This is a genomic window from Streptomyces sp. NRRL S-1022, assembly GCF_000720135.1.
Lineage (GTDB): Bacteria > Actinomycetota > Actinomycetes > Streptomycetales > Streptomycetaceae > Streptomyces.
In genome coordinates this window covers 1-111896 of record NZ_JOIU01000006.1, presented here as the reverse complement: position 1 = coordinate 111896, position 111896 = coordinate 1, and the positions used below count along the sequence as shown (strand labels likewise).

General features: G+C 73.2%; 102 protein-coding genes, 1 tRNA gene and 1 pseudogene (1 of these 104 running past the window's edge). 59 read left to right on the top strand and 45 right to left on the bottom strand.

Features of this window, described 5'->3' with window-relative positions; translation table 11 throughout:
* Positions 1-480: the 3' end of an FAD-dependent monooxygenase gene (locus IG05_RS0108570; RefSeq protein ID WP_030340648.1), read on the top strand. 687 nt of this gene lie to the left of the window's left edge; 480 of the gene's 1167 nt are visible here — the last part of the coding sequence; its start codon lies off the left edge, out of view; it ends in the stop codon at positions 478-480.
* A gap of 39 nt (positions 481-519) precedes the next feature.
* On the opposite strand, the gene IG05_RS42005 is transcribed toward IG05_RS0108570, so the two are convergent.
* Positions 520-912, bottom strand: coding sequence for an ArsR/SmtB family transcription factor (locus tag IG05_RS42005; RefSeq protein WP_158838825.1), 393 nt, complete (start codon positions 910-912; stop codon positions 520-522).
* Positions 913-1070: 158 nt separating this feature from the next.
* Here IG05_RS42005 and IG05_RS0108560 point away from each other — a divergent pair, with 158 nt between their 5' ends.
* Complete coding sequence (locus IG05_RS0108560; RefSeq protein WP_030340644.1) at positions 1071-2189, top strand: FUSC family protein; 1119 nt, start codon at positions 1071-1073, stop codon at positions 2187-2189.
* A gap of 38 nt (positions 2190-2227) precedes the next feature.
* On the opposite strand, the gene IG05_RS0108555 is transcribed toward IG05_RS0108560, so the two are convergent.
* Positions 2228-2743, bottom strand: a complete 516-nt coding sequence (locus IG05_RS0108555; RefSeq protein WP_030340642.1) for a hypothetical protein — start codon at positions 2741-2743, stop codon at positions 2228-2230.
* Between the two features lie 76 nt (positions 2744-2819).
* Positions 2820-3647, bottom strand: coding sequence for an alpha/beta fold hydrolase (locus IG05_RS0108550; RefSeq protein WP_030340641.1), 828 nt, complete (start codon positions 3645-3647; stop codon positions 2820-2822).
* A gap of 57 nt (positions 3648-3704) precedes the next feature.
* Here IG05_RS0108550 and IG05_RS0108545 point away from each other — a divergent pair, with 57 nt between their 5' ends.
* Positions 3705-4193, top strand: a complete 489-nt coding sequence (locus IG05_RS0108545) for a MarR family winged helix-turn-helix transcriptional regulator (protein WP_030340639.1) — start codon at positions 3705-3707, stop codon at positions 4191-4193.
* 13 nt (positions 4194-4206) lie between these two features.
* Here IG05_RS0108545 and IG05_RS0108540 read toward each other — a convergent pair whose 3' ends face one another.
* From IG05_RS0108540 to IG05_RS0108525, 4 genes are all read right to left on the bottom strand, one after another.
* A complete protein-coding gene (locus IG05_RS0108540; RefSeq protein ID WP_030340637.1) occupies positions 4207-5046 on the bottom strand; it encodes a lysozyme in 840 nt (279 codons plus the stop codon).
* An 85-nt stretch (positions 5047-5131) separates the two neighbouring features.
* Entirely contained in the window at positions 5132-6985 is a 1854-nt protein-coding gene (locus IG05_RS0108535) for a M1 family aminopeptidase (protein WP_030340635.1), read from the bottom strand.
* Between the two features lie 253 nt (positions 6986-7238).
* Positions 7239-7907: a maltokinase N-terminal cap-like domain-containing protein gene (locus IG05_RS0108530; RefSeq protein ID WP_030340633.1), complete on the bottom strand. Its 669-nt coding sequence runs from the start codon at positions 7905-7907 to the stop codon at positions 7239-7241.
* Positions 7908-8081: 174 nt separating this feature from the next.
* Positions 8082-9689 (bottom strand): adenosine deaminase family protein, encoded by a 1608-nt coding sequence (locus tag IG05_RS0108525; RefSeq protein ID WP_030340631.1) that lies wholly within the window; start codon positions 9687-9689, stop codon positions 8082-8084.
* A gap of 243 nt (positions 9690-9932) precedes the next feature.
* Between IG05_RS0108525 and IG05_RS0108520 the strand changes: the two genes are divergently transcribed.
* Positions 9933-10205 carry a DUF5133 domain-containing protein gene (locus IG05_RS0108520; RefSeq protein WP_030340627.1) on the top strand — a complete coding sequence of 91 codons (273 nt, stop codon included), beginning with the start codon at positions 9933-9935 and terminating at the stop codon, positions 10203-10205.
* Between the two features lie 165 nt (positions 10206-10370).
* Positions 10371-11288: an SGNH/GDSL hydrolase family protein gene (locus IG05_RS0108515; RefSeq protein WP_030340625.1), complete on the top strand. Its 918-nt coding sequence runs from the start codon at positions 10371-10373 to the stop codon at positions 11286-11288.
* Between the two features lie 46 nt (positions 11289-11334).
* Here IG05_RS0108515 and pgm read toward each other — a convergent pair whose 3' ends face one another.
* The 3 genes from pgm to proP all read right to left on the bottom strand — a co-directional run bounded on the left by pgm (position 11335) and on the right by proP (position 15685).
* A complete protein-coding gene (pgm, locus tag IG05_RS0108510; protein ID WP_030340623.1) occupies positions 11335-12975 on the bottom strand; it encodes a phosphoglucomutase (alpha-D-glucose-1,6-bisphosphate-dependent) in 1641 nt (546 codons plus the stop codon).
* A 154-nt stretch (positions 12976-13129) separates the two neighbouring features.
* Positions 13130-13969 (bottom strand): chitosanase, encoded by an 840-nt coding sequence (locus IG05_RS0108505; RefSeq protein ID WP_030340621.1) that lies wholly within the window; start codon positions 13967-13969, stop codon positions 13130-13132.
* Between the two features lie 141 nt (positions 13970-14110).
* Positions 14111-15685 carry a glycine betaine/L-proline transporter ProP gene (gene proP / locus IG05_RS0108500; protein ID WP_030340619.1) on the bottom strand — a complete coding sequence of 525 codons (1575 nt, stop codon included), beginning with the start codon at positions 15683-15685 and terminating at the stop codon, positions 14111-14113.
* A gap of 177 nt (positions 15686-15862) precedes the next feature.
* Here proP and mgrA point away from each other — a divergent pair, with 177 nt between their 5' ends.
* From mgrA to IG05_RS0108475, 5 genes are all read left to right on the top strand, one after another.
* Entirely contained in the window at positions 15863-16906 is a 1044-nt protein-coding gene (gene mgrA, locus IG05_RS0108495; protein WP_030340617.1) for an L-glyceraldehyde 3-phosphate reductase, read from the top strand.
* 157 nt (positions 16907-17063) lie between these two features.
* The gene (locus IG05_RS0108490) at positions 17064-17246 is read left to right on the top strand and encodes a hypothetical protein (RefSeq protein WP_030340616.1); all 183 of its coding nucleotides are present in this window, start codon (positions 17064-17066) and stop codon (positions 17244-17246) included.
* 105 nt (positions 17247-17351) lie between these two features.
* On the top strand, positions 17352-17837 hold the full coding sequence (locus tag IG05_RS0108485; protein ID WP_030340614.1) for a cation:proton antiporter regulatory subunit: 486 nt from the start codon (positions 17352-17354) through the stop codon (positions 17835-17837).
* Between the two features lie 5 nt (positions 17838-17842).
* Complete coding sequence (locus tag IG05_RS0108480; protein ID WP_030340612.1) at positions 17843-19078, top strand: cation:proton antiporter; 1236 nt, start codon at positions 17843-17845, stop codon at positions 19076-19078.
* 49 nt (positions 19079-19127) lie between these two features.
* On the top strand, positions 19128-19748 hold the full coding sequence (locus IG05_RS0108475) for a DedA family protein (RefSeq protein ID WP_030340610.1): 621 nt from the start codon (positions 19128-19130) through the stop codon (positions 19746-19748).
* 73 nt (positions 19749-19821) lie between these two features.
* Here the strand turns inward: IG05_RS0108475 and IG05_RS0108470 are convergent, their stop codons facing one another.
* Positions 19822-19992, bottom strand: a complete 171-nt coding sequence (locus IG05_RS0108470) for a hypothetical protein (RefSeq protein WP_030340608.1) — start codon at positions 19990-19992, stop codon at positions 19822-19824.
* A gap of 156 nt (positions 19993-20148) precedes the next feature.
* Between IG05_RS0108470 and IG05_RS44790 the strand changes: the two genes are divergently transcribed.
* Both IG05_RS44790 and IG05_RS0108460 read left to right on the top strand, forming a co-directional pair.
* Positions 20149-20322, top strand: a complete 174-nt coding sequence (locus IG05_RS44790; RefSeq protein WP_078893975.1) for a CsbD family protein — start codon at positions 20149-20151, stop codon at positions 20320-20322.
* A gap of 285 nt (positions 20323-20607) precedes the next feature.
* Positions 20608-21054, top strand: a complete 447-nt coding sequence (locus tag IG05_RS0108460; protein WP_030340606.1) for an ATP-binding protein — start codon at positions 20608-20610, stop codon at positions 21052-21054.
* Between the two features lie 19 nt (positions 21055-21073).
* Here IG05_RS0108460 and IG05_RS0108455 read toward each other — a convergent pair whose 3' ends face one another.
* Positions 21074-23491 (bottom strand): SpoIIE family protein phosphatase, encoded by a 2418-nt coding sequence (locus tag IG05_RS0108455; protein WP_030340605.1) that lies wholly within the window; start codon positions 23489-23491, stop codon positions 21074-21076.
* A gap of 49 nt (positions 23492-23540) precedes the next feature.
* Positions 23541-27800: a HAMP domain-containing protein gene (locus tag IG05_RS0108450; RefSeq protein ID WP_030340603.1), complete on the bottom strand. Its 4260-nt coding sequence runs from the start codon at positions 27798-27800 to the stop codon at positions 23541-23543.
* Positions 27801-28633: 833 nt separating this feature from the next.
* Between IG05_RS0108450 and IG05_RS0108445 the strand changes: the two genes are divergently transcribed.
* The 3 genes from IG05_RS0108445 to fdh all read left to right on the top strand — a co-directional run bounded on the left by IG05_RS0108445 (position 28634) and on the right by fdh (position 34192).
* Entirely contained in the window at positions 28634-29650 is a 1017-nt protein-coding gene (locus IG05_RS0108445) for a 4Fe-4S dicluster domain-containing protein (RefSeq protein ID WP_030340602.1), read from the top strand.
* Positions 29647-30666 (top strand): NrfD/PsrC family molybdoenzyme membrane anchor subunit, encoded by a 1020-nt coding sequence (gene nrfD / locus IG05_RS0108440; protein WP_030340600.1) that lies wholly within the window; start codon positions 29647-29649, stop codon positions 30664-30666. The genes IG05_RS0108445 and nrfD overlap by 4 nt, the downstream gene beginning before the upstream one ends.
* A 256-nt stretch (positions 30667-30922) precedes the next feature.
* Positions 30923-34192 carry a formate dehydrogenase gene (fdh, locus tag IG05_RS0108430; RefSeq protein ID WP_107051320.1) on the top strand — a complete coding sequence of 1090 codons (3270 nt, stop codon included), beginning with the start codon at positions 30923-30925 and terminating at the stop codon, positions 34190-34192.
* A 6-nt stretch (positions 34193-34198) separates the two neighbouring features.
* Here fdh and selD read toward each other — a convergent pair whose 3' ends face one another.
* Positions 34199-35212, bottom strand: a complete 1014-nt coding sequence (selD, locus tag IG05_RS0108425) for a selenide, water dikinase SelD (protein WP_030340595.1) — start codon at positions 35210-35212, stop codon at positions 34199-34201.
* Positions 35213-35249: 37 nt separating this feature from the next.
* Here selD and IG05_RS47730 point away from each other — a divergent pair.
* From IG05_RS47730 to IG05_RS0108405, 5 genes are all read left to right on the top strand, one after another.
* Positions 35250-35342 (top strand) — tRNA-Sec (locus tag IG05_RS47730).
* A gap of 611 nt (positions 35343-35953) precedes the next feature.
* Entirely contained in the window at positions 35954-36298 is a 345-nt protein-coding gene (locus IG05_RS0108420; RefSeq protein WP_030340593.1) for a hypothetical protein, read from the top strand.
* 32 nt (positions 36299-36330) lie between these two features.
* Positions 36331-36471: a hypothetical protein gene (locus IG05_RS47725; protein ID WP_158838823.1), complete on the top strand. Its 141-nt coding sequence runs from the start codon at positions 36331-36333 to the stop codon at positions 36469-36471.
* Between the two features lie 75 nt (positions 36472-36546).
* Positions 36547-37191 (top strand): hypothetical protein, encoded by a 645-nt coding sequence (locus tag IG05_RS0108410; RefSeq protein WP_030340592.1) that lies wholly within the window; start codon positions 36547-36549, stop codon positions 37189-37191.
* Positions 37192-37313: 122 nt separating this feature from the next.
* Complete coding sequence (locus tag IG05_RS0108405; RefSeq protein WP_030340590.1) at positions 37314-37733, top strand: hypothetical protein; 420 nt, start codon at positions 37314-37316, stop codon at positions 37731-37733.
* A 187-nt stretch (positions 37734-37920) separates the two neighbouring features.
* Here IG05_RS0108405 and IG05_RS0108400 read toward each other — a convergent pair whose 3' ends face one another.
* Positions 37921-39702, bottom strand: a complete 1782-nt coding sequence (locus IG05_RS0108400; RefSeq protein ID WP_030340588.1) for a SelB C-terminal domain-containing protein — start codon at positions 39700-39702, stop codon at positions 37921-37923.
* Positions 39702-41078, bottom strand: coding sequence for an L-seryl-tRNA(Sec) selenium transferase (gene selA / locus IG05_RS0108395; protein WP_030340587.1), 1377 nt, complete (start codon positions 41076-41078; stop codon positions 39702-39704). The genes IG05_RS0108400 and selA overlap by 1 nt, the downstream gene beginning before the upstream one ends.
* Before the next feature lie 122 nt (positions 41079-41200).
* Between selA and IG05_RS0108390 the strand changes: the two genes are divergently transcribed.
* Positions 41201-41575, top strand: coding sequence for a hypothetical protein (locus IG05_RS0108390; RefSeq protein ID WP_051789621.1), 375 nt, complete (start codon positions 41201-41203; stop codon positions 41573-41575).
* 11 nt (positions 41576-41586) lie between these two features.
* On the opposite strand, the gene IG05_RS0108385 is transcribed toward IG05_RS0108390, so the two are convergent.
* The 3 genes from IG05_RS0108385 to IG05_RS0108375 all read right to left on the bottom strand — a co-directional run bounded on the left by IG05_RS0108385 (position 41587) and on the right by IG05_RS0108375 (position 43999).
* On the bottom strand, positions 41587-42600 hold the full coding sequence (locus IG05_RS0108385; RefSeq protein ID WP_030340584.1) for an MASE1 domain-containing protein: 1014 nt from the start codon (positions 42598-42600) through the stop codon (positions 41587-41589).
* A 97-nt stretch (positions 42601-42697) separates the two neighbouring features.
* On the bottom strand, positions 42698-43528 hold the full coding sequence (locus IG05_RS0108380) for a PP2C family protein-serine/threonine phosphatase (RefSeq protein ID WP_030340582.1): 831 nt from the start codon (positions 43526-43528) through the stop codon (positions 42698-42700).
* A 150-nt stretch (positions 43529-43678) separates the two neighbouring features.
* Positions 43679-43999: a hypothetical protein gene (locus tag IG05_RS0108375; protein WP_030340581.1), complete on the bottom strand. Its 321-nt coding sequence runs from the start codon at positions 43997-43999 to the stop codon at positions 43679-43681.
* A 232-nt stretch (positions 44000-44231) separates the two neighbouring features.
* Between IG05_RS0108375 and IG05_RS48300 the strand changes: the two genes are divergently transcribed.
* On the top strand, positions 44232-44546 hold the full coding sequence (locus tag IG05_RS48300; protein ID WP_030340579.1) for a hypothetical protein: 315 nt from the start codon (positions 44232-44234) through the stop codon (positions 44544-44546).
* Between the two features lie 40 nt (positions 44547-44586).
* Here the strand turns inward: IG05_RS48300 and IG05_RS0108365 are convergent, their stop codons facing one another.
* Together IG05_RS0108365 and IG05_RS0108360 are read right to left on the bottom strand one after the other, a co-directional pair.
* On the bottom strand, positions 44587-45279 hold the full coding sequence (locus IG05_RS0108365) for an alpha/beta fold hydrolase (RefSeq protein WP_030340578.1): 693 nt from the start codon (positions 45277-45279) through the stop codon (positions 44587-44589).
* A gap of 129 nt (positions 45280-45408) precedes the next feature.
* Complete coding sequence (locus tag IG05_RS0108360) at positions 45409-46635, bottom strand: membrane protein (protein WP_030340576.1); 1227 nt, start codon at positions 46633-46635, stop codon at positions 45409-45411.
* A gap of 156 nt (positions 46636-46791) precedes the next feature.
* Between IG05_RS0108360 and IG05_RS0108355 the strand changes: the two genes are divergently transcribed.
* Positions 46792-48246, top strand: a complete 1455-nt coding sequence (locus IG05_RS0108355) for a glyceraldehyde-3-phosphate dehydrogenase (RefSeq protein ID WP_030340575.1) — start codon at positions 46792-46794, stop codon at positions 48244-48246.
* Between the two features lie 76 nt (positions 48247-48322).
* On the opposite strand, the gene IG05_RS0108350 is transcribed toward IG05_RS0108355, so the two are convergent.
* The 3 genes from IG05_RS0108350 to IG05_RS0108340 all read right to left on the bottom strand — a co-directional run bounded on the left by IG05_RS0108350 (position 48323) and on the right by IG05_RS0108340 (position 52894).
* A complete protein-coding gene (locus IG05_RS0108350; protein ID WP_030340573.1) occupies positions 48323-50275 on the bottom strand; it encodes a collagenase in 1953 nt (650 codons plus the stop codon).
* A gap of 179 nt (positions 50276-50454) precedes the next feature.
* On the bottom strand, positions 50455-51411 hold the full coding sequence (locus IG05_RS0108345) for a LysR family transcriptional regulator (RefSeq protein ID WP_030340572.1): 957 nt from the start codon (positions 51409-51411) through the stop codon (positions 50455-50457).
* Positions 51412-51979: 568 nt separating this feature from the next.
* Positions 51980-52894 carry an NAD(P)-dependent oxidoreductase gene (locus tag IG05_RS0108340; protein ID WP_030340570.1) on the bottom strand — a complete coding sequence of 305 codons (915 nt, stop codon included), beginning with the start codon at positions 52892-52894 and terminating at the stop codon, positions 51980-51982.
* Between the two features lie 80 nt (positions 52895-52974).
* Between IG05_RS0108340 and IG05_RS0108335 the strand changes: the two genes are divergently transcribed.
* The 3 genes from IG05_RS0108335 to IG05_RS0108325 all read left to right on the top strand — a co-directional run bounded on the left by IG05_RS0108335 (position 52975) and on the right by IG05_RS0108325 (position 55334).
* Positions 52975-53349: a winged helix-turn-helix transcriptional regulator gene (locus IG05_RS0108335; protein ID WP_030340569.1), complete on the top strand. Its 375-nt coding sequence runs from the start codon at positions 52975-52977 to the stop codon at positions 53347-53349.
* Between the two features lie 219 nt (positions 53350-53568).
* Entirely contained in the window at positions 53569-54141 is a 573-nt protein-coding gene (locus IG05_RS0108330) for a TetR/AcrR family transcriptional regulator (protein ID WP_030340567.1), read from the top strand.
* 23 nt (positions 54142-54164) lie between these two features.
* Entirely contained in the window at positions 54165-55334 is a 1170-nt protein-coding gene (locus tag IG05_RS0108325; protein WP_030340565.1) for a GDSL-type esterase/lipase family protein, read from the top strand.
* A 15-nt stretch (positions 55335-55349) separates the two neighbouring features.
* Here IG05_RS0108325 and IG05_RS0108320 read toward each other — a convergent pair whose 3' ends face one another.
* Positions 55350-56018 carry a class F sortase gene (locus tag IG05_RS0108320; RefSeq protein WP_030340563.1) on the bottom strand — a complete coding sequence of 223 codons (669 nt, stop codon included), beginning with the start codon at positions 56016-56018 and terminating at the stop codon, positions 55350-55352.
* A 153-nt stretch (positions 56019-56171) separates the two neighbouring features.
* Complete coding sequence (locus IG05_RS0108315; protein WP_030340562.1) at positions 56172-56786, bottom strand: membrane protein; 615 nt, start codon at positions 56784-56786, stop codon at positions 56172-56174.
* 371 nt (positions 56787-57157) lie between these two features.
* Between IG05_RS0108315 and IG05_RS0108310 the strand changes: the two genes are divergently transcribed.
* Positions 57158-58036 carry an SCO6745 family protein gene (locus IG05_RS0108310; RefSeq protein WP_030340560.1) on the top strand — a complete coding sequence of 293 codons (879 nt, stop codon included), beginning with the start codon at positions 57158-57160 and terminating at the stop codon, positions 58034-58036.
* Between the two features lie 478 nt (positions 58037-58514).
* Here IG05_RS0108310 and IG05_RS0108305 read toward each other — a convergent pair whose 3' ends face one another.
* Together IG05_RS0108305 and IG05_RS0108300 are read right to left on the bottom strand one after the other, a co-directional pair.
* Entirely contained in the window at positions 58515-59726 is a 1212-nt protein-coding gene (locus IG05_RS0108305; RefSeq protein WP_051789616.1) for a cytochrome P450, read from the bottom strand.
* Positions 59723-60433 (bottom strand): tRNA-dependent cyclodipeptide synthase, encoded by a 711-nt coding sequence (locus tag IG05_RS0108300; protein WP_234335794.1) that lies wholly within the window; start codon positions 60431-60433, stop codon positions 59723-59725. Before IG05_RS0108300 ends, IG05_RS0108305 begins: the two co-directional genes overlap by 4 nt.
* Positions 60434-60652: 219 nt before the next feature.
* Between IG05_RS0108300 and IG05_RS0108295 the strand changes: the two genes are divergently transcribed.
* The 5 genes from IG05_RS0108295 (at position 60653) to IG05_RS0108275 (ending at position 66217) form a co-directional block, all read left to right on the top strand.
* On the top strand, positions 60653-61525 hold the full coding sequence (locus tag IG05_RS0108295) for a fructosamine kinase family protein (protein WP_051789614.1): 873 nt from the start codon (positions 60653-60655) through the stop codon (positions 61523-61525).
* 65 nt (positions 61526-61590) lie between these two features.
* Positions 61591-61782 (top strand): putative ATP-grasp-modified RiPP, encoded by a 192-nt coding sequence (tgmA, locus tag IG05_RS0108290; protein WP_030340556.1) that lies wholly within the window; start codon positions 61591-61593, stop codon positions 61780-61782.
* A gap of 17 nt (positions 61783-61799) precedes the next feature.
* The gene (tgmB, locus tag IG05_RS0108285; protein ID WP_030340555.1) at positions 61800-62783 is read left to right on the top strand and encodes an ATP-grasp ribosomal peptide maturase; all 984 of its coding nucleotides are present in this window, start codon (positions 61800-61802) and stop codon (positions 62781-62783) included.
* A gap of 58 nt (positions 62784-62841) precedes the next feature.
* On the top strand, positions 62842-63729 hold the full coding sequence (locus IG05_RS0108280) for a Gfo/Idh/MocA family protein (RefSeq protein ID WP_030340554.1): 888 nt from the start codon (positions 62842-62844) through the stop codon (positions 63727-63729).
* 421 nt (positions 63730-64150) lie between these two features.
* Positions 64151-66217: a SpoIIE family protein phosphatase gene (locus tag IG05_RS0108275; protein ID WP_030340553.1), complete on the top strand. Its 2067-nt coding sequence runs from the start codon at positions 64151-64153 to the stop codon at positions 66215-66217.
* 34 nt (positions 66218-66251) lie between these two features.
* Here IG05_RS0108275 and IG05_RS42000 read toward each other — a convergent pair whose 3' ends face one another.
* Positions 66252-66443 carry a hypothetical protein gene (locus IG05_RS42000; RefSeq protein ID WP_037813346.1) on the bottom strand — a complete coding sequence of 64 codons (192 nt, stop codon included), beginning with the start codon at positions 66441-66443 and terminating at the stop codon, positions 66252-66254.
* Positions 66444-66911: 468 nt separating this feature from the next.
* Between IG05_RS42000 and abc-f the strand changes: the two genes are divergently transcribed.
* The 5 genes from abc-f to IG05_RS0108245 all read left to right on the top strand — a co-directional run bounded on the left by abc-f (position 66912) and on the right by IG05_RS0108245 (position 73766).
* Positions 66912-68546 (top strand): ribosomal protection-like ABC-F family protein, encoded by a 1635-nt coding sequence (gene abc-f, locus IG05_RS0108265; protein WP_030340552.1) that lies wholly within the window; start codon positions 66912-66914, stop codon positions 68544-68546.
* Positions 68547-68624: 78 nt separating this feature from the next.
* Entirely contained in the window at positions 68625-70310 is a 1686-nt protein-coding gene (locus tag IG05_RS0108260) for an ABC-F family ATP-binding cassette domain-containing protein (protein WP_030340550.1), read from the top strand.
* Positions 70307-70870: a CGNR zinc finger domain-containing protein gene (locus tag IG05_RS0108255; protein ID WP_030340549.1), complete on the top strand. Its 564-nt coding sequence runs from the start codon at positions 70307-70309 to the stop codon at positions 70868-70870. Before IG05_RS0108260 ends, IG05_RS0108255 begins: the two co-directional genes overlap by 4 nt.
* 604 nt (positions 70871-71474) lie before the next feature.
* Complete coding sequence (locus IG05_RS0108250) at positions 71475-72551, top strand: alpha/beta fold hydrolase (RefSeq protein ID WP_030340548.1); 1077 nt, start codon at positions 71475-71477, stop codon at positions 72549-72551.
* A 108-nt stretch (positions 72552-72659) separates the two neighbouring features.
* Positions 72660-73766 (top strand): PP2C family protein-serine/threonine phosphatase, encoded by a 1107-nt coding sequence (locus IG05_RS0108245; protein ID WP_030340547.1) that lies wholly within the window; start codon positions 72660-72662, stop codon positions 73764-73766.
* A 25-nt stretch (positions 73767-73791) separates the two neighbouring features.
* Here IG05_RS0108245 and IG05_RS0108240 read toward each other — a convergent pair whose 3' ends face one another.
* Together IG05_RS0108240 and IG05_RS0108235 are read right to left on the bottom strand one after the other, a co-directional pair.
* The gene (locus IG05_RS0108240) at positions 73792-74232 is read right to left on the bottom strand and encodes an Lrp/AsnC family transcriptional regulator (protein ID WP_030340546.1); all 441 of its coding nucleotides are present in this window, start codon (positions 74230-74232) and stop codon (positions 73792-73794) included.
* A gap of 38 nt (positions 74233-74270) precedes the next feature.
* Entirely contained in the window at positions 74271-75620 is a 1350-nt protein-coding gene (locus IG05_RS0108235; protein ID WP_030340544.1) for a transaminase, read from the bottom strand.
* 337 nt (positions 75621-75957) lie between these two features.
* On the opposite strand from IG05_RS0108235, the gene IG05_RS0108230 reads away from it, so the two are divergent.
* A complete protein-coding gene (locus IG05_RS0108230; protein ID WP_030340543.1) occupies positions 75958-76425 on the top strand; it encodes a hypothetical protein in 468 nt (155 codons plus the stop codon).
* A 4-nt stretch (positions 76426-76429) separates the two neighbouring features.
* Here IG05_RS0108230 and IG05_RS0108225 read toward each other — a convergent pair whose 3' ends face one another.
* Positions 76430-76639: a hypothetical protein gene (locus IG05_RS0108225; RefSeq protein WP_234335792.1), complete on the bottom strand. Its 210-nt coding sequence runs from the start codon at positions 76637-76639 to the stop codon at positions 76430-76432.
* 538 nt (positions 76640-77177) lie between these two features.
* Between IG05_RS0108225 and IG05_RS0108220 the strand changes: the two genes are divergently transcribed.
* Entirely contained in the window at positions 77178-78428 is a 1251-nt protein-coding gene (locus tag IG05_RS0108220) for a serine hydrolase domain-containing protein (RefSeq protein WP_030340539.1), read from the top strand.
* A gap of 116 nt (positions 78429-78544) precedes the next feature.
* Positions 78545-79777 (top strand): cytochrome P450 family protein, encoded by a 1233-nt coding sequence (locus IG05_RS0108215; protein WP_030340538.1) that lies wholly within the window; start codon positions 78545-78547, stop codon positions 79775-79777.
* Between the two features lie 288 nt (positions 79778-80065).
* Here the strand turns inward: IG05_RS0108215 and IG05_RS0108210 are convergent.
* Positions 80066-80705: pseudogene (locus IG05_RS0108210) on the bottom strand (MFS transporter); the annotation flags it as partial.
* A 63-nt stretch (positions 80706-80768) separates the two neighbouring features.
* Here IG05_RS0108210 and IG05_RS0108205 point away from each other — a divergent pair.
* From IG05_RS0108205 to IG05_RS0108195, 3 genes are all read left to right on the top strand, one after another.
* Positions 80769-81389, top strand: coding sequence for an L-threonylcarbamoyladenylate synthase (locus IG05_RS0108205; RefSeq protein WP_030340535.1), 621 nt, complete (start codon positions 80769-80771; stop codon positions 81387-81389).
* A gap of 337 nt (positions 81390-81726) precedes the next feature.
* Positions 81727-82482 carry a dienelactone hydrolase family protein gene (locus IG05_RS0108200; RefSeq protein WP_030340533.1) on the top strand — a complete coding sequence of 252 codons (756 nt, stop codon included), beginning with the start codon at positions 81727-81729 and terminating at the stop codon, positions 82480-82482.
* Positions 82483-82645: 163 nt separating this feature from the next.
* Positions 82646-83845: a glycoside hydrolase family 64 protein gene (locus IG05_RS0108195; protein WP_030340532.1), complete on the top strand. Its 1200-nt coding sequence runs from the start codon at positions 82646-82648 to the stop codon at positions 83843-83845.
* A gap of 59 nt (positions 83846-83904) precedes the next feature.
* On the opposite strand, the gene IG05_RS0108190 is transcribed toward IG05_RS0108195, so the two are convergent.
* The gene (locus IG05_RS0108190) at positions 83905-86304 is read right to left on the bottom strand and encodes a M4 family metallopeptidase (protein WP_030340531.1); all 2400 of its coding nucleotides are present in this window, start codon (positions 86302-86304) and stop codon (positions 83905-83907) included.
* A 286-nt stretch (positions 86305-86590) separates the two neighbouring features.
* On the opposite strand from IG05_RS0108190, the gene IG05_RS0108185 reads away from it, so the two are divergent.
* The 3 genes from IG05_RS0108185 (at position 86591) to IG05_RS0108175 (ending at position 90336) form a co-directional block, all read left to right on the top strand.
* A complete protein-coding gene (locus IG05_RS0108185) occupies positions 86591-87406 on the top strand; it encodes an SAM-dependent methyltransferase (RefSeq protein WP_030340530.1) in 816 nt (271 codons plus the stop codon).
* 328 nt (positions 87407-87734) lie between these two features.
* On the top strand, positions 87735-89237 hold the full coding sequence (locus IG05_RS0108180; protein WP_030340528.1) for a metallophosphoesterase family protein: 1503 nt from the start codon (positions 87735-87737) through the stop codon (positions 89235-89237).
* A 67-nt stretch (positions 89238-89304) separates the two neighbouring features.
* The gene (locus IG05_RS0108175) at positions 89305-90336 is read left to right on the top strand and encodes an LLM class flavin-dependent oxidoreductase (RefSeq protein WP_030340526.1); all 1032 of its coding nucleotides are present in this window, start codon (positions 89305-89307) and stop codon (positions 90334-90336) included.
* A gap of 121 nt (positions 90337-90457) precedes the next feature.
* On the opposite strand, the gene IG05_RS0108170 is transcribed toward IG05_RS0108175, so the two are convergent.
* Entirely contained in the window at positions 90458-91432 is a 975-nt protein-coding gene (locus tag IG05_RS0108170) for a TauD/TfdA dioxygenase family protein (protein WP_030340524.1), read from the bottom strand.
* 251 nt (positions 91433-91683) lie between these two features.
* On the opposite strand from IG05_RS0108170, the gene IG05_RS0108165 reads away from it, so the two are divergent.
* The 3 genes from IG05_RS0108165 (at position 91684) to IG05_RS0108155 (ending at position 93664) form a co-directional block, all read left to right on the top strand.
* Positions 91684-92406, top strand: a complete 723-nt coding sequence (locus IG05_RS0108165) for a YoaK family protein (RefSeq protein ID WP_063760073.1) — start codon at positions 91684-91686, stop codon at positions 92404-92406.
* 95 nt (positions 92407-92501) lie between these two features.
* Complete coding sequence (locus IG05_RS0108160; protein ID WP_030340521.1) at positions 92502-93113, top strand: DNA polymerase ligase N-terminal domain-containing protein; 612 nt, start codon at positions 92502-92504, stop codon at positions 93111-93113.
* Between the two features lie 116 nt (positions 93114-93229).
* Positions 93230-93664: a cupin domain-containing protein gene (locus IG05_RS0108155; protein ID WP_030340520.1), complete on the top strand. Its 435-nt coding sequence runs from the start codon at positions 93230-93232 to the stop codon at positions 93662-93664.
* A gap of 347 nt (positions 93665-94011) precedes the next feature.
* Here IG05_RS0108155 and IG05_RS0108150 read toward each other — a convergent pair whose 3' ends face one another.
* On the bottom strand, positions 94012-94479 hold the full coding sequence (locus IG05_RS0108150; RefSeq protein ID WP_030340518.1) for a peroxiredoxin: 468 nt from the start codon (positions 94477-94479) through the stop codon (positions 94012-94014).
* Positions 94476-94856, bottom strand: coding sequence for a membrane protein (locus IG05_RS0108145; protein WP_030340516.1), 381 nt, complete (start codon positions 94854-94856; stop codon positions 94476-94478). Before IG05_RS0108145 ends, IG05_RS0108150 begins: the two co-directional genes overlap by 4 nt.
* Before the next feature lie 281 nt (positions 94857-95137).
* Between IG05_RS0108145 and IG05_RS0108140 the strand changes: the two genes are divergently transcribed.
* Positions 95138-95896: an IclR family transcriptional regulator gene (locus IG05_RS0108140; protein WP_030340514.1), complete on the top strand. Its 759-nt coding sequence runs from the start codon at positions 95138-95140 to the stop codon at positions 95894-95896.
* 97 nt (positions 95897-95993) lie between these two features.
* On the top strand, positions 95994-97319 hold the full coding sequence (locus IG05_RS0108135) for a PP2C family protein-serine/threonine phosphatase (protein ID WP_078893963.1): 1326 nt from the start codon (positions 95994-95996) through the stop codon (positions 97317-97319).
* Here the strand turns inward: IG05_RS0108135 and IG05_RS0108130 are convergent.
* The gene (locus IG05_RS0108130; RefSeq protein WP_030340510.1) at positions 97259-97678 is read right to left on the bottom strand and encodes an ATP-binding protein; all 420 of its coding nucleotides are present in this window, start codon (positions 97676-97678) and stop codon (positions 97259-97261) included. The two genes, IG05_RS0108135 and IG05_RS0108130, sit on opposite strands and share 61 nt — an antisense overlap.
* Positions 97679-97864: 186 nt before the next feature.
* Here IG05_RS0108130 and IG05_RS0108125 point away from each other — a divergent pair, with 186 nt between their 5' ends.
* From IG05_RS0108125 to hemC, 4 genes are all read left to right on the top strand, one after another.
* Positions 97865-98632 carry an IclR family transcriptional regulator gene (locus tag IG05_RS0108125; RefSeq protein WP_030340508.1) on the top strand — a complete coding sequence of 256 codons (768 nt, stop codon included), beginning with the start codon at positions 97865-97867 and terminating at the stop codon, positions 98630-98632.
* A gap of 43 nt (positions 98633-98675) precedes the next feature.
* On the top strand, positions 98676-100190 hold the full coding sequence (gene glpK, locus IG05_RS0108120) for a glycerol kinase GlpK (protein WP_030340506.1): 1515 nt from the start codon (positions 98676-98678) through the stop codon (positions 100188-100190).
* A gap of 280 nt (positions 100191-100470) precedes the next feature.
* Positions 100471-101451 carry an ATP-dependent DNA ligase gene (locus IG05_RS0108115; RefSeq protein ID WP_030340505.1) on the top strand — a complete coding sequence of 327 codons (981 nt, stop codon included), beginning with the start codon at positions 100471-100473 and terminating at the stop codon, positions 101449-101451.
* A gap of 18 nt (positions 101452-101469) precedes the next feature.
* Positions 101470-102411: a hydroxymethylbilane synthase gene (gene hemC, locus IG05_RS0108110; protein WP_199808268.1), complete on the top strand. Its 942-nt coding sequence runs from the start codon at positions 101470-101472 to the stop codon at positions 102409-102411.
* Positions 102412-102442: 31 nt separating this feature from the next.
* Here the strand turns inward: hemC and IG05_RS0108105 are convergent, their stop codons facing one another.
* The 4 genes from IG05_RS0108105 to IG05_RS0108090 all read right to left on the bottom strand — a co-directional run bounded on the left by IG05_RS0108105 (position 102443) and on the right by IG05_RS0108090 (position 105482).
* Positions 102443-102967: a hypothetical protein gene (locus tag IG05_RS0108105; RefSeq protein WP_030340500.1), complete on the bottom strand. Its 525-nt coding sequence runs from the start codon at positions 102965-102967 to the stop codon at positions 102443-102445.
* 189 nt (positions 102968-103156) lie between these two features.
* Entirely contained in the window at positions 103157-104017 is an 861-nt protein-coding gene (locus tag IG05_RS0108100; RefSeq protein WP_030340498.1) for an ABC transporter permease, read from the bottom strand.
* The gene (locus IG05_RS0108095; RefSeq protein ID WP_030340497.1) at positions 103977-104807 is read right to left on the bottom strand and encodes an ABC transporter ATP-binding protein; all 831 of its coding nucleotides are present in this window, start codon (positions 104805-104807) and stop codon (positions 103977-103979) included. Before IG05_RS0108095 ends, IG05_RS0108100 begins: the two co-directional genes overlap by 41 nt.
* 219 nt (positions 104808-105026) lie before the next feature.
* Positions 105027-105482 carry a MarR family winged helix-turn-helix transcriptional regulator gene (locus IG05_RS0108090; protein WP_030340495.1) on the bottom strand — a complete coding sequence of 152 codons (456 nt, stop codon included), beginning with the start codon at positions 105480-105482 and terminating at the stop codon, positions 105027-105029.
* A gap of 248 nt (positions 105483-105730) precedes the next feature.
* On the opposite strand from IG05_RS0108090, the gene IG05_RS0108085 reads away from it, so the two are divergent.
* Positions 105731-106528, top strand: a complete 798-nt coding sequence (locus tag IG05_RS0108085) for an RNA polymerase sigma factor SigF (RefSeq protein WP_030340494.1) — start codon at positions 105731-105733, stop codon at positions 106526-106528.
* A 3-nt stretch (positions 106529-106531) separates the two neighbouring features.
* Here IG05_RS0108085 and IG05_RS0108080 read toward each other — a convergent pair whose 3' ends face one another.
* On the bottom strand, positions 106532-106846 hold the full coding sequence (locus tag IG05_RS0108080) for an ANTAR domain-containing protein (protein ID WP_030340492.1): 315 nt from the start codon (positions 106844-106846) through the stop codon (positions 106532-106534).
* 128 nt (positions 106847-106974) lie between these two features.
* Between IG05_RS0108080 and IG05_RS0108075 the strand changes: the two genes are divergently transcribed.
* Positions 106975-107784 carry a VOC family protein gene (locus IG05_RS0108075; RefSeq protein ID WP_030340490.1) on the top strand — a complete coding sequence of 270 codons (810 nt, stop codon included), beginning with the start codon at positions 106975-106977 and terminating at the stop codon, positions 107782-107784.
* A 41-nt stretch (positions 107785-107825) separates the two neighbouring features.
* On the opposite strand, the gene glgX is transcribed toward IG05_RS0108075, so the two are convergent.
* Together glgX and IG05_RS0108065 are read right to left on the bottom strand one after the other, a co-directional pair.
* Positions 107826-109970 (bottom strand): glycogen debranching protein GlgX, encoded by a 2145-nt coding sequence (glgX, locus tag IG05_RS0108070; RefSeq protein ID WP_107051318.1) that lies wholly within the window; start codon positions 109968-109970, stop codon positions 107826-107828.
* Complete coding sequence (locus IG05_RS0108065) at positions 109967-110479, bottom strand: hypothetical protein (protein ID WP_030340486.1); 513 nt, start codon at positions 110477-110479, stop codon at positions 109967-109969. Before IG05_RS0108065 ends, glgX begins: the two co-directional genes overlap by 4 nt.
* Before the next feature lie 304 nt (positions 110480-110783).
* On the opposite strand from IG05_RS0108065, the gene IG05_RS0108060 reads away from it, so the two are divergent.
* Entirely contained in the window at positions 110784-111083 is a 300-nt protein-coding gene (locus IG05_RS0108060; protein ID WP_030340484.1) for a DUF5133 domain-containing protein, read from the top strand.
* A 108-nt stretch (positions 111084-111191) separates the two neighbouring features.
* On the top strand, positions 111192-111896 hold a 705-nt coding region (locus tag IG05_RS0108055), incomplete at its 3' end, for a maltotransferase domain-containing protein (RefSeq protein WP_030340483.1).

The following is a 111896-nucleotide window of genomic DNA, read 5'->3' as shown; positions in this document are numbered from 1 at the left end:
GACCCGCTCGGCGTGCTGCGCGACCGCTTCCACGCCTGGCACGACACGGTCCCGGCGCTGCTGGCCGCCACCCGGGCCGAGGCCGTGCTGCACCACGACCTCCACGAACTGGTCACGCCGCTGCCGTCGTTCACGGCGGGGCGGGTGGCACTCCTGGGCGACGCGGCGCACGCCATGACCCCGCACCTCGGCCAGGGTGCCTGCCAGGCCCTGGAGGACGCCGCCGTACTGGCCGCCGCGCTGGCCACGGAGCCCTCGGTCGACGCGGCACTCGCCCGGTACGACACCGAACGCCGTCCCCGCGCCCAGTCGGTCGCCCGCGCCGCCCGTCAGGCCGGCCGCCTGGGCCAGCGGCTGAGCCACCCCCTGGCGATCGCCCTGCGCAACACCGCCCTGCGACTCGCCCCTTCCCGCGTGACGACCCGCGCGATCCTCCGCCACGCCGACTGGACACCGCCGAGCCCGGACATGAGGGGCTGAGCCGGTTCACCCTCTGCCCCGGCCCGGGGCCGGCGTCCCTCAGTCGGCGAGCGGTGTCCGCTCCGGGGGGCCGGCGCCCACGCTGTCGCTCAGCCCGAGGCGCAGGTGTTCGATGTGGTGGACGGCCTGGTCGAGGAGCTCGGCGACGTGCCCGTCGTAGAGGGCGTAGATCACCGAACGGCCCTGGCGGCGGCCGACGACCAGGCCGAGGTTGCGCAGCAGCCGCAACTGGTGCGAGCAGGCGGACTGTTCCATGCCGACCTCGACGGCGAGCTCGGTGGCCGCGCACGGGCCCTCGCGCAGCCGGGACAGGATCAGGAGCCGGGACGGGGTGGCGAGGGCCTGGAGGGTGGTCGCCACGCGGGCGGCGCTGTCCGCGTCCAGGCGCGTGCGGGGAACCGCTGTCCGCGCGGGAGTCGCTCCATGGCCCATGCCCGTCATCATACAGAGGACACTTGAAGGGCTTTTCATATGTGCGGGGCGGCCGGAGCAGCGCCCGACCGGGACGCCCCGCACATTCGGCGGGCATGGACGCGGCCAGAGGTGGCACCCGGGTCGCCGTGCGTGGAATACGACTGACCTGGCAGAACATGGGCCGTGACGCGTCCTCCGTGGTGGACGCGGCTCGGCGGGCCTGGGCGGGACCGAGCCGGGAACGGGACCTGGCCGTCCAGGCGGGGAAGGCGGCGCTGGCCGCGTGGGTGGCCTGGGCGGTGGCCGGCTGGTGGCTGCGGGCGCCGGTGGCGTTCGTCGCGCCCTGGGTGGCGGTGGTCCTGGTGGAGTCGACCGTGTACCGGTCGATCGCGCGCGGCCTGCAGCAGCTCGGGGCGATCGCGGCCGGCACGGTCGTGGCCACCGCGGTCGGGCTCCTGCTGCACAGTACGGTGGCCGCGATGGCGCTTGTCCTGCCCCTCGCGATGCTGCTGGGCCAGTGGCGGCGCCTGGGCAGCCAGGGCATCTACGCGGCCACCGGCGCCCTGTTCGTCCTCACGGGCGGCTCCGTCAGCATCACCACCTCCGCGGCCCGGCTCGCCGAGGCGCTCTTCGGGGCGGTGGTCGGGATCGCCGTGAACGCGCTGGTCCGGCCGCCGCTGTACCTGCGCGACACCCGTGCCGTGCTGCGCGACGCGACCGAGGAGGCCCACGACATCCTGCGGGACGTCGCGGACGGGCTGGCCGCGGGACGCTGGGACGCGGAGGAGGCCGGCGCCTGGCACGAGCGCGCGCTGCGGCTGCACGGCCTGGTCGAGCAGGCCCGCTCCTCCGTCGAGTGGAGCAGGGAGAGCCTGCGCGGCAATCTGCGCCGCCGCCGTACTGGCGCGGCGCCGCCGGACGGCAAGGGGTACGACGACGCCCTCGTGGTCCTGGACCACGCGGCCGTGCACACCGCGGGGGTGACCCGCACGGTGCTGGAGGCCGCCACCGAGGACGGCCGGGCCCCCCGGCCGCATCCGGGAGCCGCCCGGCGGTACGCGGAGTTCCTGTGCCAGTCCGCCCGCGCGCTGCGGCTGTACAGTCACAGCCGGTTCGGCGACGCGTGCGAGGACCAGCTGCGCGAGACCGTGACGGAACTGCGCGGCACGCTCGACGACCTGCGCCGGGACCTGGTCCGTTCGACGACGGACGACCCCGACGAGGTGGCCACCTACGGCGCGCTGCTCGCCCAGGCCCACCGGCTGGCCGACCAGCTGGCCGCCTCGACCGCCTGAGCGAAGCCCCGGCCGGCCGCCGTACCCGGTACCGGCGCTCACTCGCCCCGCGCCGGCTCCCCCGGTTCGCCCACCCCGAACAGCGCGGGGCCCACGGCGAGGAAGCCGTCGGTCAGCGGGCGGCAGCGCACTCCCCCGCCGCCCCGCAGGGCACGCTGGGCGCCGGGACCGAGGGTGGTGTCCATCCAGGCGCAGGGCCTGGCGGCGCTGCGGACCTCCAGGTACACCGGTCCCGTGCCGCAGTCGAGGAAGACGGTGGAACCGGTGCACGCGTCGATGTCGACCCCCCGCAGCAGGACGTTGCGCCGGGTGCGCAGCAGGCCGGCCGGGTACGGCCCCGGCTGCGGCAGCCGCTCGGCCGCCATGAGGGTGAGGGAGGCGTTGCGGTGGGCGGGGTGGTTGAAGTACCGGTCCCCGACGATGCCGAGGCCCGCCCGCACCTCGGCCGTCGTCACCAGTTCACCGGGCGGCAGCTCGGGAAGGCCGTCGCCCGGCCGGCCGGCGAGCCGGTGCACCGGGGAGACCAGCAGCTGGAGTATCTCGACGTGCGGCACGCGTCGAGCCTAACCGGACCTCCCCGGCGTACGGGTGCGCCCGCACCGGGCGGGCGGCACCCCCGCCACCTCGGTGTTACGACAACTCTTCGAGGAACGCGGTCAGTTCGGCGTTGAAGCGGGCCGGGTCCTCCATGTTCGGGTAGTGCCCGGCGCCCGGGATGCCGACGCTGCGGGCACCCGGTACGAGGTCCACGAGGCGGGCGGCCATGGCGAGGTGGTCCGGTGAGTCCAGGGCGCCGTTGAGGGCGAGCAGGGGGACCTCGATGCCGGGTACGCGCTCCCAGGTCCCGGTGACGGGGACGTGGTGGTCGGGCTCGCCGGGGGCGTGCTTGCCCAGGGTCGCCAGCCCCATCTCCCGTACGAGGCGGGTGACGCCGGGGTCGACGTCACCCGCGGCCCGGTGCGGGCCGATCGCCCAGCGCACGAACGCGTCGGCCCAGGCGTCCAGGTCGACGGCGGCCAGGGCCCGCTGCTGCTCGGCCACCACCTCCAGGACCCAGGGGTCCTCGAAGACGGGTTCGCTGGTGCCGACCCCGCTGACGACGACCGCGCGGACCAGCTCGGGGTACTCCAGGGCGCAGTCGACCGCGATGCCCCCGCCCATGCACAGGCCGACCAGGACGGCGGGCGCGGCGTCGAGTCCCCGGAGCAGTGCGGCGAGGTCGTCGACCTGCCGGAAGGGCCGGGTGGCGTTGTCAGAGGCACCGTGGCCCCGGGCGTCCCAGGCGATGACCCGGTGGCTGGCCGCGAGGACCGGTATCTGCTCTTCCCACATGCGGTGGTCGGTGAAGCCGCCGTGCAGCAGGACGAGGGGCTGTCCGGAGCCGGCCTCACGGTAGGCGAGGCGGCCGTCGGCGGTCTGGAGGGTGCGGACGGGCGTGGATGCCAGATCGACAGTCATGACAACCAAGGTGTCATTCTTTGGTGAAGTTGGCAACCAAGGTGTCATGCTGGTCCCATGAGTGACGACCGCACCGCCCCCGCTTCCGCCGGCCCGCCTCGCGACGAGCTGGGTGAATGCCTCACCGAGGTCTTCGACCTGGTCGGGCCGCTCTACCGGCGGGTGCAGCGCAAGGTGGAGGAGGCGGCCCCGATCGAGGGGCTGTCCGTGGGGGTCCGCGCGGTGCTGGATCTGCTGCGCGCGCGGGGCCCCATGACGGTTCCGCAGATGGGCCGGGCGCAGGCGCTCAGCCGGCAGTTCGTGCAGCGCATGGTGAACGACGCGGCCCGGCAGGACCTGGTGGAGAGCGTGCCGAACCCCGCGCACCGCCGGTCCCCGCTCATCCGCCTCACCGAGCCGGGCCGGGCGGCGATCGAGGCCGTACGGGCCCGCGAGCACGAGCTGCTGCGCCGGGTGGGCGGCGATCTGACCATGGCGGACGTCGACGCCTGCCTGCGGGTGCTCGGTGCGATGCACACGCTCTTCGCCGACGTCGACGTCGACTGACCTCCCCCGGCGCTCACCCGGTGGCGAACTTCCGCAGCTCGTCCTGGGAGCCGTCGAACCTGTCGTGGTCGCCGACCGTCGGCCCGCTGGAGGTGTACTGCCACATCGTGTACGACGTCCAGCCCGCGGGCAGCGGTCCCACCGTGGAGGCGTAACGCGCGATCCACAGCGGGTTGGTGGCGCCGAAACCGGCGTAGTCGCCGGTGCACTGGGTCCACCAGTTGGTGGCGGTGTAGATGACGGCCTGCCGGCCGGTGCGGGACTTGTAGCGGTTCAGGAAGTCGCGGATCCAGCCGACCATGCCGCTCTGGGACTTGCCGTAGCAGGCGTCGCCGTAGGGGTTCCACTCGATGTCGAGGGCGCCGGGGAGGGTCTTGCCGTCGTCCGACCAGCCGCCGCCGTGGTCCACGAACCAGTCGGCCTGGGCGGCGCCGCCGGCGCCGTCCGGGGTGGCGAAGTGGTAGGCACCGCGGACCATCCCGCTGCCGTACGAACCGTCGTACTGCTGGGTGAAGTAGGGGTTGGTGTAGGAAGTCCCCTCCGTGGCCTTGGTGTACGCCCATCTGGTGCCGCTGTTCCACAGCGTCTGCCAGTCGACGTCGAGCTGGTGGCTGGAGACGTCCACGCCTTCGGTCTGGGAGGCGCGGCCGACCGGGGGCAGGGTGCCGGAGTCGCCGTCGTGGGCGAGGACGCCGATGCCCATGTAGGCGGTGCCGCGCTCGGGTGCGCCCCCGGCCGGCACGGGCACGGCCGGGGGGCTGGACAGGAACATCAGGAGACCGGTCAGGGCGCCGGTGAGGCACAGGCGGGACCGGCCGGGGAAACGGGCTATGGGGTTTCGCACACCGTCCATCTGACCCGGAGCCGGATCGTCCCGCACCCCGGGTACCGCCCAACGAAGGCCTGCGCGGCCGGTGTCTGACCCATCCGGGTGTCGCTCACCCCTCGATGCGGTGCTGCGTCCAGAAGGAGGTCAGGTCCGTGCTCGTGGCGGCCTGGGCGGCCGCCTTGAACTCGGCCGTGGTGGAGACGCCGTACCAGTGGGCGCTCGCGTAGTCCTTCAGCAGCTTGGCCATGGCGGTGTCCCCGAGGACGCGCCGCAGGTCGTGCAGTGCGCACTTGCCGTAGCCGTAGACGACGGTGGAGTACCGGGAGGAGTGCGCGTCCCAGTAGGCCATCGAGTTGGTGATCTTCTCGGCGCTGGAGGCCCAGGAGACGCTGCTCCAACAGTTGCTGCCGGTCTTGCCCAGGGCGAGGTCGGTGGAGTAGTCGGTGAACGCCTCGTCCAGCCAGGGGCTGGTGTACTCGTCGTCGCCGACGATGCCGTACCACCACTGGTGGCCGATCTCGTGGGTGAGCGCCGTGGTGCTGACCAGGTCCAGGACGAACCCGGGATACTCCATGCCGCCGAACCAGTAGTTGTTGTCGATGACCGCGTCCAGCTCGCCGTACGGGTAGGCGCCGAACCGGGCCGCGTGGGCGTCCACGGCGGTCTTGGCGGTGCTGAGCATCGACTGGGCGCTGGAGGAGCTGATCCCCGAGACGGAGTACACGTTCACCGGGACGCCGGCCGCCGAGGTGCCGGAGACCTTGGTGAAGGGGCCCGCGGCCCACGCGAAGTCACGGACCTTCGAGGCGGTGGCCGTGGTCACGGTACGGCCGCTGGAGCCGGGGGTGTCCGTGGAGGTGCCGGTGGCCGGGACCAGCAGGCTGCCGGGGTGGTCGAGGGTGACCTTGAAGTCGGCGGCCAGGGAGTAGAAGGACTCGCCGTTGTCGGTGTAGGGGTCCAGGTGCCAGCCCGCGCTGTCGCGGACGGCGAGCAGGGGCAGGGCGTTGCCGACGAAGCTGAAGGCGCCGTCGTGCCCGAAGCGGTCGGCGCCGCTGGGGACGGTGATGCCGAGGTCGAAGCCGAGGGTGGCGCTCTGGCCCTGGGCGAGCGGGCTCGGCAGGTCGATCCGCAGAGCGGTGCAGGCGACGGAGAGGGCGCCGGCGGTGCCGCCGGTGACGTTGCCGACCGTGACGGGCATCGCGTCACAGCTGCCGTGGTAGTTGTCCCACAGCCGCAGGTAGACCTCGCCGAGCGCGGTGGCGGAGGCGTTGGTGAAGGTCACGCTCTCGTGCCCGGTCCAGACGGTGCCGCTCGTGTCGCTGCTCAGGTTCACGGTGTACGAGGGCGCGGCCGGCGTCCGTGTGGAGTCGGTGGACGGTGGTGTGCTGCCGTCGGAGGTGTCGAGGGCGATGTCGTCCAGGACGAAGCTCGTCTGGAGGCTGGAGTCCTCGGTCCCGGTGAAGGACAGGTTCACGGTCTGGCCCGCGAACGAGGACACGTCGACCGACTTCTTCACGTAGCCGGTGTTCTTGTCCAGGTTCGAGTAGGTGGCCAGCGTGGTGCCGCCGAGCTTGGCCGTGAGCTTGTCGTAGGCGGTGGACGAGGTCGTCTCGGCGGTGTCGATGTGCAGCCAGAAGCTGAGGGTGGCGGTGCCGCACCCGGAGGGGATCGTCACGCTCTGGCCGAGGGTGTCGGTGTGGGTGCCGCCGACGCCGTCGAGCCAGGCGTACGAACTGCCGCCGTGGGCGGTCTGCCCGGTGCGGCTGGTGATCACCGTGGAGGAGGACGCGGTCCACGGTGACGTGCCGCTCTCGAAGCCGCCGTTGGTGACCACCTGGGCCGGGGTGCAAGCGGCGGCGGTGGCCGGCCCGGCGGTGGCGGGGGTGCCGGGAAGCACGAGGGCGGCCACCGCGGCGACGGTGAGCGCACCGGCGCCGAGGGCCTTGTGGGGGGTCGGTCTCACACGCTACTCCTTCGTGGCGGCCGGGATTCCGGCCTGCTCTGGGGACCGCCTGGCCGGCCGGGGTGCGCCGGGGCGGCCGCGGACGGGACGTGCGCGAGCGCGGTGCCGGGGAGTCCGTCGCCACCTCACGGGGTCGGGGCGGCGACTGCCGAAAGAGTGACAGATTTGACAAGTTCATGCCAGGTCCCAGAGAGGGTGTGCGCCTCGGGCGCGGATGCCGCCCGCCGCGGGCCGAACGGCGGGCGGCATCCGGTCAGGCGGTGCGCAGCGTCATGAAGACCGCCTGCAGCCGGGTGCCGTCCGGACCCGGCCAGCCGGCCGCGACATGCCCGCGGGCGTCCCGCGGCGACGGGGGCGGGTTCTCGGCCACGGGGCTGAGGACCCGGTGGACCCGCAGGACCGCGCCCGTGCCCGGGCCCTGGGGCACGGGGATGCGGGTGCCGTCCTCGTCGTCGGCCGGCTCGGGCGTGAAGCCGGCCGCCCCGAGCGGGGAGCCGGTGCAGGAGCGGAGCACGTCGTGGTCGGGGGTGTCGGAGACGCTCTGGGCCATCGCCTGCGCCCTGCCCTCGATCAGCGCCAGCAGTTCGGTGACCAGCACCGGGTCGTGGCAGCCGTCGTAGACCCAGCGCTTGCCCAGCACCCCGTGCTCCATCGTGCCGATGAGGCCGCTTTCGGCCCCCTCCAGCGGCGCCCCGCGGTAGGTGAGCGCCGCCAGGTAGGGCGTCCGCTCGGGGCTCGCCGTGTCGGTGACCACCATGAACTCGATGCCGACCTCGCCCTCGGGGTCGTCCAGCCGGAACCCGCCGGACTTCTCCAGCACGGGCGCGTCCGGGCCGCCGCGGTACCAGGGGCGGGTGGGCAGCCAGGCGGTGAGCAGTTCGAGTTTGGTGGGCTTGAGGGTGGTCTCGTGGATGACGGCCATGCCGGTGGGTGCCTCCAGTGACGCGGATGCTGACTCCGTCGAGCCTTCCACATCGCCCCAACGGAGCGGCGCCGGGCCCGACATCGTCCCGACGGGCCGGCTCCGGGCTCGACCCGGCCCCGGGGACGGGGGACCGGGATGACGGCCGGGTCGAGCACGGCGGTTCCGGTGGTTTCAGTCCCTGTGGGCCTGTTCGAAGGCGGCGAAGGCGGCCTCCTGACGCCATTCCAGGCGGGCCCTGGCGCTCTGCGCGAGCAGGTGGCGGCAGGCCGCGCCGCGCACCGGCAGGCCGGGGTGTTCGCTCCGGCAGGCCGCGACCGGCCGGTAGCCCGTGGTGGTGGGATGGTCCTGCCACAGGCTCGCGCCGGGCAGGAAGCCGTACTCCAGGGAGGCCCGGGCCAGGTCCTTCAGCTCGGGGTAGCGCAGGCCGTAGGTGGCGGCCGCGTACTGGTACTCGTGGCTGATGTCGATCCGGGAGACCCCGGGGTCGTCGGTGGACAGGACGACCGGGACGCCGTAGCGGCGGTAGGTGGTGAAGGGGTGGTCGGCGCCCTTGACGCCGAGGATCTGGGCGTTGCTGGAGAAGGGCACCTCGACGGCCACCTCGCGGTCCGCCATGGTGCGGGCCGTGTGCCGCCAGTCGTCCTCGTGGACGAGGTCGACGCCGTGTCCGACGCGCTCGGTCCGGGCGACGTCCACGGCCTGCCTGATGTGGAACCTCAGGTCCGCGGGCTTGACCAGACCGGGCCACAGCTCGCCCGCGTGCAGGCTGACATGGGCCTTCGGGTACCGGGTGCGCAGGTAACCGACCATGCGCATCTGCAGGCTGTAGTTGCGCAGGGAGCTGTCCCCGTCCTCGGGCTGGACCAGGTTGACGGCGACGAACCGCGGGTCGGCCTCGGCCAGCCGCATCCCGAGGGCCAGCTGGGTGAAGACCCGCTCCGGCGAACTGCCCCGGGACGCCTGGGAGATCCAGCGTACGGTGAGGCCGCAGCCGGGCCGGGCCTGCGGGGTGCCGCAGTGCTCGGCGGCGCGGAACTCGGCGTCGCCGTCGTCGGCCTCCCTCCGGGCCTCGGCGACCAGCTCGTCGAGCTTGCCGTCCGCGACCAGTCTGCGGTGCAGCGCGGCGAGGTCGTCGTCCCAGCCCACCTGGGCGGCGAGGTTCTTGGCGCCCTCGGAGGCGGGGCTGACCATCGTCTCCAGGTACACCTGGTTGTCGCGGACGGCGGTTTCGGCGACCTCGGCGAGCAGCTTGCCCCGGTGCCGCCAGGTCACCTCGCCGAACTTGCCGAAGGTGTCGAAGAAGTGGTCGTGCCCGTTCCGGTCGCGCGGGAAGTCCTGCATGGACCAGGCGCGCACCAGTGCGTCGTGGAACGCGCGGTCGGTTCGGGCGTCGGCGGCGGGCCGGGTGCCGGGGCCGCAGGGCGGGGCGAGGGCGGTCAGCGTCGCGGTGTCGACGCACAGCCCGTCCTCGGCGGCCAGCTCGATCAGGTACTCCGTGGACACCGCCCCGGAGAGGTGGTTGTGCAGGTCGCCGCCCTTGGGCAGCCGGCGGAAGAAGGCGCGCAGGGCCGCGGGCCGGTCGCGCAGGGAGCGGAGATGGGCGTCCGTGCGTGCCTCCGCCTCGGTGGCCTGCCGGGGCGACGGCGCGGCGGGCCGGTGCTGCGCCGGTGCCGGCTGGGCGGCGGCGGGCAGGGCGGACAGCAGGGACAGGACGGTCAGGGTGCCGAGTGCGGCCGGAACGACACGGCGGCGCAGGGCTTTTCGACGTTGCAGACTCACACGGGCATGATCACGGAGAGATCACGGCGGCGGACCCCGATCCGGCGGAACTCCACCCGGAGAGCACCCGACCGGGTGATCCCCGGCACATCACCGCGCGTCTGCGTTCCCCGGGAGGCACGTGCGGCCGGCGGACCGCCCTCGGCCGCGGGAAGTGATCGAAAGGCCGACGCATGCGGACCGGAAGGGCGGGTATTCGCGCTGCGAATTCACACATCGGCGATCATCAGGGAGGCGGAACGCATGCTCATGGCACACCCCGCGGTGCTGCAGGACCTCATTGCCCAGTACGAGGCTCTGACCCTGCTCGGGGCAGAGGAGAGCACGCCGCAGGCCCGGCAGCGGCTCGCTGACATCACCTACACGCTGTGCGTGGCCACCGGCACCCGGGACATCGACATGGCGCTGATCGCCGCCCGCCACCGCCTCTCCGGCGCCCGCCCGGAGGACGACTCGCTGCTCCAGGCACCGGAGCCCCAGGCGTCCGCACCGGTGGAGCAGGTCTCCGCGGCCTGAACCCGGCTTGCCTCTCGGGCCGTTGCCCGCACCTCCCCCTCAACTCGTCGCCTCCCGCTTCTGGTCGGCGTGACCTACCGGACGGTATACAGGCCCGGTCGACCGCGCGAGGCCGCTCTCCGGTGCCGCCGCCGCGCGTTGCAACGGAGTTGAGGGGGAGGCTTCATGACGAAGGACACGCGTCCGGCGGGCGGGGCGGGAGGCCGCCGGCGGACCGCCGTGCTCGGGGCGGTACTGGGCGGCTGCGCTTTGGTCGCCACCGGTACGGCACCGGCCGCGGCGCACCCCGCCGGGCAGGGCCGCGGGGCCGCCTACGTCGCACTCGGCGACTCCTACACCTCGGGGCCCGGCATCCCGCGGCAGGTGGACACCGCCTGCGCACGCTCGGACCACAACTACCCCTCGCTCGTGGCCGGCCGGCGGCAGCCGGCCGCGTTCACGGACGTGAGCTGCGGCGGGGCCACGACCGCGGAGATGTGGCGGCCCCAGGGCACCAACCCGCCGCAGCTCGACGCGCTGGACCGGCACACCGACCTGGTGACGCTGCAGATCGGCGGCAACGACGTCGGTTTCGGCACCATCATCGGCACCTGCGCCCGCCTCGCCGCCCAGGACCCGGCGGGCAACCCCTGCGAGCGCTCCTACAACGCCTCCGGGTACGACCGGCTCACCCTCACGATCGCGCGGACCGCGCCGAAGGTCGACCGGGTGCTGCGGGCCGTGCACGCCCGGGCGCCGCACGCCCGGGTGGTCGTGGTCGGCTATCCGGACCTGCTGCCCGAGGACGGCAGCGGATGCTTCCCGCAGGTTCCGTTCGCCCAGGGCGACTTCCCCTATCTGCGGGACACGGAGAAGCGGCTGAACCTGATGCTGCGGCTGGTGGCCGCCGTGAACCGCGCCGCGTACGTGGACGCCTACGGCCCCACGGTCGGCCACGACATGTGCAAGGCACCGGCGGACCGCTGGATCGAGCCGCTGCAGCCGGCCTCCCCCGCCGCTCCCGCGCACCCCAACGCCAAGGGTGAGGCGGCCATGGCGGAGGCGGTGCTGGCCCGGCTGGACGCGGGGCGCGGACGGGACTGAACCGAGGGGGCGGCCACCCGGCCCGGGAGGCCGCCCCCTCGCCCGGTCAGCCGCCGAGCGCCCCCAGCACCACCGCCTGGGCCTCCTCCTGCACCCGGGCGAGGTGCTCGGCGCCGAGGAAGGACTCCGCGTACACCTTGTAGACGTCCTCGGTGCCCGAGGGGCGGGCCGCGAACCAGGCGTTCTCGGTGGTGACCTTGATGCCGCCGATCGCGGCACCGTTGCCGGGCGCCTCGGTGAGGACGGCCGTGACCGCCTCCCCGGCCAGAGTGTCCGCGGTGACCTGCGCCGGCGACAACTCGCCGAGCAGCGCCTTCTGTTCGCGGGTCGCCGGGGCGTCGATGCGTGCGTAGGCGGGCTCGCCGAAGCGGGCGGTCAGGTCGGCGTAGTGCTCCGAGGGGGTCTTGCCGGTCACGGCGGTGATCTCGGAGGCGAGCAGGGCGAGGATGATGCCGTCCTTGTCGGTGGTCCACACCGAGCCGTCCCGGCGCAGGAAGGACGCGCCGGCCGACTCCTCGCCGCCGAAGCCGAGGTCGCCGCCGACCAGTCCGTCCACGAACCACTTGAAGCCGACCGGCACCTCGACCAGCCGGCGGCCGAGGTCGGCGGCGACCCGGTCGATCATCGTGGAGGACACGAGGGTCTTTCCGACGCCCGCGGCGGCCGGCCACCGGTCGCGGTGCCGGTAGAGGTAGGAGATGGCGACCGCGAGGTAGTGGTTGGGGTTCATCAGGCCGGCGTCCGGGGTGACGATGCCGTGCCGGTCGGCGTCGGCGTCGTTGCCGGTGGCGATGTGGAAGCGGTCGCGCTGCTCGATCAGGGACGCCATCGCGTACGGCGAGGAGCAGTCCATGCGGATCTGGCCGTCCCAGTCCAGCGTCATGAACCGCCAGGTGGGGTCGGTGTGCGGGTTGACCACGGTCAGGTCGATGCCGTGCTGCTCGGCGATCCGGCCCCAGTACGCGACGGAGGCGCCGCCGAGCGGGTCGGCGCCGATGCGCACTCCGGCCGCGCGGACGGCGTCCAGGTCCAGCACGCCGGGCAGGTCGCCGACGTACGTGCCGAGGAAGTCGTACCGCCGGGTGGTGTCCGCGGCGAGCGCCCGGGTGTACGGCAGCCGGTGCACGTCCTTCAGGCCGCCGGTGATGATCTGGTTGGCACGGTCCTGGATCCAGGAGGTGGCGTCGGAGGCCGCCGGACCGCCGCTCGGCGGGTTGTACTTGAAGCCGCCGTCGGCGGGCGGGTTGTGCGACGGGGTGACGACCACGCCGTCGGCGAGGCCGGTGGTGCGGCCGCGGTTGTGGCTCAGGATGGCGTGCGAGACGGCGGGCGTGGGCGTGTAGCCGTCCGCGCTGTCGATGAGCACGGTCACGCCGTTGGCGGCGAACACCTCCAGCGCGGTGGCCCGTGCGGGCTCGGACAGCGCGTGGGTGTCGGCGCCGAGGAAGAGGGGCCCGTCGGTGCCCTGGGCGGCCCGGTACTCGCAGATGGCCTGGCTGGTGGCGGCGATGTGGTCCTCGTTGAAGGCGCTCGCCAGGGACGAACCGCGGTGCCCCGAGGTGCCGAACGCCACCCGCTGTCCCGGGTCGGCCGGGTCGGGGTGCAGCGTGTAGTACGCCGTGACCAGCCGGGCCACGTCGACAAGGTCCTCGGGACCGGCCGGCCGGCCGGCGCGCTCGTGCGCCATGAGTCCGTTCCTCCGCATCAGTGGATTGCTTCGCTCACCGCCCATCTTTCCTCGTCGGCGGCAGGCCATGCGAGTGCGCCACCAGCCGGAGCGCACCGGGGCCGGCGCGGTGGTCCCGCCACCGCGCCGGCCCCTGCTCCTGCGCGGGCGGCGGTCAGCCGATGTGGTAGCTGTCCCCGTAGACCTTCCAGTCCAGCGGGGTGTTCAGGTCGAGGTTGCCCTTGCGCAGGAAGACCCGCTGCTCGGTGTCTACGCGGCTGGTGTCGCTGTGCGCCTCCTCCTGCTTCATGGCCCACACCCGGGCGTCCAGGAAGGCGTCGAGGTACGTCGTCTCGTTGCCGCCCCGGGCCGGCGGCTGGGCGCTGCGCAGGGCCCGCTTGCGGATGTTGCGGAAGCTGGTGGGGTCGTCGCCGTCGCCGTGCATGACGAGGGCGTCGTAGTAGACGAACTGGCCCAGCGCGCGCAGTCCGTCCGTCCTGCCCTGGGCGACGGCGGGGTTGAAGTAGACGCGGTCGCGTTCGTCGTTCTGGGCCTGCTGGAAGACGGTGTCCTGGGCGGCCTTGCGCCAGTCCCCGGGGTAGCCCGGGTCGAGGCCCTCGTGCGAGTCGGTGCCGTCGACCCTGCGCAGGGCGGGCAGGTACTTGGCGAGGACGTTGCCGGGCTTGCGGTCGGTGTAGAGCTGGACGAGGTCGAGCATGTCGCCGGTGCCGGAGCAGAAGCCGATGATGCCGGCGGTGTAGCCGCGGCCGTCGCCGATGTCCTCGATGTACTTGTACTGGGCCTTCCAGTCGAGCGAGGAGTTCTCCGCGCTCGACACCAGCTTCATCGCGATCTCCTTCTTCGCCGGGTCGTCCAGGCCCGGGGCGGCGGCCGAGGCCGTGCCGGCCCGGGAGACGCCGAGCAGGACGCCGGTGCCTACGGCGCCGAGCGCGGCGACGACGGCCCGGCGGGAGAATCGGGCGGAGGCTGCTGTCTCGCGGTCTGCGTACACCACAGGGTGCTCCAAAGGGAGTGGGGGGTGGGAGTCGGTCCGTGCCGCTTACTGGTAGGAAAGTTTCCTATCAAAGGCGGCCCGGGCCGGTAACCCGGCAGGCGAGAAGTTCGTACGATCGAACAAGCCCCGGTGCGGGCCGGCTCAGCCGCCCCGCACCCGCTCCCGCTCCCGCTCCTCCGTGAGGGCGTACAGCTCCTTCGACGTGGAGATCAGCTCGCGCATCTCCTCCCGCGAACCGACCATCGGCTGCGAGCCCTTGAGCGGGACCTGGGCGCTCTCGGGCAGGAACCGCACGGTGACCAGGCCGATGACACCGGCCAGCATCAGGTAGTACGCGGGCATGAGGTCGTTCCCGGTGCCGTCGACCAGTGCGGCGGTGACCAGCGGGGTGGTGCCCCCGAACGCGGCGACGGCGAAGTTGAAGCCGATGCCCATGGCCGCGTAGCGCACGGCGGTCGGGAACAAGGCGGGCAGGGTGGCCGCGCTGGGCGCGGCGAAGCAGGCCAGCAGGGTGGCCAGGAGCAGCACCCCGAGGACCGGCGGCCAGGTGCCGTCCGCCTTGATCAGCAGGAAGGCGGGGACGGCGAGCACGATCATCGCCGCGGCGGCGACGGCGTAGAGCGGCCGCCGGCCCACGCGGTCGCTCAGCCGGCCGAGGAAGGTGATCAGGACGACGATCCACAGCATGCCGACGAGGACCAGGAGGTCCGCCGAGCCGCTGGAGCGGTGCAGGGTCTCGGTCTGATAGGTCGGCAGATAGCCGGTGACCATGTAGTTGGTGACGTTGTAGAGCAGGACCAGGCCCGTGCAGACGAGCAGGGCCGGCCAGTGGTTGCGGACGATGTCCTTGAACTCGCTGCCCGCCGACTCCTGCGCCAGGGCCTTCTCGTGGTCGTCCAGCTGCTGCTGGAAGGCCGGGGACTCCTCCAGCTTCATCCGCATGTACAGGCCGATCACGCCGAGCGGTCCGGCGATCAGGAACGGCACGCGCCAGCCCCAGGAGAGCATCTGGGCGTCCGTCAGGGCCAGGTTCAGCGCGGTGACCAGCGCGGAGCCGAGGGCGTAACCGACGAAGGTGCCGAAGTCGAGCCAGCTGGAGAGGAAACCGCGCCGGCGGTCCGGAGAGTACTCGGCGACGAAGGTGGTCGCCCCGCCGTACTCGCCGCCGGTGGAGAAGCCCTGGACCATGCGGGCCAGCAGGAGCAGCACCGGGGCGGCGATGCCGATGGTGGCGTAGCCGGGGATGACACCGATGGCGAAGGTGCCCAGCGCCATCATGATCATGGTGGTGGCGAGCACCTTCTGCCGGCCGATCCGGTCGCCGAGCGGCCCGAAGACCAGCCCGCCGAGGGGCCGTACGACGAAGGCGGCGGCGAAGGTCGCGAACGAGGAGATGACCTGGGCGGCCGGCGAGGCCCCGGGGAAGAACACCTTCCCGATGGTGGCGGCGAGGTAGCTGTAGACGCCGAAGTCGAACCATTCCATGCAGTTGCCGAGCGCGGAGGCGCCGACGGCCCGCCGCAGCAACGGAGGCTCGACGACCTGGACGTCGTCCGCACTGAAGGCCCGCCGGTTGCGGCGGAGCCTGCGGGTCAGCTCCTCCCTCACCTGCTGCGGAAGCCCAGCCACCCGCTTGGGGACCCGCGGCCTGCTCCGGGCCTGCCGCTGTGCCTCTCCTCCGGCCTGCTCTTGTCCACCGGGGCTCGCAACGCTCACGAGCGCCTCCTTCTGTCGCACCGTTGATCACCGCCTGCCCCGGCGGTCGATTAAGAAACGGAACCGCTCAATCCCATCCGGGACGGCGGTTGGACTTGCGCGGCGGCGGGGAGCAGGGTGGACGGGCCCGTGCGCACCCGCAGGGCATCCCCTACGGCACCACCCGGAGAACACCCGATGACGTACGCCGCCGACCCCGCTCGCTACGACGGCACCATGCGCTACCGGCGCACGGGCCGTTCCGGACTGGACCTGCCGGTCCTGTCCCTGGGCTACTGGCACAACTTCGGCGACGACCGCCCCTTCGAGACCCAGCGCGAGATCGCGCTGCGCGCCTTCGACCTCGGGATCACCCACCACGACCTGGCCAACAACTACGGCCCGCCGTACGGCGCGGCGGAGCTGAACTTCGGGCGGCTGCTGAAGAAGGACCTGGCGCCCTACCGGGACGAGCTGGTGGTCTCCACCAAGGCCGGCTGGGACATGTGGCCCGGCCCGTACGGGCAGGGCGGCGGCTCCCGCAAGTACCTGCTGGCCTCGCTGGACCAGTCGCTCGCCCGGACGGGGCTGGACTACGTCGACATCTTCTACTCCCACCGGCTGGACGCGAGCACGCCGCTGGAGGAGACCATGGGCGCGCTCGACACGGCCGTCCGCCAGGGCAAGGCCCTGTACGTCGGCATCTCCTCCTACGACGCCGAGCGCACCCGGCAGGCCGCCGCCATCCTGCGCGACCTCGGCACCCCGCTGCTGATCCACCAGCCGTCGTACAGCATGCTCAACCGCTGGATCGAGACCGACGGCCTGCTCGACGCCGCCCGGGACGAGGGCTTCGGGGTCATCGGCTTCACGGCGCTCGCCCAGGGGCTGCTCACCGGGCGCTACCTGGACGGCGTCCCGCAGGACTCGCGGGCCGCGCGGGGGACCTCCCTGGACGCCTCCTGGCTGACGGACGACCTGCGCGGCCGGCTGCGCGCCCTGAACGACATCGCCGCCCGGCGCGGGCAGACCCTGGCCCAGCTGGCGCTGGCCTGGGCACTGCGGGACGAGCGGGTGACCTCGCTCGTCATCGGCGCCTCCCGGGTCGGGCAGCTGGAGCAGAACGTCGCCGCGCTGGACCACCTCGACTTCACCGACGAGGAGCTGGCCGAGATCGACCGGTACGCCACCGAGGGCGGCGTGGACCTGTGGCGGGACGCCCGGCTGGGGAAGCTCGACTAGACCCGGAGCAGCACGCGGGAACGACGCGGAGATTGATGCGGGGAATGTGACCCAGGTCACAGACGTAGGGGAAAAGTAGGACATAATGGAAGTCGTTCGGACACCGTTGTCATCCCCCCGTCGCGACACCTGCGCACTTCAAGGAGCCGCTCACCGCATGGCGTACGGAGCCCACCGCAGTCCCCTGCTGCCGCCCCACCCCGACCTGACCCTCGCCCGCGACTGCGAGCAGTGCCTCGGCTGGGGCACCGTCGTCACCCGCGACGGCGACCACGAGCTGTGCCACGTCTGCCAGCCCGACCCCGCCGACGGCGAGGGCCCGGCAGCCTCCGGTTCGTAGCGGCGCACCCCTGCCCCCCGCCCTTCCATGGCCGATCATCCGTCAGGGTAGGGTTTGAATAAAAGTTTCACCAAGAAACATTCAAGCCCGGGCAGGGGGGCAGCCATGACCGCCGCACGCACCAGCAGGACACCGTTGCCGGGCATCGGCGTCCGGTACGACCTGACGACCCGGGAACACCGCCACCTGTCGGTGGTCGCCCACCGGGACGGCTCGCGCACGCTCAGCGCCTACCGGCGCGACGATCCGGACGCCTGCGCGCTGTCGGTCCACCTCACCGGACCCGAGGCGGAGGCCCTGGTCGACGCCCTGAAGCCGACCCACCACAGCCCCACCCTGCTCTCCACGACCGAGCTGGGCCTCGTGGCCGAGCGGATCGAGCTGTCCGCGGTCTCGCACTGGAACGGACGGCTGCTCGGCGACACCCGGATGCGCACCGAGACCGGCGTGTCCATCGTGGCCGTGCTGCGCCGAGCCGAGGCGATCCCCTCCCCCGGCCCCGGCTTCCGGCTGGCCGGCGGGGACACGCTGATCGTCATCGGCACCCGCGAGGGTGTCGACGCCGCCGCCGCGATACTCGACCGGGAGTGATCCGGATGCACTCCTCCGCGGTCTTCCTGATCGAGTTCGGCGCGATCATCCTGGCTCTCGGCCTGCTGGGCCGGCTCGCCGCCCGCCTGCGCTTCTCCCCCATCCCGCTCTACCTGCTGGCCGGACTGGCCTTCGGCGAGGGCGGCCTGCTGCCGCTCGGCGCCAGCGAGGAGTTCGTCGCCGTCGGCGCCGAGATCGGCGTGGTCCTGCTGCTGCTCATGCTGGGCCTGGAGTACACGGCCGGCGATCTGGTCTCCAACCTGAAGACCCAGTACCCGGCCGGCCTCGTCGACGCCACCCTCAACGCCCTGCCCGGCGCCGCCATGGCGCTGCTGCTGGGCTGGGGCCCGATCGCCGCCGTCGTACTGGCCGGCATCACCTGGATCTCCTCCTCCGGCGTCATCGCCAAGGTCCTCGGCGACCTGGGCCGGATCGGCAACCGGGAGACGCCGGTCATCCTCAGCATCCTGGTGCTGGAGGACCTGTCCATGGCCGTCTACCTGCCCGTGGTCACCGCCCTGCTGGCCGGGACCGGCTTCGCCGCCGGCAGCGTCACGCTGGCCATCGCGCTCGGCGTGGCGAGCCTGGTGCTGGTGGTGGCGGTGCGCTACGGCCGGCACATCTCCCGGTTCGTCTCCACCGACGACCCCGAGAAGCTGCTGCTGGTGGTGCTCGGGCTGACGCTGGTGGTGGCCGGTGTCGCCCAGCAGCTCCAGGTCTCGGCCGCGGTCGGCGCGTTCCTGGTGGGCATCGCCCTGTCCGGGGAGGTCGCCGAGGGCGCCCACCACCTCCTCGCCCCGCTGCGCGACCTGTTCGCGGCGGTGTTCTTCGTCTTCTTCGGCCTGCACACGGATCCCGCGAGCATCCCGCCGGTACTGCTGCCGGCGCTCGCCCTGGCCGTCGTCACCACCCTCACGAAGATCGCCACCGGCTACTGGGCGGCCCGCCGTGCGGGTATCTCGGCCCGGGGCCGGTGGCGCGCCGGCGGCACCCTGGTCGCCCGCGGCGAGTTCTCCATCGTCATCGCGGGGCTCGCCGTCACCTCCGGCATCGACTCCGACCTCGGCCCGCTGGCCACCGCCTACGTGCTGCTCCTGGTCGTGGTCGGCCCGCTGACCGCCCGGTTCACCGAGCCGCTCGCCCGGCGGCTGACCGGCCGCCGGGACCGCCGTACGACGGCGGCGGCCGGGACCGGACCGGACGCCGTCACACCCGACCAGACCCCCGCCGCCCGGTCCTGACCAGGCCCCCGCCGCCCGCTCCGGACCGCCGCCGTCGTACCGTGGGGGCATGTCCCCACCCCTCCCGGGACCGCTGGCGCACCTGGCCCCGCTGCTCGGCCACTACGGCTACTGGGCCGTGGGAGCCGTGATCTTCGTGGAGGACTTCGGCGTCCCGGCGCCCGGCGAGACGATCCTGCTCGCCGCGGGGGTGTACGCCGGGGCCGGCCGGCTGAACATCGTGGCCGTGGCCTGCATCGCCTTCCTCGCGGCCGTCGCCGGGGACAACGTCGGCTACCTGATCGGCCGGGCCGGCGGACGGGCCTTCGTGCACCGCTGGGGCCGGTACGTCTTCCTGACCCCGAAGCGGTTCGAGGCCGCCGAGCAGTTCTTCGCCCGGCACGGCGGCAAGATCGTGACGGTGGCCCGGTTCGTCGAGGGCCTGCGCCAGGCCAACGGCATCATCGCGGGCACGACCGGCATGCGCTGGCGCCGCTTCCTCGCCTTCAACGCCCTCGGCGCGGCCCTGTGGGTCGGCCTGTGGACGACCCTGGCCTACCTCGCGGGCAGCCACATCACCGCGGTCTACGACGAGATCAGGCGCTACCAGCCGTACGTCCTGCCGGCCGTCGGCCTCGCCGTCGCGGCGTTCGTCGCACGGCACCTCGTACGGCGGCGCCACCGGCGCTGAGCGGACAGCCGGCGCGCACAGCGGCGGGCCCCGGCCGGAGCCGGGGCCCGTTCCGCCTCACCGGGTGCCGCGTCTACCAGCGGTACCAGCGGCCGCGCCGGCCTCCGCCGCCCGCCGGGCGGACGAAGAAGCCCACCAGCCACACCACGAGCACGATGATCGCGATCCACCACAGCGCCTTCAGGGCGAAGCCCGCGCCGAAGAGGATCAGGGCCAGCAGGAGAACCAACAGCAAGGGAACCATGTGCACGCACCTCCGCAACGGCGGGTTCCCCGGAATCGCGCGGACAGCCGCCGGCATTTCCGCCCGGCCCGGATCCGGATCCGGGGTTTGGACCACGGCGGAGCGGCAATTCGGATGTCGACCACAGACCGCTTCGACGTGGGGATGTGACACGCCATGGCTGGCAGCAAGAAGGCGAAGGGCAAGACCGAGCAGGCCAAGGGCCGGCTCAAGGAAGCCGCGGGCCGCGCCGTCGGGAACGAGCGCCTGGAGGCCGAGGGCCGTATGGAGGGCGCCGCCGGCGACGCCCGGCAGGCCAAGGAGAAGGCCAAGGACGTCTTCAAGCACTGAAACGCCCGCCCGCACCGAGGCGTGGCCGATTCCGGCCGTGGAACGGGCCCGGAAACCAGCGTCCGCTGGTTTCCGGGCCCGTTCCGTCGTGTGTCCGGGCTCTCCGGTCCGTCGGTGCACGGCCGCCGCGCCGCCGACCGCCCCCAGCAGGCGTTCGTACGCATCAGGAGGATTCCGCGCGAACTTCCCCTTGACCCGCGGCCCAGTGGGTAGCCGACCAGGGACGGTACGACCCCCTGTGCACAGGAAGGGCCCCTGACCCCAGAGGAAAAGGGCAACTAGGTTATGGACATCTCGCTCAGGACCCACGCGACCACGCAGGACCGCCCCACGTCCCTGCGCTACAGCCGCACCTGGGCCGCCGGCGTCTCCGCCATCGCCGAGGCCAGAGACGCCGTCGCCGCCCTGCTGGACCGGGCGCGGCCCCTGCCCGGGCGCCGGCCGGTGCAGGATGCCCAGCTCGTCGTGAGCGAACTGGTCACCAACGCGGCCAAGCACGCACCCGGCCCCTGCGCCCTGCGCCTGGAGCTGCTGCCCGACGCGACCGCGCTGCGCATCACCGTCACGGACACCTCCCCCGAGCCGCCGCAGCGCCGCCCGCCGGACCCCCGGCGGGTCGGCGGCCACGGTCTGCACCTCGTGGCGATGCTCTCGCGCGGCCTGGAGGTGACCTGGCTGTCCCGCGGCAAGCGGGTCAGCGCGACCGTGCCGCTCGCCCCCGCGGTCGCCTGACCCGGCCGGGCCGGGCGGCTCAGGCGACCCGGATGCCGACGATGCACGTGTCGTCGTCGGTGTCCGACCTGCTGTAGGTGAGCAGCCGGTCCAGTTGCTGGTCCAGCGTGCTGGGCGCCGCCCGCGCCGTCTCCACCAGATGGGACAGGGACTCCTCCACCGACCGGTCCCGGCGCTCGATGAGGCCGTCGGTGTACATCAGCAGGGTGTCCCCCGCGGCCAGCTGCAGCTCCGTCTCCTCGTAGCCCGCCTCCGGCACGGCGCCGAGGAGCAGCCCCTTGACCGGGGGCAGCGCGCTCGCGTCCGCCTGCCGCACCAGGACCGGCGGCAGGTGGCCCGCCCGCGCCCAGCGCAGGGTGCGCCGCTCGCCGTCGTACAGGCCGCACACCGCGGTCGCGGTGACGGCTCCGGTCAGGTGGTGGGCGACGATGTTCAGCCAGGACAGCAGCTGTGCCGGGCCGGCGCCGGTCACCGCGAGGCCGCGCAGCGCGTTGCGCAGGACGACCATGCTGGTCGCCGCCTCTATGCCGTGCCCGGCGACGTCGCCGACGCACAGCAGGACCAGTCCGGAGGGCAGCACCACGGCGTCGTACCAGTCGCCGCCGACCAGGTGCTCGGTCTCGGCGGGCCGGTAGCGCACCGCCACCTGCAGGCCGGGCACCCGCAGCGGGGCCTGGGCCGGGGGCATGATGGCGTGCTGGAGCTGGAGCGCCAGCCGGTTGCGTTCCACGGCCTGCTGCTCGGTGTGGGCGAGCTGGTCGCGGGTGGCGGCCAGGGCGACCTCGGTCCAGTGCTGGGCGGAGATGTCCTGGTAGGCGCCGCGTACCCCGAAGAGCTGGCCGTCGGTGTCGAGGACGGGTTCCGCGACCACGCGGGTGTGCCGCGTCACCCCGTCCGGGCGCAGCAGCCGGAAGGCCGCCGAGGCGGGCCGGCGGTGGTGCAGCAGGGTGCGCAGGAAGCGGCCCAGGGTGACGGAGTCGTCGGGGTGGGCGTGGGCCGGCAGGTCGTGCAGGGCCACCGGCGGGCTGGTGGGCGGGCGGCCGTACAGGCTGAACAGCTGGCCGTTCCAGGTGATCTCCCCGGTGAGCAGATTCTCCTCGAAGCCGCCGATCCGGCCGAGCCGCTGGGCGTGCTGGAGCAGGCTGGCCAGGCGTGCCGTCTCGTCCTCGATGCGCCAGATCAGCAGGACGCTGGAGCCGTGCCGGCTGACGCTGATGTCGGCGACGGCGGACAGCGGCACCTGGTCCACCAGGGCGGTCAGCCGCATCCGGTGGGCGCGGAACGGCTCGCCGGTGGCGTAGACCCGCTCGACGCGCTGGAACAGCTCGCTGTCGCCGGCGGCCATCGGGTAGGCCTCCAGCAGCAGGGCGCCGCCCACGACGGCCCGCGGCCGGCCCGCCGGGTCCAGGAAGCGGTTGTTGACGTGCTGGATGCGGAAGTCGACCAGCTGTCCGGTGTCGTCGAGGTGCGGCACGAGCACCAGCGCCGGGTCGTGCAGCCCGTCCGCGAGGTCCATCAGCTCGACCACGTCGGGCAGCAGCCCGGGTTCCGGTGCGGTGCCGGCGGGCGGCGCGAAGGTCTCCAGGGTGTGCGCGCACAGCTCGGCGAGGGCCTCCACCTGCCGCAGGACCGGGCGCGGCAGCGGGGCCTCCGGCTTGGGCCAGGCGATCTCCAGCACACCGTGGATCCGGCCGCCCGTCCCGGCGGGCAGGGCGATGCGGGCGCCGTCGGCGTACTCGCGCCGGCCGAGCGTGGGCAGCCCGGACTCGGCGAGCGAGGGCAGCCACTGGCCGTCGGGTTCGGTCAGTCCGCGCCGGGCCACCGTGGCGACGTCGGGCGGGACGTAACGCCAGCGCGCCGCCTCGCCCGGCGGGAAACCGGCGCTTCCGGCGAGGGACAGCGAGCCGTCCGGGCCGGCCGCCCAGATGGCCACGGCGACCGCGCCCAGCGGGCGCAGGGCGTGTTCCAGCAGCGAGTCGGCCATGGCCTGGGTGTCGTGCGCGGCGGCCAGGACACCGCTCTCCGCGGCGCGCAGACGTACCGCGGCGGACTCGGTGACCGTTCCGGTCGGGTCCGCCGTGGCGGACAGGAACGCCTGGGTGACTTCCGCGACGCGGTCCCGGGCCGCCTGGTTGATGACCTCGACCGCGAACTCCAGCGGGGTCACCTGCGCCTGGTCGGTCAGTTCGGCGAGCTGGCGGGCGGCCTGGGCGGGGCCGCAGCCGAGGCGCTCGACCAGGATGCCCTTGGCCAGTTCGATGAGCGCCCGGCCCTCGGCCTCGGCCTGCGCCGCCCGGACCTCGCTGCGCAGCCGTTCGACGGTGGCGGCGAGCCGGCCCACCGAGGTGGTGGCGGGCACGTCGGACGGTGCCGCCGCCTCGGCGGCGGTGCGTCGGGCGGGCACGCCGACCGGCGTGCCCGGTTCATGGGTGGTCACCGGGTCGGTACTCCTCGGCCTGCGAAGGGGCGGGCGCGCTGTGCCGGGCTCATACGGGGAGCCAGCGCCGGACACAGGCGATGAGGGCGTGGGTGTCTACGGGCTTGGTGACGTAGTCACTGGCCCCGGAGGCAAGACTCTTCTCCCGGTCGCCCTGCATCGCCTTGGCGGTCACGGCGATGATCGGCAGATCGGCGTACTGCGGCAGCTTGCGGATCTCGGCGGTGGCCGTGTAGCCGTCCATCTCGGGCATCATCACGTCCATGAGGACGAGTTCGACGTCCGGGTTGTTCACCAGGGTGTCGATGCCCCTGCGTCCGTTCTCGGCGTGCAGGACGCGGAAGCCGTGCAGTTCGAGGATGCCGCTGAGCGCGAACAGGTTCCGGGCGTCGTCGTCCACGACGAGGACGGTACGGCCCCGGGTGTGCTCGTCGACCGGCTGGGGCGCGGCGAGGTGGGGTTCGTCGGCGCGGACCAGGGTGAGCACTTCGCCGGGTTCCTCGGCGGCCAGGTGCAGCGCGATCCGCTCGCGCAGCTCGTCCAGGCTGTAGAGGTACTCCGGCGAGCCGCCCGCGATGTCCCCGGCGAGGGGCTCGGTGCGGTGCGAGACGTGCACCAGCACCGGGACGCCGGCCAGGGCCGAGTCGCCGTGCAGGGCCTCCAGGAAGCGGGCCGACTCCCCGTCCGGCTCGCCGAGTTCCACGACGACGCAGTGGCAGGGCTCGGAGGCGAGGGCGCCGGCCGCCTCCTGGGCGCCGACCGCGGTGATGATGTCGACGGGCATGCCGACGTTGTCGGCGCGGCCGTGTTCCAGGTCCTTGACCACGCTCTCGGCGACCAGGGTCAGCAGCCCGCGCGGGCGTTCCTCCACGACGAGCAGGCGGCGGGCGCGCTGCCGGCCGCCGGCCGCCGGCCGTCCCTCGGTGAGGGCCGGTGCGGACGTGCCGTCGGTGCGTTCCTCGTCGGCCGACGGGCCGGGGAGGGCACCGCGCGGGTGGTCGCCGAAGTCCGGCCGGGCCACCGGCAGGAAGAGGGTGAAGGTGCTGCCCTTGCCGGGGGTGCTGTCGACGGTGACGGCGCCGCCGAGCAGGTGCGCCATCTCCCGGGTGATGGACAGGCCGAGCCCGGTGCCGCCGTACTTGCGGCTCATGGTGCCGTCGGCCTGCTGGAAAGCGCCGAAGATGCTCTCCAGCTGCTGTTCGGGGATGCCGATGCCGGTGTCCTTGACACGGAAGGCGACGATCGCGCTGCCCCGCACCACGCTGTCGGGCACCTCGCCGTCGGCCGCGGGTTCGACGCGCAGCTCGACACTGCCCTGCTCGGTGAACTTCACCGCGTTGGAGAGCAGGTTGCGCAGGATCTGCCGGAGCCGGGAGTCGTCGGTCAGCAGGTCGGCGGGGGCGCCGGCGGCCGTGGTGACGGCGAACTCCAGGCTCTTCTGCGAGGTCATCGGCCGGAAGGTGGCCTCGACGTAGTCGATCAGCTGTCGCAGCGGGACGCGTTCCGGCGTGACGTCCATCTTGCCGGCCTCGACCTTGGACAGGTCGAGGATGTCGTTGATGAGCTGGAGCAGGTCGGAGCCGGCCGAGTGGATGATGCCCGCGTACTCGACCTGCTTGGGGGTGAGGTTGCGGGAGGGGTTCTGGGCCAGCAGCTGGGCGAGGATGAGCAGGCTGTTGAGCGGGGTGCGCAGCTCGTGGCTCATGTTGGCGAGGAACTCGGACTTGTACTTGGAGGCCAGCGACAGCTGCTGGGCGCGTGCCTCCAGTTCCTGCCGGGCCTGCTCGATCTGGAGGTTCTTCGCCTCGATGTCCCGGTTCTGCTCGGCCAGCAGCGAGGCCTTCTCCTCCAGTTCGGCGTTGGAGCTCTGCAGTTCCTCCTGGCGGGCCTGCAACTCGGCCGAGCGGGACTGCAGTTCGCTGGTCAGCCGCTGCGATTCCTCCAGCAGCTCGTCGGTGCGGGCGTTGGCGACGATGGTGTTGACGTTCACCCCGATGGTGTCCACCAGCTGCTGGAGGAAGTCCCGCTGGACGGTGGTGAAGGGGCTGACGGAGGCCAGCTCGATCACGCCGAGGACCTGCTCCTCGAAGACGATGGGCAGCAGCAGCAGCGCGGTGGGCTCGATGTGTCCGAGCCCGGAGGAGATGGTGACGTATCCGGCCGGCAGCTTGTCCACGGCGATGGTGCGGCGGCTGCGGGCGGCCTGGCCGACCAGCGAGCGGCCGAACGGGATGCGGACGGGCCGGGTGTCCTCCTCGGGCCGGCCGTAGGAGCCGACGAGCCGCAGCTCGGGTCCGGAGGCGCGCTCCTCGGCGAGGTAGAAGGCGCCGTACTGGGCGGACACCTGCGGCACCAGCTCGTCCATGATGAGCTCGGCGACGACCGGCAGGTCGCGGTGGCCCTGCATGAGGCCGGAGATCCGGGCGAGGTTGGTCTTGAGCCAGTCCTGTTCCTGGTTGGCCCGGGTGGTCTCGCGCAGCGACTCCACCATCGAGTTGATGTTGTCCTTGAGGTCGGCGACCTCGCCGGAGGCGTCGACGGTGATCGACCGGGTCAGATCGCCCTCGGCGACCGCGCTGGCCACGTCGGCGATGGCACGCACCTGCCGGGTCAGGTTCCCGGCGAGTTCGTTGACGTTCTCGGTGAGCCGCTTCCAGGTGCCGGAGACCCCCTCGACCTCCGCCTGACCGCCGAGTCTGCCCTCGGTGCCCACCTCACGGGCCACGCGGGTCACCTCGTCCGCGAACGCGGACAGCTGGTCCACCATCGTGTTGATGGTGGTCTTCAGCTCCAGGATCTCCCCGCGGGCGTCGACGTCGATCTTCTTCGACAGGTCACCCTTGGCCACGGCCGTGGTCACGAGCGCGATGTTGCGCACCTGACCGGTGAGGTTGTTGGCCATGGAGTTGACGTTGTCGGTGAGGTCCTTCCAGGTGCCGGCCACGTGGGGCACGTGCGCCTGACCGCCGAGCCGGCCCTCGGTGCCGACCTCGCGGGCCACGCGGGTCACCTCGTCGGCGAACGCGGAGAGCGTGTCGACCATGGTGTTGATGACGTCGGCGAGGGCGGCGACCTCGCCCTTGGCCTCGACGGTGATCTTCTGGGAGAGGTCGCCCTTGGCCACGGCGGTGGCGACCTGGGCGATGGAGCGGACCTGGCCGGTGAGGTTGGAGGCCATCACGTTGACGTTGTCGGTGAGGTCCTTCCAGGTGCCGGCGACCCCGCGCACCTGCGCCTGACCGCCGAGCCGGCCCTCGGTACCGACCTCGCGGGCCACTCGGGTCACCTCGTCCGCGAACGCGGACAGCTGGTCCACCATCGTGTTGATGGTGTTCTTCAGCTCCAGGATCTCCCCGCGCGCGTCCACCGTGATCTTCTGCGACAGGTCACCCTGCGCCACCGCGGTGGCCACCTGGGCCACATTGCGCACCTGGGCCGTCAGGTTCCCGCCCATGAAGTTCACCGAGTCCGTCAGGTCCCGCCAGGTGCCCTTGACACCCTTGACGTCCGCCTGACCGCCGAGCCGGCCCTCGGTACCCACCTCCCGGGCCACTCGGGTCACCTCGTCCGCGAACGCGGACAGCTGGTCCACCATCGTGTTGATGGTGCTCTTCAGCTCCAGGATCTCCCCGCGCGCGTCCACCGTGATCTTCTGCGACAGGTCACCCTGCGCCACCGCGGTCGTGACCTGGGCCACATTGCGCACCTGGGCCGTCAGGTTCCCGGCCATGAAGTTCACCGAGTCCGTCAGGTCCCGCCAGACCCCGGCGACCCCCGGCACCTGGGCCTGACCGCCGAGCCGGCCCTCGGTGCCGACCTCGCGGGCCACTCGGGTCACCTCGTCGGCGAACGCCGACAGCTGGTCCACCATCGTGTTGACGGTTTCCTTCAGCTGGAGGATCTCGCCCCGCGCGGGCACGTCGATCTTCTGGGACAGGTCGCCCTTGGCCACGGCGGTGGCGACCTGCGCGATGTCGCGGACCTGGGTGGTCAGGTTGCCCGCCATCGCGTTGACGGAGTCCGTCAGGTCGGCCCAGGTGCCGGAGACGCCCGGTACCTGCGCCTGTCCGCCGAGGGTGCCCTCGGTGCCGACCTCACGGGCCACCCGGGTCACTTCGGAGGTGAACACGGACAACTGGTCGACCATGCCGTTGAAGACGGTGGCGATGTCGCCCATCAGCCCGCTGGCGTCGTCGGGCAGGCGGGTTCCGAAGTCCCCGTCCCGCACCGCCGTCAGCCCCGCGAGCAGTCTTCTCAGTTCGTGATCACCCGGGACCGTGTCGGTCGTCCCGGTCGCCTTGCCGGCCATGCGCACCCTCGATCCGCTCCCCTAGAGCCCTCACCCCGAGGACTCGGAACCGCGGCCGGGGAGCGTCCTGCAGCCCGGCCGTTGGCGTGTGCATTTCCGCAGTTCACGGATTTGCATGATGAGAAAAATACGCCGCAGGCTAACCCACCTTCGCGGGTAGGACCAAAGGAACCGGCCAACCTCAGGCCGCCGCGAAACTCCGGGGCGACGACAGGTGTGAGGTGCTGCCAGCCGGGTACCCGGAAGGGTTTTGCCAGCGTATTCCGGGTGCCGCTCCGGCCGGATTCCCCCGCGGCGCCCACGACCGCCGCGCAGTCCGCCCAGGCCGGCCAGTCCGGCGGGCTCTCACCGTCCACCACGAACTTCAGCACCACCGGCCCCGGGCCGCCAGTACGCCGGCCCGGACCGAGGGGACCGGCACGGCAGGGCGGGGACGTCCGCGGAGGGCGGGACGAGCGGGTCGCCGTCGGCAGCGCGGCGCTGTGGAGCCACGGGCCCTGCCGCGCCGTCCAGGTCTGACCTCGTGGGGCCGTTCCCGACGTACCACCTCACCGAGCGGGCCTGTCCGGGCTGCAGGCTGCCGACCGGCGGCGGATCCTGGAAGGTGGGACGACCGGCGGAATGCGGCGCAGGGCCGGCGGCGGCTACGAGGAGGCGCACACCCTGCTCTCCCGCGACGAGGCCCACCGCGTCCTCGTCCGGGACCCACCCCGGCCACCGCCTGGGAGAGACGCCGGGACGGGGTCGTGCGGAACGCGCCGGACGAGGTACCCGGGCGGGAACCGGACGAGGTACCCGGGCGGGAAGGCGAGTCATGAGCGAGGAGGCACCGCATGAGCGACGGCGCTGAGGGCCACGGGAACCTCCTGTACGGGCCGCAGCCGGACGTGGCCGGGGCGTCCGGATATCCGGACGCCCCGCCGCGGATGGGATTCTTCACCGACACCTCGGTGTGCATCGGCTGCAAGGCCTGCGAGGTCGCGTGCAAGGAGTGGAACGCCGTACCGGAGGACGGGCTCCTGCTGACCGGCATGTCGTACGACAACACACAGCGCCTGGGCGCCGACACCTGGCGGCACGTCGCCTTCATCGAGCAGCGCAAGCCGCTCGCCGGACAGGAACCCGGGGTGGCGCACGACGACGTGGACGTCTTCGCCGCCGCCTCCCGGCTCGGCACCGGCACCGGCTCCCCGGGGCCGGGCGCCACCGCTCCCCCGCCGGACCGGGCTCCCGAGGGCGCGCCCGCCGGGGAGATCTCGCCCCTGTCCCCCGACGGGCGCACGGAGTTGCGCTGGCTGATGTCGTCCGACGTGTGCAAGCACTGCACGCACGCCGCCTGCCTGGACGTGTGCCCGACGGGTTCGCTGTTCCGCACCGAGTTCGGCACGGTCGTCGTCCAGGAGGACATCTGCAACGGCTGCGGCTACTGCGTGCCCGCCTGCCCGTACGGCGTCATCGACCAGCGCAAGGACGACGGCCGGGTCTGGAAGTGCACGCTGTGCTACGACCGGCTCGGCGTCGGCATGGAACCGGCGTGCGCGAAGTCCTGCCCGACGGACTCCATCCAGTTCGGTCCGCTGGAGGAGCTGCGGGAGCGCGCGCAGGCCCGGGTGGCGCAGCTGCACGCGGCCGGCGTCGCCGACGCGCGCCTGTACGGCGAGAGCCCGGAGGACGGGGTCGGCGGCGACGGCGCGTTCTTCCTGCTGCTGGACGAGCCGGAGGTGTACGGCCTGCCGCCGGACCCGGTGGTCACCACCCGGGACCTGCCCGACATGTGGCGGCACGCGGCACTGGCCGCCGTCTCGCTGGTCGCGCTCGCCGCCGGCAGCTTCGTGCGGAGGCGGCGATGAGCGAGTCCGACGTGACACGGGACGGTGTGCGCGACGCCCGGCCCGACCGGGAGGCGCCGACGGGGGCGCACGCGGGGCGCCGCCGGCGCCGGCGCGGGCGGGGCGAGCAGCCGATGGTCCCGGACGCCGAGTTCTCCTCGTACTACGGCAAGCCGGTCCTCCACAAGCCGACCTGGAAGCCGCTGGACATCGCCGGGTACCTGTACCTGGGCGGGCTGGCCGGGGCCTCCTCGCTGCTGGCGGCGGGGGCCGACGCCACGGGCCGTCCGGCGCTGGGCCGGGTGGCCAAGCTGGGGGCGGCCGGCGCCATCACGCTGTCGCTGGCGGCACTGGTGCACGACCTGGGGCGCCCGGCCCGGTTCCTGAACATGCTCCGGGTGTTCAAGCCGACCTCGCCGATGAGCGTCGGCTCCTGGATCCTGAGCGGGTACGCGCCGCTCACGCTGGCGGCCGCGGCGACCGACGTGGCGGGCCGGTACCGGCTGGTGGGCTCGGCCGCCACGGCGGGCGCCGCGGTGGTCGGGCCGGCCGTGGCGACGTACACCGCGGTACTGCTCTCGGACACGGCGGTGCCGTCCTGGCACGAGGGCTACCGGCAGCTCCCGTTCGTGTTCGCGGGTTCCGCCGCCACCTCGGCCGCCGGCCTCGCCCTCATCGCGGCGCCCACCGCCCAGGCCGGGCCGGCCCGGCGGATGGCGGCGCTGGGAGCCGTGCTGGAACTCGGCTCCTTCCAGGTGATGAAGCGGCGGATGGGGCTGACCGCGGAGCCTTTCGAGCAGGGGAAGCCGCACCGGCTGCTGCGCGCGGCGGAGGCCCTGACGGCGGGCGGTGCCGCCCTGGCCATGCTCTCGGCCCGGCTGCGGGACCGGCGTCCGGCCGTGGCGGCGGGCGCGGCCCTCCTCGCCGGTTCGGCGGCGCTGCGTTTCGGCGTCTTCCACGCCGGGGTGGCCTCCGCGGAGGACCCCCGGTACACCATCGTCCCGCAGCGGGAGCGGCTCCGGGCGCGGGAGCGTTGACGGTGCCGTCCGCCGCACGTGACGTACCGCGCGCCCTCCCGGCGCGCGCGGCCGGCCCCTGACCCGATGCAGATCACGGGCACTCCGTCCGGTCCCTCGGCCGGCACACCGCAGCGGCGGAGTCCCCGGGGCGCCGGCCGCACACCCGCCGGATCCGTTTGCCCGTCCCCGGCGGGGGTACCTCGCCGCCGGGAACGGAGGTGCCGCGCCCACGAGGCTGCGGGACAATCGAGGAGACCGAGCGGGAGGAGGAGCCGTGGGCGTACGAACCTGGATCGATTCCTGGCCCGTCTACCGGCAGCTCACCGGCACGGATCCACTCGGCCGCGGCGCCGCCGCCAAGAGCCGGCACAGCGAACGGCTCACGCCCCGGGTCACCTCGGCCGACCGGGTGGTGAAGTCCGTCTGCCCGTACTGCGCGGTCGGCTGCGGCCAGAACGTGTACGTGGAGGACGAGAAGGTCACCCAGATCGAGGGCGACCCCGACTCCCCGATCTCGCGCGGCCGGCTGTGCCCGAAGGGCGCGGCGAGCCTCCAGCTGACCACCGGTGACGCCCGCGAACACCAAGTCCTCTATCGGCGCCCGCACGGCACAGAGTGGGAGCGGCTGGACCTGGACCGGGCGATGGACATGATCGCCGACCGGGTGATCGCGGCCCGCCGGACCGGCTGGCAGTGGGAGGTCGACGAGACCCGCACCCGGCGCACCCTGGGCATCGCCAGTCTGGGCGGAGCCACCCTCGACAACGAGGAGAACTACCTCCTCAAGAAGCTGTTCACCGCGCTCGGAGCGATCCAGATCGAGAACCAGGCGCGTGTTTGACACTCCTCCACCGTTCCCGGTCTGGGAACCTCGTTCGGACGCGGCGGCGCGACCACCTTCCAGCAGGACCTGCAGAACGCGGACTGCATCGTCATCGAGGGCTCGAACATGGCCGAGTGCCATCCGGTCGGGTTCCAGTGGGTGATGGAGGCCAAGGCGCGGGGCGCGAAGCTGATCCACATCGATCCGCGCTTCACCCGCACCAGCGCGCTCGCCGACCTGCACGTGCCGCTGCGCGCGGGAACGGACATCGCCTTCCTCGGCGGGATCATCAACTTCGTGCTCCGGCATGACAAGTACTTCCGCGACTACATCGTGGCGTACAGCAACGCCCCGATGATCCTGCGGGAGGACTTCCAGGACACCGAGGACCTGGCCGGCGTCTTCTCCGGCCTGGACACCGACAGCCGCTCGTACGACAACAGCAGTTGGCAGTACGAGGGTTCCGAGGTGCAGGCGCCCTCCGGCGAGCGTGACCAGGAGTACGACGAGCGCACCGAGGGCGGCAGCTCGGTGACCGAGGCGGCGCGCGGTGAGGCGCACGGCGCCGGCGGTGCGGTGATCGGCGAGGGCGAGCCGGAGCGGGACGAGACGCTGACCCATCCGCGCTGTGTGTTCCAGGTGCTGAAACGGCACTACGCCCGCTACACGCCGGACATGGTGGAGCGGATCTGCGGGGTGCCGCAGGACGTGTTCCGGCAGGTGTGCGAACTCGTCACGGAGAACTCCGGGCGCGACCGCACGACCGCGTTCGCCTACGCGGTCGGATGGACCCAGCACACGGTGGGCGTGCAGTACATCCGGGCGGCGTCCGTGCTGCAGACCCTGCTCGGCAACATCGGCCGGCCCGGCGGCGGCATCCTCGCGCTGCGCGGGCACGCCTCCATCCAGGGGTCGACCGACATCCCGACCCTGTTCAACCTGCTGCCCGGCTACATCCCGATGCCGCACGCCCACCAGAACGAGGACCTGGACGCCTTCGTGGAGGCCGGGGCCACCCACAAGGGCTACTGGGGCAACATGCGGGCGTACGTGGTGAGCCTGCTCAAGGCGTACTGGGGTGACGCGGCGACGGCGGAGAACGACTTCTGCTTCGACTACCTGCCGCGGCTCACCGGCTCGCACTCGACGTACGAGACGACGATGGCCCAGCTGGAGGGTACCTGCAAGGGTTACTTCCTCATCGGCGAGAACCCGGCCGTGGGCAACGCCAACTCCAGGCTGATGCGGCTCGGCATGGCCAACCTGGACTGGCTGGTCGTCCGGGACTTCTCCCTGATCGAGTCGGCGACCTGGTGGAAGGACGGCCCGGAGATCGAGACCGGGGAGCTGCGCACGGAGGACATCGGCACCGAGGTGTTCTTCCTGCCGGCCGCCGCGCACACCGAGAAGGACGGCAGCTTCACCAACACCCAGCGGCTGCTCCAGTGGCACCACCAGGCGGTCGAGCCGCCCGGCGAGGCCCGCAGCGACCTGTGGTTCGCCTACCACCTCGGGCGGATCATCCGGCGCAAGCTCGCCGGGTCCGGTGACGAGATGGACCGCCCGGTGCTCGACCTGGCCTGGGACTATCCGACGAAGGGCCGGCTCGCCGAGCCGGACGCGGAGGCCGTCCTGGCCGAGATCAACGGCCGTGACGCCGAGGGGAATCCGCTCTCCTCGTACGAGGAGCTGGCGGCGGACGGCTCGACGTCCTGCGGCTGCTGGATCTACTGCGGTGTCTACGCCGACGGCGTCAACCAGGCGGCCCGCCGCAAGCCGGGCCGGGAGCAGGACTGGGTGGCGGCCGAGTGGGCGTGGGCCTGGCCGGCCAACCGGCGGATCCTGTACAACCGGGCCTCGGCCGACCCCGAGGGCAGGCCGTGGAGCGAGCGCAAGGCGCTGGTGTGGTGGGACCCGGACAAGGGCGAGCAGGGCGAGTGGACCGGGCACGACGTCCCCGACTTCAAGAAGGACAAGGCGCCGGACCACGAGCCGCCCGAGGACGCGTCCGGGCCGGAGGCGCTGTCCGGCACGGACCCGTTCATCATGCAGGCCGACGGCAAGGCCTGGCTGTACGTGCCGTCCGGGCTCACCGACGGGCCGCTGCCGGCGCACTACGAACCGCAGGACTCCCCGTTCCCGAACCTGCTCTACGACCAGCAGCGCAACCCCGTACGGCAGTTGCTGCGGCCGCATCCGGACAACCGCTACCAGCCGAGCGGCGACGAACCCGGCTCCGGGGTGTTCCCGTACGTGGCCACCACCTACCGGCTGACCGAGCACCACACGGCGGGCGGCATGTCCCGCTGGCAGCCGTACCTGGCGGAGCTGCAGCCGGAGTTCTTCTGCGAGGTCTCCCCCGAGCTGGCCGCCGAGCGGGGCCTGGCGCACACCGGGTGGGCGACGATCGTCAGCGCGCGGGGTGTGGTCGAGGCGCGGGTGCTGGTCACCGACCGGATGGCGCCGCTGACCGTGCACGGCCGCCGGCTGCACCAGGTGGGGCTGCCCTACCACTGGGGTCCCAACGGCTACAGCACCGGGGACGCGGCCAACGAACTGCTGCACCTGTCGCTGGACCCGAACACGCACATCCAGGAGTCGAAGGCGTTCGCCGTGGACATCCGCCCGGGACGGCGGCCGCGGGGCCCGGCGGCCGTGCAGCTGGTGCGGGCGTACCGGATCCGGGCGGGCATCGACGAGCACACCGGCACGGAGCCGTGAGCGGCCCTACCTGAGGACGAGGGAGTGGGTGCCGCGCGGCACCAGCTCCCCGATCACCGGCGCGCCGGGTACCTCCCCGGCGACGAGCAGCCCGCCGGAGGTCTGCGCGTCGGCGAGCAGCAGCCGGGTGTCCTCGTCGGTGGTCCCGAAGTCGGTGTGCGGTGCGACCCACTTTAGATTGCGCCGGGTGCCGCCGCTGACGTACCCGTCCCGTACGGCCTCCCGGGCGCCCTCCAGGTACGGGACGGCGGCGGTGTCGACCACGGCGGTCACCCCGGAGGCGCGGGCCAGCTTGTGCAGGTGGCCGAGGAGCCCGAAGCCGGTGACGTCGGTGGCGCATGCGGCGCCGGCGGCCAGCGCGGCCTCGGCGGCCTCCCGGTTGAGGGCGGCCATCGTGGCGACGGCGTGCGCGAACCGCTCGCCGGTGGCCTTGTGCCGGTTGTTCAGGACGCCGGTGCCCAGCGGTTTGGTCAGGGACAGCGGCAGCCCGGCCCGGCCGGCGTCGTTGCGCAGCAGCCGGTCGGGATCGGCGATGCCGGTGACGGCCATGCCGTACTTGGGTTCCGGGTCGTCGACGCTGTGCCCGCCGCCGACGTGGCAGCCGGCCTCGGTGGCGACGTCCAGTCCGCCGCGCAGCACCTCGCGGGCGAGGTCGAACGGGAGCCGGTCGCGGGGCCAGCCGAGCAGGTTGACGGCCAGGACGGGCCGGCCGCCCATCGCGTACACGTCGGACAGGGCGTTGGCGGCGGCGATCCGGCCCCAGTCGTAGGGGTCGTCCACGACCGGGGTGAAGAAGTCGGCCGTGCACACCAGCGCGGTCCCGCGGTGGGTGACCACGGCCGCGTCGTCGCCGGTGGCGAGGCCGACGAGCAGCGGGGTGTCACCGCCCGCGAGCGGCGGTGCGGTCAGCCCGGCGATCACCTCCTCCAGCTCCCCGGGCGGGATCTTGCAGGCGCAGCCGCCGCCGTGGGCGAACTGGGTGAGCCGTACGGGCGCCTGACGGCCCGGTGTCGTAGTCATACCTGTGCTCTCCTGGGGCAGTAGCCTGACGAGCGGTGGAGGCGTGTGGGTGCCTGGTGGCCCTCCCGGTCTTCAAAACCGAGGTGCCCGAGGATCTCGGGCAGGCGGGTTCGATTCCCGTCCGCCTCCGTCTTTTACCAGCACGATCAGAATGTTCGGCCTAATACGGATCTGCCGCACCCCTTCGGCTACCCTAATACGCTGTTATGACAAGCACTCGAAGACGCGAGTGCGAGGACGGCAGCGCGATCCACCGGGTGTACGGGGGCAGGGCGGGCACTGCGGCGACCGGCAGAACGAGACTTTCGCCGAAGAGGCCTGCAAGCGCGATATCGGTACCGCTCCTGGTGGGGGCCGCGATCGCGGCCGCGTGGCCCGTCGAGCCCGCAGGGGCCGCTGAAGGCCCGGTGGATCACCGCGCAGAGCCCGACGTAGAGGGGATGCTGCGCGTCGGACGGCCGGCGGGAAGTCTGCGTTGGGCGGCCCTAGGGCCACTTCGGCCATTCGTCGGGTGGTGTGGCCAGGGCAGAAATCCGAGCTTCGGTTTTTCGGCTTCAGCTCGCAGGCGCCTGGATTCTGCTCAGCGCCCAACCGCCGGGCCAATTTGACCGCGCTCCGTCAACTCGTGCGGCCCGCCCTTTCGTTGATCACTCGTAGGCGTCAATCCCTCGGAAATTCCCACGTGTGCCGCCGGATCACAGCACACTGCCCTCACGTCACCCACACACCCAAAGGATCCGCATGACCACCAACCCCTACTTGAACACGCCGTTCGCGCCCGCTCGGCCTCGCATGTTCAACACCACTGTCGCCACGGTGATCTGGACGCTTGTTCCCCTGGTCACCCTCGGTCTGGCCGCCGCCGTGCCGTTCGTCGTCGCCGCCGTGAAGGGTGTGGTGAAGCCGTGGCTGGCGATCACCTACGTAGCGGGGGAACTCGTCATCTTCGTCGGCGTGTTCCTGGTCAGCCCCAAAGAGGGCGATGCGAACTCGCCCCTCGCGGGGTTGATCCTCATCCTGCTGATGATCACCGCTGCCACACACACCGCACTCCTCGACAACGAGAAGATCACCGTCGGCAAGTAGCGGCACCGTACACGACCACCCCCACCCGGAATGTGAAGCAACGCCCGCCCACCCGCACCGCGCGATGGAGGTGCGCCGAACGCCGGCTCCTCGACCGGCTCGTCAACGTCCTCGTTCTGGACGAGGGCGGGTTCCTCCACACCACCGCCCGGCCGAACGGCCAGCCGGCCTAGGCCGAGGTACCGAAGCCGCACCCTGCACACGCGGGCGGATGATTCCCGCACACCACACCTTCACCTGGGGGGACCATGAACGACACCACACCCACGCCACCGATGCCGAGCTTCCCGCCGCCGGTGCCGAAGAAGTCCCGGACCAACCGGGTCATCATCGGCTCGGCCGCCGCGGTGGTCGCGGCCGTGATCGGGACCGGCATCGTCGTCGTCAACTCGCGGGACGACGGCGCGCACGAGAACACCTCCGTCGGGAGCACGGCGACACCGTCAGCTGACAGCGTGACCGCCGCCGAGGAAGAGCCAGACTCACAACCGACGGACACGGGCCCACACGTGTTCGGCCTGGACGACGTGGTGACGTACGAGAACCACGTCGAGGTGAGCCTGTCGAAATTCGCACGCGGCACGTCCAGTAGCTACGCGTCGCCGGAGCGCACCCCGTACGTGAAGTTCGTGGTGAAGGTGAAGAACGACAGCGGGAGGCCGCTGGACACAACCCTGTTCTCCGTGTCTTGCTCGTACGGACAGGACGGCAAGTCGGCGGAGCCGATCTTCGATGACGGGCTGGACGGTGGGCCGGAGACCAAGTTGCTGTCGGGCCGTTCGATCAACGTGCCGTGGGCGTGCGAGTTCCCGAAGGGTGAGGCGACATTGCAGGTCGAGGTCGACGCCAACGGAGAATCAGAGACGGCGATCTTCACGGGCGACGTGAAGTAGCCGGCGTGCAGCGGCCCCGCTCCGGGTTGTCCGGGCGGGGTCGCCACCTTCTGGCATGCCCGGAAACAGACGCCACAGATCCGGCATGATGTCCCCTTGGTCACAAGCGTCCTAGGGGAGACATGAACACCCGTATCACCGCCGCCGTCCTCGTTGCGGCATCCGCGCTCGCGCTCACCGCCTGCTCGTCCGGCAGCGACTCCAGCACCAAGAGCGTCCCGAGCCCGAAGGCCTCGAAGACGCCCAGCCCCGACCGGAGCCCCGCCGAGAAGGCCGCGGGCATACCGCCCAAGCCCACCGGCGCCCAGCGCGCTGAGCTGCTCCGGGCGCTCGCCGCAGCCAACCCGGACATCGTGAAGTACGAGGACAAGGCCATCGACGCCGCGCGCAACCAGTGCTCCTCCGTCGACAACGGCAGCGGCAGCGGCAAGGCCGACTTGGCCGCGTCCCAGCGCTTCACCTACAAGGACGTCACCACCACCGAGGCGCAGGGGAAGCAGATCAACCAGGCGCTGAAGGGCCTCGGGTTCTGCAAGGTCTGACCGCCACCCACCCGGGCCCGGCCACGACGGCCGGGCCTTCGTATGTCCGGGAGATTCCCGTAAGAAGGTTCTGAGAGAAGCAGCGGTCCGTCACGAAGGCTGACCATGACGAGGTCCGACGCCTACAAGCCCAAGGCCACGGCCCGCTCACCGTCGGCGGGAAGGCGGGGTCCGGTCGGGCGTGACATCAGCTCTCGTCCCCCGCACCCGTGCGGCAGCGGCGGTGCTGGGCGTCGAGGCGTTCGGTGAATCCCCGGGCGTCCAGGAACTCCAGCAGCGGTACGGCGACCCGGCGGGTGGTGTCCAGCGCGCGCCGGGCCTCGCTGAGCGTGAACGGCTGCGGCAGCGCCCGCAGTTCGGCGGCGGCAGCGGCGTCCGCGCCGGGCAGGAGCACGATCCCGTCGGTGATGCGCAGCAGCGCGCCGGCGGCCGCCGCCGCGGCCAGTGCCCGGCGGTCCAGGCCGAGTTCGGCGAGCCGCCCGGCCTCGGGGGCCCGGAACGGGGTGCGGGCGAGGTCCCGGCGCAGGGTGTCCACGGCGGCGCGGACGGGTGCGGGCAGGGCGGGGCGCAGGCTGTCGGCGGTGTGCAGCCGGCCCTGGCGGGCGTGGATCCCGGGCAGGGCCGCGGCCAGCGCGTCGACCAGGGCACGGTCGGGCAGGCCGAGCAGCCGGCGGGCCGCCTCGGTGGGCAGGCCGGGTTCCAGCGGATGGGTGCGGGCGTACTCCACGACCTGGCCGGCCAGCCGGTCCTTGAGGGCGTTCCAGTGCGCGGGGTCCGCCAGCCAGTCGCCGGCGACGGGCTCGCCGGGCACGGGCACGCCCATCGCCCGCAGGTCGGCGCGCCGGACCAGCTTGCGGCGGCGCAGCTCGGCGGCGCCGTCCGGGCGGCCGGTGATGGTCTCCAGCTCGGCCGCCCGGGCCCGGCCGGCGCCGCGCCGGGCCAGCCGGGGTGGCCGTACGTCCAGCACGGTGACCCCGCAGGGCGTGCGGGTGCCGCCGGGCTCCCGCAGCACCGCGCGGTCGCCGACCCGCAGGGGCAGCCTGCGGCGCAGGCTGAGCCGTGCGGTGTCCCGGCCGAGCGGGCGGACGGTCACCGGCACGGCGGCCGTCCCGATGTGCAGGGTGACGCACCGGGGCAGGTCGGCCGCCGGCTCCCCGGTGACCCGTACGTCGGCGGCCTCGGTGCTCAGCCAGCGGTCCGGGGTGAGCAGCACCTGTCCGCGGCCCAGGCCGGTGTCTCCCTCGCCGTGCACGTTGACGGCGACGCGGGCCACCGCGCCGACGGCCGTCCGCTCCTCGTGCAGGCTCTGCAGACCGCGCACCCGCACGACGGCCGAACCGTCGGCGCTGACCAGCCGGTCGCCGACGCGCAGGGTGCCCGCGCCGAGGGTGCCGGTCACCACGGTGCCGTGGCCGCGGACGGTGAACGCCCGGTCGAGCCACAGGCGTACGTCGGCCTCGGTGTCGGGCGGGGGCAGGGCGGCCGCCAGCCGTGCCAGTTCGGTGCGCAGTGCGTCCAGTCCGGCACCGGTGACCGCGCTGACGGCGACATGGGGCACCTTGCCGAGGGAGGTCGCGGCCAGCCGCTCCACGGCGTCGGCGCGCACCCGCTCGGGGTCGGCGAGGTCGCTGCGGGTCACCGCGAGGACGGCGTGCCGGACGCCGAGCGCGTCGAGGATGGCCAGGTGCTCCTCGGACTGCGGCTGCCAGCCCTGGTCGGCGGCGACGACGAACAGCACGGCGGGGACGGGTCCGACACCGGCCAGCATGGTCGGTACGAACCGCTCGTGCCCGGGCACGTCCACGAAGGCGAGGTCGTCGCCGCCGAGGCGGGTCCACACGAAGCCCAGGTCCAGGGTGAGACCCCGGCGGCGCTCCTCCTCGTACCGGTCGGGCTCCATGCCGGTGAGGGCGCGGACCAGCGCGGACTTGCCGTGGTCGACGTGGCCGGCGGTGGCGAGGACCCGCATCACGCCCGCCCTTCCGCGGTGGTCCGGGCCGACCGTACGGCCTCGGCCAGCCGGTCGTCGTCCTGCGGCGGCACCGCTCTCAGGTCCAGCAGGCAGCGGCCCGCCTCCAGACGTCCGACGACCGGGACCCGGCCGGTGCGCAGCACGGCGGCGTACGGCTCGGGCAGGGACAGCGCCGCGCTGGGCAGGGTGACGCCGGGTGCGCCCCCGCCGCCGACCGTGGCCGCGCTCGCCACGGCCCGTACGTCGATGCCGTCGCCGGCCAGCGCGGTGGCGAGCCGGCCGGCGCGGGCCATGAGCGCGGCCGGGTCGGCGGTGAGGGCGAGGGCGGTCGGGGTGGGCGGGCCGGTGAGGGTGGCCTCCAGTGCGGCCAGGGTCAGCTTGTCGACGCGCAGGGCGCGGGCCAGCGGGTGCCGGGCGAGGGCGCTGACCAGGTCCGACCGGCCGAGCAGGAGCCCGCACTGGGGTCCGCCGAGCAGCTTGTCGCCGCTGGCGGTGACGAGGTCGGCGCCGGCGCGCAGCTGGGTGTCGGCGTCGGGTTCCTCGGGCAGGGCCGGGTGCGGGGCGAGCAGTCCGGAGCCGATGTCGACGACGACCGGAACACCGAGGCCGGTGAGTTCGGCGGCCTCGGCGGACCGGGTGAAGCCGGTGATCCGGAAGTTGGACGGGTGGACCTTGAGCACGAAGCCGGTGTCCGGCCCGATCACGGCCGCGTAGTCGGCGGGGGTCGTGCGGTTGGTCGTACCGACCTCGCGGAGCCGGGCGCCGGTGGAGACGAGCAGGTCGGGCAGGCGGAAACCGTCGCCGATCTCCACCATCTCGCCCCGGCTGACGACGATCTCCCTGCCGGCCGCGAGCGCGGTGGCGGCCAGGACGAGCGCGGCGGCCCCGTTGTTGACGACGTGCGCGGCGCCGGCGGCCGGCACCCGGGCGTGCAGGGCGGCGAGCGCGGAGCGTCCCCGGCGCGCCCGTACACCGGTCGTCAGGTCGAGTTCGACGTCCGTGGGGCCGGCCGCCTCCCGGACCGCCTGGCGGGCGGCGGCGGACAGCGCGGCCCGGCCGAGGTTGGTGTGCAGCAGCACCCCGGTGGCGTTGATCACCGGACGCAGGCCGCTGGCGGTGCCGGGCAGCAGGTCCAGGGCGGTCTGCGGGACCTGTTCGGGCGGGATGGCGCCCGCGCGGGCCTGCTCCTGCGCCTGCCGTACGGCGGCTTTCACCCGGTGTGCGCCGAGCCGGTCCACGGCCGCGGCCAGCCGGGGGTCGCGCAGCAGGGTGTCGGTGCGCGGGATGCGGCGGCGTGCGTCGGCCGGCGGCTCCCCGGGGGCGCTGCGCGGGGTGGCCTCGTCCGCCCTTGCTGCTACCGGCCGCTGTCGCATCCCGCCCTTGTCCCTCCGGTCCGGCCCTGTGCCGCCCATCGTCTCCCAGTGCCCCCGGCGCGCCGCCCGACACGCCGGGGAGGGACGTTGGCGGCGGCCGTCACCCGGGTACCCGGCGGCGCATGAAGGACCACGACCACGACCACGATCTCGGGCGTGAACGCGAACGACAGGGCGACGAGGCGGGGGCGGCCGAGCGGGCCGCGCGCCGGCAGGTCGGGGCGGATCGCGAGCGCGCGAGCTCCGAACCGTTCGACCACCCGTACCCGGAGCGCCGGGCGGGGGTCCGGGCCCGGCGCCGTATCAGCGAGGCCGCGGCCGCCGCGGACACCCCGCCGGGGATCCCCGGGGGTTACGGCACGACCGGCGGCGGGCAGCCGGGCGGCACCGGCGCCGCCCACCCGCCGAACCCCGAGCGCCGTGGCACGGCGGCCGGAACGCCGGCCGCGGAGCCCGGCGGTGACGACGAGGGGCCGGTGAACCGCTCGGAGCGCTGACGGCGCGGGAGTCACGGGGCTCCGGTCGGCCGGGACCGGTCGCCGAGGCCGTCGGTGTCCGTCGGCGGCCGGGTCGGCGGGGTCTCGCCAGCGGTGAGGTGTTCCAGCACCTCCGCCAGCTCCTGGCAGGCCTGTTCGACCGAACGCCGGGTCTGGCGCTGCTCGGTGATCAGGGCGGACAGCAGCAGCGCGGTCAGCGCCATGGCGCCGTTGAACGCCTGGAGCTTCACCATGACCTCGATGCGGTTCAGCCCGGCGAACGCGCCGGCGCCGTCCGTGGCGGCGACGGTGGCCACGACGGAGGTCAGCAGCGCGCAGAGCACGCTGCCCACCAGCTGGAAGCGCAGGGCCGCCCAGATGATGAGCGGGTAGACCAGGAAGAGCATGCTGACCGGGGTGTAGACGGCGAGCGGTACGAGCACGCAGGTGACGACGGTCAGCGCGGTCGCCTCCTTCCAGCGGGCCAGGGGCAGCGGCAGGCGGGCCTGGTGCAGCAACAGCAGCAGCGGGGTGACGATCAGGACGCCCATCGCGTCGCCCACCCACCAGGCGAACCAGACCGGCCAGAAGCTGTGGGCGGGCAGGCTGCCCTTGAGGACGAGGACGCCCGCGCCGAAGGTCGCGCTGACCACCATGGCGCCCAGCGCGCCCAGGAACACCAGGGACAGTCCGTCGCGCAGCCGTCCGAGGCCGGTGCGGAAGCCGGCCCGGCGCAGCAGCAGGACCGCGCAGACGGGGGCGGCGGTGTTGCCGGCGAGGACGCCGAGCACCTCGGGCCCGGGTGGGGTCAGGGACAGGACGGAGAGGAAGGCGCCGAGGGTGATACCGGGCCAGCAGCCCAGGCCGAGGATCAGCAGCGCGGCGACGGCGACGCCGGTCGGCGGCCAGATCGGGGTGAAGACGGCGCCCCCGACGGTCAGCTCGCGCAGCAGGCCGAGCCGGGCCGCCGCGTAGTAGCAGGCGGCGACGGCCAGCGTCCGGACGGCGTAGCCGGCCGGCCGGCGCAGCTCCTCGAAACCCACCACAGCAGCCATCTCACACCGATGGCCGCCGGTCGGCGAGGCGAGACGCGGTTTCCCCCGGCTCTCCGGCCGAGAACGGGGGCGGTGCCGGAGCGCCGGTTCAGGGCGGGCCGCCGGGGCCGTCCAGGCCCACGACCAGGACGGCGGCGTCGTCCTCGTGTCCGACGCCCTCGGCGCCCTTGATGACGGCCGCGGCGAGCGCGCGGGCCTCCAGGCCGGCGACGGCGGCGATTCCGGCGAGCCGCACCACCTGGTCGAGGCCGTCCTCGAGGGTGAGTGACGGCCCCTCCACGATCCCGTCGGTGACCAGGACGAACACTCCGCCGGTGGGGAGCCGGTGCCGGGTCACCGGGAACTCCATGCCCTGCCCTATGCCGAGCGGCGGGCCGCCCTCGTCGTCGACCACGCCGGACTTTCCGTCGGCCGCGGCCCACACGAAGGGTATGTGGCCGGCCCGGGCGCTCTCCAGCACTCCGGTGGCCGGGTCGAGCCGCATGAAGGTGCAGGTGGCGAACAGTTCGCTGCCCAGGGAGAGCAGCAGGTCGTTGGTGCGGGCCAGGAGTTCTCCGGGATCGCCGGTGACGGAGGCGAGCGCCCGCAGTCCGGCCCTGACCTGGCCCATGAAGGCCGCGGCCTCGATGTTGTGGCCCTGCACGTCACCGATGGACAGCCCGATCCGGCCGTCCGGCAGGGTGAAGGCGTCGTACCAGTCGCCGCCCACGTTGAGACCGAGGTTGGCGGGCGTGTACCGCACCGCCAGATGCACGCCGGGGGCGGTGGGCAGGTCCCTGGGCAGCATGCCGCGCTGCAGGGCGAGGGCCAGCTCGACCTGGGTGCGCTGCGCTTCCGCCCGCCGGCGTGCCTGGGCGGTGAGCGAGCCGAGTCTGGCCAGCAGCTCGTCGCCTTCGTCCGTGGAGCGCTTGCGGGGCATCGATCACTTCCGGCGGGGCGGTGGCTCGGGAGGGGCCGGTCGCCTGAATGTCTGGCAAATGCCTAGATTTTACCGGAACAGGATGATCGTGCTCTGGTCGTGCCCCGATGGTGCCCTCGGTGCCCTGACGGTGCCCTGGGGTGAAGCTCGTCAGCGGACGTCGGAGTCGATGCCGGTGATCACCGCGGGTCCGAGCGGCGCGGTGCGCTCGTCCAGGCCGGCGTCGCGCAGCGCGGAGTCCGCGAGCCGCCGGGCCTCCTCCTCGGCGTGCGGGCCGGTGTCCGCCTCGACGGTCAGGCGCAGGGTGAAGGTGTTGTCGTCGTTGACGCTCAGCACGTCCAGGTCCTCGGCGTCGCCCAGGCGGGTGCCGTGCGGATCGGCGGGCCGGAGCGACCGGGCCAGCCGGGTCCGGGTACCGGCCTCCACCCCGGTGGTGAAGGTACCGGGGACGCTGATCACGTAGGTCGTCATGGTGACGGTCCTTTCCTCGGGCGTCCCCTCGACTACCCCGATTCGCGCGCTTCGCACCGGGGACGTCGGAACGCCGCCGTCCGGGGGTCGCCGCCGTCGGCCGGACGGTGGACCTGCCCATGTGGGCTGCGGGGCCGGGCGGAGCCGGGGTGGGAGATTACCGGTACGGCCTCGGTGCCCTTCCCCGGCACCGGTCCGCCCCTCCCCTGTCACCGTTCGCGAAGGACACCTCATGCGCCTGCGCCGTCCGCTCGCCGCCGTGCTCGGCGGTCTCGCCCTCGCCATGACCACCGCGGGTCCCGCGCTCGCCGCCGACGGCACGTTCCTCTGGATCGGCCCCCAGGGCAAGGCTTACGCCCTCGACAGCCCGCCGGAGCGCAAGTGTCTCGACATGGCCCAGGAGGCCCGCGCCGCCCGGAACGCGACGAAGAAGCCGCTGGTCGTCTACTCGCAGAAGAAGTGCAAGGGGTCCGCCCTGCGGCTCGCCCCCGGCCACTCGGCGCCCGGCGGAACCCGCTTCGCCAGCGTGATCTTCAACCCGCGCTGACCGTACGCCATCCGTACCCTCCGAGGGCCTGGGCTCCCCGTCAGATCCAGCCGTCCAGCGCGCTCATGAAGCCGTCGAAGTCGTCGCGGTACAGGCTGTGCCCGGCGCCCTCGACGGTCCGGACCTCGAAGCCCCGCCGCACCAGCTCCGCGCCGAGGCCGGGCCGTACGAGGTCGCTCGCACCGGCCAGCAGTACGAGCGAGGGCACCACCGGGCGCGCCGGAGTGCGGCTGACCGAGTAGATGCCGGGCAGGACGAGGGCCGTGGCGGGGTCCCAGTCGGCGAGCGTGGCCAGCTCGATGTCCAGGTCGGTGTCGTCCCAGCGCGGGTTGAGGCCGCTGATCATCGTGCGGTTCGCGGTCTTGAAGACGGTGAAGTACGCGGACGCCTCGACGAGTTCCTTGCGCAGGTCCCAGGCCGGGTCGCAGTAGACGGCCCGGGCGGGTGCCAGCTTTTCCACGGCACCGGCCAGCGCCATCGCCCCCAGCGAGTGCCCGATCGCCAACTCGGGCCGCGCCGGGAGGGTTTCGACGAGGTCGCCGGCCCAGGCCTCGGGGCTGTACGCGCCCCGCCCGCTGGCGCCGTGCCCGCGCAGGTCCACACCCACGACCCGGTACCCCTTGCCGGCGAGGACGGGGGCGACCCGGTGCCAGGTGCGGTGGTCGGACATGATCCCGTGGACGAGGACGGCGATCCGGTCGCCGGTCCCCCACTCGTGCGTGTGCAGCCTCATCGGCGCCGCCTTCCCCGTCGGCCTCGGGCCGATCATGTCACCGGGGCCGATGCCCGTACCAGTGACGGCACGGCAGACGATGGCGCGAACGGCTCGCGTGACAGGTGGCGGCGGGTGGCGGGTGGCGGGTCACAGCGGGGAGTGGGCCACCGCCGTCACATAGGCGCCGGCCAGCAGGGAGGCCAGGGCGAGGGCGCCGTAGACCACCACCGCCGGGGACCGGCGCAGCCACCAGGTCCGGGCGAGGGCCCGTGCCGTCGGGATGAGCAGCGGGAAGGCCGGCAGCAGGAACCGCGGCTTGGAGGAGAAGGAGCCGGCGCCGCCGAGCACGAGCAGGACGAGGACGCCGGAGAAGACCACCAGGGGCAGCGGGGCGCGTTCCAGGCACAGCAGCACGAACAGCAGCACGCTCACCGCGATGATCAGCAGGGCGGCCGGGTAGACGACGCCTCCGCCGTGCAGCAGCAGGGCCTTGAGGAAGCGCACCGAGCCGACGCCGAAGTCGTAGCGGGAGCCCCAGGCGCTCTGCACCGAGAAGTAGCCGCCGAGGACGTCTCCCGTGCGGCTGCCCACCCACAGCACGTAGCCCAGCCAGCCGAGCGGGGCCAGGAGCGCGCCGGCCCACAGCCGCGCCGGGGCCCGGCCGCGCCGGCGCAGCACCTCGTACCCGGCGGTGAGGGAGACGGCCACCGCCACCGCGACGCCGCTGGGCCGGGACAGTCCCGCCAGCGCGGCCAGGGAGCCGGCCCACAGCCAGCGTCCCTTCAGCACGCAGTACAGGGACCAGGCCGCGAGGGCGGCGAACAGCGACTCGGTGTAGGCGAGGGTGAGTTCGACCGCGTGCGGCAGGGCGGCCCACAGGGCGACCAGCGTGGTGGCGACGCCCCGCCCGTACAGGTGGTGCCCGACGCGGTAGACGCCGTACGCGGCCACGCCCGCAGCCGTCCAGGCGATGAGCAGGCCGGCCTGGCCGGGGGTGAGCGGCAGGACGGTGGTGAGCGCCCGGATGAGCGCGGGATAGAGGGGGAAGAACGCCCAGTCGGTCTGGACGGCGCCCGTGGGGCCGACCCAGATGAGGCGGCCGTAGCCGTGCGTGGCGATGTGCAGGTACCAGCGCGAGTCCCAGGAGTGGGCCAGGTTCCTGACCAGCGGGTGCCCGCGGAGCTCGTTCGTGAGGATCACCGCGAGGATGCCGGCGAGCCGCAGGCCCGCGAAGAGGGCGAGGGCCGGCAGGAATCCCCGTGGCGCACCGGCGGCGGCCGGCCGCGGCGGCCAGGGGCGGTGCAGGGGCCCGGCGGGGGCCGTCGGCTCGGGCCGCGGCACGGAGGAGGTACTCACGTTGCCGACCTTGGTCACGCCCGGGTGGAGGTGCAACGCACGACCCGGGTTTCGGACTCGGTTCCACCCCTATTCGCGAACGCGGACGCGCCCCGGGTGACGCCCACCCCCGGCCCAGGGCCTGATCAGGGTGTGGTTATCATATGAGCGCTGCCTAGCTCGAAAGATGGACCTGTGACTGTCAACGACGACTCGTTCACCAACTGGAAGATCCGCGAGGAGATCGCGGAGTCGATGATCCCGCTCATCGGGAAGCTGCACCGCGAGCGGGACGTGACCGTCCTGCTGCACAGCCGCTCCCTGGTGAACAAGTCGGTGGTCAGCATCCTCAAGACGCACCGCTTCGCCCGGCAGATCGCCGGTGCCGAGCTGTCCGTCACCGAGACCATGCCGTTCCTTGAGGCGCTGACCGCCCTCGACCTCGGGCCTTCCCAGATCGACCTCGGCATGCTGGCCACCACCTACCAGGCCGACGACCGCGGCCTGAGCGTGGCCGAGTTCACCGCCGAGGCGGTCGCCGGCGCCACCGGCACGAACAAGATCGAGCGCCGTGAGCCGCGCGACGTCGTGCTGTACGGCTTCGGCCGCATCGGCCGCCTCGTCGCCCGTCTGCTGATCGAGAAGTCCGGCTCCGGCAACGGCCTGCGGCTGCGCGCCATCGTCGTGCGCGGCGGTGGCGGCCGGGCCGCCGAGGACCTCGTCAAGCGCGCCTCGCTGCTGCGCCGCGACTCCATCCACGGCCAGTTCCAGGGCACCATCACGGTGGACGAGGACAACAGCACGATCGTCGCCAACGGCAACGAGATCAAGGTGATCTACGCCGACGACCCGTCGCACGTGGACTACACCGAGTACGGCATCCGGGACGCCATCCTCATCGACAACACCGGCAAGTGGCGCGACCGCGAGGGGCTGTCCAAGCACCTGCGCCCCGGCATCGAGAAGGTCGTGCTGACCGCGCCGGGCAAGGGCGACGTCCCGAACATCGTGCACGGCGTCAACCACGACACCATCAAGCCGGACGAGCAGATCCTGTCCTGCGCCTCCTGCACCACCAACGCGATCGTCCCGCCGCTGAAGGCCATGGACGACGAGTACGGCGTGCTGCGCGGCCACGTGGAGACCGTCCACTCGTTCACCAACGACCAGAACCTGCTGGACAACTACCACAAGTCGGAGCGCCGGGGCCGGTCCGCGCCGCTCAACATGGTGATCACCGAGACCGGTGCCGCCTCCGCCGTCGCCAAGGCGCTGCCCGACCTCAAGGCGAAGATCAGCGGCAGCTCGATCCGCGTCCCGGTGCCGGACGTCTCGATCGCGATCCTCAACCTCCAGCTGGCCCGCGAGACCACCCGCGAGGAGGTCCACGACTACCTGCGCGAGGTGTCGCTGACCTCGCCGCTCAAGCGCCAGATCGACTTCATCACGGCGCCCGACGCGGTCTCCAGCGACTTCATCGGCTCCCGCCACGCCTCGATCGTGGACGCCGGCGCCCTGAAGGTCGACGGCGACAACGCGATCCTCTACCTCTGGTACGACAACGAGTTCGGCTACTCCTGCCAGGTCGTCCGGGTCGTCCAGCACGTCTCGGGCGTGGAGTACCCGACGTTCCCGGCGACGGCGGTCTGATCCGCCTGCTCCCGCGCACGCGTACGGCCGCCGACCGGGATCTCCGGTCGGCGGCCGTTTCGCCGGGCGCGTGCGGTCAGGCCGCGGCCGGCCGGGCGCAGGCGCCCGCGGCGCACGCCGTGAGCCACTGGTCGAAGTCGGCGTCGTAGCGGGTGCCGATGCCGTCGTGGTAGACGGCGTATCCGCCGGCGTAGTCACCGACGCGGAAGCGGGCGAGCATGCGCCGGACGTCGTCGGGGTGCTTCTCGATCATGTAGCGCACGGCGAGGTAGCCCCACGGGTAGGTGCGGGTCACGTCGCTGTTGTCGTAGGTGTTCTCGAACAGGGTGCTCAGACGGTACGTGTGCTTGCCCGCCTCCTGGACCGCCTGGTCGTCGGCGAGGCCGCGGTAGCTGTAGGAGACGTACTCGGCGATGCCCTCGATCCACCACACGTCCGGCACGGAGATCTGCCGCGCGAAGTCCCCCTTCATGTCGTCGCGGGCGTCCAGGAAGTGCGTGTACTCGTGGTTGAGGTTCCAGATCCGGGCCGGGAAGCCGTCGTCGTAGTTCTTCTGGTACATGATCGACATCGGCTGGTTGGCCGGGTCCGACGGGTCGCCGCCCAGTGTCATGCCGCCGTTGTCGGTGCTGATGCCGTACATCGCGCCGGCGTACGTCTGGTAGTCGGTGCGGCCGGCGAAGACCACGAGCCGGAGGGTGGAGGCGTACTGCCCGGGTATCCGGCCGTCGGCCCCGACGACCGAGCCGAAGTAGGCGTCCTGGCGGAGCACGCTGGCGCAGGCGGCGTCGAGGTCGGCGGCGGTGAGCGCCTGGGCCCGCACGGTGACGTTCGCGTCGCAGTGCTGCGTGACGGGCAGCACGGCCTTGTCGAGCTTGTCCGGAAGGTTGCAGACGTCGTAGTACGCGCAGTCGTCCCCGTCGTAGGCGGCGGCCTGCGTGGCCACGGCGACCCACAGCCCGGCCGTCGGGCCGGTGATTGCGGTCCGGTCCAGCAGGTCCTTGGTCAACGGCCGCACGTCGTCCCTCAGTTCGGGGTGCTCGGTGTAACGGGCCAGGTTCATCCCGGCGTTGGAGTCCAGGAAGGCCAGGGCGGTGCCGAGCTGGTCGGTGTTGGCCAGCGCGAAGTCGTACAGCGTGTCGATGACGCGCGGGTCGGCCTCGACCGCCTGCACGTACCGCGGGTTCCAGTTGCCGCGCCACAGGGGGGTGTAGACGTCGTTGACGGCCCTGGTCATGCTGTCGATCGGGTCGTAGGAGCTGTCATAGTCGTTCAACAGCCGGCGGTAGACGTACAGGTAGCGGTCCTGCTGGTCGGCGCTGTCGGTGAGGATGACGGTCTCGCCGAGGATGTCGCCGTTGGCCGCCGAGACGTCACGGGAGTGGGAGCGGGCGAAGAAGGCGTCCATGCCGCTCGTGACGGCGGTGGTGAGGCGGGCGGTGTACGTGCCCACGTCTGCCGGGTGGTTGAACTGCACGTAGTAGCCGGCGCGCAGGAAGAGGACCAGTTGCAGCAGGCTGCCGGAGTTGTCGCCGCGGTACTGCCCGGCGGTGCGCGTGAACGCGTTCGCCACGGTCAGCATCTGGGCCTGGCGGAAGACGGCGCGCGCGTCCGCGCCGGCGACCGGGAAGAGGGTGTTGACGCAGTCCGGGGTCGCCGCCTTGACGTAGGCGACGAGGGCGGAGCCGCTACGGCTGCCGAAGTCGGCCGGGGTGCAGGAGGCGGCCTTCGCCGCGCTTCCGGCCGGCTTGCTGGACAGCGGCTGGCGCGGCGGGAGTTGGACCGGGCTGAGGCGCCTGGCCTGGGTCGCGGGGTGCTCGGTCGCGGCGGTGGACGCCGCGGCGGGCGACGGTACGGCGAGGCCTGCGCGGGGCGCGGTGGCGGTGGCCGTACCGGCGTGCGGCCGGGGTGCCGCCAGCGCCGGCGTGGACAGCAGGCCGGCCAGGGTGACGCAGACGGCGGCGGCGCCGGCGATGCGGCCGGCCGTGCCTCTCGGCGTGCGTCCGGGCAGCGCGAAGCGATAGCGCATCTGGATTCCTCCACGAAAAGACGCGCCTCTGTGGGGTGTTGAGGCGTGTGAGGCACTGTCTCAGCGCGGCCGCCGCCCCAACAATGGCGTGTGACATAGCACATGGCACTGGCCGCTCATAACATCGCGGCACGTCCGTGACCGGCTGAGCCCCGCGCTCCCAGGCGCTCGGCCCGCTCCTAGGCTCCGGCGGCGCTCCAGGTGCGTGAGGCCCAGGTGCGCAGGTGCGGTGCCTGGGCGACGAGATCGCGGTACGCGGCGGTGGCGGACTGGAACACCGTCTCCACGACGTCGTCGGCGACGGTGTCCGGCCGCCAGGCCAGCACGTAGCGGCACCACAGCGGGGAGCCGGCCAGCGGCTTGACCACGACGTGCGGGATCGGCCTCAGCGTCGGCTGCACCAGGGACACCCCGAGACCGTCGGCGATCATGCTCTGCAGCTGGGTCTGGTCACCGAGCCACTCGTGGACGGTCACCGGTGCGAACCCGGCGGCCGCGCAGGCGTCGTAGAACACGCCGGGCCAGCCGGCGCCGTCGTCCGGGGTGACGAACCAGGCGTCGTCGGCGAGGTCGGCGAGCTGCACCTGGGCGCTCAGCCGGAGCCGGTGCCGGGCGGGCAGGGCGACGAAGGTGGGTTCGGTGACGATGCCGCGGTGCCGTACGGCGGCCGAGTGCCGCAGTTCCATGCCCGGGTAGTCGGCGGCGATGGCGGCGTCCACCGCGCCCTCCTCCAGCAGTTCCACGATCCGCGAGGACGCGTAGACGCTGGTGACCGAGAGGGGCAGTTCGGGCAGCCGGGTGCGGACCCGGGAGAGCGTGCCGGACAGCACCGGCGAGTTGGTCGCGGCCAGGCGCAGGGTCCGGCGGGGGCGGGCGGCGGACGGCGGGCGGTGCCCGATCGCGGCGGCCCGTGCGAGGACGTCCCGGGCCTGTTCCACGACCTCGGCGCCGTAGCGGGTCGGCCGGACCCCGCTCGGCCCGCGCTCGAAGAGCGGCTCGCCCAGGTGGCGCTCGATGCGCCGCAGCTGGGTGCTCACGGCGGGCTGCGAGTAGCCCAGCTGCGCTGCGGCGCGGCCCACACTGCCCGCGTCGGCGATCGCGCACAGCACCCGCAGGTGCCGCAGCTCCAGCTCCATCGTTTCCCTTCCCGCCCGGGCCCGCGCCCCGCGGACTCCCGGTGCCGCCCGCAGCTCTCGCCGACCACACCCAGGCCCACCGGCCCGAAGCGTTCCACCACCCCACGCAGGACACAAGCCGCAGCTCCGCCAGGGTACGGCCACGGCGGCCGGGGCCCCGCCCCGGGCCTTCCCGCCCCAGGAAACCTGGCCTTCCCGAGCGGCGGGCCCTGGGCTCCCCGAGCCATGACCCCGGGCCTCCCCAGCCCATGGGCATTGCCTCCCCGCCCCACGGACCCAGGCCTCCCGGCCTGGGGGCTCGGCCCTTCCCTCCTCGGATACGGACTTCCCCCGCGTGGAAACCCACCCCGCCCCGCCACGGACCCGGGCCTCCCGGACTGAGGGCTCGGCCCGCCCCGCCAGGAACCCCGGCCTCCCCCGCCTGGGAGCCACCTCGCCGCTTGGAACTACGAACGCCGGGACTCCCTGCCCACGCGCCCGGCCTTCCGGGGCGGCGGCCAGGCCGCCCGGCCCCGCACCCCTCGCACCACCCCTCGGCGTCGCTCCCGGGATCCGGCCTCCGGGGCCGTCAGCCGTCGGTGGTCACGCGGTGCTGCGCGTGGCGGCCCAGGATCTCCGCCACCCGCATGAAGCCGTCCGTGTCGTGGCCGAGGCCGATGGCCCGGCGGGCCAGGCCCTCCACCGAGCGCATCACGCCCGCGTCGATGCCGTGGGACTCCGAGACGTCGACCACGTGGGCCATGGTGGAGGCGGCCGAGGTGATGGGGTTGATCTCGCCGGAGTACGTGCCGTCGTCGGCGTCCGCCGCGAACTGGTCGAACAGCGGTGGCAGGATCGCGGCGATGCCCTGGGCGAAGGCGGACAGTTCCCGGGCGGTGACGCCCTCCGCCCGGGCGATGGCCACGGCGTGCGCGTACCCGGCCATCGCGGTCCAGAAGATGTCGAGCAGCGCGATGTCGAAGGTGGCGGCGCGCCCGATCTCCTCGCCCAGGTGGGTGTGTGTCCCGCCGAGCCGCTCCAGCACCGGCCGGTGCCGCTCGTAGAGGTCGCGCGGGCCGCTGTGCAGGAAGGCGGCCTCCGGGGTGCCGATACTGGGCGCCGGCGTCATGATCGCGCCGTCCAGGTAGCCGATGCCGTGCTCCGCCGCCCACCGGGCGGTGCCACGGGCCCGCTCCGGGGTGTCGGCGGTCAGGCTCACCACCGTACGGCCCTTCAGCGCGCGGGTGACGTCGGCGCGGCGCAGGATCGCGTCGGCGGCATCCTGGTTCACCACGCAGACCACGGTCAGCTCCGAGGCGGAGACGGCCTCTTCGGCCGACACGGCGCTGGTGGCTCCCTGCGCGGTCAGCTCCCGGTCCTTGCCGGGCGTGCGGTTCCAGACCGTGGTGCGCAGACCGGCCGCGAGGAACGCGCCGGCCAGCGAGCGGCCCATGGGACCGAGGCCGAGCACGGTGACGGCAGGAAGAGTCGACGAGGTGGACATGTTGCAACTCCCGTACGTGGTGAGCGTATGCGTGTGGACAAGACGGCCGAGCGGCCGTGAGGAAGCGGAGAAGGACGACGATGACGCGCAGCCGTGCCCAGGACCCGAACGTCTGCGGAGTGACCGCCGCGATCGCCGTGATCGACGGCAAGTGGAAGACGTCGCTGCTGTGGCTGCTGGAGTCCGGCCCGCACCGGCCCGGCGAACTGCGCCGCCGGCTGCCCGGGCTGACCGAGAAGGTGCTGACCCAGGCGCTGCGCGAGATGGCCGAGGACGGCCTGGTGCGCCGCGAGGTGCACGACGTGCTGCCGCCGAAGACCGTGTACTCGCTGACCGGGTTCGGCCGCGACCTGGCCGTCGCGGTGAACCCCATGGCCGAGTGGGGCCACCGCCGTCTGGAACGGTTGCGTGAAGACCAGGGCGGACACGAACGCGAGCACGAAGCGGCGTCCTGAGGCGCCGCCACTGTCCCCTCCTTCGCTTCCGCGGCAGCCCCTGACCTCGCAGAACAGCCTCCCCCGCACGGCCGCGAGCTGCCAAGTACCCACAAAAAAGTGGGTGTTCGCCGCCGTCCGCGAGCTGGGGACCCGCATCGAATCCCTAATGGGCAATGCAGCTTGCCTAAAGCATTTAGGCAAATGCATAATCCTTGTCGACAGACGGGAGAAGCGATGATGGCGCGTGCGGGCCTGACCACCGAACGCCTGGTCCACGCCGGCGCCGAGCTGGCCGACGAGCTCGGTTTCGACCAGGTGACGGCGTCCGCGCTGGCCCGGCGGTTCGACGTCAAGGTCGCGAGTCTGTACTCGCACCTGCGGAACTCCCAGGACCTGAAGACCCGGATCGCGCTGCTCGCGCTGGAGGAGCTGGCCGACCGTGCCGCCGAGGCGCTGGCCGGCCGGTCCGGGAAGGACGCCCTCGCCGCCTTCGCGCACGTCTACCGGGACTACGCCCGCGCCCACCCCGGCCGCTACGCGGCGGCCCGGCACCCGCTGGACCCCGCGACCGCGGCCGGCAGCGCGGGCGTCCGGATCGCGCAGCTGACGCGGGCGATCCTGCGTGGCTACGACCTGGCCGAGCCCGACCAGACCCACGCGGTCCGCCTCCTCGGCAGCGTCTTCCACGGCTACGTCAGCCTGGAGGCGGCCGGCGGCTTCAGTCACAGCGCGCCCGACTCGCAGGAGTCGTGGACCCGGATCCTGGACGCCCTCGACTCCCTGTTGCGCAACTGGCCCGCCCACCCCTGAGCCCCTGGACGCAGGCAGACATGATGCACACCACCCCCCTCACCGGCGCCCTGGTACGCGGCGCCCTCGAACTGGAGCGCACCGCGCACGGCCTGCTGCCGCACCGGCTGCCCGCCCGGGCCCGCGCCCAGTGCGCCGACCCGCAGCTGGCCTTCGTGGAGTCGCAGCCCGCAGGCGTACGGCTGGTCTTCCGCACCCGCGCCACCACCGTCGAGCTGGACACCCTGCCGACCAAGCGGGTCTACCTCGGCGCACCGCCCCGCCCGGACGGTGTGTACGACCTGCTCGTCGACGGACGCCCGGCCGGCAGCGCCTCGCTCGCCGAGGGCAGCACCCTCACCATCGACCTGGGCACCGGCTCCGCCGAGCACCGGCCCGGACCGGTCGGCACCGTGCGGTTCACCGGCCTGCCGGACACCGCCAAGGACGTGGAGATCTGGCTGCCGCACAACGAGACGACCGAACTCGTCGCGCTGCGCACCGACGCCCCCGTCGAGCCCGTACCGGACCGGGGCCGCCGGGTGTGGCTGCACCACGGCAGTTCGATCAGTCACGGTTCCGACGCGGCGACCCCCACCACCACCTGGCCGGCACTCGCCGCGTCCCTGGGCGGGGTGGAGCTGGTCAACCTGGGGCTGGGCGGCAGCGCGCTGCTCGACCCGTTCACCGCCCGCGCGCTGCGCGACACACCCGCCGACCTCATCAGCGTCAAGCTCGGCATCAACCTGGTCAACACCGACCTGATGCGGCTGCGCGCCTTCGGGCCCGCCGTGCACGGCTTCCTCGACACCGTCCGCGAGGGCCACCCCGACACCCCGCTGCTCGTCGTCTCCCCGGTCCTGTGCCCGCTGCACGAGGACACGCCCGGCCCCACCGTCATGGACCTGGCGGCCCTCGGCGAGGGGCGGCTGCGGTACCGGGCCGCCGGGGACCCGGCCGAGCGTGCGGCCGGGAAGCTCACCCTGCAGGTCATCCGGGAGGAGCTGGCCCGGATCGTGCGCGAGCGGGCGGCCGAGGACCCGGCCCTGCACCACCTGGACGGCCGGGAGCTGTACGGCGAGGCCGACTTCGCCGAACTGCCGCTGCCCGACGGCCTGCACCCGGACACCGCCGGACACCGCCGGATCGGCGAACGGTTCGCGGCGCTGGCGTTCGCCCCGGACGGCCCCTTCGCCGGCCGCTCCGCCGTCTGACCGGGCCCCGGCGGCTCACACCAGGTGGGCGAAGACGACCAGGTTGTCGGTGTAGTCCCGCACCGTGTGGTCGTAGTCCCCGGCGCAGGTGATGAGCCGGACCTCGGGGCGCGAGGCGTCCGCGTACACCCGTTCGCTGGGGAAGTCGTCCTTGGGATAGGTCTCGGCGCTGTCCACGACGAACTCCGCCGTGCGCCCGTCGGCCCGTTCCACGGAGAACCGGTCTCCGCGCTCCAGCTCGTAGAGGTCGGCGAAGACGGCCGCGGAGGTCACCGTGTCGACGTGCCCGGCGATGATCGCGGTGCCCTCCTCGCCGGGCGATGCGCCGTCGGCGTACCAGCCGACGAGGTTGGTGTCGGCGGCGGGTGGCGGCTGCAACTGGCCCGAGGCGCCGAGGGACAGGGTGGTGAAGGGGGCGTCCACGTCGATCTTCGGGATGTGCAGCCGGGTCGGTGTGGACCGGGGCAGTGACGCGCCGGTGTCGCGCGGGTCGGCCGGCGCGGCTGCGGCGGTGCCGGTGCCCGAGGCACGGGGCGCCTGCGGTGTGTCGTCCGGCTGGTGACGTCCGCCGAACATGCTGACGGCGAGGAAGACGGCCGCCACGCCCCACAGCGTGAGCCGCCCGCCGCGGCCGGCGGCCGCGGCCGGTTCCGAGGGGGTGGGAGAGGAGGGATCTGCTGCCATCGGACACCACCTCGCTCATGCAGGGCAGCACGGGGTCGGGACGGGGTCGAGACGCGGCCGGGGCCGGCGCCCGGGGCGGAACGCAGGGGGCGCGGGCCGCCGACGCGGTGCGCGCGCCGACGGCGTCCGCAGCCCCTGGGACATTCCGGCCCGTCAGGACACCGGCTCGGCGGCCTTCCTGCGGCGCAGCGCGTACGCGCCGGCGGCGCCTACGGCGAGCACGGCGAGACCGCCCGCGGTGACACCCGGCGTGGCGAGCGCGCCGCCGCCGGTGTGCATGCCGCCGCGCGGCTTCTCGTGGTCGTCACCCCACTCGCTCTTGTCGCCCTTGTCCCCCCTCTCACCCTTCTCGCCCTTCTCGCCTTTCTCGCCCCTGCCACTCTTCTCGCCCTTCTCGCTCTTGCCGCCCCCTTCCTCTTCGCTGTCGTCGCCCTTGTCCTTGTAGCTCTCGGGGTCGAAGCGGCTGTCGTCGCCCGAACCCCAGTCGCCGCTGCGCACTGCGGCGAGGGCTCCGCCACCCGTGTGCATTCCGCCGCGCGGCCCGTCGTGTTCTCGCCCGGAGCCGCGCTTGTTGCCGTAGTCGTTGTCCTGGTCGTCGTCCGATCCCTGGTCCTCACGGTCGGAGCCGCTGTCGTGCTCCTTGCTGTACGAGGAGTCGTCCCCGCCGCTGTCGCGCTCGGCCGGTACGGCGAACGCGGCGCCGGGTGTGGCGAAGGCCAGGGCGGCGGCGGCAGCCGCCGTTGCCAAAATCATGCGGGCAGAGCGCATAGTGATGTCCTTCCGCCGTGACCGGGCAGCGGATACCTCATCAGCTGGGTGGACCCGGCCTCGACATGAACCACCGTCAGTGAGGCCCATGACTCCCACCATCCGGGCCGCCCAGCCGGGTCATCACGCCACCCGTCTGCCCCAGCGCGCCGGGTCCGGGGCCCCTCGTACGGGCCAATCGCCGAAGCGGTCGTACGCCTGCCGGAGTGACCGGGCGAGCGAGGTGCCCCCGGTCATGTGCGTCCGGCTCCGACGGCGCCTCCGCGGCCCGGGTGACGCGAGCCCTCACCGGCTCCCCCTCTTGTTATGACCGCTGTCATAACGCAGGCTGGTGCCGACAGCACGGCAGGCCGACGTGGCGGGAGGAAGCGGTGGCGGACGGAATGGCACGGGCCCTGTGGGAGCGGTACGAGCCGGTGCACCAGCTCGTGTACTTCGCACCGGAGGTGCACCGGGCGGCGGACGGGCTCGGGCTGCGCGGATTCTGGATGGGCTACTTCGCGCTGCGCGCCGCCCCGCTCGGCGCGGCGCCTCCGTCCGTGGTGACGAGCTGTTTCTACGTCTTCCACCCCGCGCGGGTGGCCCGGGCGCTGCCGGATGCCTGGGCGTACGCCGCTCCGGCGGACGCGCTGGCGGCCCGTCTGGAGGCGGTGGACGCGGCGATGACCCGGCTGTTCGGGGCGGACACCGTCGCGTCGGCCGCGTTCGCGGAGGCAGCGGACCTCGCCTGGGAGGCCGCCGCCGGCGCGGACACGGCGGGCCGGGTGCTGGGCGCCGCCAACCAGGCGCTGGAGCGCCCCGGCCGGCCCACCGCGCGCCTGTGGCAGGCCCTGACGACCCTGCGCGAGCACCGCGGTGACTCCCATGTGGCGGTGCTGGTCGGCCTGGGGATCGGGCCTGTCGAGGCCATGGTCCTCAAGGCGGCGGCCGGCGAGTCCGACGGGACCTTCCTGCGCGAGACGCGGAAGTGGCCGGCGGAGGACTGGGCGGCGGCCGCGGCGCGGCTGCGCACGGACGGCCGGCTCGCGGCGGACGGTTCGCTCACCCCCGCGGGAGCGGCCCTGCGCGCGGAGGCCGAGGCCCTCACCGACGCGGCCGCCGAGGGCCCGTGGAGCGCCCTGGGCACCGAGCGGAGCGGACACCTGGCCACACTGCTGGAGCCACTGGCCCGCGCGGTCGGCGGGTCGGGACTCCTGCCGGCCGGGAATCCGGCGGGGCTGACCGGGGGGACGTACCCCGCCGGTCGCTGAGGAGCCCAGGAGCCACCCCGCCGGTCGCTGAGGAGCCGAGGAGACGAGCAGCGAGGGAACGTGCTGCTCGTCGGTCACGCTGCCGGAGCCGCTGGTCCGCGCGGTCGGCGGTGGGGCTGCCGGGGGCGTGAGCGGGGAACGTGCCCCGTGGGCCCGTCAGAGCGCCCGGGCGCCGGGCGGCTCGCGGCGGACCGTTCACCCGTGCCCCCGGAGCGCGCCGGGCGCCGAGCGGGCCGGGCATCGCGTGCCGGGCGTGGGCCGGGTGTCGAGCGTGCCGGTGTCTGGTCCGCGCTGCCGGTGTCGCCGGCCGGGGCGGTCGGTGAGTCGGGGTGCCGGGGCGGTCGGTGAGTCGGGGGTGCCGGGGGGAGGTGGAGACCCGGGGGCGTGCCCCGTCGGTCGCCGAGGAGCGCTCCGGCCCCGGCGGCCCCGGCCGGGCGTGCCGGGCCGGGGCGCCGTAGGGAGGACGTGGTGCCGTGGGTCACCAGGCCACCGGGAGCCGTTCGGGGATCCGTTTCATGAAGCCGGTGCGCCAGACCAGTTGGCTCGCCGGGACCGCGAGGGCGAGGTCGGGCAGCCGGTCGAGCAGGACCTCCAGGGCGATGCGGGCGTGTGCGCGGCCGAGGGCGGTGGCGGGGCAGTAGTGGGCGCCGCCGCCGAAGGAGAGGTGGTCGGCGGTGTTGTCGCGGTGGACGTCGAAGCGGTGCGGGTCGGGGAACTTCTCCGGGTCGAGGTTGGCGCCCTCCACCAGGACGAGGACGAGCTCGCCGGCGCGGATGCCGACGTCGCCGAGCCGGACGTCCTCCAGGGCGAGGCGGGGCAGGGCGTCGCCGATGGAGAGGTTCACCCGCAGCAGCTCCTCCACGCCGGGGCCGATCAGGTCGGGGCGGTCCCGCAGCAGGTCGCGGGCGATGGGGTGGGTGAGCAGGTGGACCAGGGCCATGGCGAGGAAGCCCGAGGTGGAGATGACACCGGCGCCGAACAGGGTGACGCCGACGGTGGCCAGCATCTCGTCGCTCAGGTGCGCGTAGTCGGGATCGTCGCGCAGGGCGGCGAGTTCGCCCATCAGGCCGTGCGTCGCCGGGTCGTCGAGCAGGGCCGCCATACGGGCGATGTCCCGGTCCCAGTTGAGCCGCGCGCCGGTGACCGGGCACGGGGAGTTCATGAAGGCGATGTCGAGGCTGCGCAGGAAGGCGGGGGCCTCGGTCTGCGGGATGCCGAGGATGCGGCAGTGCATCCCGGCCGAGTACGGCTCGCAGAACGCCCCGCGCAGGTCGGCCGTCGGCCCGTCGGCGACGATGAGGTCCACCAGGCGGTGGGCCTCCGCGCGCAGCCAGTCGGTGAGTCCCGGCGCCTTGGGGTTGAGCGCCTTCATCACCGCGCGGCGCAGCCCCGCCCCGGTGATGTTGCCCATGTTGTTCACGACCTCGGGCGGGATCGTGAGCGCGTACTGGCGGGGAACGCCGGGTGCGGAGGTGTCCTTGAGGGAGAACCGGTCGTCCTTGAGCACCTGCGCGCACAGCTCGTAGGAGGAGACCAGCCACGCCTCGTCGCCGGCGATGGTCCGCACTCGCCGTACCGGGGTGGCCTCGCGCAGTTCCGCGACCTCGGCGGGCACCCGGGTGCCGTCCCAGCAGAACGGGAAGGCGGGCAGGGGAGGGTGGTCGGGGGCGGTGTCGGACGCGGTGGTCATTCCGCGGCTCCTTCCAGGGCGGTGGGCGTGACGATGGCGTGGCCCTGGTTGCGGGAGGCACGCAGGCCGGCACCGCGGGAATACAAAAGCTCGGCCATCGGCAGGAGTTGGTGGTAGCAGTTGAGCGAGGAGGGCACCCTGAGGATGGCCGGGGTGTCCAGGAACAGCGGGGCCTCGGCGCACACGTACTCCAGGCACACGGCGCGCTGCCGTTCGGTCGGTGTCTCGCCGCGCGCCATGAGGAAACGATTCACCAGGGTCTCGCAGACGGACCGGAAAGCACCGTCGGAGACCAGCCGCTCCTGCAGCTGCCGGTGGATCTCCTGATAGGCGGGGTTGGTACGGAATTCGGACATCGGATGCCAGTCCAGCCGGACGCCGTCCGGGTCGGCCGCCGACACCGCGTCACGGACCTTGGCGCGCACCCCGCGCAGGTTCTTCACTGCCTTGCGGCGGGCCTCGTCCGGTGGATAGCCGGAGGCCTCGTACATCTCGGCGACGTACAGGTCGGTGTAGACGAAGTCGACCCGGTCGAAGTGGTCCAGCCCCCAGCGGGTGAGGTCGTGCAGGCGCCGGGCGGAGAAGTAGCTGTTGCCCGGGGACACACCGATCACGGCGTGTGCGCCCTCCCTGAGGATGACCTCGCAGTGGGAGGTGTACGGCTGGACTTCGAAGACGTCGGCCATCAGCACGGATGCTGTGGTCACGGGGGAGATTCCTCCGCCGCGCGCTAGTCCCTGGGAGGCCCTGTGCCCCCGGTGTGGCGACGCGGCGCCCTCACGCTAGCGGTACGAGATCAATACGGGTAGTGAGCGCCTGGGTTTGGCCGGAAACAGTCGTATCAACGGTTGAAGTGCCCGGCGAGCGGCCTTGATTGCGGGTCGTACCCTGGGGCCGTGGTCAACCGAGACGAGGATCCAGGACAGGTGGCGGCCCGGCTCACCGGACGGCCGGTCACCGGGACCCGGCGGGCGTCGGGGTCCCCCGCCGAAGTACTGCTGGACGGCGGAACTCCGGTGATGGTCAAGCGTGGCGACGGTCCCCGGGCGGTGCGCGCCGAGGTGGCGGGGCTGCGCTGGCTGGCCGCAGCGGACGCGGTGCGGGTGCCGGCCGTGCTCGGGCACGACGAGCACTGGATGGTGACCGAGCGAGTGCCGACCGACTCCCCCGACCCCGAGGCAGCGCTGCTTTTCGGCCAAGCGCTGGCCGCATTGCACGCGGCCGGCGCACCCCGCTTCGGGGCGCCCCCGCCCGGCGGCCCGGAGGACGCCTGGATCGGCCGCGCCCCCATGCGGAACGCACCGGGCACCGACTGGCCCCGCTGGTACGCCGAGCACCGCGTGCTGCCCTACGTGCGCGGCGCGGTCGACCGCGGCACGCTCCGCCCGGGCGAGGCGGCCGTGTTCGAGCAGGTCTGCGCCCGGCTGCCGGAGCTGGCGGGCCCGCCGGAGCCGCCCGCCCGGCTGCACGGCGACCTGTGGAACGGGAACGTGCTGTGGGGCGCCGACGGCGAGGTCCGGCTCATCGACCCGGCCGCGCACGGCGGGCACCGGGAGACCGACCTGGCGATGCTCCGGCTGTTCGGCTGTCCCCACCTGGACCGGGTACTCGCCGGTTACCGGCAGGCGGCGCCACTGGCCGACGGCTGGCGGGACCGGGTGGGGCTGCACCAGCTCTTCCCGTTGCTGGTGCACGCGGTGCTGTTCGGACGCGGGTACGCCGAACAGGCGCTGGCGGCGGCGCGGAACGCGCTCGCGGGACGACCCCGCCGGGCCACCCCTCCGAGCCGCGATCACTGAGCGTAAGGAAACCAATCACCCGTTCGACTCGTATAAGGACGTGAAAGCCTAATCAGGGAGAGACCATGCAACCGTTCACGCTCAACTACGCGCGCCCCGCTGTGCAGTTGGACGTCACCGCACCGTACGCGTACGACTCCGGACTGCAGTTGAACGTCCTCCCGGACGGGCGGATCGCCGCCACCGACCATGTGACCCTGAGAGCGCTGGGAACCACGACCTCGACGGCCGGTTCCAAGACGCACTTCGACGACTGAACCGCGGACTTCGAGAGATGACCGTGCTCATCCTGACCAGTGAAGAGGACGTGACGGCGGACATGGTGGTCCTCCGGCTGGGCGACTTTGGGGTGCCCGTCGTCCGGCTCGACCCCGCCGATCTGACCAACGGGGTGGCGCTGTCGGGCGAGTACGTGCAGGGCGCCTGCCGGGGACACCTGTCCGTCGGCGGGCGCCTGGTGAGCATGAACGGCCTGCGCTCCGTCTGGGTGCGCAGGCCGGGAACCCCGGCCGCCCGCGCCGCCCAGCCGTCCGCCTGGCTGACGGAGGAGTCGGCGCAGGCGCTGTACGGCATGCTGCGCTGGAGCGACGCCCGCTGGATGAACCATCCGGACGCCGCCCGCCGGGCCCGGCACAAGCCCTGGCAGCTGCACCTGGCCCAGCGCAGCGGCCTGCCGGTGCCGGCCACCCTCATCACGACGTTCCCGCAGGCCGCGCGGGAGTTCGCGGAACGCTTCCCGGACCTGGTGGTCAAACCGGTCTCCGGCGCGCATCCGCAGGAGCCGCCCCGGGCGGTGCCGACCAGCCGGGTGGCGCCGGACGCCGATTTCACCGCGGTGGCCTTCGGTCCGACGCTGCTGCAACGGCGGGTCGCCAAACGGGCCGACATCCGGCTCACCGTCGTCGGCGACACCCTGCTGGCCGCACGCAAGCCCGCCGATCCGGACGCCCGTCCGGACGACGTGGACGTGCGTTTCGCACCGTCGGTCTCCCCCTGGCTGCCCGCGGACGTGCCGCCGCGCGTCGCCGAGGGCGTGCTGCGCTACATGGCGGGCGCGGAACTGGCGTACGGCGCCTTCGACTTCGCGGAGGACGCCGACGGCATCTGGTGGTTCCTGGAGTGCAACCAGTCCGGCCAGTTCGGCTTCGTGGAGATGGACACCGGCCAGCCGATCGCCGCCACCATCGCCGACTGGCTCGCGGGGCGGCCCGCTGCCGGCCGCGGGTGTGCGGAGGGTGACCGGAGCGCAGCCTCCTGAGGATCCGGGGAACGCTCGGACAACAGGCCTCGTAACGGCTCGGAGAAGGGAACGCGACATGCGTATCGGACTGCTGGGGACGGGCCCGTGGGCGCGGGCGGCGTACGCGCCCGCCCTCGCCGGGCACACCGGTGTGGAGTTCGCCGGGGTGTGGGGCCGGCGGCCGGCGGCGGCCACGGCGCTCGCGGAGCAGTACGGCGTCACCGCGTACGCCGACGTGGACGCGCTGCTGGCCGACGTGGACGCGGTGGCGGTGGCCCTGCCGCCGTCCGTGCAGGCCGGGTTGGCGGTGCGGGCGGCCCGGGCGGGCCGGCATCTGCTGCTGGACAAGCCGCTGGCCCTGTCGGTGGCCGAGGGGCGGGCCGTGGCGGAGGCGGTGGAGCGGGCCGGGGTGGCCTCGGTGGTGTTCTTCACCGCACGCTTCCAGAAGGAACCGGAGGCCTGGATCGAGGAACAGGCCTCCGTGGCCGGCTGGTTCACGGCGCGGGCCCAGTGGCTGGGGGCGGTGTTCACGAGCGACAGCCCGTTCGCGGACTCGCCGTGGCGGCGGGAGAAGGGTGCCCTGTGGGACGTCGGCCCGCACGCCCTGTCGGTGCTGCTGCCGGTCCTCGGCGACGTACGGAACGTGGTGGCGGCGGCGCACGGTCCGGCGGACACCGTGCACCTGGTGCTCGACCACGCCACCGGCGCGTCGAGCACCCTCACGCTCAGCCTGTCGGCACCGCCGGCGGCGGCCGGCGCCGATGTGGAGCTGCGCGGCGAGGCGGGGGTGACGGTCCTGCCGGGGAGTTCCGAGGGAGCGGTCCCCGCGCTCGCCCGGGCCGCGGACACGCTGGTGCGGGCGGCCCGCACCGGCCGGCCGCACTCCTGCGACGCCGCGTTCGGCCTCCGGGTCACCGAGATCCTGGCCGCGGCGGAGGCCCGCCTGGCGAGCGGGGCGGAGTAGCCGGCCCGCCCACCCGGTTCCCGGTTCCCGGCTCGGTTCCGGCTCCCGGCTCCGTCCGCGTGATCCTCCCCTCGGGGGTGGACCGGGGCCCCCGCGACGGGCCGGCTGGGCCACGAGGAACCTGCGGCGCGGCCGCCGGGCGCGCTGCGGGCAGGCCGACGGCCTCCGGTGCCGGTGTCGCGCACGGTGGTCCGGGGGTGGGGTCCGCCGGGCTGTGTCGCCCTCGCGCAGGACCGGAGGGAGCATGGAAGGGACCGGACCCGGGCCGGGGACCGGGACCGCGCGGCGGGGGCTGTGGCCGGTGCGGGCGCCGGTCTCGCCGCCGTACGACGGACACCCGCGGGGGCCGGGCTCGCCGCGGTGCGGCTGGTGGCGGTGAGGTGGCCGGCGCGCGCCGCCGGCCGGTACAGGAGGCTCAGGGATGACAGCCGAATCCTTCCCGCCCGACGGTGATCCGTACGAGTCCGAGCCGCCCGGGCGGACCAGCCTGCTGGACGTGCTCAGCGTGGCCGCGCTGGTCCTCGACACCGATGGGCGCATCGTGTTCTGGACGCCGCAGGCCGAGGAGCTGTTCGGCTACTCCGCGGCCGAGGCACTCGGCAGACCGGCGGCCCGCCTGATCGTCCATCCCGAGCACCTGCAAGCGGTCGTCCAGCTGTTCGCGGAGGTCATGGAGACGGGCCGGAGCTGGGCCGGCGCGTTCCCCGTCCGGCACAAGGACGGCAGCACGCGCGTGATGGAGTTCCGCAACATGCGGCTGCTCGACGACCTCGGGGACGTCTACGCCCTCGGGCTGGCCGCCGACCACAGCCTGCTCCAGCGCGTCGAGACCGACCTCGCCCTGTGCGAGCGGCTGATCAACCAGTCCCCCATCGGTCTTGCCCTCCTGGATCCCGATCTGCGGTATCTGCTGGTCAACCCGGCGCTGGAGCGGATCGACGGCATCCCCGCCGAGGACCACCTCGGTCGCCGGCTGCGCGAGACCCTGCCCTTCCCCGACGTCGACACCGTCGAGTCCGCGCTGCGTCAGGTGCTCACCACCGGCACCCCGCTGCTCGACCAGTACCACGTGGGCCGGCCCCGCTCGGACCCCGAGCACGAGCACGCCTGGTCGCTGTCGTTCTACCGCTTGGAGGACCCCGGCGGGCGGGTGCTCGGCGCCGCCACGTCGGTCGTCGACGTCACCGAACGGCACCGCGCGGCGGCCGAGGCGGACCGGGCCCGGCGCCGGCTGACCCTGATCGCCCACGCCTCCATCCGCGTCGGCACCAGCCTGGAGGTGGAGCAGACCGCCGCCGAGCTGGCCGAGATCGCCGCGGGCGAGCTCGCCGACGTGGCCGCGGTGGACATTCTCGACGCCGCGCTGGCCTGCCGCCGCGTGCGCAAGCCGGACAACGGGCCGGAGCTGTTCCGCGCGCTGGCCCTGCGGGCGGCCCACCCCACCGTGGCACTGCGCGCGGCCGACGCCCCCGGCGACCTCGCCTCCTACGACGGGGACCGCCTGGTCACGCTGTGCGTGCACACGGGCCGCCCAATCCTGGTGCGGCAGGTCGGCCCCCAGGACCTGCGGCGGATCGCCCGGAACGCCGAGGCGGCCGAGCTGCTCGCGTGCTCCGGTGTCCACTCGTACCTCGCCGTACCGCTGATCGCCCACGGCGAGGTGCTGGGCGCCCTCGACCTCAAGCGCACCCGCAACCCGGCCCCGTTCGACGACGACGACGTCGTCCTGGCCGGTGAGCTGGCGAGCCGTGCCGCCATCGCCATCGACAACGCCCGCTGGTTCCAGAGCGTGCGCAACACCTCCCTGACCCTCCAGCGCAGCCTGCTCCCCGACCATGCGCCGCACCACATCGGCCTGGAGCTGGCCTCCCGCTACCAGCCGGCGCAGGCCACCAGCGAGGTGGGCGGCGACTGGTACGACGTCATCCCCTTGACCGGTGACAAGACCGCCCTGGTCGTCGGGGACGTCATGGGCAACGGCATCGACGCCGCCGCCACGATGGGCCGGCTGCGCACCGCCACCTGCGCCTACGCGGACCTGGACCTGGACCCGGGCGAGGTGCTGCAGCATCTGGACAAGATCACCTGCGATCTGGAGCACTACATCGTGACCTGTCTGTACGCCGTGTTCGACCCCCACACGCGACAGTGCCGCATGGCCAACGCGGGACACATGCCGCCCGCGCTGGCCCGTCCCGGCGAGGCCCCGATCCTGCTCGACCTGCCCTCCGGTGCGCCGCTCGGCGTCGGCGGCGTCCGGTTCGAGACCGCCGCGACCGAGCTGAGGCCCGGCGACCTGCTCGTGCTCTACACCGACGGCCTCGTGGAGACCCGGCAGCACTCGATCGACGACCGGCTGCACGCCCTGCTCGGCTTCCTCGACGCGCCCGAGCGTCCCCTGGAGGAGACCTGCGACCTCCTCCTGTACGGCCTGAGGCACGCCGACGACCACGACGACGTCGCCCTGCTCGTGGCCCGGGCCGTGTAGCTGCGCGTCGAGGGCGACCGGGCCAGGGAGGGGGTCACAGGCCGAGGTCGAGCGCCAGGCACGAGTAGTACTTCCACGAGCCTTCGGGGTCGTAGGCACCGCGCACCGCGCCCGGCGAGGCCTCCGCCGCTTCCGTCATGTCCTCGAAGCGGATGCGCTCGGGGAGCCGGCCGTAGCGGGCGTGCCGGACTGCGGCCGCGGCGTCCTGCATGGATTCCTCGCTCAAGGTCCTTCTCCGCTCCCTCGGTCGTGCACGGTGTCCGGGCAGCAGCGTGCGCCCCTCTGCGTCACCTGTCAAGCCGGTGACGCAGGCACGCATCCCGGAAGCAGGGGCGGTCGGCGCAGGGGGCGGCTGGTGTCGCCGAGGAGGTGGATGCGGACGGCGCGTTCCGCGAACCGCCACCGGCCGTCCCGGCGCACGAAGCGGTCGCGGCAGCGCCCCGCGGCGACGGGTTGCAAGCCGACGGCCGGCCCGCGGCGGGACCTGTTACCGTGTCAGCGACGTGGACCGTGTATCGAGGAGTGGCAGCCGTGGTGGGTGACGACGACATCTCCGGGTGAGATCCGGATCTGACGGCCACCGGACGCGCCGAGGAGCGCAGCCGAGGTGGTCCGTTTCGTCGTACCCCCTTCCCGCGCGTCCGCCCAGGGCAGAGGTCTCTTCCCTGCCCTTGATCCGTCCGAGGTCACCCTCATGTCCGACGTCGCCGTCGTCTGCTCGAACCTGTCCTTCTCCTGGCCCGACGACACCCCCGTCTTCCACGACCTGTCCTTCGCCGTGACCGCCGGCCGTACCGGCCTGGTCGCCCCCAACGGCTCCGGCAAGAGCACCCTGCTGAAGCTGATCGCCGGTGAACTGAGGCCCGCCACCGGCTCGGTGTCGGCCGGCGGCACGGTGGGCTACCTCCCGCAGAGCCTGCCCCTGACCGGGAACCTCACCGTCGCCGAGGTGCTCGGCATCGCCGCCGTGATCCGCGCGCTGGACGCCGTCGAGTCCGGGGACGTGAGCGAGGAGCACTTCACCACCATCGGCGACGACTGGGACATCGAGGAGCGCACCCGCGCCCAGCTCGACCGCCTGGGTCTCGCCGGCCTCGCCCTGGACCGCAGCCTGAGCACGCTCAGCGGCGGTCAGGTCGTCTCGCTCGGTCTCGCCGCCCAGTTGCTGAAGCGCCCCGACGTGCTGCTGCTCGACGAACCCACCAACAACCTCGACCCCGGGGCGCGTCGGGCGCTCCACGACGTGCTCTCCGACTTCACCGGCTGTCTGCTGCTGGTCAGCCACGACCGCGCGCTGCTCGACCGCATGGACCGCATCGCCGAGCTGGGCAGCGACGAACTGCGCCTGTACGGCGGCAACTTCACCGAGTACGAGGAGGCCGTGCGCGCCGAGCAGGAGGTCGCCGAGAAGAACGTCCGCAACGCGGAGCAGGAACTGCGGCGGGAGAAGCGGGAGATGCAGCAGGCCCGCGAACGCGCCGAACGCCGGGCGAGCAACGCGGCACGCAACCTGAAGAACGCCGGTCTGCCCCGTATCTTCGCCGGCACCATGAAGCGCGGGGCGCAGGAGTCCGCGGGCCGGGCCGGGCAGCTGCACGCGGCCCGGGTCGGCGAGGCCAGGGCCCGCCTCGACGAGGCCGGACGCGCGCTGCGCGAGGAACAGCGCCTGGTCCTGGAGCTGCCCGACACCCGGGTGCCCGCCGGGCGCAACGTGTTCACCGGCGAGGGGTTGCAGGTCCGCCACGGCGACCGGCCCGTGTTCGCCGACGGCGGGATCGCCCTGACCGTCCGTGGCCCCGAGCGCATCGCGCTGACCGGACCCAACGGGGCCGGCAAGTCCACCCTGCTGCGGCTGATCACCGGCGACCTCGCCCCGGACAGCGGGGAGATCAAGCGGAACGACGGCCGTATCGCCTACCTGTCGCAACGCCTGGACCTGCTGGACCCGGGCCGAACCGTGGCGGAGAACTTCGCCGCGTCCGCCCCGGAACGGCCCGAGGCGGAGCGGATGAACGTGCTCGCCCGCTTCCTGTTCCGGGGCGCCCGGGCCCACCTGCCGGTCGGTGTCCTGTCCGGCGGCGAACGGCTGCGCGCCACCCTCGCCTGCGTGCTGTACGCCGAGCCGGCCCCGCACCTGCTGCTGCTCGACGAGCCGACCAACAACCTCGACCTGGTCGGCGCGGGCCAGCTGGAAAGCGCGCTCGTCTCCTACCAGGGCGCCTTCATCGTCGTCAGCCACGACGAGCGGTTCCTCGCCGAGATCGGGGTCGACCGCCGGCTGGTGCTGGCCGACGGAAGGCTGCTGGAGACCGGAGCGCCCGCGGTGTGAGCCGCGGCGTGTGCAGTGGCCCGCGACCGAGGCCGTGTGCCCGGCGGGCCGGCCACCGACCACCCTGGACGGATTCCTGTGCCCCGACCCGCTCTGCTCGCCCACGACCTCGTCCGCGTCCTGGGAGGCCGGCGCGTCCTCGACGGCGTCTCCCTGACCGCCTCCCCCGGCCACCGCATCGGCCTGATCGGCGAGAACGGCGTCGGCAAGTCCACCCTGCTGCGGGTGCTGGCCGGCGTGGACACCCCCGACTCGGGGAGCGTCACGCGCCCCGGGGACCTCGGCTTCCTGCACCAGGAGATGCCCTTCGACGCCGGTTCGACCGTCGCCGCGGTGCTCGACGACGCGCTGCGCGAGTCCCGCGAGGACCTCGCGGAACTGGAGCGGCTCGGCGAGGAGCTGGCCCGCGTCCCGGAGGGGGACCCCGGTCATGCGGACCTCCTCGACACCTACGGCAGGCGACTGGAACAGGCCCAGGACCGTCAGGCCTGGGACGCCGGCCGCCGAGCGGCGCTGGTGCTGGACGGCCTGGGCCTCGGCGCGCTCGGGCACGACCGCACGCTCGGCTCGCTGTCCGGCGGACAGCGCGGCCGGCTGGCGGTGGCCGCGCTGCTCGTACGCAGGCCGTCGGCGCTGCTGCTGGACGAGCCGACCAACCATCTCGACGACGCTGCCGCCGGCTTCCTGGAGGAGCAGGTCCGCGGCCTGGCCGGGACCGTGCTGGTCGCCAGCCACGACCGGGCGTTCCTGGACGCCGTCTGCACCGATCTGATCGACCTCGACCCCGCGGCGGACGGTCCGGTCCGCTTCGGCGGCACCTACAGCGCCTACCTGGGCGAGAAGCGGGCCGAGCGGGCACGCTGGGAGCGCCGGTATGCCGAGGAGCTGCGAGAACTGGCGGAACTGCGGCACGCGGCGGGCGTGACCGCGCACCGCCTCGCGCCCGGCCGGGAGCGGCGCGACCACGAGAAGATGGGCTACGGCCACCGGGCGGGCCGGGTGCAGAACCAGATCTCCCGCCGGGTGCGCAACGCCACGCGGCGGCTGGAGGAGCTGGAGCGCACCCGGGTGGCCGAGCCGCCCCGGCCGCTGCGGTTCACCGCCGGGGAGCCGGCCGCGCCGGCCCAGGAGGGCACGCAGCCGCTGGTGTCCCTGCGGGACGTCCGGGTGCCGGGCCGTCTGGCGCTCGGCGCTCTGGACGTGACGGCGACGGACCGGCTGCTGGTCACCGGCGGGAACGGGACCGGCAAGTCCACGCTGCTCGCCGTGCTCGCCGGACGTCTCGCGGCCGAGGGCGAGGTGCGCAGGCGGCGCCCTCTCACGGTCGGGCTGCTCACCCAGGACACCGTGTTCGGCCGGCCCGGCCGCACCGTCCGCGACACCTACGAGCAGGCGCTGGGCGCCGAACGGGCCGAGATGGTGCCGCTGACCTCGCTCGGCCTGCTGCACGAGGCCGACCTGGGCAAACCGGTCGGGCAGCTGTCCGTGGGGCAGCGCCGGCGGCTCGCGCTGGCCCTGCTGGTGGCACGGCCGCCCCGGCTGCTGCTGCTCGACGAGCCCACCAACCACCTGTCCCCCGCCCTGTGCGACGAGCTGGAGGCCGCGCTCGGCCCCGGCCCGGGCGCGATCGTCGTCGCGAGCCACGACCGCTGGCTGCGGAAGCGCTGGCAGGGCCGTGAAGTCCGACTGGAACAAGGTCTCACCGGTCCGAGCGGTGACGATGCTTGCACTCGACGACAGTCACCCGTCAAGATGGTGATGTGAACCTTGACCATGTCTTCGTGTGCGGGCATCCGGCCCTGGACTTCGTGGCGACCCTCCGCGCGCGACGCTCGGCACGGTTCGAGATGTTCGTGACGCCGGAGCGGCTCAACGCCTGGTACGTGGAGTCCGGGCTCGTGGACTCGATCACGCCCGGCCACGAAGACGACGTCCGGGAGGCGATCGCCGTCCGCGAGGCCCTGTACCGGCTCGTCACCAGCCGGCGGCTCGGCGAGGACTTCGACCGCGAGGCGCTCGCCGTGGTCAACGGTGCCGCGCGCAAGACGCCCGCGACGCCGCAGCTCACCCTGCACGGGCGGCACACCGAGGCGACCCCCGGGCAGGCCCTGGCCACCGTCGCCCGGCAAGCCGTGGAGCTGCTCAGCGGGCCGGACGTCCCGCTCCTCAAGGAGTGCGGCAACCCGGAGTGCACGCGGGTCTACATCGACCGCTCCCGCGGCATGCGGCGGCAGTGGTGCGGCATGGAGTCCTGCGGCAACAAGATCAAGGCCGCGGCCTACCGGGCCCGCAAGAAGACCTCCCCTGCCGCCACGGAGCACTGACGCGACGCCCGAGGAGGGCACGGCGCGGCGCCCGCCTGGCCCGACAGGCGCATCCCGGCGCCAGGCGCTTCCGGCACCGTGGGCGGTCATCTCCGGTGAGCCGTCGGAGGAAGCCGGGCCCCCACGGTCCGTAGCCTGCGCGGGCGAGTCCCCGGCGGCGGCCTGATCGACGCCCCCCCGAGGACCGGGGAGAGGGAGAACCTTGGGCGGGGCGAGGCCGGGGCGAGGCCGGTGGCCGGCGTCGCCCGCCACAACGACCCGCCACGGCAGCCCACCAGGACGACCCGCCACGGCAACCCGCCGCGCCGGCTCCTGCTCGGCGCCCGGGCCGTGACCATGGCACTGGAGACCGGCGAGGCGTACCACGGAGACGAGGGAGTGGGCCGAGGCCGGCGGGCGCCGCGGACTGCCCGGCACACACGCGCCGGCCCACCGGTGGCCCGGCCCCGGCTGGTGGGCGAATATCGTGCGTCACCTGTTTGACGGGTGACGGACTGTGTGCGAGAGTCGACACGCCACCAGCCGGGGTCATCCCGCACCGGGGAGGGAGCGGAGGTTCCCGGGTGCGGACCGGTCATCGGAGAACACACGACGGAGGGTTCAGATGATCAAGAGACGTACCTTCGGCAAGGCCGTCGGCCTGGGCACCGGCGCGGCCGCGGCATCGCTGTCCGTTCCGCAGAGCAGCGCGTCCGCCGCCCCGGGCGCGGCCGCCTCCCGGCCGCCGGGCGGCACGCCCGCCCCCGCCGTACCCGGCATCTCCCCCGGCACCCACACCGGATTCCGCACGCTGAAGCAGGTCAAGGCCGGTGTCCTCGACATCGGTTACGCCGAGGACGGACCCGCGCACGGCCCGGTGGTCATCCTCCTGCACGGCTGGCCCTACGACATCCACAGCTACGTCGACGTCGCCCCGCTCCTCGCCGACCTGGGCTACCGCGTCATCGTCCCGTACCTGCGCGGCCACGGCAGCACCCGCTTCCTGTCCCGGCACACTCCGCGCACCGCCGAGCAGTCCGCGATCGCGCTCGACATCCTCGCACTGATGGACGCTCTCAAGATCGAGAAAGCCGCGCTCGCCGGCTTCGACTGGGGCTCGCGCACCGCCGACATCATCGCCGCGCTGTGGCCGGAACGCGTGACGTCCCTGGTCTCCACCACCGGCTACGTCATCACCGACCTCAAGGCGCAGTCGACGCCCGCCGCCCCGGCCGTGGAGCACAACTGGTGGTACCAGTGGTACTTCGCCACCGAGCGCGGCAAGCAGGCCATGGAGAACGTCGACGAGCGCATCGCCCTGTGCCGTTACGTGTGGACCCTCGTCTCCCCCACCTGGGACTTCGACGACGCCACCTTCCAGCGCACCGCGCAGGCCTTCCGCAACCCCGACTACGCCGCCATCGTCCTGTACAACTACCGCTGGCGCATCGGTCTCGTCGAGGGCGACCGCCGTTACGAGCGCTACGAGAAGCAGCTCGCCGCGCAGCCCCCCATCCACGTTCCGGCCATCACTCTCGACCCCGCCCTCGACCCCTTCACCCCGCCCGGTGACGGCTCCGCCTACCGCGGCCACTTCACCGGCCCCTACGAGCACCGCACCATCGCGGACGTCGGCCACAACCTGCCCCAGGAGGCGCCCGGCACCTTCGCCCGGGCCGTCGTCGACGCCGCCCGCCTGTGAACCCCCCGCACGTGACGTTCCCCGGCTGCCCGGGGCGGGCCGGCCCGGCGGGCCGGTGGCTGCACGTTCTGCGCGCGGAGGGTTCCGTCGGCGGCGTAGCTTGGGGATGTGGTATCGGTGCGCGGCTGGGCGTCGCGCGGGCACCTGGAGGATCGCGGCTGGCTGCGGGGCGCGCCACCGCCGTGGTGGGTACGGGTGCTGCCCGTGCTGCTGCTCGTGGCCGTCGGCTCCGCCACGCTGGTCACGCCCGACGCGCACGATCTCGGTTTCCTGCTGGGGGCCATCCCGCCGCTGGCGGTCCTGTCGTACGGTCCGGCGGCCACGGGTCTGCTCGGGGTGGGCGTGATCGTGGTGCTGAACGTGCCGGCCACGCATCTGAACCGACCCGGCGACACCGATCTGCTCACCATCGTGTTCGTGGCCGCGCTGAGCGTGTTCGTGTCCTACGTGCGCAGCCGCCGGGACGCCCAGCTGAACACCGAACGGGCGATCGGCGAGGCGGTGCAGCGGGCCGTGCTGCCGCCGCTGCCGGAGCGGGTCGGGCGGGTCGGCTGCGCGGCCTTCTACCGGGCCGCGCAGGACGGGACGCTGGTGGGCGGTGACTTCTTCGACGTACGGCACGGGCCGCACGGGGTGCGCGCGGTGATGGGGGACGTACAGGGGCACGGGCTGTCGGCGGTCGCGACGGTGGTGTCGCTGCTGGGCGCGTTCCGGGAGGCGGCGCTCGACCAGCCCGACCTGGAATCGGTGGCGGCCCGGCTGGACCGCCGGCTCGCGGTGGACTCGGCGGACGTACGGCACGCGGAGCTGTTCGCGACGGCCCTGCTGCTGGAGTTCGCCGCCGGTTCCACCGCGATGCGGGTGGTGGCCTGTGGTCATCCGGCGCCGGTGCTGCTGCACGGGGACCAGGCGCGGGAGGTGAGCGTCGCGCCGGGTCCGCCGCTGGGCATCGGGCTCCTCGACCTCGACCGGCCGAAGGAGGTCACCGTGCCGCTCGGTCCGGGCGACCGGGTCTTCCTGGCCTCCGACGGCGTCTGGGAGGCGCGCGACGCCGCCGGCACCTTCTACCCGCTGCCGGAGCGGCTGGCCGCCCTGGCCCCCGTCCCGTCCGCCGAGCTGCCCGCCGCGGTGTGGGCGGACCTGCTGCGGCGGCACTACACGGTCCGTGACGACGCGACCATCCTGGTGCTGGCGCCCGAGCCACCGGCCCGCTGACCCGGCCCTGCTTTTCCCCCGCCGGTCAGCCCACGTCCCACAGGAAGCGATGGGTGTGGATGCCGAAGTACGGGAAGGAGCGGATCTCGCGGACGCCCTCGACGGGCCGGACCACGTCGTTGACGAAGTCGAGCAGCGCCTTGGGACCGGGAGCGACCACCTCGGCGAACAGGTCGAAGCCGCCCGAGGTGAGCACCGAGTAGACGACCTCGGGGCGCTCGGCCAGGGTGTCGGCGACGGCCCGCGGGTCACCGTCGACACCGATGCCGAGCAGCGCCATGGCCTGGCCTCCCATGGCCATCGGGTCGGTGACGCCGACCACCTGCACCGCCCTGGAGTCCAGCAGGCGCTGCAGGCGCTGCCGGGCCGCCGAGGCCGACAGGCCGACCCTGGGGCCGAGGTCGGCGTAGGCGATACGGCCGTCGGTCTGCAGCTCGCGCAGGATGGCCCGGTCGATCTCGTCCATGTCCTTCACGTCCCGCGGTTCCTTCCCCCGGCCGGTGCTCAGCCGGCCAGTTCGGCGAGGGCGGCGGCGAACACCTCGGTGTGGGTGTCGACGTCCTGCTCGGTGGTGTCCGGGCACATCAGCGCCATGTTGTGGAACGGGGTGAGCAGGATGCCCCGGTTGGCGAGGTAGAGGTGCAGGAAGTCCTCCAGTTCCGGGTCGGAGGCCGCCGCCGACTCGGTGCCGGTGCGCGGGGCCGGGGAGGTGAAACGGTACTCGGTGCGGGCGCCGAGCCGGCTGACCGACCAGGGCAGCCCGTGCGCTTCGAAGCCGGTCCGGACGCCCGCCTCGAAGCGCTCGGCGAGGCTGCCCATCCGGGCGAACGCCTCGTCGGTCAGTACGTGTTCGAGGGTGGCCCGGGTGGCCGCCACCGACAGGGCGTTGCCGGCGAGGGTGCCGCCGACGCCGCCCATGTCGACGAGGTCCAGGTCACCGCGGGCCAGCAACCGCTCGGCGAGTTCGGCGGAGAGTCCGTAGGCGCCGGCCGGGATGCCGCCGCCGATGGCCTTGCCGATGGTGAGCAGGTCGGGTGCCAGGTCCCAGGCGCCGGTGCAGCCCCCGGGACCGGCGGAGAAGGTGTGGGTCTCGTCGTTGATCAGCAGGGTGCCGTACCGCCTGGTCAGTTCGCGGACGCCCGTCAGGTAGCCGGGTTCGGGCAGCACGATGCCGATGTTGGTGAGGGCGGGCTCCATCAGCACGGCGGCGACGTCACCGTGGGCCAGCTCCCGCTCCAGCCCGGCGAGGTCGTTGAACTCGGCGACCCTGCTGGTCAGGGTCACGTCGCAGGGTGCGCCGACGTTGCCGGGGCGGGGCGTCCCGGAGCCGTCGGGGCCGGTGACGATGAGCGACTCGTCCACGCTGCCGTGGTAGCAGTAGCTGTTGACCAGGATCTTCGGCCGGCCGGTGACGGCGCGGGCGAGCCGGATCGCCCAGCGGTTGGCGTCGGTCGCGGTGAGCGAGAAGCTCCAGCGGGCCAGCCTGAACCGGCGGGTCAGTTCGGCGCCGACCCACTCGGCGTCCTCCGTGGGCAGCATGGCGGTGGCCCCGCCCAGTTCGGCGAACCGCCGGTGGACCGCCTCGGTGACGGGCGCGGGTGAGTGGCCGGCCATGGCGCCCGTGTCGCCGAGGCAGAAGTCGATGTACGTGTGCCCGTCGACGTCGCCGACGCGGGCGCCGCGGGCCTCGGCCAGGTAGCGCGGGAAGCCGCCGGCGGTCTTGTTCATCCAGGTCATCGGCACCCGGCCGAAGAGGTGTTCGGCGCCCGTGTAGGCCGCGCGGGAGCGCGGGTTCCGGCGTTCGGCCTCGGCGCTCTCGCGGGCCAGAAGGGCGTGCAGACGCGTGCGGTCCATGAAACACCTCGACGGGAACGGTGATGGAATGCCCTGAGCCTACGATCGAAAAGTGGACTCTTTCAATGCTTCACGCGTGATTCGATTGCGTGGACAGTTGAATCAGGCGTCACTGCGGTGATCGACCACGGACGGGTGACGCGTGCCCGTCCTCAACTGACGAACCGGTACGCGGAGTTCGAACGCCCCGGCTCAAACGCCAGGGTTCGCCACCCCTTCCGTCACGTAGAAATATCTACAACGATGCATATGCCGGGTTGGCGCGCGAAGCGCGACGTGCCCGGTCACGGCCGTTCCCTGCGCTCGGGCAGGCGAGCGTGGACACCCGGAGCTGTGCATGACGAACACGATGTGGATGCGGGGCGTGGAGTGGCTGGCCGCGGCGTCGGCCGACCCGCGCGCCTGCAAATGGGAATGGGACCACGGGGAGGGCTACGCACTGCTGGAGGCGGGCCGCTTCTGGGACGTGCTGAGCGTCCCCGACCGGCTGGGACTGCTCACCCTGGACCTGCTGTGGCGGCCGGCCCTGCCAGTGCCGGGACCGACACTGGTGGACACGGCGGCGGGCCGGGTCGGCTTCTTCCTGCCGCCCGACCCGTCGGGGGGCTGGGTGGGCGCCGGGCTGCGCTACGCGACGAAGGGCTCCTGGGTCGCCGTACCGCCGCCGTACCGGCCCGCCCGCTCCCTGGAGTGGCTCGTCCCGCCCGACGGCGCCGGCACGCTCCATGCGCCCGGTCCCCTGGAGGACGCGTTGCAGCAGGCCAACGGCACACTGGCGGTGCTCGCGCCGCTGTGCGGGCGGTAGCCGGTCACAGGTGCTCGGGCTCGCGCCGGGTGTCGAGGGTGAGGCCGGAGAGGACGGACCACAGCCCCTCGGGCTCCGCCGGGACGGTCCGTCCCTGCGCCCGCCACTCCGCGACGAGCCCGGCGTAGATCGGCTCCCGGGTGCGGTCCACCCGGTGCAGCCCGCGCATCCGGTCCATGCGCTCCATCCGGTCCATCCAGTCCAAGCGGTTCATGCCGGGGCAACGCCGGGGGCCCGCGGCCGGTACGCCCCGCGCGGCCCGCTCACCGGGTCGGGTGAGGCCATCCCCCGAACGAGGCGTTCCGCCTGTCGGACAAGCATGTCGGTCCGCTCGCGCACAGGCGGCCCGTCGCACGGGCGGGCATCGTTCTCTCCGCCCGCCGGCAGGCATCGTTGTCTCCGCCCCGTCCGGCTGCCGATCTGCCGCGCCGGCCGGCCCCGGCGCCTCGGGCGGGCCCCGCCGCCCGCCCTCGCCCGCGCGGACAGGACGGGAGTCACCGGCCGAGCCCCGGTGTGCCGGGGGCCGTCCCGTCACCCCGGGCCGGCCCGGTTCCTCCGGCCCCGGACGGTGCCCTCCGGCCCCGGGCGGTGTCCTCCGGTCGGCGCGCGCCGGGTGCGTGCCGCTCCTATGCTGGGAAGGTCCTGCCGGAAAGAGCCTGCTCGAAGGCCTGCCGGAACGGCCCTGCGGGCAAGGTCCGGGCTCCGACGCGCACCCCGCGCACGGTCTCCTCCCGCATGCTTGGAGCCCGCCCATGTCGCCTACGTCCGTACGCCTGCACCGGGGGGCGGTGGTCGCCGTTCTGGCCGGCGCGCTGCTCGCGCCGGTCACGGCAGGAGCGGCACCGGCCGCCGTACCGGCCGCGTTCACCGCCGGCCGGCCCGGACCGCCCGGACCGTCGCCGTCCGAGCCGGACGTCCGGCGCCTCTCCACCGACGTGGCACGCCGGCTCGACGCGTCCGTGCGGCGGGTGATGCGCGAGGCGAACGTGCCCGGCGCGACCGTCGGCATCTGGACGCCTGGACAGCCCGGTTACGTGCATTCGTTCGGCGTGGCCGACAAGGCGACCGGCCGGAGGATGACCCCGGACCTGTACCTGCGCATCGGCAGCGAGACGAAGACGTTCACCGTGACGGCGCTGCTGCAACTGGTCGACCAGGGGAAGGCCGGTCTGGACGACACGATCGACCGGTACGTCGGCGGTGTACCGAACGGCCACCGGATCACCCTGCGCCAGCTCGCCGGCATGCGCAGCGGGCTGTTCAACTACTCCGAGGACGACGGCTTCTTCAAGGCGCTCACCTCCGACCCCCGGCGCCCCTTCACCCCGCAGCAGCTGCTCGCCTACTCCTTCCGGCACCCGGTGCTGTTCCAGCCCGGCCGGAAGTTCTCCTACTGCAACACGAACCTGATCCTGCTCGGGCTGGTCGTGGAGAAGCTGAGCGGTCAGCGGCTCGGGGCCTATCTCAAGCAGCACGTCCTCGACCCGGCCGGCATGAAGGACACGTCCCTGCCGAGCGGCAGCCGGTTCCCCCGCCCGCACGCGCAGGGCTACACCGACCAGACGGCGGACGGCAAGGTCGCCGAGACCGCCGGCTGGAACCCGTCCTGGGGCTGGGCGGCCGGGGCGATGTACTCCACCCTGGACGATCTGCGCACCTGGGCGCCCACGGTGGCGACCGGCGAACTCCCCGACGGCAAGCGGCTGATCAGCCGCGCCACGCAGCGGCAGCGCCTCGTCACACCGGCGACGCCGATCCCGGGCGTCGGCTACGGGCTCGGCATCTTCGACGTGCACGGCTGGATCGGCCACAACGGCTCCCTGCCCGGCTACGAGTCGCTGACCATCTACCTCCCGGCGACCAGGACCACCCTCGTGGTGCTCCTGAACACCGACATCGGCCAGGACGGCCAGGAACCCAGCACGCTGTTCGGCCAGGCGATCACCCGGATCATCTCCCCTCGGCACGTGTTCGACCTGCCGGCCGAGCCGGCGGCCCGGTAAGGCGCCGACTCGGCCGGTTTTCAGGCCATGTGTGCGAACACGGGGTGCGCACGGCTGTTGACGCGGTGTATTGGTCAGGGACCGACTCGTGAGAGGCCGACCGTCTGGAGACCGTCGTGACCGACACCGACCGTATCGCCCTGGACCCCTTCGGCTCCGACCTCGTGACCGAGAGCGCCCGGCTGCGCGCCCTCGGCTCCGTCGTCCCCGTGGAACTGCCCGGCGGCATCCCCGCCTGGGCGCCCACGGGTTACGACGTCCTCCGGGAGCTGATCCTCGACCCCCGCGTCAGCAAGGACGCACGTCGGCACTGGCGGCTGTGGCCGGAGCTGGACCGGCACCCGTCCTGGCACTGGATGGCGAACTGGGTGGGCGTGGTGAGCATGCTCTCCACCTACGGCGCCGACCACACCCGGCTGCGCAAACTGGTGGCGCCGAGCTTCACCCGCCGGCGCACCGAGGCGATGCGCCCCCGGGTGGCCGCCCTCACGGCCGAGTTGCTGGCCGCGCTGGAGGCAGCGGGGGCCGGGGGCCGCACGGTCGATCTGCGGACCGGGTTCGCCCATCCCCTGCCGATGCGGATGATCTGCGAACTCCTCGGAGTGCCCGAGGAGTTGCGGCCCGATACGGCCCGTCTCATCGCCGACGTCATGGACACCTCCGACCCGGGCCCCGAGCACGCGGCGTCGGTGCACGAGCGGATCGGCACGGTGCTGGGGGCCCTGATCGAGCACCGGCGGGCCCACCCCGGCGACGACATCACCACGGAGCTGATCCGGGTGCGGGACGAGGACGGCGACCGGCTCTCGGACGAGGAGCTGCTGCACACCCTGCTCCTGGTGGTCGGCGCGGGGTTCGAGACCACCGTCAACCTCATCGGCAACGCCGTGGTCGCGCTGCTCACCGGCCAGGAGCAGCTGGCGGCGGTGCGCGCGGGAGCGGTGGACTGGGAGGCGGTGGTCGAGGAGACGCTGCGGGTGCATCCGTCCATCGCCGCGCTGCCACTGCGGTTCGCGGTGACGGAACTGACGGTGGGGGGCGTGACGATTCCGGCCGGGGACGCGATCATCACGACGTACGCCGCCGCCGGGCTCGACCCGGCGCACTACGGTCCCGGCGCGGCCGTCTTCGACGCGGCCCGGGCGGCCGAGGACCATCTGGCGTTCGGCATCGGGGTGCACCGCTGCGTCGGCGCTCCGCTGGCCCGGCTGGAGGCACTGACCGCGCTGCCCGCCCTGTTCTCCCGTTTTCCCGCGATGCGGCTGGCCGTCCCGGCCGGCGAACTGCGCCACGTGCCGTCGTTCATCGCCCACGGCTGGCAGGAGATCCCGGTACGGCTGGAGGGCTGAAGTCCGGGAAGTCCGGCGAGTCCGGGTCCGGGCGCCGTACGGGCCGGCACCGGCGGACAAGGCTCCGCCGGCGGCCTGGGGGGGGGATCGGCCGCCGGCGGAGATGCCGCGCCCGGGGCGGGGGGAGGGCCCTGGGCGGCTCACAGGTCGGATGCCCGGGAATCCAGGCCGTACACCGGAGAGAACAAGCCGATTCGAGCAACGGCAGCGGATAGCGCGATGAGGCGGGTAGAGGCTGGCGGGGAGGGTTTCGTGCGGCGAGCCGACGGGACGGGCGAGGGAATGTTTTCAGCCAACCCGGCGGACACGCCGCGCACTCCCCTCACTCCGCCTCGGCTGTCGTACCTCTCCCCGCATCCCCGCCGCCGCGAGCGCCGCGCCCAGGAGGCAGAGGACGCCGGTGACGACCGCGGAGGCGTGCACGCCGTTCATGAAGGCGCGGGTACTGCCCCACGGCGGAGCCGAGTGTGTCCGGCATCGCCGGGGAGACGGGCGCGACACCCATCGCGACCGCGTCCTTGGCCTGGGCGAGCTGCCCGGCCGGCGCCCGCGGGACGCCCGCGCCGGTCAGCTCGGTGCGCAGGGTGGCGCCGACGCGGGCGCTGATGACGGAGACCAGCACGGAGGTGCCGAGGGCGCCGCCGATCTGCAGTGTGGTGGCCTGGAGGCCGCCGGCCACGCCGCCGTCCCGTACCGGCGCGTCGCCCACGATCGCGTCCGAGGAGGCGGACAGCACCATGCCGACGGCGAGGCCGAGCGCGACGAACGGCGGCCACATGGTGGCGTACGGGGAGTCGCCGGACCAGGCGGGCATGGTGAAGCAGGCCGCGCCCTGGAGGAGCATGCCGAGCGGCATGCGGAAGCGGGCGCCGAAGCGCTGGGTCAGGGCGGCGCCGAGCGGGGACGCGACGAGTGAGGCGAGGCTCAGGTATCAGGGGCAGGGGTGCTGCGGCTGCGCGCCTCGCGGCTGCGGACGGCATAAGCTCTGCGGATGGCGAAGTACTTCGACGTGCACCCCGACAACCCGCAACCGCGCAGCATCGGCCAAGTCGCCGACGCCGTCCGTTCGGGGGCGCTCATCGCATACCCGACCGATTCCTGCTACGCGCTCGGCTGCCGGCTGGGCAGCCGGGACGGCATGGACCGGATCCGTTCCATCCGCCGGCTGGACGACCGGCACCACTTCACACTGATATGCCGGGACTTCGCGCAGCTCGGCCAGTTCGTCCGGGTGGACAACGACGTGTTCCGGGCCGTGAAGGCGTCGACGCCGGGCAGTTACACGTTCATCCTGCCGGCCACCCGCGAGGTGCCGCGCATGCTCCAGCACCCGAAGAAGAAGACCGTGGGCGTGCGCATCCCCGACCACGTGGTCACCCAGGCGCTGCTGGAGGAGCTGGGCGAACCGCTGGTGTCGAGCACACTGCTGCTGCCGGACGAGGAGGAGCCGCTGACCCAGGGCTGGGAGATCAAGGACCGTCTCGACCACGTGGTGGACGCGGTGGTCGACTCCGGGGAGTGCGGCACCGAGCCGACGACGGTGGTCGACTTCTCCGGCGGCGAGGCCGAGATCGTCCGGCGGGGCGCGGGCGACACCGACCGCTTCGAGTGAACGAACGGCACACCGGCCACTCCGGCCGGGCAACGCAATACCGGAGGTCCCGGCCGCTTCCGGTCCCCGGGCGGGACGCCGAGAACACCGGCCGTCCCGAGAAGCAGGCGGGCCGCCCGGGAAACCGGCCACCCCGCGCGGCCGGCAAGACATCAGGGAGCGGGCGGGTGTCGGGCCGTAGGTGGTGCCGGGACGCCGAAGACCCCGGCCGTATCGGGTGACCAGGCGGTATGCCGGGGGCGGGGGTCCGTGCGGGGCGTGGCAGCATGGCCGTAGCCGCGGCGCCGGGCAGGCATCCGCCGCCCGCCGCCCATCCCCGAGGGAGGGCCTTCTCACGATGACCGATGTCCAGGCGACCGCCGTCGACATCCCCACCGAGGACGGCGTCGCCGACGCCTACCTCGCGCACCCTGCCGACGGCCGCCCCCGTCCGGCCGTCCTGCTCTACCAGGACGCCTACGGCCTGCGCCCGCACCTGCGGGCGATGGCCGACCGGCTCGCCGGCGCCGGTTACACGGTGCTGGTGCCGAACGTCTTCTACCGCCACGGCCGCGCGCCGGTCGTGGAGCTGCCCGAGTTCATCGACCCCGGCGCCGACCCGACCATCTGGAAGCGGATCGGCCCGATCCTGGCCGCCCTGACCCCGGACCGGATCAAGCGGGACTCGGACGCCTATCTGCGCTGGCTGGCCGACAGCCCGCTCACGACCGACGGCCCGGTGGCGCTGACCGGCTACTGCATGGGGGCCCGGCTCGCGCTGTGGACCGCCGGCGCCCACCCGGACCGGGTCGCGGCGGCGGCCGGCTTCCACGGCGGGCAGCTGGCCACCGACGACGTGGACAGCCCGCACCTGGAGGCCCGCAACATCACCGCGGAGCTGTACTTCGGGCACGCCGACGAGGACCCGTCGCTGCCCCCGGAGCAGATCGCGCGCTTCGAGGAGGCCCTGACCGCCGCGGGCGTCCGGCACACCTGCGAGGTGTACCCCGGCGCCGGGCACGGCTACACCCAGGCGGACACCACCGCCTACCACCCGGAGGCTGCCGAACGGCACTGGGCCGCGCTGCTGGACCTGCTCGGGCGCACCTTCTGACGCCGGGTCCCGGCGCCCGCGACCGGTGGGCGCCGGGAGGGTCCGGTTCCGCGTTTCCTGCGTATGTCATTGACATGAACGCATCTTGGCCGCAATTCTGAGAGCGCTCTCAAACAGGTACGGACCAATTCCGTACGACCCCGACCCCACACGGAGGTGGAGAGTGCCTCACAGGCTCACCCGCCGGGCGCTGCCCCTGACCGCCGCCACGGCCCTGCTCGGCGGTCTGCTCGCCCTCGCCGCGCCGGACCACGCGCAGGCCGCCGTCCCCGACACCATCCCACTGAAGATCACCAACAACTCGGGCCGTTCCGAGCCCGTCTACGTCTACGACCTCGGCACCCAGCTGTCCTCGGGACAGCAGGGCTGGGCCGACGCGAACGGCGTCTTCCACGCGTGGCCGGCGGGCGGTAACCCGCCGACGCCCGCGCCGGACGCGGCGATACCCGGTCCGGCCGCCGGGCAGTCCAAGACGATCCGCATCCCGAAGTTCTCCGGCCGGATCTACTTCTCCTACGGCCGGAAACTGGACTTCAGACTCACCACCGGCGGACTGGTCCAGCCGGCCGTGCAGAACCCCTCCGACCCCAACCGGGACATCCTCTTCAACTGGTCGGAGTACACGCTCAACGACTCCGGACTGTGGCTCAACAGCACCCAGGTGGACATGTTCTCGGCGCCGTACGCGGTCGGCGTGCAGCGGGCCGACGGCGGTGTGAGCAGCACCGGGCACCTGAAGTCCGGTGGCTGGACGGGCTTCTTCAACGCGCTGCGCGGACAGCCGGGCGGCTGGGCCGGCCTGATCCAGACCCGTTCCGACGGCACCGTGCTGCGGGCGCTGTCGCCGCTGTACGGGGTGGAGACCGGCGCGCTGCCGGCGAACGTGATGGACGACTACGTCAACCGGGTCTGGCAGAAGTACACGACCTCGACGCTGACCGTCACGCCGTTCGCGGACCAGCCGAACACGAAGTACTACGGCCGTGTCTCCGGGAACGTCATGAACTTCACCAACTCCTCCGGCGCGGTCGTCACCAGCTTCCAGAAGCCCGACGCGTCCAGCATCTTCGGCTGCCACAAGCTGCTGGACGCGCCCAACGACAACGTCCGCGGTCCCATCTCCCGTACGCTGTGCGCCGGTTTCAACCGGTCGACCCTGCTGGTGAACCCCAACCAGCCGGACACCACGACGGCGAACTTCTACCAGGACACGGTGACCAACCACTACGCGCGCAAGATCCACGCGCAGATGGCCGACGGGAAGGCGTACGCGTTCGCCTTCGACGACGTCGGCAACCAGGAGTCCCTCGTGCACGACGGCAGCCCGCAGCAGGCGTACCTGACGCTGGACCCGCTCAGCTGACACGGCACGGTCCCGCACCCCGGGGAGCGGGGTGCGGGACCGCGGCGTTCCCGAGTTGCTCAGCCGGTCGTCAGGGCGGTGTCGTCCACGACGAAGCTGGTCTGCAGCGAGGAGTCCTCCACGCCGTTGAACTTCAGCGTGACCGTCTGGCCCGCCAGCGAGGACAGGTCGAAGGTCTTCTGGGTGTAGCCGGAGGCCGCGTTGACGTTCGAGTAGGTGGCGAGGGTCTTCGAACCGGCGGTCACCGTCAGCTTGTCGTACTGAGTGCTGCCGGTCTCGGCGGTGTCGATGTGCAGGTAGAAGGTCAGGGTCGCCTTGCAGCCCGCGGGGATCGTCACCGACTGGGACGCGGAGTCGGTGTGCGAGGAGCCGTACCCGTCCAGCCAGGCCTTGTAGGAGCCGCTGTGGGCCGCCTCACCACTGTCGGTGGTGATGACGCCGCTGGTCGTGGTCCAGCCGGTGCTGCCCGACTCGAAACCGGGGTTGCTCAGCAGCTGGGTGGAGGTGCAGCCGCCGCCGGTCGTGCTGACCGTCCAGCCGAAGGTGGCGGTGCCGGTCGCGCCGGTGGAGTCCTTCACCGTGACGGTGGTGCTGGAGGTGCCCGCCGTGGTGGGCGTGCCGGTGATCAGACCGGTCGAGCTGTTGATCGACAGGCCGGCCGGCAGACCGGAGGCGCTGTAGGTCAGGGCGCCGCTGTTGGTGCTGCTCGCCTGGATCTGCAGGCTCACGGCGGTGCCGACGGTGGCGGACTGGCTGCCCGGGTTGGTGACCGTCACCCCGCTGGCCGGCGGGTTGATGTGGCCGCCGACGTTGATGCCGGCGAAGGCGTTGCCCACCCCCGCGTACTGCGTGGAGTTGGTGCCGTACAGCGCGGCGGCGGCGTTGAGGGCGGCGGTGCGGGCGCCGGCGTAGTTGGTGCTGGACGTCATGTACGACGTCAGCGCCTTGTACCAGATCTTCAGCGCGGCGTCGCGGCCGATGCCGGTGACGGCGACGCCGTCGGAGGTCGGGCTGTTGTAGGTCACGCCGTTGATGACCTTGGTGCCGCTGCCCTCGGACAGCAGGTAGAACATGTGGTTCGCGGGGCCCGAGGAGTAGTGCACGTCCAGGTTGCCGACGCCGGAGTACCAGCTGTCCGCCGAACCGCCGTCCTTGCTCGGCTTGTCCATGTAGCGCAGCGGGGTGCCGTCGCCGTTGATGTCGATCTTCTCGCCGATGAGGTAGTCACCGACGTCGGTGGAGTTGTTGGCGTAGAACTCCACGCCGGTGCCGAAGATGTCGGAGGTGGCCTCGTTCAGGCCGCCGGACTCTCCGCTGTACTCCAGGCCGGCGGTGTTCGAGGTGACACCGTGGCTCATCTCGTGGCCGGCCACGTCCAGCGAGGTGAGCGGGTCGTTGTTGCCCGACCCGTCGCCGTAGGTCATGCAGAAGCAGGTGTCGTCCCAGAAGGCGTTCACGTAGGCGTTGCCGTAGTGGACGCGGGAGTAGGCCGCGACACCGTCGTTGCGGATGCCGCTGCGGCCGAAGGTGTTCTTGTAGAAGTCCCAGGTCATCGCGGCGCCGTAGTGCGCGTCGGCGCCCGCGGTGGCGGCGTTGGAGTTGGTGCCGTCGCCCCAGGTGTCGCTGCTCTGCGAGAACAGCGTGCCGGTGCCGGAGGTGCCGTGGTTCAGGTTGTACGTCTTGTGACCACCGCGGGCCCCGTCGTTCAGCGTGTAGGTCGAGCCCGACTGGGTCGTCGTCAGCGTGACCTGGCCGCTGTACCGGGTGTTGCCGATGCCGGTGTCGACCGCCTGGAACCGGTGCAGTTCCTTGCCGGTGGTGGCGTCGGTGACGACGTGCAGCTTGCTGGGCGTGCCGTCGTCCTGGAAGCCGCCGATCACCGTCTCCCAGGCGAGCTTCGGGGTGCCGGTGCCGGCCCAGATCACCTTGCGGGCGCTGTCGGTGGTGGCCTTCTCGGCGTGCAGGGTCTTCGCGGCCTTCAGGGCCTTGGTCGCGGCGGCGGCCTTGCTGACGGTCGCGGTGGTGGAGCGCACCTTGATCGTGCGCTTGTTGTTGAAGGTGGTGCTCACCGTCCCCTTGGCCAGCGAGGCGGGCGGGGTGTGCACGACGAGATCGCCGCCGAGCACGGGCAGCCCGGCATAGGTGCGCTCGTAACGGGTGTGCAGGGTGCCGTCGTTGTCCTTGACGACGTCCTTGACGACCAGCTTCTCCTGCGCGCCGAGACCGAGGCTGCGGGCGGTCGTGGCGGTGTGCTGCCGGGCGCTCTTGATCAGCGCCTGGTGCTGGGCCGGGCTGAGCTTGGCCGCCAGACCGCCGGCGCGCAGCGGGCTGGGGTGTGCCGCGGCCGGGGCGGCGGTCGCCGGGACCGCTTGGAGGCCGACGGCGAGGAAGGCCGCGGTGGAGAGCAGGGCTGCTCCGACCGTGGCTCCCTTGTGGGGAAGGGATCTGTGGGGTCTCACTCGTACTCCTCCTGCTGCGGCCGCCGATCGGCGGCCGGTGACAGACGGGCAGAGGGGTCTGCTGCCCGGGTGAGCTGAGCTGTGCGGGGCGGTGATCCGTGCTCCGGTGGGGTGGATCAGCGTGGTGAGAATGGCAGCATTGACCGAGTCATGTCACCGTGCGGCGGGTCAATCGAGGGTTTTCCCTATCCGTCCGAGGACCCGAACAGGGAGGCGTGGGGCTGGGGTTCGGCATAGGTTGGGCCGTGGCTGACTTCACGCCTTGGCTGAAAGAGGGACACGACTCATGACCGATCCGGCCACGACGCCCGAGCGGACCGCGCTCCAGAGGATCGACACGTCGGTGCCGCACTCGGCCCGCATCTGGAACTACTGGCTCGGCGGCAAGGACAACTACCCCGTCGACGAGCAGGCGGGCGACGCGTACACCGCCGTCTTCCCCGGCATCGTCGCCATCGCCCGCGGCAGCCGTGCCTTCCTGCGCCGCGGCATCGGGTACCTCGTCGGGGAGGCGGGCATCCGGCAGTTCCTGGACGTCGGCACCGGCCTGCCGACCGCCGAGAACACCCACGAGGTGGCCCAGCGGCTCGCCCCCGAGGCACGGATCGTGTACGTCGACAACGACCCCATGGTCCTCGCCCACGCCCGGGCCTTGCTGTACTCCTCCGCCGAAGGCGCGACCGCCTACATCGACGCCGATGTGACGGACCCGGACCGCATCCTCGCCGCCGCCGCCGAGACGCTGGACCTCAGCCGGCCCACCGCGCTCATCCTGAGCAACATCCTCGGCCACGTCGCCGACCACGACCAGGCCCGCTCCATCGTGGACCGGCTCATGGGCGCGCTGCCCTCGGGCAGTTACCTCTTCGTCAACGACGGGTCGCTCGGCATCGACCCGGTCTTCGAGCAGGCCCAGGAGGCCTACAACAGCAGCGGTGCCGTCCCGTACAACCTGCGCACCGTCGAGGCGATCACCTCGTTCTTCGACGGACTGGAGCTCGTCGAGCCCGGCGTCGTGCCGGTCACCTGCTGGCGCCCTGAGCCCGGTTCGCCCGCCCCGGAGATCGTCGCCGAGCACGGGGGCCTGGCGCGGAAGCCGTGAGCGACGCCGGGGACCGTGCGGATGGCCCGCCGGGGGCAGACCGGGAACGGCGGCGCGCGCCCTGTCGGCAGGCCTCGCGACGAAGCCGGGCCGGCCGGCGGAGCCGCTGCGCGCCGCCCGCGACCGGCTCGGCCCGCCGCGAGGTCCTCGAACCGGCTGCGGAACTGCTCCGCTCTCGCCGAGAGATCGCGCCCAGCCCCTTCCCCGTCGCCGCCGGCCGCGTCGTGCCGGACTCGGCGGCCGCCTTGATCGAACCCGCCGGGCGGCCGCGCGCCGGGTGCGGCCCCGGCAGCCCGTTTCCGGCCTGCGCGTTGTTACCGTGCACCGCGTGTCTGAATCCTCACGCGATACCGCCCAGGGCGCCGGCTGGGGCGCGGCCGAACCCGGCTCCTACAAACGGCTGATGCCCGGCCACGTCGAGAAGCTGTCGTGGCTGAACCCCCGGATCCTGTGGGCCGCCCGCAACGGCGTGCTGGCGTCCTGGTTCGGGGACCCGACCGGCCGTACCCGCAGCCGCTGGGTGGCCCGGCGCGCGGCGGCGGGGGCGCCCGCCGACAAGGTGATCCGGCGGGAGGTGCCGGAGCGGTTCTCCTTCATGGTCATAGGGGACACCGGCGAGGGGGACGACCCCCAGTACGCCGTCGTCCCGGGCTTCCTGAAGGAGAGCCAGGGCACCGACTTCGCGGTGATCGCCAGTGACGTCATCTACCCCGTCGGCGCCGCCGACGACTACCACGGCAAGTTCTTCCGCCCCTACCAGGACTATCCCGCGCCGATCTACGCCGTTCCGGGCAACCACGACTGGTACGAGGATCTCGGCGCGTTCATGCGCGTCTTCTGCGCCGACACCCCGCCGCTCGGCCCGGAGCCGCGGCCCCGCCCGCTCACCCCTGCCTGGTGGCGCTCCCTGCTGTGGCACCGGCCGCGCCCCACCGACGGACAACGGCTCGCGGAGGCGCGGACACTGCGGTCGGCGCCGGGCCAGCAGGCCGAACAGCCCGGGCCGTACTGGGCGATCGACGCGGGCCCGGTGCGGATCGTCGGGATCGACACCGGCCTGCTGGGCACGATCGACGCCGAACAGGGCGCCTGGCTGCGGGAGGTCTCGCGGGGCCCCCGGCCGAAGATCCTCGTCACCGGATCCCCGTTGTACGTCGACGGCGAGCACCACCCCTGCCCCATCGAGGGCGGCGGCACGGTGGACGACGTCGTACGGGCGCCCGAGCACCACTACGTGGCCGCGATCGGCGGCGACATCCACAACTACCAGCGCTATCCGGTCGATGTCGGCGGTCGCATAGTCCAGTACGTCGTCGCGGGCGGCGGCGGCGCGTTCATGCACGCCACGCACACCATCCCGCGGGTGTCGGTCGGCGGCGTCACCGAACGCGATTTCCGCTGCTACCCGCTGCGCGGCGACTCGCTCGCCTTCTACAGCCGGCTCTACGGCCGCCGGCTCGGGCTGCGCCGCTTCTTCACCCTGACCGAGGCGGAGGCGACCGCCGTGGTCGCCGCACGCCTCGGCATCGAGCCGACCCGCGCGCCCGCCGCCGGCACCCGGGTCACCCGCCGGGTCCGCCTGGTCGCGGGCCTCCTCGGGACCGGCCGCCGCCCGGACCGTGCCGCCCGGTTCCGGCTGCCCGTGCGCAAGGTCTACACCCGGTTGTTCTCGCCGTCGTCCGCCACCTACAGCCCGCCGTTCTTCAAGTGCTTCCTGCGGCTGGACGTCGGCCCGGACGCGGTCCGGCTGCGCTGCTTCGCCGCGACCGGCAACCGCGCGCAGGAACTCGATCCGCCGGTCGAGGACGAGGTCGTCATCCCGCTGAAGTGATCACACGGTTGTCACACTCGCCTGCGAGAATCAAGGCGGAGCCGACGTAGAGCCGTTGGAGGAGCCCGTGCCGTCCACCCCCCGCCCGCTGCGCAAGCTGGGTTTCCTCACCATCGGCCTGTTCGACGCGGCGGACCCGGGCCGGGGCCACGAGTCCACGCTGGAGATCATCGAACTGGGCGAGCGGCTGGGCTTCGACAGCGCCTGGGTCCGCCACCGGCACCTGCAGTACGGCATCTCGTCCCCGGTCGCCGTCCTGGCCGCCGCCTCGCAGCGCACCCGCCGGATCGAGCTGGGCACGGCGGTGATCCCGCTCGGCTGGGAGAACCCGCTGCGGCTCGCCGAGGACCTGGCGACGGTCGACATCCTGTCCGGCGGCCGTCTGAACCCGGGCGTCAGCGTGGGTCCGCCGATGCACTACGAGCAGGTCAGAGACGCCCTCTACCCGGACACCGGGGACGCGGAGGATTTCGGGTACGAGCGGGTACGGCGGCTGCTGGCCCTGGTCCGCGGCAAGCCGGCCACCGACTTCAGCGGGGTGGAGGGCTTCGAGGTGTTCAGTGACGTCGTCCAGCCGCACTCCCCCGGGCTCGGCCGGCGGCTGTGGTACGGCGGCGGCAGCCTCGGCTCGGCCCGCTGGGCCGGCGAGCACGGGATGAACTTCCTGACCAGCAGTGTCGTCAGGGCCGGGGACGGCGACGGGCCGCCGGACTTCGCCGAGATCCAGCTGTCCCTCGTCCGGGAGTTCCGGGCCCACCACCCCGACGGCGAGTCGGCCCGCGTCTCCCAGGGTTTGGTGGTGATCCCCACCGACTCGGCGAGCCCGGAGCAGCGTGCCAGGTACGCGGCGTACGCGGCCGAGCGCCTGCCCCGCACGGCCTCCCCGCAGGGCCCGGCGCGCCTGCTGTTCGCCCCGGACCTGGTCGGCACCTCGGAGGAGATCGCCGCACGCCTCCACGCGCACGCCGCCTTCCGCGAGGTCGACGAGGTGGCGTTCGCGCTGCCGTTCACCTTCGGGCACGAGGACTACGTCCAGATCCTGACGGACATGGCGACGAAGCTGGGTCCGGCGCTGGGATGGCGGCCTGCGGCGGACTGAGCGCCGCCTTCACCGCCTCGTCCCGCGCCGCCTCGCCGCCTGGTCCCGTGCCGGCCGGCCGGCACGGCGGGCGCCCGTGCCGTGGGCGCGCCCGCCGGCCGTCACCAGCGTCCCGGCTCCGTCACCAGCGTCCCGGCTCCGTCCCGACGACCGCCTCCGAGGGCCTGCCGTCCACGCCCATGGGCACCTCCCCCGCGAGCATCACCCGGTGCATGATCCGCGGAGCGCCCACGTGCGCGTGGTCGCTCGGGGCGAGGTGCACGGTGGCCCGGTTGTCCCAGAAGGCGACGCTGCCGGGCGCCCAGCGGAAGCGGACCGTGTACTCGGGGCGGACGGCCTGCTCCAGCAGCATCTCCAGCAGGGCCGCGCTCTCCGGACGGGAGACGCCGGTGATCCGCCCCAGGTAGTAGCCGTTGACGAACAGCACCCGCTCGCCCGTCTCCGGGTGCACCCGCACCAGCGGATGGACGGAGGCCACCTGGTGGTCCAGCAGATGGCGGACGTACGCGTCGTCGCCGGGCCGGGGCTGGTAGCCGACGCCGAGCCGGTGCTCGGCGCGCAGCCCGTCCACGAAGGCGCGCACCGGGGCGGACAGTCCGGCGTAGGCGGCGGCCAGGTTGGCCCAGGTGGTGTCGCCGCCGTAGGGCGGGACGGTCTCGGCGCGCAGGATCGTCGCGGCCGGCGGGTCGATCCGGGCGCCGTGGTCGCAGTGCCAGCCGCGCAGCAGGGTGTGCCGCCGCCGGTCCAGCCACTCCGCGTGCTCCATGCCGAACCGGCCGCCCAGCTCCAGCCGGTCCGCCGTGGTCTCCACCTCGGGGAAGCCGGCCGGCGAGGCACTGCCCCGGCGGCCGAGGACGACGGGTTCGCCGAAGCGGCGGGCGAGGGCGACGTGCCCCGCGTGGTCCAGGCGTTGCCCCCGGAAGAACACCACCCTCCAGCGCAGCACGGCCCGCCGGATCAGGGCCACCACCGCGTCCTCCAGCGGCCCCGCGAGGTCCACGCCGGTGATCTCGGCGCCGATGTGCCCGGCGACCGGTGTCACCTCCACGCCCGCGACGCGCTCCGTCCCGTCCCCGGCCACCCTGTCGGTCGTCATGCGCCCTCCGGTGCTCGTCCGTACCGCTACCGGAGGGATCGTGACACCCGCGGGGCTCGGACGGCGAACTCCCGTATCTCCGTGGTCGGCACACGGCCGGGCGGCCGGGAGGTCCCGGGCGGGCCGGTCGGCTCAGCACCGGATGCGGGCGGTGGCGGCCGACCGCAGGATGAACTCGGCTTGCGCGCCGGTGCGGCGGACCGCTCCGGGCGCCGGCCGGTCCCTTGCCGAGCGGCCGATCGGTGGACGGCGTGAACAGTGAACCGACGCACCAGCACGTCCGGATCGCCGTCGTGCTGTTCGCGCTGACCGTGACCGCCGGCTCGATCGACGCCGTCACCTTTCTCGGGCTGGGGCACGCGTTCGCCGCGCTGACGACCGGCAATGTGCTGTTCCTCGGGTTCGGGGCGGTGCGGGCGGGGACACCGGTCGCCCGCCCCGCCGAGGCCCTGGCCGCCTTCGCCGTCGGGGCCGCGGCCGCCCACGCGGTCGTCTCGCGGCTCGACCGTCGCGGACGCCGGTGGTTCGTGCCGGCCGTCACCGCGGAGACCGTGACGGTGCTGCTCGCCGGACTGGTGGTCGTCGGCACGAGCGGGCGGCACGCCCCGTCGGAGCCGGTCACGGCCGTGGCCGTCGCCCTGCTCGCGGCTGCCATGGGGTGGCGCAGTCGCGTCATGGTGCAGGCACGCGTACCGGACATGCCGACCACGGTGCTGCAGATCACCATGGTCAAGCTGCTCGCGGACGTCCTGCCGGGGCGTTCGGCCGTGCCCCGGGAGCCGGTGCCGGCACGGGCGCGACGCGCCGCGACCGTGATCGGGGTGTTCGTCGGCGGGGTCGTGGGCGCCCTGCTGTTGCGGCTGGGTCCCGGACCGGCCCTGGTGTGCGTGGCGGGACTGTCGGGCTGTGTCGCCGCCCTGTACGGGGGGGCCCGGCGGCTGCGGCCGCCGCCGGAGTCGGCACGTGTCCGGTGAGCGACCGCCCTCGGACAGCACCGGGTCCGGCACGGTGGGCCGGGAGGCGGGGTACCCGGGGGCGCACGAGGCGGACGTACGGGAGGGAGCCGCGGATGGCAGCGGAGGACCGGCTGGGGACGTACCGGGGAAAGCGCGACTTCGGGCGGACCCGCGAGCCGTCGGGGCGGGCTCCCGCGGCCGGGGGCGGCGCACCCCGGTTCGTGGTGCAGATCCACGACGCGCGGCGGATGCACTTCGACTTCCGGCTCCAGGTCGGGGACGTCCTGAAGTCCTGGTCGGTGCCCAAGGGCCCGTCCACCGACCCCGGCGACAAGCGGCTGGCGGTGCCGACCGAGGACCATCCGCTGGAGTACGAGGACTTCGAGGGCGTCATCCCGGAGGGCGAGTACGGCGGCGGCACGGTGATCGTGTGGGACCGCGGGACGTACGAGCCGCTCAGCCACGACCGCCGGGGCCGCCCGGTGGACTTCGCGGAGTCCCTGGAGCGCGGGCACGCCTCCTTCCGGCTGCACGGCAGCAAGCTGCACGGTGAGTACGCCCTCACCCGCTTCCGGGACGGCTCGGACGGGGAGGAGGCCTGGCTGCTGGTGCGCAAGGGCCCGGCGCGCTCGGACGGGCACGGCACCCCGGATCCGCGGCGGGCCCGCTCGGTGCGGACCGGGCGCACCCTGGCCCAGGTGGCCGCGCAGGCCGGCCGGGGGTGACGGCGGCACCACGGCACGCGGCCGGATGAACACGGATTCTCGGGTTCCGGCCCCGACGGGCGTGCCGGCGGCTCTAGGTTCGCGGCGGTATCCGCTCGCGTCCCTGGAGGCCCCGCATGCGCACCGTGCTCCGTACCGCCGTGACCGGCCTGGTGACCGCCGCCGCCGTCCTGACCTGTGGCTCCGCCGGGGCGACCCCGGCGGGCCCCGGGGTGACGGCCAGGATCCTTACGCAGACGACCGTCGGGGGCACCGACTACACCCTCCGGGAGATCACCGTCCCGCCCGGTCAGAGCACCGGCTGGCACTACCACGACGGTCCGCTGTACGGCGTCGTGAAGCAGGGCACGCTCAGCCACTTCGACGCCGGGTGCGCCTCGGACGGCGTGTACCGCACGGGTACGTCGATCCAGGAGCCGCCCGGCGCCGACTACGTGCACATAGGCCGCAACCTGGGCGACACGCCGCTCGTCCTGGAGGTGCTGTACGTGCTGCCGCACGGCGCGCCGTTCTCCGAGGACGCGGCGAACCCGGGCTGCCCGTTCCAGTGATCAGCCCTCGGGCAGCGGCTGTTCGGCCCGGCCGGTCCTGCGCCCATGACCTGGCAGGCGGTGGTGTTGACGTGCAGATGGCACTGCCGGAGGTCGCAGACCGACATGGACATGGACGCCTGCTGCAAGGGCCTGGGCGGTCAGGCCGTCGGGGGCGGCCGCGGCCGGCAGGTGCGCCGCCGGCCGGCCCACGACCTCGCCGGCCGGGTGGCCGGTGAGCAGCCGTGCGCCCTCGCTCCATCCGGTCACCGTGCCCTGCGCGTGGAACGACCGCCGTGGCGGCGCCATGCTCCGTACGCCCCGGATGTTCCGGTCGCCCCGGCTCCTCAAGCGCGGAGCGGTCCGCCTCAGCCTCGGTGGGCGCGCAGGGCGGCGAGGGCCCGGTCGGCGTGGGTGTTCATGCGCAGTTCGCTGCGGACGATCTCCAGGACGGTCCGGTCCTGGGCGATCACGAAGGTGACGCGCCTGGTCGGGGCGAGGGAGAAGCCGCGTCTGACGCCGAACCGCTCACGGACCGCACCGTCGGCGTCGGAGAGCAGCGGCATGCCCAGGCCGTGCCGGCCGGCGAACTCCTGCTGCTTGTCGACGGTGTCCCCGCTGATCCCGACCGGCCGGGCGCCGACGGCGGCGAACTCGGCGGCGAGGTCGCGGAAGTGGCAGGCTTCGGCGGTGCAGCCGGGGGTGAGGGCGGCGGGGTAGAAGAAGAGGACGACCGGGCCGCCGGCGAGCAGTTCGGTGAGCCGGCGGGTGGTGCCGGTCTCGTCGGGCAGGGCGAAGTCCTCGGCCTTGTCGCCGATCGTCAGGCGCTCGGTCACGACCGCCCCTCCCCACCGCGGGCCACCGCGCGCGCCCACATCACCAGGGGCACCTGGAGGGGCAGCCGGGAGAGGGCCGCGGCCTTCAGGGGCGCCGGCCGGTGGCGCCAGTCCACGGCCATCTTGACGTTGGCCGGGAACACACCGACGAAGAACGCGGCGGCCGCCCTCGCCGCCACCGCGCGGGTCGCGGGCGCCGCGATCCCGGCCGCCAGGGCCAGCTCCACGACGCCGCTGCCGTACGTCCAGGCGCGGGGCGAGCCCGGCAGGGCACGGGGGATGACGGCGTCGAACTGGCGCGGGGCGGCGAAGTGGGCGATTCCGCCGGCTGCCAGCAGACCGGCGAGCAGCAGGGGTGAGCGTTCGGACCGGGGCACGGTTCCTCCTCTGGTGGCCTGCCGCCGGATATTACTGGACGGTAGACCCGGCGACCGCCGGCCGGGGCGGCGCCGGGCCCGCGGGGCGTTCGCAGGGAGACGGTGGCGTAGCTCATCACCTCGGCGCTGCCGGGGACCGCACACGGGTCCTCCGCGCGGCGGGTGAGGACGCCGGCGGGCCGGGTCTCGCGGGGCGGTGATCCGGTCTTGCCGATGCCGGGGAGGGCGGGTGCGGTGATCCGGTCTTGCCGATGCCGGGGAGGGCAGGGCAGCCTGGTGCCATGGGTGGTCAGGACGGACCCACCCTCATCGGCTCCGTGCAGCGGGCGTTCCGGCTGCTGGAGGCGGTGAGCGAGCACGAGAACGGCGCGCCCGCGAAACAGCTGGCACGCGAGACGGGGCTGCCCCTGGCCACCGCCTACCACCTGCTGCGCACCCTGGTGCACGACGGGTACGTGCGGAAGCTGGACGACGGCGGCTTCGTCCTCGGCGACCGGCTGGACTCGCTGCACACGGCGAGCCGTACCCAGACGCTGCTCAGCCGCGTGCGCCCGACCCTGGCCGCCCTGCGGGACGAGCTGTCCACCGCCGCCTACCTCACGTTCTACGAGGACGGCGAGATCAGGGTCGCCGATATCGTCGACGGGCCCCGGACTCCCCGGGTGGACCTCTGGGTCGGGTTCGAGGACGCCGGACACGCCACCGCGCTGGGCAAGTCCGTGCTGCGCGAGATGGACGAGGAAGCCCGCCGGGACTACCTCGCCCGGCACCACCTGGCCGATCTCACCCCCCGGACGGTCACCAGCGTCCCGGAGCTGCTGCGCCGGATCCAGTCGCCCCCGCTGGCACCGGCCGTCACGGACCTGGAGGAGTACGCGATCGGCACCGTCTGCGTCGCCGTCCCCGTCTACCGCGGCGGCGTCATCGGCTCGCTCGGCGTCTCCCTGCCGGTGGAGCGGCGGGACCGCCTCCCGGACATCCGGGCCCGGCTGCTGTCCATCGCGAGCCGGGTGACCCGGGGGCTCTCGCTCACTATCTGAAAACCCGCTCCTTGCCGCCGCCCCGCCCAGCCCGTTCTCTAGATGAAACGGACATTACGGGTGTGCACCCCCTACCGGCGAGGACTGCGGACGAGACATGAGCCAGCCCCGACACCATGGTGGTGACCACCCACCCACGAGGCTGTCCGGAAACCGTGCGGCCGGGGCCTGGGGGTCCGTCCGCCGGCGCGCCTCCGGCCAGCTGGCCGCGGGCATGCCCGCGCTGCCGGTCCTGGTCGTCGCCGTCGTCGTGCTCGTCGACGTCGCCGGCGGGGCGGGGATGGTCTGGCTGCCGCTGCTCGCCGCCGGACCCGCGCTGGCGGCCACCACCAACGGGCCGCTCGGGGTGCTGGGCGCCGGCCTCCTCGCCGCGGCGACGGGCACCGCGCTGGGCACCGTGCACGGCACCGCCGCACGGGACCTGGCGGCCGTGCTGTGCGCCCTCCTGGCCGTCACCGCGGCGAGCGGCCTGGCCAGCGTGCTGCGGGGCCGCCGGGAGCGGGTCCTCGCGGCCGTCCGCTCGGTCGCCGAGGCCGCCCAGCAGGCCCTGCTCCAGCCCGTCCCGGAGACCGTCGGCCCGTACCGGGTGGCCGTCCGCTACAGCGCCGCGGCGGCCGAGGCCCGGATCGGCGGGGATCTGTACGCCCTGGTGCCCACCCCGCACGGCATCCGGCTGATCGTCGGTGACGTACGCGGCAAGGGGCTGCCCGCCGTGGGGACCGCCGCACTCGTGCTCGGGGTGTTCCGCGAGGCCGCCCACGACGAGCCCGACCTGCTCGCCGTCGTCGGCAGGATCGAGCGGAGCCTGGCGCGCAACCTCGGCCCGGACGACTTCGTCACCGCCGTGGTCGCCGGCTGCCCCGCGTCGGGGCACCTGGAGGTGGTCAACTGCGGGCACGCGCCCCCGCTGCTGATATCGGCGTCCGGAGAGGTCGAGGCACTGGAGGCCGACCCTCCCGCCCCGCCCCTAGGCCTGCGCGCCCTGTCCGGCCAGGCACCCCGCCTGCAGCGGCTCCCCTTCGAGGTGGGCGGGCAGCTGCTGCTCTACACCGACGGGGTCACCGAGGCCCGCGACCACACGCGCACCTTCTACCCGCTGGCCGACGGCGTGGCCCGCCACGTCGGCGACGAGCCGGCCCGCACGCTCACCGCGCTCCACGACGAGCTGCTGGCGCACGTCGGCGGCCGGCTGCACGACGACGCCGCCCTGCTCCTGCTCCGCAAGGAGGCGAGGGAGACTAGGGAGACGAAGGGAACCAAGGAGACCGCGGAGGTACGCGAGGAGACCGCGCGGGAGCCGGTCTCCGGGCCGCGGGAGCCCTCCGTACCGGACACGGCGTTGCGGACCGCCACCGGTTCGCCTCAGCCGGCGACCAGCTCGGCCCAGCGGGTGACCCCGCCCGGGTGGATCCGTATGCCGTAATGCGTCGCCAGGGCGCGCACGATCGCCTCGCCCCGGCCGTGCTCGTCCGGGTCGAACCCGCCGAGCGCCCGGCTCCCCGGACGCGCGGGTCCCGCGTCCGTGACCTCGATGCGCAGGGTGCGGCGGCCGCTGCCCCATGACAATCGCAGCTCGGCCGGGGGGCGGGCGTGGATGACCGCGTTGGTTGCCAGCTCGGACACGACGAGCAGCGCGTCCTCGACGATCTCGCAGGACACGTTCCAGTCCGCGAGGAGCGCCGCCGCACGCCGGCGTACGGACGAGACCGCGCCGGCGACGGGCGGCACCGGACACACGTGTTCGCATGCCGCCCGGAGCAGCGTGTTGAGCTGTGCCGCCATGTTCTCTCCCGATGGTGTGTGCCGCCCGGTCGGGCGCCGTCCTCGGCGTCTTCCGGGCTCCCATGCACGCTATGGAGACAAATCGGGCTGGTCAATGAACATCGGTCGGCATTACCGAACGGCCCGGCCCGGGCGCCGGGTCCCGCCCGCACGGCGAAGCGTCCACGGCGGTAATAGGCTCGGCTCATGGCCGGCCCAGTCCAGTCGATCGAACGGGCGGCGGCGATCCTGCGCCTGCTCGCCGGTGGCCCCCGCCGACTCGGTCTCGGCGAGGTGGCGGCGTCGCTCGGCCTGGCGAAGGGCACCGCCCACGGCATTCTGCGCACGCTCCAGCACGTGGACTTCGTGGAGCAGGACGCGGCCACCGGGAAGTACCAGCTCGGCGCCGCCCTGCTGCACCTCGGCACCAGCTACCTGGACGTCAACGAACTGCGTTCACGCTCCCTGAACTGGGCGGACGCGCTGGCCGCCCGCAGCGGGGAGGCGGTGCGTCTGGGCACCCCGCTGGAGGGCCAGGTACTCATCGTCCACCACGTCTTCCGGCCGGACGACACCTTCCAGACGCTGGACGTGGGCGCGCTGCTCCCGCTGCACGCCTCCTCCCTCGGCAAGGTCCTGCTGGCCTACGGGACCGCGGTCGTCGAGCCGGGCCGGGAGCCGGCGCTTGAGGCCTACACCCGGCACACCCTGGTCGACCCCGAGCGGCTCGCCCGCGCGCTCGCCGAGGTCAGGGAGGTCGGCTGGGCCGCCGAGGTCCAGGAGATGAGCATGGGCGAGGCCGGGCTCGCCGCGCCGATCCGGGGGCACGGCGGCCTGGTCGTCGGCGCCATCGGGCTGTCCGGGCCGGTCGAGCGGATCTGCGACGGCCAGGGCCACCCCCGCCCCCCTCTGATCAGCCTGATCCGCGAGGCCTCGCGGGCGATCTCCAGAGACCTGGGAGCCGCCCGCTGGTAGCCCAGGACAGCCGCCCTCGATCCCTCGGAAGGCAGACCCGATCATGGCCGAACGGTACGTGATGTCCATCGACCAGGGCACCAACTCGACCCGCTGCATCCTCTTCGACCACCGTGGGCGGCTGGTCTCGGTCGCGCAGAAGGAACACCAGCAGCACTTCCCCCGGCCGGGATGGGTCGAGCACGACGCCGTCGAGATCTGGCAGAACCTGCGGCGCGTCGTGCCCGAGGCGCTGTCCGAGGCCGGCGTGGGGCAGGAGCAGGTCGCCGCCATCGGTCTGGCCAACCAGCGCGAGACGACGGTGCTGTGGGACCGGCGCACCGGCGCACCGCTGGGCCGGGCGATCGTCTGGCAGGACACCCGTACGGCATCGCTCGTGGAGGGGCTGCGACAGCACCCCGGCGAGGAGTTCTTCCTCGACCGGTGCGCGCTGCCGCCCTCCACGTACTTCTCGGCGCTGCGGATCCGGTGGCTGTTCGACCACGTCAAGGGGATCGAGGACCGGGCCCGGGACGGCGAGGTGCTGTTCGGGACGATGGAGAGCTGGCTGATCTGGAACCTCACCGGGGGCACCGACGGCGGCCTGCACATCACCGACGCCACCAACGCCAGCCGCACGATGCTGATGAACATCCGCACGCTCGCCTGGGACGACGAACTGCTGGACTTCTTCGGTGTGCCCCGTTCGATGCTGCCGGAGATCCGGTCGTCCGCCGAGCCGTACGGCGAGGCCCGCTCGCTGCTGCCGGGCGTCTCGATCACGGCCGCCCTCGGCGACCAGCAGGCCGCCCTCTTCGGCCAGACCTGCTTCTCCCCGGGCGAGGCCAAGTGCACCTACGGCACGGGCAGCTTCCTGCTGCTCAACACCGGCACCGACCTCGTACGGTCCCGGCACGGCCTGCTCACGACCGTCGCCTACCAGATCGGGGACCAGCCGCCGGTGTACGCCCTGGAAGGGTCGATCGCCGTCACCGGCGCCCTCGTCCAGTGGTTCCGCGACCGCCTGGGCCTGATCAGCACCGCCCCGGAGATCGAGACCCTCGCGCGCACGGTGGAGGACAACGGCGGCTGCTACATCGTCCCCGCCTTCTCGGGACTGTTCGCGCCGCGCTGGCGCAGCGACGCGCGCGGGGTGATCGTCGGCCTCACCTCGTACATCACCAAGGGGCACCTGGCGCGCGCCGTCCTGGAGGCCACCGGCTGGCAGACCCGGGAGGTCGTCGACGCCATGAACGCCGACTCCGCCGTCTCCCTCCAGCAGCTCAAGGTCGACGGGGGCATGACCGCGGACAACCTGCTCATGCAGTTCGTGGCCGACGTGCTCGGCGTGCCGGTGGTGCGGCCCATGGTCGCCGAGACCGTCTCGCTCGGCGCTGCCTACGCGGCCGGGCTGGCCGCCGGTTACTGGCCCGGACTCGAGGTGCTGCGCCGCAACTGGCACCGGGCCGCGCAGTGGCTGCCCGCCATGGACCCCGGGCGGCGGGAGGCGGAGTACGAGAACTGGCAGCGGGCCGTCGAACGCTCGCTGGGCTGGGTGCGGACACCCCGCCCGTCCTGACCCCTCCTCGCCGGGCGGCCCGGACCCGGCCGCCGGCGGTCCGGCGGGCGGTGCCGGCAGGGGCCGGCCACAGGCCCGCGATCGAGTCGGCGAGACCGGTGGCCGCCTCGTCCCGGGTGGCGCGCAGTCCCGCGTTCCGTCCCGGGTCCTCGGCCGGGGCGGCGAGGTCGCCCGTGCGGGCGGTGGGGTACGGCGCCCGCGGCGGGCCCGTTCAGGGGAACCCGCGCGGAAAGGAGCGTGAGGGCGCCCGGCCCGGTCGAGACCTTCTGCCGTGACCGCCGTGACGCTGCCGCTCATCCCGCCGATGCTGGCCACCCCCGGGACGCTGCCGCCGGCCGCCCAGGACACGCGGTGGGCGTACGAGACCAAGCAGGACGGGCAGCGGGTGATGGCCTACCTGCCCGGCGACGGCAGTGTGCTGCTGCGCGCCCGCTCGGGCGAGGACATCACCGCGGCCTACCCCGAACTCCGGCCGCTCGGCGGGGCGCTGGGCACCGTACCCGCCGTACTGGACGGCGAGGTGCTGGCCCTGGACGAGCGGGGGCGGGCCGACTTCCAGCTGCTGCAGAGCCGGATGGGGCTGGCGCACGCTCCCGCGCGGGCGGCGCGACGGGCCGCCCGGGTGCCGGTGCACCTGGTGCTGTTCGACGTGCCCTACCTGGGGGAGCCGCTGGTAGGGCTGCCGTACGCCCGGCGCCGGGCGCGGCTGGAGGAGCTGGGGCTGACCGGGCCGTACTGGTCGACGCCGGCCGCCGTGACCGGGCACGGCGCCGAGGCACTGCGCGCCACCCGGGAGCACGGCCTGGAAGGCCTGGTGTGCAAGCGGCTGGACTCGGTGTACGAGTCCGGGGTGCGCTCCCGCGCCTGGATCAAGATCCGCAACATGCGGGCGGAGGACGTGATCGTCGGCGGCTGGCTGCCCGGCAAGGGGCGGCTGAGCGGACTGCCCGGCGCGGTGCTGGCCGGCCAGCGCGACGCCGGCGGCCGGCTGCGGTACGTCGGCGGGGTGGGCACCGGCTGGAGCGAGGCCGAGCGCGTCCGGCTGGCGGAACTGCTGCGGGACGCGGCGAGCGACCGGTGCCCCTTCGACCCGGTGCCGCGCGTGCCGGGCGCCCGCTGGGTGCTGCCCCGGCTGGTGGGCGAGGTCGGTTACAGCACCCGGACCCGGCACGGGATGCTCCGCCAGCCGTCCTGGCTGCGGCTGCGCCCGGACCTCGCCCCGGAGGAGTCGGCGGCGGACCTGCCCGAGGACGTGGGATGAGGCGCGGGGGTCTATCGTGTGCGCATGCCGGTTCCCGAACTGATCCGAATCGTCTCCCGTGACTCGCCCATGGCGCTGGCCCAAGTGGAGCGGGTCCGCGCCGAGTTGGCGGTACTCCAGCCGGGCGTGCGCACCGAGGTCGTCCCGGTGAAGACCACCGGCGACAAGTGGCTCGGCGATCTGTCCCAGGTCGAGGGCAAGGGGGCGTTCACCAAGGAGGTCGACGCCGCCCTGCTGGCCGGCGAGGCGGACCTCGCGGTGCACTGCGTCAAGGACGTGCCCGCCGACCGGCCGCTGCCGGCCGGGACGGTGTTCGCGGCGTTCCTGAAGCGGGACGACATCCGGGACGCGCTGGTGCACCCCGGCGGCCTCACCCTGGACGAGCTGCCGGCCGGCACCCGGATCGGCACCTCCGCGGTGCGCCGGATCGCCCAACTGGCCGCCACCCACCCGCACCTGGAGTGCGTGCCGTTCCGCGGCAACGCCAACCGCCGGCTGGCGAAGCTGGCCGCCGGCGAGGCGGACGCGCTGCTGCTGGCGGCGTCCGGCCTGGAGCGCATCGGCCGGACGGACGTGATCAGCGAGGTGCTGTCCCCGGAGACGATGATGCCGCCGATCGGCGCGGGCATCCTCGCCCTGCAGTGCCGGGAGGACGACGCCGAACTCATCGACACGGTCAGCGGACTCGGCGACCCGGCCACCCACCGGGAGGCGACGGCCGAACGAATGTTCCTGCACGTGCTCCAGGGCCACTGCAACAGCCCCATCGCCGGCTACGCGCGCGTGGACCGCAGCGGTGAACTCTCCCTGCGGGCCTGTGTCTTCACCCCGGACGGCAAGACCCGGCTGAACGCGCACGAGTGGGCGGGCCGGCTGGATCCGGCCACGCTGGGCACGTCGGTCGCGGTGGCACTGCTCCGGCAGGGCGCGCGCGAGATCATCGACGGCATCCCGCACTGAGACGTCGTACGGCGGGCGCCGCCCGCGCGGGTCAGGCGGAGCCGGGCTCCGCCTGGTCCCTCAGGAAGGCGCTGACCTGGTGGGCCAGGCTGCCCTGACAGGTGCCCGAGGGCGCGGCCGCCGTGGTGGACTCCACGGCGCCGATGCCGCCCGCCCACAGCCGGCGGTCGGTCCACTCGTCGTCCACCCGCAGCTGGACCTGTACGTCCACGTGGGTGAGGGCGGCCTCGGGTGCGGCGGCGTAGAGGACCGCGGTGGCCCGGCGCAGCGGATAGACGTCGAAGCCCTCGATGAACTGGGAGTTGCGCCAGTCGATGAAGGCGCCCTCGCCGTCCGGGCCGACCCGGACGTCGATCTGGCCGTCCTCCAGATGGATGCCGTGGTGGCGCGCGCCGCGGTTCTCGACGGTCACCCGGACACTGAAGTACGCCAGCCCGGCCGCGGCGTCGTCCCGGCCGCGCGGCGGCTCGGCCGCCTCCAGGCGGTGGACGCGGACCCGCAGACCGGCATGCTCCTCGTACTCCTGCCAGTCCCCGACCACGTTCGGCTCGTACACAGTGCCCCTCTCGACCTCCGAGAGGTGCTGTCTATCTGTGTGCCGAGTGCACTGTCAAATGAGCAGAATGCGCTGTGGCCAGGGAATTCACCCGCTTTGATCAGTGATCAAGCGCTGCGCAGGAAGAACTCGTTCGCGGTGCCTCCCGGCCGGCCGCGGGCGCGTGTGGCACATCACGTCGCGGCAAGATCAGCGGGCCAGCCGGCCGAGCAGCGCGGATGCCGCCGTGACACCGAGGGCGGCGGCCACCGCCAGCACCCCGAAGTCCGCGGCGAGATGCGCGGGCGTGCCGAGCAGCAGGCCCCGCAGGGCGTCGACTTGGTAGCTGAGCGGATTGACCTTGCTGACGGCCTGCAGCCAGCCCGGCATCACCGAGACGGGGTACAGGGCGTTGGAGCCGAAGAACAGCGGCATGGTGATCGCCTGCCCGAAGCCCATCAGGCGGTCGCGGCTGAGCACGATGCCGGCGATGGTCATCGACAGGCAGGAGAAGAACACGGAGGCGAGGACCACCGCGAGGGCCACGCCGAGCAGCTTGAGCGGGTTCCAGGTGAGAGCGACGCCGAGCAGCGCGGCGATCACGATCACGACGACCGCCTGGACCAGTGACTTGACACCGGCCGCGAACGCCTTGCCGGTGATCAGGGCGGCTCGCGGGGTCGGGGTGACGAGCAGCTTGCTGAGGATGCCCGCGTCCCGCTCCCAGATGATCTGGATGCCGTAGAAGATCGCGATGAACATCGCCGACTGCGCGATGATGCCGGGTGCCAGGTAGTCGATGTAGGGGATCCCGCCGGTGGGTATCGCCCGGATCCGGGTGAAGGTCTGGCCGAAGATCAGCAGCCACAGGGCGGGCTGCACCGCGCGGGTGTACAGCTCGGTCCGGTCGTGGCGCAGCTTCTGCAGCTCCACGGCGCACAGGGCGGCCACCCGGGCGGGCAGCAGCCGCCAGCCCGCACGCGGCACGGGCGGGGTGAGCAGCAGGGCGGTGTCCTGCGCGGGGGTGCCGTCAGCCGACGCGGCGGGCGGTGCGGCGGGTGCTTCGGACATCGCGGAAACCTCCTCCGGAGCGGTCGTCCAGGCCACTGCCGGCGACGTCCCGGAAGACGTCCTCCAGCGTGGGCAGCCGGTCGGTGCCCTGCCGCTCGGCCAGGCCCCGGCGCAGCGCGGCCGGGGTGCCGAGGGCGCGGACGCGGCCGCGGTGCATCAGGCCGACCCGGTCGCAGTACTGGTCGGCCTCGTCCATGGAGTGCGTGGTGACCAGGACGGTCATGCCGGTGGCGGCGCGGACGGCGTCGATGTGCTCCCAGACGCCGGTGCGGGCGATCGGGTCCAGGCCGATGGTGGGCTCGTCCAGGATCAGCAGCCGGGGCGCGCTGACCAGGGCCTGGGCGAGTTCCAGGCGGCGGACCATGCCGCCGGAGTAGGTGCCGGCCAGCCGGTCGGCAGCGTCGGCGAGACCGACGGCGGCGAGGGCCTGGCCGACGCGTGCGGCCCGCTCGCGTCGCGGCACGTCGAAGACCCGGGCGAACAGCACGACGTTCTCCCGGCCGGTGAGCCCGCTGTCCGCGGACAGCTGCTGGGGCACGTACCCGAGCAGACGGCGCACCGCCATGCGCTCGCGGGCGGCGTCGTGCCCGAAGACCCGGACCGTCCCGGCCGGCACCGGCAGCAGGGTGGTGATGCACCGGATGGCGGTCGTCTTCCCGGCCCCGTTGGGCCCGAGCAGCCCGAACACCTCCCCCTCCCGAACCACCAGCTCAAGCCCGTCCACGGCCCGCGCCTCCGCGAAGGAGTAGGCGAGCCGCTCGCAGACGACAGCCGCCCGCCCGCCCTCCACGCCGCCGACGGCACGGGCCGCTTCGCCCCCGGGTACACCTCCGGCGGTGCGGGCGCCGCGGAGGGCTTCCACGCTGCCGGGAGGTTCGGAGGGGCCCGGGGGGCCGGCGGGGCCGGAGGCGGTCAGGGGGGCGGTGCGGGCGCCGGGACCGGGCGTGACCGGTGGTCCGGTGGTTGCTGAGGGCTCGGGGGTGTCGGTCGGCATGGTGTCTCCCTGGCGCTACGTCTCCTCGGTCTCCTCGTGCAGCGTGGCGGCCAGCCTGCGCAGGGCCGGCAGGGCGGCGCGCAGGGCCTCCCGGTCGGTCTCGGCGAGCCGGGACACGTGCCGGCCGACCAGTTCCGTCCGGCGGCGCCGCCAGTCCGCGAGCCGCTGCCCGGCCGCGGCGGTCAGCGACAGGCGGGCGGCACGCCGGTCGGCCGGGTCGGCCTCGCGGACCAGACAGCCGTCCCGGACGAGCTGATTGACCAGCGTCGACACGGAGTTGCCGGCCAGGTGCAGCCGTCTGGCCGCCGCCGAGACGCCGACGCCCGGCCGCGCCTCGACCAGCCGGAGCAGTTCGACCTCCGCACCGCGCAGCCGGGGCCCGGGGGCCCCGCCGCGCAGCCTGCGCCGGATCAGCCGCTGGACGCCCACGAGCACGTCGGCCAGTTCCTCCGGAAAGGCGTCGGCTTCCACCTTCGGAGATTAGCTCTGGCACAGAGGTACCGCCTCCCGACGGGCGGTCATGTGCGCCTCGGACCAAAATACTGTTTGACCGTATTTGTTTTGAGATGTCCGTCAGCGGGAAAGGGCAGGACAGTGCTTCGGACAGGAGGCACGTCCGTGGGAGGCGGCATCCGCCGGCGCCCCGGTGTCATCCAAGGTCCGCGCGCACCTCCCACGGTGTCTGTCCATCCCGGCACCTGCTGAGAGAGGTGCGCCCGATGCGTGTCACCGGCAGCACGAAGCCCCACCCCCACGACGACGCCCCGGACACGGCAATCGCCTTCGAGCGCCTCGCCGGACTGCCCGACGGACCCGAGCGCCAGACGCTCAGGGACGAGCTGGTCCGGCTGTGGCTGCCCATGGCCGAGCGGATCGCCGTACGGTTCCGCGGCCGCGGCGAGGCCCTGGAGGACCTCTACCAGGTGGCCGCCCTGGGCCTGGTCAAGGCCGTCGACCACTACGACCCCGACCGCGGCCGCGCTTTCGAGGCGTACGCCGTGCCCACCATCACCGGCGAGATCAAGCGCCACTTCCGGGACCACATGTGGACCCTGCACGTACCGCGCCGGGTGCAGGACCTGCGCAACCGGGTCCGTACCGCCACGAAGGAGCTGGCGCAGACCACGGCGGGCCGGGCCCCCACCGTCGCCGAGATCGCCGCGTACACCCGGCTGAGCGAGGACGAGGTGCGCACCGGCATGGAGGCGCTGGAGTGCTTCTCCGCGCTGTCCCTCGACGCCGAGGTGGCCGGCACGGACGGCTACGCCCTCGGCGACTCGCTGGGCGGGCCGGACCCGGGGTACGACCTCGTCGTGGACCGGGCCGCGGTCAAACCGTGCCTCGCGGCGCTGCCGGAGCGCGAGCGCACCATCCTCTACCTGCGGTTCTTCGGCGGGATGACGCAGAGCCGGATCGCCCAGCAGCTCGGTATCTCGCAGATGCACGTCTCCCGGCTGCTCAGCGGCTGCTTCGACCGGCTGCGCGAGGAACTGCTCGCAGAGGTCCGCGCCCGCTGAGGGCTACCGCTCCTCGGAGCCCGGCACCTGGGTGGGGCCGTACCGGTCCAGGGCGTCCTCCACCGCGGCCCGGACGTCGGGCGGGATGTCGCCGCGCCGCCCCCAGATCAGGATCAGCTCCGCGATGTTGCGCAGCTTGATGTTGGTGTGCTGGGAGACGTCCTTCAGCACCTGCCATCCCTGGTCGGGGCTGATCCGGCCGAGGGCCACCATCATCCCGATCGCCTGGTCCACGACCGCGTGCGAGGTCATGGCCTCCTTCAGCTGGTGGACCTCCGTCTGCAGCGCGGCCACCCGGTCCGGCTCGCTCTCTCCCATCCCTCCATCCTGCGCAGGGGGCTGCACGGCCGCCACCCGGGGTACACGGGAGGCGTTCCACCCCGTTCCGGCCGGACACTGGTGTCAGACCGGTGGCCGCCCGGCCCCGAGAGCAGGATGCGACTGCCATGAACCAGGACATCCCCGCCGGCGCCGTACCGCGCAGGAAAGAAGTCGTCTCCACCCACTCCGTCGTCGGCGCGCCATGCTGGGTGAGCCTGACCAGCCGCGATCTCCAGGCCACCCAGGACTTCTACGCGGCCGTGCTGGGCTGGCGCTGGCGTGGCGTCAAGCTCGGCGAGCACTTCCGCATCGCCCTGGCCAACGGGGTCCCGGTGGCGGGCATCGCCGCCGTCGCCTCCATGTGGCAGATGGCGGTGGCCTGGACGCCCTACTTCGCCGTGGCCGACGCGGACGTGGCCGTGTCCCGGGTCCGGGAGCGGGGCGGCACTTCGGCGGTGGGGCCGCTGTCCTTCCCGCCGGGCCGGGCGGCCCTGCTCGCCGACCGGGACGGGGCCACCTTCGGGATCTGGCAGGGCGAGCTGGTCACCAACTGGGAGGCCTGGCGGCAGGCGGCGCCGACCTTCGTCCGGCTGCACACCCGGGACGCGTTCGACGCCGCGATCTTCTACGGCGAGGTCCTGGACTGGGCGACCGGGCAGCCGGGCTGCTGCGAGGTCCAGTACGAGGGCGGCGAGGTGGTGCTGCGCAGCCGCGGTGACATCGTGGCGCGTATCGACTCGGGCGCGGTGGAGGCGGCTCCGGACCCCGGGGTGCGGCCGCACTGGCAGATCCACTTCTCGGTGGCCGACGTGGCCGGCTGCGCCCGCGCGGCGGAGAAGCACGGCGGGAGCGTCCTGCGCGAGGACGAGACCGAGGCGATCCTGCGCGACCCCGACGGGGCCCAGTTCACGGTGACGTCACGGGGCGCCCGCTGAGCCGGCGGAGCGGTCGGCCGCGGCCCCGCCGGCCGGGCGGGTCAGCTGCCGGCACGCGACGGACGTGACAGCAGGACCAGGCTGCGTGCCTCCACACGGAGCCTGGTCCCCGCCTTGTGTTCGCGTTCGTCGGGGATGCCGTCGGAGTCGGCGGTGTCGATCACGGTGGTCCAGCGGTCGCCGAAGGAGCCGTCGGGCAGGCGGAAGACGACCGGTTCCCAGTAGCCGTTGACGAGCAGCAGGAACGAGTCGTCGACCATGCGGCGGCCGTAGGGGTCGCGTTCGGCGATGGCGTCCCCGTTGAGGAACACGCCGACCGAGTGCGCGTCGCCGCGCTGCCAGTCCCGGCCGGTCATCTCGCGGGCGTCGGGCCTGAGCCACATCAGGTCGGGCAGCGGCTGCACGGCGTTGGTCACCGTCTCGCCGCGGAAGAAGCGGCGCCGGCGCAGTACCGGGTGCGCGGCGCGCAGCGCGATCAGGTGCCGGGTGAACTCGGCGAGGCCGCGCTGCCCGTCGGTGAGGTCCCAGTCCACCCAGGAGATCTCGTTGTCCTGGCAGTAGGCGTTGTTGTTGCCGCGCTGGGTGCGGCCGAGTTCGTCGCCGTGGCACAGCATCGGGATGCCCTGCGAGAGCAGCAGCGTGGCGAGCAGGTTGCGCTGCTGGCGGGCGCGGAGTTCGAGGACGGCCGGGTCGTCGGTCTCGCCCTCGGCGCCGCAGTTCCAGGACCGGTTGTGGCTCTCGCCGTCCCGGTTGTCCTCGCCGTTGGCCTCGTTGTGCTTGTCGTTGTACGACACGAGGTCGCGCAGGGTGAACCCGTCGTGCGCGGTGACGAAGTTGACGCTCGCGCGCGGCCGGCGCCGGCTGTGCTGGTAGATGTCGGAGGAGCCGGTGAGCCGGGAGGCGAACTCGCCGAGCGAGCCGGGCTCGGCACGCCAGAAGTCCCGTACGGCGTCCCGGTACTTGCCGTTCCACTCCGACCACAGCGGCGGGAAGTTGCCGACCTGGTAGCCGCCCTCTCCCACGTCCCAGGGCTCGGCGATCAGCTTGACCCGGCTGATCACCGGGTCCTGCTGGATCAGGTCGAAGAAGGCCGAGAGCCGGTCCACCTCGTGGAACTGCCGGGCCAGAGTGGCCGCGAGGTCGAAGCGGAAGCCGTCGACGTGCATCTCGGTGACCCAGTACCGCAGCGAGTCCATGATGAGCTGCAACACGTAGGGGTGCCGCATCAGCAGGCTGTTGCCGGTGCCGGTGGTGTCGTAGTAGTGCGCCCAGTCACCGTCGACCAGACGGTAGTAGGAGGCGTTGTCGATGCCCCGGAAGGAAAGGGTGGGGCCCAGTTCGTTGCCCTCGGCGGTGTGGTTGTAGACCACGTCGAGGATGACTTCGAGGCCGGCCGCGTGCAGCGCCTTCACCATGGCCTTGAACTCGTCGACCTGCTGGCCGCGGGTGCCGAAGGCGGCGTAGGCGTTGTGCGGGGCGAAGAAGCCGATGGTGTTGTAGCCCCAGTAGTTGGACAGACCGCGGTCCTGGAGCACGCCGTCCTGGACGAACTGGTGCACCGGCATCAGCTCGACGGCGGTCACCCCGAGCGAGGTGAGGTGCTCGGTCACGGCGGGGTGCGCGAGACCCGCGTAGGTGCCGCGCAGTCGCTGCGGGACCTCCGGGTGGGTCATGGTCAGGCCGCGGACGTGGGCCTCGTAGATCACCGAGTCCGCGTAGGACGTCCGGGGCGGGCGGTCGTCGCCCCAGTCGAAGAAGGGGTCGGTGACCACGCCCAGCATCGAGTGCCCCGCGCTGTCGGCCGGGGCCGGCCCGTCCGGGGCACGTTCGTACAGCGAGGCGTGGTTGTCGATCTGGCCGTCCACGGCCCGGGCGTAGGGGTCGAGCAGCAGCTTGGCCGGGTTGCAGCGGTGGCCGAGCGCCGGCTGCCAGGGGCCGTGCACCCGGTAGCCGTAGCGCTGGCCGGGGCCGATGCCGGGCAGGTAGGCGTGCCACACGAAGCCGTCGACCTCGTGCAGCCGGACCGGCGTCAGGGTGCCGGCGTCGTCGGCCAGGATCAGCTCGACGCGCTCGGCGACCTCGCTGAACAGAGCGAAGTTGGTGCCCTGTCCGTCGAACGAGGCACCCAACGGGTAGGGGTGCCCGCTCCACACGGGCACCCCCTTGCGGGACTTGCGCGCGGTCACCGGCGGCCTTCCAGGGCGTCGTCGGCGGCGGCCGCCGGCCCGGCCAGTACGGCCATGGCCTCCTCGCGCGGCACCCGGAGCCCTTCCCGCAGGGCGGGGTCGGGGGCGAGGGGCACCAGCGGGACGCGCTGGCCGGCCCGGGCGCGCTGCGAGAACCAGATGATCTTGCTTCCGGTGTCCGGGGCGCAGCAGCCCCAGCCGTCGCTCATGGCGGCGATGTCCGCCAGGCAGGACCGCAGGTCCGTGTCCGGGCGCAGGCCCGGGTCGTCGTCGCCGAACGCGGTGATCAGGTGCTGGCCGTTCCACCACATCTCGATGGAGGTGTGCTTGTCGTTCGCGTGCGCGTCGATCGCCCGCAGCAGCAGTTCGGCGCCGCGGCAGACGGGGTCCACGAGGTTGTCGAGGTCCCAGTAACGGAGGTGGGCGGCCAGGATGCGGCTGACCTGTCCCACCCGTTCCGGGCTGACTTCCACGTCGAGGTGGTAGTAGCAGGGCACTGCGGTCTTCATCGTCGCTTGCTCCTCACCGGCGAAGCTCATCGCTCCCCTCGCCCCGTCCGGGAGGGATCCCGGACACCCAGCGTGAGCGTTGATCGCTTCTGAGTCACCTCCACGGTGAGGGCACTACGCCATTCGTGCAACAGGAGCCACCGACACCCCACTCGTTGAAGATCCAACAAGACGCTGCGTCGTCGCGCGTGCACCATAAGTGAAAGCCTCGATCGCCGTAACGGTGCCGCGCCCTCCCCTGCGCGGACACCACCCGACCGTCGGGAACGTGCCCAGTCGAGAGCGTGGAAGGTGAATGAGGGCCATGCTGCTACCCGCCAAGGCCGAAGTGGCCCGGCAGTTGCGGCGTTACCGGGCGTGGGAGCGCGTCATGCTCGCCTCGCCCCACGACCGCACGGTCCGGGCCACCTTCGAGGACTCGGGTTACACGCTGTGCGTGCTGATGGGCAAACGCTGCGCCCGCGAGGCAGCGGACGCCGCCGAGCGCTATCTCCGCACGAACCTGGTCACCTACCTGCGCGAGCAGGACGGACGGACGCAGCCGCGTCGGGCGGCCAGAAGAGCGCCGCCACCGGAGCGGCGTTCCACGGCGCCAAGCCCCTGACCTGGCACCGTACAAGGCGTTCCTCTCGGACCGGCACACGCCGGCCCGATTCCTGGATCGCGGAGCCGGGCCGGGTGCCCGGCTCCGCGCACGGCGGAGGTGAGATACATGCGCAGGACCCCGGCCATCGGCCGTGTACCGGTACGCGATGTCCGGCCGGCCGTGGAGTGCGGCAGGCGCCCGGCGAAAGCGGTGGTCGGGGAGACTTTCGAGGTCACGGCCACCGTGTTCCGCGAAGGGCACGACGCCGTCGGCGCGAACGTGGTCCTGCGTGATCCCAAGGGCCGCCGCGGCCCCTGGACACCGATGCGGGAGCTGTCGCCGGGCAGCGACCGCTGGGGTGCCGAGGTCACCCCCGACTCGACCGGCCGCTGGACCTTCCGGGTGGAGGCGTGGAGCAACCCGCTGGCGACGTGGCGGCACACCGCGTCCGTGAAGGTGCCGGCCGGGATCGACACCGGCCTGGTGCTGGAGGAGGGTGCCGAGTTGTACGAGCGGGCCGCCGCCGGCGTGCCCAAGGGGCCCGAGCGCCAGCTGGTCCTGGCCGCCGCGCACGCCCTCGGCGACGACTCCCGGTCGGTGCACGACCGGCTGAAGGCCGCCCTGGCGCCGGAGGTGGAGGCGGTCCTGGCCCGCCATCCGCTGCGGGAGCTGGTGACCGCGTCGGATCCGATGCCGTTGCTGGTGGAGCGTGAACGGGCCCTGTACGGCTCGTGGTACGAGTTCTTCCCCCGTTCCGAGGGCACGGCCGAGCAGCCGCACGGCACGTTCCGCACGGCCGCGCGCCGGCTGCGTGCGATCGCGGACATGGGC

Excerpts from the sequence above, each read along its gene's own strand:
- IG05_RS42005 (WP_158838825.1), bottom strand. The coding sequence starts at position 912 with ATGGGCCATGGAGCGACTCCCGCGCGGACAGCGGTTCCCCGCACGCGC.
- IG05_RS0108560 (WP_030340644.1), top strand. The coding sequence starts at position 1,071 with ATGGGCCGTGACGCGTCCTCCGTGGTGGACGCGGCTCGGCGGGCCTGG.
- IG05_RS0108550 (WP_030340641.1), bottom strand. The coding sequence starts at position 3,647 with ATGACTGTCGATCTGGCATCCACGCCCGTCCGCACCCTCCAGACCGCC.
- IG05_RS0108545 (WP_030340639.1), top strand. The coding sequence starts at position 3,705 with ATGAGTGACGACCGCACCGCCCCCGCTTCCGCCGGCCCGCCTCGCGAC.
- IG05_RS0108540 (WP_030340637.1), bottom strand. The coding sequence starts at position 5,046 with ATGGACGGTGTGCGAAACCCCATAGCCCGTTTCCCCGGCCGGTCCCGC.
- IG05_RS0108530 (WP_030340633.1), bottom strand. The coding sequence starts at position 7,907 with ATGGCCGTCATCCACGAGACCACCCTCAAGCCCACCAAACTCGAACTG.
- IG05_RS0108520 (WP_030340627.1), top strand. The coding sequence starts at position 9,933 with ATGCTCATGGCACACCCCGCGGTGCTGCAGGACCTCATTGCCCAGTAC.
- IG05_RS0108515 (WP_030340625.1), top strand. The coding sequence starts at position 10,371 with ATGACGAAGGACACGCGTCCGGCGGGCGGGGCGGGAGGCCGCCGGCGG.
- pgm (WP_030340623.1), bottom strand. The coding sequence starts at position 12,975 with ATGGCGCACGAGCGCGCCGGCCGGCCGGCCGGTCCCGAGGACCTTGTC.
- mgrA (WP_030340617.1), top strand. The coding sequence starts at position 15,863 with ATGACGTACGCCGCCGACCCCGCTCGCTACGACGGCACCATGCGCTAC.
- IG05_RS0108490 (WP_030340616.1), top strand. The coding sequence starts at position 17,064 with ATGGCGTACGGAGCCCACCGCAGTCCCCTGCTGCCGCCCCACCCCGAC.
- IG05_RS0108485 (WP_030340614.1), top strand. The coding sequence starts at position 17,352 with ATGACCGCCGCACGCACCAGCAGGACACCGTTGCCGGGCATCGGCGTC.
- IG05_RS0108480 (WP_030340612.1), top strand. The coding sequence starts at position 17,843 with ATGCACTCCTCCGCGGTCTTCCTGATCGAGTTCGGCGCGATCATCCTG.
- IG05_RS0108475 (WP_030340610.1), top strand. The coding sequence starts at position 19,128 with ATGTCCCCACCCCTCCCGGGACCGCTGGCGCACCTGGCCCCGCTGCTC.
- IG05_RS0108470 (WP_030340608.1), bottom strand. The coding sequence starts at position 19,992 with ATGGTTCCCTTGCTGTTGGTTCTCCTGCTGGCCCTGATCCTCTTCGGC.
- IG05_RS44790 (WP_078893975.1), top strand. The coding sequence starts at position 20,149 with ATGGCTGGCAGCAAGAAGGCGAAGGGCAAGACCGAGCAGGCCAAGGGC.
- IG05_RS0108460 (WP_030340606.1), top strand. The coding sequence starts at position 20,608 with ATGGACATCTCGCTCAGGACCCACGCGACCACGCAGGACCGCCCCACG.
- IG05_RS0108450 (WP_030340603.1), bottom strand. The coding sequence starts at position 27,800 with ATGGCCGGCAAGGCGACCGGGACGACCGACACGGTCCCGGGTGATCAC.
- IG05_RS0108445 (WP_030340602.1), top strand. The coding sequence starts at position 28,634 with ATGAGCGACGGCGCTGAGGGCCACGGGAACCTCCTGTACGGGCCGCAG.
- nrfD (WP_030340600.1), top strand. The coding sequence starts at position 29,647 with ATGAGCGAGTCCGACGTGACACGGGACGGTGTGCGCGACGCCCGGCCC.
- selD (WP_030340595.1), bottom strand. The coding sequence starts at position 35,212 with ATGACTACGACACCGGGCCGTCAGGCGCCCGTACGGCTCACCCAGTTC.
- IG05_RS0108420 (WP_030340593.1), top strand. The coding sequence starts at position 35,954 with ATGACCACCAACCCCTACTTGAACACGCCGTTCGCGCCCGCTCGGCCT.
- IG05_RS0108410 (WP_030340592.1), top strand. The coding sequence starts at position 36,547 with ATGAACGACACCACACCCACGCCACCGATGCCGAGCTTCCCGCCGCCG.
- IG05_RS0108405 (WP_030340590.1), top strand. The coding sequence starts at position 37,314 with ATGAACACCCGTATCACCGCCGCCGTCCTCGTTGCGGCATCCGCGCTC.
- IG05_RS0108400 (WP_030340588.1), bottom strand. The coding sequence starts at position 39,702 with ATGCGGGTCCTCGCCACCGCCGGCCACGTCGACCACGGCAAGTCCGCG.
- selA (WP_030340587.1), bottom strand. The coding sequence starts at position 41,078 with ATGCGACAGCGGCCGGTAGCAGCAAGGGCGGACGAGGCCACCCCGCGC.
- IG05_RS0108390 (WP_051789621.1), top strand. The coding sequence starts at position 41,201 with ATGAAGGACCACGACCACGACCACGATCTCGGGCGTGAACGCGAACGA.
- IG05_RS0108380 (WP_030340582.1), bottom strand. The coding sequence starts at position 43,528 with ATGCCCCGCAAGCGCTCCACGGACGAAGGCGACGAGCTGCTGGCCAGA.
- IG05_RS0108375 (WP_030340581.1), bottom strand. The coding sequence starts at position 43,999 with ATGACGACCTACGTGATCAGCGTCCCCGGTACCTTCACCACCGGGGTG.
- IG05_RS48300 (WP_030340579.1), top strand. The coding sequence starts at position 44,232 with ATGCGCCTGCGCCGTCCGCTCGCCGCCGTGCTCGGCGGTCTCGCCCTC.
- IG05_RS0108365 (WP_030340578.1), bottom strand. The coding sequence starts at position 45,279 with ATGAGGCTGCACACGCACGAGTGGGGGACCGGCGACCGGATCGCCGTC.
- IG05_RS0108350 (WP_030340573.1), bottom strand. The coding sequence starts at position 50,275 with ATGCGCTATCGCTTCGCGCTGCCCGGACGCACGCCGAGAGGCACGGCC.
- IG05_RS0108345 (WP_030340572.1), bottom strand. The coding sequence starts at position 51,411 with ATGGAGCTGGAGCTGCGGCACCTGCGGGTGCTGTGCGCGATCGCCGAC.
- IG05_RS0108340 (WP_030340570.1), bottom strand. The coding sequence starts at position 52,894 with ATGTCCACCTCGTCGACTCTTCCTGCCGTCACCGTGCTCGGCCTCGGT.
- IG05_RS0108335 (WP_030340569.1), top strand. The coding sequence starts at position 52,975 with ATGACGCGCAGCCGTGCCCAGGACCCGAACGTCTGCGGAGTGACCGCC.
- IG05_RS0108330 (WP_030340567.1), top strand. The coding sequence starts at position 53,569 with ATGGCGCGTGCGGGCCTGACCACCGAACGCCTGGTCCACGCCGGCGCC.
- IG05_RS0108325 (WP_030340565.1), top strand. The coding sequence starts at position 54,165 with ATGCACACCACCCCCCTCACCGGCGCCCTGGTACGCGGCGCCCTCGAA.
- IG05_RS0108320 (WP_030340563.1), bottom strand. The coding sequence starts at position 56,018 with ATGGCAGCAGATCCCTCCTCTCCCACCCCCTCGGAACCGGCCGCGGCC.
- IG05_RS0108315 (WP_030340562.1), bottom strand. The coding sequence starts at position 56,786 with ATGCGCTCTGCCCGCATGATTTTGGCAACGGCGGCTGCCGCCGCCGCC.
- IG05_RS0108305 (WP_051789616.1), bottom strand. The coding sequence starts at position 59,726 with ATGACCACCGCGTCCGACACCGCCCCCGACCACCCTCCCCTGCCCGCC.
- tgmA (WP_030340556.1), top strand. The coding sequence starts at position 61,591 with ATGCAACCGTTCACGCTCAACTACGCGCGCCCCGCTGTGCAGTTGGAC.
- tgmB (WP_030340555.1), top strand. The coding sequence starts at position 61,800 with ATGACCGTGCTCATCCTGACCAGTGAAGAGGACGTGACGGCGGACATG.
- IG05_RS0108280 (WP_030340554.1), top strand. The coding sequence starts at position 62,842 with ATGCGTATCGGACTGCTGGGGACGGGCCCGTGGGCGCGGGCGGCGTAC.
- IG05_RS0108275 (WP_030340553.1), top strand. The coding sequence starts at position 64,151 with ATGACAGCCGAATCCTTCCCGCCCGACGGTGATCCGTACGAGTCCGAG.
- abc-f (WP_030340552.1), top strand. The coding sequence starts at position 66,912 with ATGTCCGACGTCGCCGTCGTCTGCTCGAACCTGTCCTTCTCCTGGCCC.
- IG05_RS0108250 (WP_030340548.1), top strand. The coding sequence starts at position 71,475 with ATGATCAAGAGACGTACCTTCGGCAAGGCCGTCGGCCTGGGCACCGGC.
- IG05_RS0108240 (WP_030340546.1), bottom strand. The coding sequence starts at position 74,232 with ATGGACGAGATCGACCGGGCCATCCTGCGCGAGCTGCAGACCGACGGC.
- IG05_RS0108235 (WP_030340544.1), bottom strand. The coding sequence starts at position 75,620 with ATGGACCGCACGCGTCTGCACGCCCTTCTGGCCCGCGAGAGCGCCGAG.
- IG05_RS0108230 (WP_030340543.1), top strand. The coding sequence starts at position 75,958 with ATGACGAACACGATGTGGATGCGGGGCGTGGAGTGGCTGGCCGCGGCG.
- IG05_RS0108225 (WP_234335792.1), bottom strand. The coding sequence starts at position 76,639 with ATGAACCGCTTGGACTGGATGGACCGGATGGAGCGCATGGACCGGATG.
- IG05_RS0108220 (WP_030340539.1), top strand. The coding sequence starts at position 77,178 with ATGTCGCCTACGTCCGTACGCCTGCACCGGGGGGCGGTGGTCGCCGTT.
- IG05_RS0108205 (WP_030340535.1), top strand. The coding sequence starts at position 80,769 with ATGGCGAAGTACTTCGACGTGCACCCCGACAACCCGCAACCGCGCAGC.
- IG05_RS0108200 (WP_030340533.1), top strand. The coding sequence starts at position 81,727 with ATGACCGATGTCCAGGCGACCGCCGTCGACATCCCCACCGAGGACGGC.
- IG05_RS0108185 (WP_030340530.1), top strand. The coding sequence starts at position 86,591 with ATGACCGATCCGGCCACGACGCCCGAGCGGACCGCGCTCCAGAGGATC.
- IG05_RS0108170 (WP_030340524.1), bottom strand. The coding sequence starts at position 91,432 with ATGACGACCGACAGGGTGGCCGGGGACGGGACGGAGCGCGTCGCGGGC.
- IG05_RS0108160 (WP_030340521.1), top strand. The coding sequence starts at position 92,502 with ATGGCAGCGGAGGACCGGCTGGGGACGTACCGGGGAAAGCGCGACTTC.
- IG05_RS0108155 (WP_030340520.1), top strand. The coding sequence starts at position 93,230 with ATGCGCACCGTGCTCCGTACCGCCGTGACCGGCCTGGTGACCGCCGCC.
- IG05_RS0108140 (WP_030340514.1), top strand. The coding sequence starts at position 95,138 with ATGGGTGGTCAGGACGGACCCACCCTCATCGGCTCCGTGCAGCGGGCG.
- IG05_RS0108135 (WP_078893963.1), top strand. The coding sequence starts at position 95,994 with ATGAGCCAGCCCCGACACCATGGTGGTGACCACCCACCCACGAGGCTG.
- IG05_RS0108130 (WP_030340510.1), bottom strand. The coding sequence starts at position 97,678 with ATGGCGGCACAGCTCAACACGCTGCTCCGGGCGGCATGCGAACACGTG.
- IG05_RS0108125 (WP_030340508.1), top strand. The coding sequence starts at position 97,865 with ATGGCCGGCCCAGTCCAGTCGATCGAACGGGCGGCGGCGATCCTGCGC.
- glpK (WP_030340506.1), top strand. The coding sequence starts at position 98,676 with ATGGCCGAACGGTACGTGATGTCCATCGACCAGGGCACCAACTCGACC.
- IG05_RS0108100 (WP_030340498.1), bottom strand. The coding sequence starts at position 104,017 with ATGTCCGAAGCACCCGCCGCACCGCCCGCCGCGTCGGCTGACGGCACC.
- IG05_RS0108085 (WP_030340494.1), top strand. The coding sequence starts at position 105,731 with ATGCGTGTCACCGGCAGCACGAAGCCCCACCCCCACGACGACGCCCCG.
- IG05_RS0108080 (WP_030340492.1), bottom strand. The coding sequence starts at position 106,846 with ATGGGAGAGAGCGAGCCGGACCGGGTGGCCGCGCTGCAGACGGAGGTC.
- IG05_RS0108075 (WP_030340490.1), top strand. The coding sequence starts at position 106,975 with ATGAACCAGGACATCCCCGCCGGCGCCGTACCGCGCAGGAAAGAAGTC.
- IG05_RS0108065 (WP_030340486.1), bottom strand. The coding sequence starts at position 110,479 with ATGAAGACCGCAGTGCCCTGCTACTACCACCTCGACGTGGAAGTCAGC.
- IG05_RS0108060 (WP_030340484.1), top strand. The coding sequence starts at position 110,784 with ATGCTGCTACCCGCCAAGGCCGAAGTGGCCCGGCAGTTGCGGCGTTAC.